Annotated in this window: 95 protein-coding genes and 1 tRNA gene (1 of these 96 running past the window's edge); 47 read left to right on the top strand and 49 right to left on the bottom strand. The window is 64.5% G+C overall.

Annotated elements, in window-relative coordinates:
* A protein-coding gene (locus ACXR2W_RS10275; protein WP_458814845.1) for an acyltransferase family protein crosses the window boundary here: on the top strand, nt 1-1717 show its 3' portion. Its footprint begins 320 nt before the window's first position; the window shows 1717 of its 2037 coding nt (coding positions 321-2037); its start codon lies beyond the left edge, outside the window; the stop codon is at nt 1715-1717.
* An 843-nt stretch (nt 1718-2560) separates the two neighbouring features.
* On the opposite strand, the gene ACXR2W_RS10270 is transcribed toward ACXR2W_RS10275, so the two are convergent.
* Complete coding sequence (locus ACXR2W_RS10270) at nt 2561-3604, bottom strand: N-acetylneuraminate synthase family protein (protein WP_458814843.1); 1044 nt, start codon at nt 3602-3604, stop codon at nt 2561-2563.
* A 38-nt stretch (nt 3605-3642) separates the two neighbouring features.
* Entirely contained in the window at nt 3643-5334 is a 1692-nt protein-coding gene (locus ACXR2W_RS10265; protein ID WP_458814841.1) for a cytidylyltransferase domain-containing protein, read from the bottom strand.
* Nucleotides 5335-5487: 153 nt separating this feature from the next.
* On the opposite strand from ACXR2W_RS10265, the gene ACXR2W_RS10260 reads away from it, so the two are divergent.
* A complete protein-coding gene (locus ACXR2W_RS10260; protein ID WP_458814838.1) occupies nt 5488-6783 on the top strand; it encodes a glycosyltransferase family protein in 1296 nt (431 codons plus the stop codon).
* A gap of 96 nt (nt 6784-6879) precedes the next feature.
* The gene (locus tag ACXR2W_RS10255; RefSeq protein WP_458814836.1) at nt 6880-10428 is read left to right on the top strand and encodes a bifunctional glycosyltransferase/CDP-glycerol:glycerophosphate glycerophosphotransferase; all 3549 of its coding nucleotides are present in this window, start codon (nt 6880-6882) and stop codon (nt 10426-10428) included.
* 11 nt (nt 10429-10439) lie between these two features.
* Here ACXR2W_RS10255 and ACXR2W_RS10250 read toward each other — a convergent pair whose 3' ends face one another.
* The 3 genes from ACXR2W_RS10250 to ACXR2W_RS10240 form a co-directional block, all read right to left on the bottom strand.
* Nucleotides 10440-11585 (bottom strand): ABC transporter ATP-binding protein, encoded by a 1146-nt coding sequence (locus ACXR2W_RS10250; RefSeq protein WP_458814834.1) that lies wholly within the window; start codon nt 11583-11585, stop codon nt 10440-10442.
* Entirely contained in the window at nt 11569-12435 is an 867-nt protein-coding gene (locus ACXR2W_RS10245; RefSeq protein WP_458814832.1) for an ABC transporter permease, read from the bottom strand. The genes ACXR2W_RS10250 and ACXR2W_RS10245 overlap by 17 nt, the downstream gene beginning before the upstream one ends.
* Before the next feature lie 82 nt (nt 12436-12517).
* Nucleotides 12518-15151: a glycosyltransferase family 2 protein gene (locus ACXR2W_RS10240; protein ID WP_458814830.1), complete on the bottom strand. Its 2634-nt coding sequence runs from the start codon at nt 15149-15151 to the stop codon at nt 12518-12520.
* Nucleotides 15152-15280: 129 nt separating this feature from the next.
* Here ACXR2W_RS10240 and ACXR2W_RS10235 point away from each other — a divergent pair, with 129 nt between their 5' ends.
* A complete protein-coding gene (locus ACXR2W_RS10235) occupies nt 15281-16807 on the top strand; it encodes a polysaccharide pyruvyl transferase family protein (RefSeq protein ID WP_458814828.1) in 1527 nt (508 codons plus the stop codon).
* A gap of 38 nt (nt 16808-16845) precedes the next feature.
* Here the strand turns inward: ACXR2W_RS10235 and ACXR2W_RS10230 are convergent, their stop codons facing one another.
* Genes ACXR2W_RS10230 through ACXR2W_RS10220 form a run of 3 tightly spaced genes read right to left on the bottom strand, consistent with a single transcriptional unit; the run spans nt 16846 to nt 20104 of the window.
* Nucleotides 16846-17823 carry an SGNH hydrolase domain-containing protein gene (locus ACXR2W_RS10230; RefSeq protein WP_458814826.1) on the bottom strand — a complete coding sequence of 326 codons (978 nt, stop codon included), beginning with the start codon at nt 17821-17823 and terminating at the stop codon, nt 16846-16848.
* Between the two features lie 32 nt (nt 17824-17855).
* Complete coding sequence (locus ACXR2W_RS10225) at nt 17856-18614, bottom strand: acyl-ACP--UDP-N- acetylglucosamine O-acyltransferase (RefSeq protein WP_458814949.1); 759 nt, start codon at nt 18612-18614, stop codon at nt 17856-17858.
* Nucleotides 18602-20104, bottom strand: coding sequence for an S-layer homology domain-containing protein (locus ACXR2W_RS10220; RefSeq protein WP_458814824.1), 1503 nt, complete (start codon nt 20102-20104; stop codon nt 18602-18604). Before ACXR2W_RS10220 ends, ACXR2W_RS10225 begins: the two co-directional genes overlap by 13 nt.
* A gap of 470 nt (nt 20105-20574) precedes the next feature.
* Here ACXR2W_RS10220 and ACXR2W_RS10215 point away from each other — a divergent pair, with 470 nt between their 5' ends.
* Together ACXR2W_RS10215 and ACXR2W_RS10210 are read left to right on the top strand one after the other, a co-directional pair.
* Nucleotides 20575-26649 (top strand): DUF7927 domain-containing protein, encoded by a 6075-nt coding sequence (locus ACXR2W_RS10215; RefSeq protein ID WP_458814822.1) that lies wholly within the window; start codon nt 20575-20577, stop codon nt 26647-26649.
* An 81-nt stretch (nt 26650-26730) separates the two neighbouring features.
* Complete coding sequence (locus ACXR2W_RS10210) at nt 26731-27066, top strand: hypothetical protein (protein WP_458814820.1); 336 nt, start codon at nt 26731-26733, stop codon at nt 27064-27066.
* A 484-nt stretch (nt 27067-27550) separates the two neighbouring features.
* On the opposite strand, the gene ACXR2W_RS10205 is transcribed toward ACXR2W_RS10210, so the two are convergent.
* Nucleotides 27551-28147, bottom strand: a complete 597-nt coding sequence (locus tag ACXR2W_RS10205; protein WP_458814818.1) for a TetR/AcrR family transcriptional regulator — start codon at nt 28145-28147, stop codon at nt 27551-27553.
* A 144-nt stretch (nt 28148-28291) separates the two neighbouring features.
* On the opposite strand from ACXR2W_RS10205, the gene ACXR2W_RS10200 reads away from it, so the two are divergent.
* Together ACXR2W_RS10200 and ACXR2W_RS10195 are read left to right on the top strand one after the other, a co-directional pair.
* Nucleotides 28292-30001 carry an amidohydrolase gene (locus tag ACXR2W_RS10200; protein WP_458814816.1) on the top strand — a complete coding sequence of 570 codons (1710 nt, stop codon included), beginning with the start codon at nt 28292-28294 and terminating at the stop codon, nt 29999-30001.
* 141 nt (nt 30002-30142) lie between these two features.
* Complete coding sequence (locus tag ACXR2W_RS10195) at nt 30143-31555, top strand: APC family permease (RefSeq protein ID WP_458814814.1); 1413 nt, start codon at nt 30143-30145, stop codon at nt 31553-31555.
* A gap of 50 nt (nt 31556-31605) precedes the next feature.
* Here the strand turns inward: ACXR2W_RS10195 and ACXR2W_RS10190 are convergent, their stop codons facing one another.
* Both ACXR2W_RS10190 and ACXR2W_RS10185 read right to left on the bottom strand, forming a co-directional pair.
* Complete coding sequence (locus tag ACXR2W_RS10190) at nt 31606-31809, bottom strand: hypothetical protein (protein WP_458814812.1); 204 nt, start codon at nt 31807-31809, stop codon at nt 31606-31608.
* A gap of 17 nt (nt 31810-31826) precedes the next feature.
* The gene (locus ACXR2W_RS10185; protein WP_458814810.1) at nt 31827-32351 is read right to left on the bottom strand and encodes a TspO/MBR family protein; all 525 of its coding nucleotides are present in this window, start codon (nt 32349-32351) and stop codon (nt 31827-31829) included.
* A 252-nt stretch (nt 32352-32603) separates the two neighbouring features.
* On the opposite strand from ACXR2W_RS10185, the gene ACXR2W_RS10180 reads away from it, so the two are divergent.
* Nucleotides 32604-32747 carry a hypothetical protein gene (locus ACXR2W_RS10180; protein ID WP_458814808.1) on the top strand — a complete coding sequence of 48 codons (144 nt, stop codon included), beginning with the start codon at nt 32604-32606 and terminating at the stop codon, nt 32745-32747.
* A gap of 640 nt (nt 32748-33387) precedes the next feature.
* On the opposite strand, the gene ACXR2W_RS10175 is transcribed toward ACXR2W_RS10180, so the two are convergent.
* Complete coding sequence (locus ACXR2W_RS10175) at nt 33388-34002, bottom strand: hypothetical protein (RefSeq protein WP_458814806.1); 615 nt, start codon at nt 34000-34002, stop codon at nt 33388-33390.
* A 160-nt stretch (nt 34003-34162) separates the two neighbouring features.
* Here ACXR2W_RS10175 and ACXR2W_RS10170 point away from each other — a divergent pair, with 160 nt between their 5' ends.
* The 10 genes from ACXR2W_RS10170 (at nt 34163) to ACXR2W_RS10125 (ending at nt 43019) form a co-directional block, all read left to right on the top strand.
* Nucleotides 34163-34834: a response regulator transcription factor gene (locus ACXR2W_RS10170; protein ID WP_458814804.1), complete on the top strand. Its 672-nt coding sequence runs from the start codon at nt 34163-34165 to the stop codon at nt 34832-34834.
* A gap of 2 nt (nt 34835-34836) precedes the next feature.
* The gene (locus ACXR2W_RS10165; RefSeq protein ID WP_458814802.1) at nt 34837-36381 is read left to right on the top strand and encodes a sensor histidine kinase; all 1545 of its coding nucleotides are present in this window, start codon (nt 34837-34839) and stop codon (nt 36379-36381) included.
* The gene (locus tag ACXR2W_RS10160; RefSeq protein WP_458814800.1) at nt 36378-37397 is read left to right on the top strand and encodes a TAXI family TRAP transporter solute-binding subunit; all 1020 of its coding nucleotides are present in this window, start codon (nt 36378-36380) and stop codon (nt 37395-37397) included. Before ACXR2W_RS10165 ends, ACXR2W_RS10160 begins: the two co-directional genes overlap by 4 nt.
* A 60-nt stretch (nt 37398-37457) precedes the next feature.
* Nucleotides 37458-37712, top strand: a complete 255-nt coding sequence (locus ACXR2W_RS10155) for a type II toxin-antitoxin system HicA family toxin (protein WP_458814798.1) — start codon at nt 37458-37460, stop codon at nt 37710-37712.
* A gap of 322 nt (nt 37713-38034) precedes the next feature.
* Nucleotides 38035-38487 (top strand): DUF6941 family protein, encoded by a 453-nt coding sequence (locus ACXR2W_RS10150; RefSeq protein WP_458814796.1) that lies wholly within the window; start codon nt 38035-38037, stop codon nt 38485-38487.
* 314 nt (nt 38488-38801) lie between these two features.
* Nucleotides 38802-39548, top strand: a complete 747-nt coding sequence (locus ACXR2W_RS10145; RefSeq protein ID WP_458814794.1) for an amino acid ABC transporter ATP-binding protein — start codon at nt 38802-38804, stop codon at nt 39546-39548.
* Nucleotides 39549-39630: 82 nt separating this feature from the next.
* Complete coding sequence (locus tag ACXR2W_RS10140; RefSeq protein WP_458814792.1) at nt 39631-40527, top strand: glutamate ABC transporter substrate-binding protein; 897 nt, start codon at nt 39631-39633, stop codon at nt 40525-40527.
* A 100-nt stretch (nt 40528-40627) separates the two neighbouring features.
* Entirely contained in the window at nt 40628-41284 is a 657-nt protein-coding gene (locus ACXR2W_RS10135) for an amino acid ABC transporter permease (protein WP_458814790.1), read from the top strand.
* Nucleotides 41281-42192, top strand: a complete 912-nt coding sequence (locus ACXR2W_RS10130) for an amino acid ABC transporter permease (protein WP_458814788.1) — start codon at nt 41281-41283, stop codon at nt 42190-42192. The genes ACXR2W_RS10135 and ACXR2W_RS10130 overlap by 4 nt, the downstream gene beginning before the upstream one ends.
* A 17-nt stretch (nt 42193-42209) precedes the next feature.
* Nucleotides 42210-43019 (top strand): sulfite exporter TauE/SafE family protein, encoded by an 810-nt coding sequence (locus ACXR2W_RS10125; RefSeq protein WP_458814947.1) that lies wholly within the window; start codon nt 42210-42212, stop codon nt 43017-43019.
* On the opposite strand, the gene ACXR2W_RS10120 is transcribed toward ACXR2W_RS10125, so the two are convergent.
* The 4 genes from ACXR2W_RS10120 to ACXR2W_RS10105 all read right to left on the bottom strand — a co-directional run bounded on the left by ACXR2W_RS10120 (nt 43009) and on the right by ACXR2W_RS10105 (nt 46146).
* Nucleotides 43009-44064 (bottom strand): NAD(P)H-quinone oxidoreductase, encoded by a 1056-nt coding sequence (locus ACXR2W_RS10120; protein ID WP_458814945.1) that lies wholly within the window; start codon nt 44062-44064, stop codon nt 43009-43011. The genes ACXR2W_RS10125 and ACXR2W_RS10120 overlap by 11 nt on opposite strands.
* A gap of 105 nt (nt 44065-44169) precedes the next feature.
* The gene (locus tag ACXR2W_RS10115; protein WP_458814786.1) at nt 44170-44385 is read right to left on the bottom strand and encodes a helix-turn-helix domain-containing protein; all 216 of its coding nucleotides are present in this window, start codon (nt 44383-44385) and stop codon (nt 44170-44172) included.
* Between the two features lie 221 nt (nt 44386-44606).
* Nucleotides 44607-45092: a transcription elongation factor GreA gene (greA, locus tag ACXR2W_RS10110; protein ID WP_458814784.1), complete on the bottom strand. Its 486-nt coding sequence runs from the start codon at nt 45090-45092 to the stop codon at nt 44607-44609.
* Nucleotides 45093-45531: 439 nt separating this feature from the next.
* A complete protein-coding gene (locus ACXR2W_RS10105; protein WP_458814782.1) occupies nt 45532-46146 on the bottom strand; it encodes a DUF4307 domain-containing protein in 615 nt (204 codons plus the stop codon).
* Between the two features lie 85 nt (nt 46147-46231).
* Here ACXR2W_RS10105 and mca point away from each other — a divergent pair, with 85 nt between their 5' ends.
* The 3 genes from mca to ACXR2W_RS10090 are packed head-to-tail and all read left to right on the top strand — an operon-like array spanning nt 46232 to nt 49736.
* Nucleotides 46232-47101 (top strand): mycothiol conjugate amidase Mca, encoded by an 870-nt coding sequence (mca, locus tag ACXR2W_RS10100; protein ID WP_458814780.1) that lies wholly within the window; start codon nt 46232-46234, stop codon nt 47099-47101.
* Nucleotides 47098-47520 carry a hypothetical protein gene (locus ACXR2W_RS10095; protein WP_458814778.1) on the top strand — a complete coding sequence of 141 codons (423 nt, stop codon included), beginning with the start codon at nt 47098-47100 and terminating at the stop codon, nt 47518-47520. The genes mca and ACXR2W_RS10095 overlap by 4 nt, the downstream gene beginning before the upstream one ends.
* A 5-nt stretch (nt 47521-47525) precedes the next feature.
* Complete coding sequence (locus tag ACXR2W_RS10090; protein WP_458814776.1) at nt 47526-49736, top strand: RecQ family ATP-dependent DNA helicase; 2211 nt, start codon at nt 47526-47528, stop codon at nt 49734-49736.
* Here ACXR2W_RS10090 and ACXR2W_RS10085 read toward each other — a convergent pair.
* Nucleotides 49700-49888, bottom strand: a complete 189-nt coding sequence (locus ACXR2W_RS10085; RefSeq protein ID WP_458814774.1) for a hypothetical protein — start codon at nt 49886-49888, stop codon at nt 49700-49702. The genes ACXR2W_RS10090 and ACXR2W_RS10085 overlap by 37 nt on opposite strands.
* Nucleotides 49889-50546: 658 nt before the next feature.
* Between ACXR2W_RS10085 and ACXR2W_RS10080 the strand changes: the two genes are divergently transcribed.
* Complete coding sequence (locus ACXR2W_RS10080) at nt 50547-50999, top strand: hypothetical protein (RefSeq protein WP_458814772.1); 453 nt, start codon at nt 50547-50549, stop codon at nt 50997-50999.
* Nucleotides 51000-51148: 149 nt separating this feature from the next.
* Here ACXR2W_RS10080 and ACXR2W_RS10075 read toward each other — a convergent pair whose 3' ends face one another.
* Nucleotides 51149-52210, bottom strand: coding sequence for a CFI-box-CTERM domain-containing protein (locus ACXR2W_RS10075; RefSeq protein ID WP_458814770.1), 1062 nt, complete (start codon nt 52208-52210; stop codon nt 51149-51151).
* A 113-nt stretch (nt 52211-52323) separates the two neighbouring features.
* Nucleotides 52324-53070: a PAQR family membrane homeostasis protein TrhA gene (gene trhA, locus ACXR2W_RS10070; protein ID WP_458814768.1), complete on the bottom strand. Its 747-nt coding sequence runs from the start codon at nt 53068-53070 to the stop codon at nt 52324-52326.
* A gap of 135 nt (nt 53071-53205) precedes the next feature.
* On the opposite strand from trhA, the gene ACXR2W_RS10065 reads away from it, so the two are divergent.
* The 5 genes from ACXR2W_RS10065 (at nt 53206) to ACXR2W_RS10045 (ending at nt 58174) form a co-directional block, all read left to right on the top strand.
* Entirely contained in the window at nt 53206-54093 is an 888-nt protein-coding gene (locus ACXR2W_RS10065) for an undecaprenyl diphosphate synthase family protein (protein ID WP_458814766.1), read from the top strand.
* A gap of 3 nt (nt 54094-54096) precedes the next feature.
* Nucleotides 54097-54957, top strand: a complete 861-nt coding sequence (locus ACXR2W_RS10060) for an SDR family NAD(P)-dependent oxidoreductase (RefSeq protein ID WP_458814764.1) — start codon at nt 54097-54099, stop codon at nt 54955-54957.
* 42 nt (nt 54958-54999) lie between these two features.
* A complete protein-coding gene (locus ACXR2W_RS10055) occupies nt 55000-56439 on the top strand; it encodes an amidohydrolase (RefSeq protein WP_458814762.1) in 1440 nt (479 codons plus the stop codon).
* Between the two features lie 290 nt (nt 56440-56729).
* Nucleotides 56730-57485 (top strand): nucleoside phosphorylase, encoded by a 756-nt coding sequence (locus tag ACXR2W_RS10050; protein WP_458814760.1) that lies wholly within the window; start codon nt 56730-56732, stop codon nt 57483-57485.
* Nucleotides 57485-58174 (top strand): HAD family hydrolase, encoded by a 690-nt coding sequence (locus ACXR2W_RS10045; protein WP_458814758.1) that lies wholly within the window; start codon nt 57485-57487, stop codon nt 58172-58174. The genes ACXR2W_RS10050 and ACXR2W_RS10045 overlap by 1 nt, the downstream gene beginning before the upstream one ends.
* Nucleotides 58175-58394: 220 nt before the next feature.
* Here ACXR2W_RS10045 and ACXR2W_RS10040 read toward each other — a convergent pair whose 3' ends face one another.
* Together ACXR2W_RS10040 and ACXR2W_RS10035 are read right to left on the bottom strand one after the other, a co-directional pair.
* Nucleotides 58395-58886 carry an S-ribosylhomocysteine lyase gene (locus ACXR2W_RS10040; protein ID WP_458814756.1) on the bottom strand — a complete coding sequence of 164 codons (492 nt, stop codon included), beginning with the start codon at nt 58884-58886 and terminating at the stop codon, nt 58395-58397.
* Between the two features lie 109 nt (nt 58887-58995).
* The gene (locus ACXR2W_RS10035) at nt 58996-60468 is read right to left on the bottom strand and encodes an MFS transporter (protein WP_458814754.1); all 1473 of its coding nucleotides are present in this window, start codon (nt 60466-60468) and stop codon (nt 58996-58998) included.
* Between the two features lie 309 nt (nt 60469-60777).
* On the opposite strand from ACXR2W_RS10035, the gene ACXR2W_RS10030 reads away from it, so the two are divergent.
* Nucleotides 60778-61356, top strand: a complete 579-nt coding sequence (locus ACXR2W_RS10030; RefSeq protein WP_458814752.1) for a PepSY domain-containing protein — start codon at nt 60778-60780, stop codon at nt 61354-61356.
* Nucleotides 61357-61433: 77 nt separating this feature from the next.
* Here the strand turns inward: ACXR2W_RS10030 and ACXR2W_RS10025 are convergent, their stop codons facing one another.
* Nucleotides 61434-61766, bottom strand: a complete 333-nt coding sequence (locus tag ACXR2W_RS10025; protein ID WP_458814750.1) for a hypothetical protein — start codon at nt 61764-61766, stop codon at nt 61434-61436.
* A gap of 379 nt (nt 61767-62145) precedes the next feature.
* On the opposite strand from ACXR2W_RS10025, the gene ACXR2W_RS10020 reads away from it, so the two are divergent.
* Nucleotides 62146-63315, top strand: a complete 1170-nt coding sequence (locus ACXR2W_RS10020; RefSeq protein WP_458814748.1) for a sulfurtransferase — start codon at nt 62146-62148, stop codon at nt 63313-63315.
* Nucleotides 63316-63670: 355 nt separating this feature from the next.
* Here the strand turns inward: ACXR2W_RS10020 and ACXR2W_RS10015 are convergent, their stop codons facing one another.
* Genes ACXR2W_RS10015 through ACXR2W_RS10000 form a run of 4 tightly spaced genes read right to left on the bottom strand, consistent with a single transcriptional unit; the run spans nt 63671 to nt 68518 of the window.
* Complete coding sequence (locus tag ACXR2W_RS10015; RefSeq protein WP_458814746.1) at nt 63671-65305, bottom strand: hydantoinase/oxoprolinase N-terminal domain-containing protein; 1635 nt, start codon at nt 65303-65305, stop codon at nt 63671-63673.
* Nucleotides 65302-66459 (bottom strand): S-methyl thiohydantoin desulfurase family protein, encoded by a 1158-nt coding sequence (locus ACXR2W_RS10010; RefSeq protein WP_458814744.1) that lies wholly within the window; start codon nt 66457-66459, stop codon nt 65302-65304. The genes ACXR2W_RS10015 and ACXR2W_RS10010 overlap by 4 nt, the downstream gene beginning before the upstream one ends.
* The gene (locus tag ACXR2W_RS10005; protein WP_458814742.1) at nt 66456-67910 is read right to left on the bottom strand and encodes a cytosine permease; all 1455 of its coding nucleotides are present in this window, start codon (nt 67908-67910) and stop codon (nt 66456-66458) included. The genes ACXR2W_RS10010 and ACXR2W_RS10005 overlap by 4 nt, the downstream gene beginning before the upstream one ends.
* Complete coding sequence (locus ACXR2W_RS10000) at nt 67907-68518, bottom strand: TetR/AcrR family transcriptional regulator (RefSeq protein ID WP_458814740.1); 612 nt, start codon at nt 68516-68518, stop codon at nt 67907-67909. The genes ACXR2W_RS10005 and ACXR2W_RS10000 overlap by 4 nt, the downstream gene beginning before the upstream one ends.
* 157 nt (nt 68519-68675) lie before the next feature.
* Between ACXR2W_RS10000 and ACXR2W_RS09995 the strand changes: the two genes are divergently transcribed.
* Nucleotides 68676-69269, top strand: a complete 594-nt coding sequence (locus tag ACXR2W_RS09995; RefSeq protein WP_458814738.1) for a phosphorylase family protein — start codon at nt 68676-68678, stop codon at nt 69267-69269.
* Nucleotides 69270-69361: 92 nt separating this feature from the next.
* Here the strand turns inward: ACXR2W_RS09995 and ACXR2W_RS09990 are convergent, their stop codons facing one another.
* The 3 genes from ACXR2W_RS09990 to ACXR2W_RS09980 all read right to left on the bottom strand — a co-directional run bounded on the left by ACXR2W_RS09990 (nt 69362) and on the right by ACXR2W_RS09980 (nt 71927).
* A complete protein-coding gene (locus ACXR2W_RS09990) occupies nt 69362-70897 on the bottom strand; it encodes an FMN-binding glutamate synthase family protein (RefSeq protein ID WP_458814736.1) in 1536 nt (511 codons plus the stop codon).
* A gap of 155 nt (nt 70898-71052) precedes the next feature.
* A complete protein-coding gene (locus tag ACXR2W_RS09985; RefSeq protein ID WP_458814734.1) occupies nt 71053-71334 on the bottom strand; it encodes a hypothetical protein in 282 nt (93 codons plus the stop codon).
* Nucleotides 71331-71927: an RNA polymerase sigma factor gene (locus ACXR2W_RS09980; protein WP_458814732.1), complete on the bottom strand. Its 597-nt coding sequence runs from the start codon at nt 71925-71927 to the stop codon at nt 71331-71333. The genes ACXR2W_RS09985 and ACXR2W_RS09980 overlap by 4 nt, the downstream gene beginning before the upstream one ends.
* A gap of 98 nt (nt 71928-72025) precedes the next feature.
* Here ACXR2W_RS09980 and ACXR2W_RS09975 point away from each other — a divergent pair, with 98 nt between their 5' ends.
* From ACXR2W_RS09975 to ACXR2W_RS09945, 7 genes are all read left to right on the top strand, one after another.
* On the top strand, nt 72026-72529 hold the full coding sequence (locus ACXR2W_RS09975) for an Asp23/Gls24 family envelope stress response protein (protein ID WP_458814730.1): 504 nt from the start codon (nt 72026-72028) through the stop codon (nt 72527-72529).
* Entirely contained in the window at nt 72526-72714 is a 189-nt protein-coding gene (locus ACXR2W_RS09970) for a hypothetical protein (protein WP_458814728.1), read from the top strand. The genes ACXR2W_RS09975 and ACXR2W_RS09970 overlap by 4 nt, the downstream gene beginning before the upstream one ends.
* The gene (locus tag ACXR2W_RS09965) at nt 72714-73118 is read left to right on the top strand and encodes a hypothetical protein (RefSeq protein ID WP_458814726.1); all 405 of its coding nucleotides are present in this window, start codon (nt 72714-72716) and stop codon (nt 73116-73118) included. The genes ACXR2W_RS09970 and ACXR2W_RS09965 overlap by 1 nt, the downstream gene beginning before the upstream one ends.
* A complete protein-coding gene (locus tag ACXR2W_RS09960; protein ID WP_458814724.1) occupies nt 73115-73693 on the top strand; it encodes a hypothetical protein in 579 nt (192 codons plus the stop codon). The genes ACXR2W_RS09965 and ACXR2W_RS09960 overlap by 4 nt, the downstream gene beginning before the upstream one ends.
* Nucleotides 73690-74325: an Asp23/Gls24 family envelope stress response protein gene (locus ACXR2W_RS09955; RefSeq protein ID WP_458814722.1), complete on the top strand. Its 636-nt coding sequence runs from the start codon at nt 73690-73692 to the stop codon at nt 74323-74325. The genes ACXR2W_RS09960 and ACXR2W_RS09955 overlap by 4 nt, the downstream gene beginning before the upstream one ends.
* 101 nt (nt 74326-74426) lie before the next feature.
* The gene (locus ACXR2W_RS09950; RefSeq protein ID WP_458814720.1) at nt 74427-74600 is read left to right on the top strand and encodes a CsbD family protein; all 174 of its coding nucleotides are present in this window, start codon (nt 74427-74429) and stop codon (nt 74598-74600) included.
* Nucleotides 74601-74718: 118 nt separating this feature from the next.
* Nucleotides 74719-75531: an alpha/beta fold hydrolase gene (locus ACXR2W_RS09945; protein ID WP_458814718.1), complete on the top strand. Its 813-nt coding sequence runs from the start codon at nt 74719-74721 to the stop codon at nt 75529-75531.
* 97 nt (nt 75532-75628) lie between these two features.
* Here the strand turns inward: ACXR2W_RS09945 and ACXR2W_RS09940 are convergent, their stop codons facing one another.
* The 3 genes from ACXR2W_RS09940 to ACXR2W_RS09930 all read right to left on the bottom strand — a co-directional run bounded on the left by ACXR2W_RS09940 (nt 75629) and on the right by ACXR2W_RS09930 (nt 80191).
* Nucleotides 75629-77107: a peptide MFS transporter gene (locus tag ACXR2W_RS09940; RefSeq protein WP_458814716.1), complete on the bottom strand. Its 1479-nt coding sequence runs from the start codon at nt 77105-77107 to the stop codon at nt 75629-75631.
* Between the two features lie 348 nt (nt 77108-77455).
* Nucleotides 77456-77544: transfer RNA gene (locus ACXR2W_RS09935), tRNA-Ser, on the bottom strand.
* Nucleotides 77545-77641: 97 nt separating this feature from the next.
* A complete protein-coding gene (locus ACXR2W_RS09930) occupies nt 77642-80191 on the bottom strand; it encodes a LuxR C-terminal-related transcriptional regulator (RefSeq protein ID WP_458814714.1) in 2550 nt (849 codons plus the stop codon).
* Between the two features lie 452 nt (nt 80192-80643).
* On the opposite strand from ACXR2W_RS09930, the gene ACXR2W_RS09925 reads away from it, so the two are divergent.
* The 3 genes from ACXR2W_RS09925 to mqo all read left to right on the top strand — a co-directional run bounded on the left by ACXR2W_RS09925 (nt 80644) and on the right by mqo (nt 88151).
* Nucleotides 80644-85104: a choice-of-anchor G family protein gene (locus ACXR2W_RS09925; RefSeq protein ID WP_489948846.1), complete on the top strand. Its 4461-nt coding sequence runs from the start codon at nt 80644-80646 to the stop codon at nt 85102-85104.
* 79 nt (nt 85105-85183) lie between these two features.
* Nucleotides 85184-86533, top strand: a complete 1350-nt coding sequence (radA, locus tag ACXR2W_RS09920; RefSeq protein ID WP_458814710.1) for a DNA repair protein RadA — start codon at nt 85184-85186, stop codon at nt 86531-86533.
* 118 nt (nt 86534-86651) lie between these two features.
* Nucleotides 86652-88151, top strand: a complete 1500-nt coding sequence (gene mqo, locus ACXR2W_RS09915) for a malate dehydrogenase (quinone) (RefSeq protein WP_458814708.1) — start codon at nt 86652-86654, stop codon at nt 88149-88151.
* A 154-nt stretch (nt 88152-88305) separates the two neighbouring features.
* Here mqo and allB read toward each other — a convergent pair whose 3' ends face one another.
* From allB to bcp, 13 genes are all read right to left on the bottom strand, one after another.
* Nucleotides 88306-89697 carry an allantoinase AllB gene (gene allB / locus ACXR2W_RS09910; RefSeq protein WP_458814706.1) on the bottom strand — a complete coding sequence of 464 codons (1392 nt, stop codon included), beginning with the start codon at nt 89695-89697 and terminating at the stop codon, nt 88306-88308.
* Nucleotides 89698-89822: 125 nt separating this feature from the next.
* Nucleotides 89823-91052 (bottom strand): glycerate kinase, encoded by a 1230-nt coding sequence (locus ACXR2W_RS09905; RefSeq protein ID WP_458814704.1) that lies wholly within the window; start codon nt 91050-91052, stop codon nt 89823-89825.
* Nucleotides 91053-91144: 92 nt separating this feature from the next.
* Entirely contained in the window at nt 91145-92953 is a 1809-nt protein-coding gene (gcl, locus tag ACXR2W_RS09900; RefSeq protein ID WP_458814702.1) for a glyoxylate carboligase, read from the bottom strand.
* A gap of 74 nt (nt 92954-93027) precedes the next feature.
* Nucleotides 93028-93912 (bottom strand): 2-hydroxy-3-oxopropionate reductase, encoded by an 885-nt coding sequence (locus ACXR2W_RS09895; protein WP_458814700.1) that lies wholly within the window; start codon nt 93910-93912, stop codon nt 93028-93030.
* A gap of 190 nt (nt 93913-94102) precedes the next feature.
* Complete coding sequence (locus ACXR2W_RS09890; protein ID WP_458814698.1) at nt 94103-94882, bottom strand: hydroxypyruvate isomerase family protein; 780 nt, start codon at nt 94880-94882, stop codon at nt 94103-94105.
* A gap of 233 nt (nt 94883-95115) precedes the next feature.
* Nucleotides 95116-95931 (bottom strand): bifunctional allantoicase/(S)-ureidoglycine aminohydrolase, encoded by an 816-nt coding sequence (locus ACXR2W_RS09885; RefSeq protein ID WP_458814696.1) that lies wholly within the window; start codon nt 95929-95931, stop codon nt 95116-95118.
* A 36-nt stretch (nt 95932-95967) separates the two neighbouring features.
* On the bottom strand, nt 95968-97335 hold the full coding sequence (locus ACXR2W_RS09880) for a DUF6986 family protein (protein ID WP_458814694.1): 1368 nt from the start codon (nt 97333-97335) through the stop codon (nt 95968-95970).
* Between the two features lie 9 nt (nt 97336-97344).
* A complete protein-coding gene (locus ACXR2W_RS09875) occupies nt 97345-98883 on the bottom strand; it encodes an NAD-dependent malic enzyme (RefSeq protein WP_458814692.1) in 1539 nt (512 codons plus the stop codon).
* Between the two features lie 106 nt (nt 98884-98989).
* Nucleotides 98990-100567, bottom strand: coding sequence for a nucleobase:cation symporter-2 family protein (locus tag ACXR2W_RS09870; protein WP_458814943.1), 1578 nt, complete (start codon nt 100565-100567; stop codon nt 98990-98992).
* A gap of 173 nt (nt 100568-100740) precedes the next feature.
* Nucleotides 100741-101655 carry a factor-independent urate hydroxylase gene (gene pucL, locus ACXR2W_RS09865; protein WP_458814690.1) on the bottom strand — a complete coding sequence of 305 codons (915 nt, stop codon included), beginning with the start codon at nt 101653-101655 and terminating at the stop codon, nt 100741-100743.
* Between the two features lie 6 nt (nt 101656-101661).
* The gene (gene uraH / locus ACXR2W_RS09860) at nt 101662-101988 is read right to left on the bottom strand and encodes a hydroxyisourate hydrolase (RefSeq protein WP_458814688.1); all 327 of its coding nucleotides are present in this window, start codon (nt 101986-101988) and stop codon (nt 101662-101664) included.
* Nucleotides 101985-102479, bottom strand: a complete 495-nt coding sequence (gene uraD / locus ACXR2W_RS09855) for a 2-oxo-4-hydroxy-4-carboxy-5-ureidoimidazoline decarboxylase (protein WP_458814686.1) — start codon at nt 102477-102479, stop codon at nt 101985-101987. Before uraD ends, uraH begins: the two co-directional genes overlap by 4 nt.
* 187 nt (nt 102480-102666) lie before the next feature.
* Nucleotides 102667-103146 carry a thioredoxin-dependent thiol peroxidase gene (bcp, locus tag ACXR2W_RS09850; RefSeq protein ID WP_458814684.1) on the bottom strand — a complete coding sequence of 160 codons (480 nt, stop codon included), beginning with the start codon at nt 103144-103146 and terminating at the stop codon, nt 102667-102669.
* A gap of 244 nt (nt 103147-103390) precedes the next feature.
* On the opposite strand from bcp, the gene ACXR2W_RS09845 reads away from it, so the two are divergent.
* Nucleotides 103391-104140: an IclR family transcriptional regulator gene (locus tag ACXR2W_RS09845; protein WP_458814682.1), complete on the top strand. Its 750-nt coding sequence runs from the start codon at nt 103391-103393 to the stop codon at nt 104138-104140.
* An 85-nt stretch (nt 104141-104225) separates the two neighbouring features.
* On the opposite strand, the gene aceE is transcribed toward ACXR2W_RS09845, so the two are convergent.
* Complete coding sequence (gene aceE / locus ACXR2W_RS09840; RefSeq protein WP_458814939.1) at nt 104226-106910, bottom strand: pyruvate dehydrogenase (acetyl-transferring), homodimeric type; 2685 nt, start codon at nt 106908-106910, stop codon at nt 104226-104228.
* A gap of 214 nt (nt 106911-107124) precedes the next feature.
* Here aceE and ACXR2W_RS09835 point away from each other — a divergent pair, with 214 nt between their 5' ends.
* A complete protein-coding gene (locus ACXR2W_RS09835; RefSeq protein WP_458814680.1) occupies nt 107125-107976 on the top strand; it encodes an SDR family oxidoreductase in 852 nt (283 codons plus the stop codon).
* A 327-nt stretch (nt 107977-108303) separates the two neighbouring features.
* Here ACXR2W_RS09835 and ACXR2W_RS09830 read toward each other — a convergent pair whose 3' ends face one another.
* Both ACXR2W_RS09830 and ACXR2W_RS09825 read right to left on the bottom strand, forming a co-directional pair.
* Nucleotides 108304-109089 carry an HAD-IIB family hydrolase gene (locus ACXR2W_RS09830; RefSeq protein WP_458814678.1) on the bottom strand — a complete coding sequence of 262 codons (786 nt, stop codon included), beginning with the start codon at nt 109087-109089 and terminating at the stop codon, nt 108304-108306.
* 15 nt (nt 109090-109104) lie between these two features.
* Nucleotides 109105-109548: a DUF6941 family protein gene (locus tag ACXR2W_RS09825; protein WP_458814676.1), complete on the bottom strand. Its 444-nt coding sequence runs from the start codon at nt 109546-109548 to the stop codon at nt 109105-109107.
* Between the two features lie 54 nt (nt 109549-109602).
* Here ACXR2W_RS09825 and argF point away from each other — a divergent pair, with 54 nt between their 5' ends.
* The 3 genes from argF to tyrS all read left to right on the top strand — a co-directional run bounded on the left by argF (nt 109603) and on the right by tyrS (nt 113485).
* Entirely contained in the window at nt 109603-110526 is a 924-nt protein-coding gene (gene argF, locus ACXR2W_RS09820) for an ornithine carbamoyltransferase (RefSeq protein WP_458814674.1), read from the top strand.
* Between the two features lie 44 nt (nt 110527-110570).
* Entirely contained in the window at nt 110571-112007 is a 1437-nt protein-coding gene (gene argH / locus ACXR2W_RS09815) for an argininosuccinate lyase (RefSeq protein ID WP_458814672.1), read from the top strand.
* 191 nt (nt 112008-112198) lie between these two features.
* Nucleotides 112199-113485, top strand: a complete 1287-nt coding sequence (tyrS, locus tag ACXR2W_RS09810; RefSeq protein ID WP_458814937.1) for a tyrosine--tRNA ligase — start codon at nt 112199-112201, stop codon at nt 113483-113485.
* Here the strand turns inward: tyrS and ACXR2W_RS09805 are convergent.
* The gene (locus ACXR2W_RS09805) at nt 113482-114063 is read right to left on the bottom strand and encodes a helix-turn-helix domain-containing protein (protein WP_458814670.1); all 582 of its coding nucleotides are present in this window, start codon (nt 114061-114063) and stop codon (nt 113482-113484) included. The genes tyrS and ACXR2W_RS09805 overlap by 4 nt on opposite strands.
* Before the next feature lie 129 nt (nt 114064-114192).
* Here ACXR2W_RS09805 and speB point away from each other — a divergent pair, with 129 nt between their 5' ends.
* Entirely contained in the window at nt 114193-115140 is a 948-nt protein-coding gene (gene speB / locus ACXR2W_RS09800) for an agmatinase (protein ID WP_458814668.1), read from the top strand.
* Nucleotides 115141-115343: the final 203 nt, after the last annotated feature.

The following is a 115343-nucleotide window of genomic DNA, read 5'->3' as shown; positions in this document are numbered from 1 at the left end:
TCGTGCATCGGCTCTCTACTACGAGAACTGGGAGCTCATATCTTCGCAGCTGGCATATGAGGCGGCTGGCCCTGAAACAAGCCCGGTTCAGCACTTTTGGTCGCTAGCCGTTCAAGGCCAGTTCTTCCTTGTATGGCCATTTATCGCGCTTGTGATTTCTCTCATCGCCCGTCGAGTGTCTCATGTTCCCTTTCGAGGGACCTTTTTAGTATTCACTGGCATCGCCACGACCGCCTCTTTTATTTGGGCCATTATTCTGGTGAACGCCGACCAACAGGTCGCCTACTTCAGTTCATTCTCACGGTTCTGGGAATTGGGCGCAGGCGCCCTAATTGCGTTTGTGCCAGCTTCGTTCATGGCATGGCCCTGGATACGCGAGGCGTCGACCTGGGTCGGTTTGGCGATGATTGTGCTTTGCGGGGTACTTTTTGACGGTGGATCTTTGTTCCCCGGTTATGCGGCTCTTTGGCCGGTATTAGCGTCGCTCTTTGTGCTCTTTGGGGCATCCCGCGCTGTACCAGCTGGACTAGCAGCTTCGATTATGAGCATTGCGCCAGTGACCTTCTTCGCCCGCATTGCATATCAACTGTACTTGTGGCATTGGCCCATTCTCGTCTTCTATTTGCAGGTTCGTGATTACTCGAAATTGGGATGGAAGGGGGCCGTCCTCGTTCTTGGTCTATCCCTGGTGCTCGCAATATTGACCGAACGAATCACGAGCTTGTTGATATCACGCTCTCTGAAGGACTGGAATTGGAAGATCGCTGTAGCGGTGCCGCTTCTACCGACGGTCGTGCTGAGCCTCGTTTCCTATGCGGGTATCCGGGTAGTTGTGGAAGAACAGGAAAAAGAGCTCCTTGCCGCAACACAGCTGTCAGAAGGGTACAAGGGCGCTCTTGCATTGTTCGAGACAGATCAGCTGCTCGAGTTGGAGCCAAGACCCGCCCCGAGCGCGGCATATGTGGACAGACCAGAGATCTACAAGAAGGGCGCCGAATGCATGCAGACAGTGCGCGATGAACCCGGAGCCGGCGCAGTCCTAGCGTGTGACCTTGACGACTATCGAACAGAGAATAGGACGAACGGTAGGACCGTCGTGATGACGGGCGGTTCGCACGTAGTTCAGTGGTACCCGGCGATGGTGCAAATAGCACAGGAGCAAAACTGGCGACTCGTGGTAATCGACAAGAATGGTTGTCGACTCTCAGTAGCTGCCTCAAACGCAAAGTGTGCGGAGTGGAACCAAAATGCCGTCGAAGTGATTGCGTCATACGCTCCGGATCTCATCTTTACTCTAGGCAGCGTTGCAAACCCATCATCTCCAGACAAGATTGAACCAGGCGCAGTTGAAGTCTGGCGCGAGCTGACGAGCCGTGGCTTTCCAATCATCGGCATTCGTGACACACCAAGACTGCCTTTTGACGTGCCAGAATGCCTTGAAGAAAATGGCATTGATAGCGCAAACTGCACCTACCCGAGAAGCGCTATCTATTCGGATGACATTGAGGCGACGACATCAAATGGAGAACTGCCAGAGAAGTTTACGTTTGTCGACATTAGCGACGCTGTGGTTGGTGCAGAAGAGTTCAGATCGGTCGTTGGGAACTTGGTCGTATATAGAGATGGCACACACATGACAGCCACCTACGCAGCCACTACGAAGCCAATGCTGGAGAGGGGGCTTCGAGAAGCGGCCCCGTTCGTCTTCGGAGAATAGTTGCTTGATGGACCATTCTGGTAGCGGCTGTGGTAGGACCTGGCGTGTAGGCTCCCAGCAGCGTAGAGACTGAACCTCACCACCTCAGGGCAACTGAACTTAACGCCCAACAAGGTCGTCCCACAAGGGAAACCGGAAGTGCCGGTTGAATAGCGTGAATCAGGTACTGCACCACGATCTCTAGTGGTTCCTGCGGCTGCAGGAATGTCGAAATGATCGTAAAGCTGTAGATGACTTGTTCGAACCTCTTATAGGTTGAGCAGTATGAGTGAATTGATTGAATGGATAAGCTTCGAGGAACTAGCAATAGATTTCGGCCAGTCGGGCGGTACTTCTGGGCCGAGCTATCGTTCTGCTCTCAATGACAGGGTTGAGCCTTCTGACGGCCTATATACCGTATATTGGCCGTCTGATCAGCTCAGGGTTTTTGAAACCGGGAGCTTCGAGATTGCGCTGTTTATGTCTGCGTTACTCCGAGACTCCCGAACTCTCTGGTGCGGGCATCCAACAGCCGACCTTGGAACACCAGAAATTTCGCTACCACGTAGGCAGCTCGATCGAACGAGGCGTGTTGATTACGGAACATCCGTGAAGAAATCAAGGTTCAAAATGGATCGATTGATTTCCGGGGATATACGAATCGTTTCAGAAGACCATCGTCCACGGCTGAGGCCACACGACTCTCCGCGCTTACTCCTAGATGCCAGCACAATCCCGCGCGGATGACCTACAGGAAGTTCATCGGGATAGCCGGCCGGAGTTCCGACCCTACCTGTATGGGGTAGATAGCCTAACTGATGTGGCTCACGGAAGCCCCGTGAGCCACCTCAACGCTCACACCAGTTACCGTGCGAGGTCGTCGACGTAGATCGGCTCGCCTGCTTGCTTGGCCGTGGTGAGCGTGACGCCTACGACAGCGTCCCACTCGGCAATCTCGATTCCGGTGTTGGCGCGCAGCGCGATGAGGTCGGCCTCCCGCAGCGTTTCACCGGCAGCAATGTCTCGCTTCGTGAAGATGCGCCTGCGCGCGTTCGTGACGGCGGCGATCTGCGCTCCAATGTCGGGCACACCGTCGCCCGCAAGCTCACGAGTTTCAGCAAGCGAGTCCACGTATCCCTTGAGGAGCGCTTCGTCGAAGGCATGGTAGTGATCGTTGCCCACAGCCGTGCGGTCATCAGTGAAGTGCTTCTCGATGACGCGGGCACCCATGACAGCGGCCATCTCAATCGCCGGCATGCGGTCGTCTGCGGTGGGCGCGACGTGGTCTGAATACCCGATCACGGCGCGGTGACCGAACTCTTCGCGGAGGCGCCCGATGCCGAGCAGGTTCGCGTGGGCGTGAGGCGTGGGGTAGCGGAGCACGCAGTGCAGCAGCGCGATCTCTTGCACGCCCGCAGCTTCAAGAATGTCGAGGGCACGTTCAACCTCAGCGTGCGTTGAAGCACCCGTAGACACGATCACGGGCTTACCCGTCGCCGCGACAGCCCGCAGCAGCGGCACGTTAGTGAGGTCTGCTGACGCAACCTTGACCGCTGGCATGTGCGGCGCGAGCATATCGACCGCCTCGAGGTCGAAGGGGGTTGAAAGGAAATCTATGCCGACCTCGGCGCAGTACGCCGCCAGCTCCGCGTACTCGTCAGCCCCGAAAGCATCAAAGCGCTGAAACAGTTCGTGCTGCGACGTGGTCGGTTCTTGCGTGGTGTCCCAGTACGACGGGCTGTTGTGCACGCTCGCGAGTGTGTCGGCCTTGTACGTCTGAAACTTAGCAGCGTGGCCGCCCGCGCGCGCGACGGCGGCAATCATGGCCTTCGCTCGGTCGATTGAACCCTCATAGTTCATGCCAATCTCGGCGATGATGTAGGGATCGGCATACGGACGTTCAAACACGGTCGGCCTTCGCTTTCAAGCAGCTGGAGTGGGGCAGCCTAGATCTCAGGAAAATCCTCAAAATCCAGTCGTGTCAGTATCTCAGAGATAGTTCGCCGATTCCTGCGTTTTGAGCCCGCGGCCCGGGCCCGGGCTGCGTACTCGAACCGTAAGGCGGTGTCCGTGAGCATGGTGCGTGTCGCAGCGTCGAGATCCAAGTCACTCACCTGCGCTCCGAGACCCAACTTCCACACGCCGTTCTGCGCGGTGGCGTGCGTGTGTGTGAGTTCCTTTTCGTTCTGCGCGAGGCACACCGCTGGTACTCCACGAGAAAGCAGCTCGATCACTGTGCGGCCAGCAGAGGTGAAGGCGATGTCGGCCCGCGCCATGAGCGCGGGCATGTTCTTCACGTCGTCGAGCACGTCCAATAGATATGGCAGCGGCTCTAAACCGGTCAAATCGATGGGAGCGGCGCCGAGCCCACGGGCGACCGTCACCCGGCCCGCGAACTCAACGCGCGCAAGCGAGCGCAGCGTGCGCACGGCGAGCCCTGAAGGGTCTGTACCGCCAAAGAGCACGAGCACCTCGGTCACGGGGTCGGCAGGGGCGCTGCCCGGTACGACCTCGGTCTCGAACGCGGGTGACAGAATTGCATACTCAATGCCCTCGAGCTTGCGGGTCGCGGGCACCGCCGGGTTCGAGATGAACTCGGTGACGAGCAGGTCGACGGCCTCCGCACCGGTACCGCGGTCTTCAAACGAGATGATCTTGCCCGCTGGCGCTGCCTCGCGCACCGCAATCACTAACTCCGCGGTGGTATCGAGCACGTCAAAGACCACCAGATCGGGCTGCGCCGCGGCGACCCGTGACACAAAGTCGGGCTCATCATCTACAAGCTCAACCCGATACGGGTACGCCGCGAACAGCTGCTGACCGAGCGTCGCTGTGCTGTTGAGGTAGATCGTCAGGTCGTGGCGGGCCATCTCGGCCGCGAACGCCAGCATGCGATAGGCGTGCCCCATGCCGAGTGTGCGCGAGGCGTCCACACGAATGGCGATGCGCTTGCGGCTGAGCAGGTGCGCCGCAGCGTAGAGGTCAGAGAATGTGTCGATGTCGACGGCTTCGTCGGCCGCCAGCGGTAGCACGCGCGCCGGTTCGATCACCCGGGTCCCCGATCGCTCAATGTCTCCGAGCCGGGCTGCAATAACGCCGCCGGTTTCGCGGTACTCGAGCGGCAAGAGCTGCCGATTCACGCGCGCTGCGTATGCGGGCACGATGTTCCCGGCATCGTCAGCCCGCCAGCGCAGATGCTGATCGTCGGCAACCGTAAGCACCGAGCGCACGTGGGGGTCTGCGAACAACTCAATCGCCGCGCGAATCGTCGAGGCTTTGAGAAGCGGCGAAGTGGGCTGCACAGTCAGCACCGGGTCGCCAACCTGTGCTCCCAGGCTGCGCAAGAACGGCAGATTACGCACGATTTTGGTATCGAGGGGCTCCTCGGGAGGGGTCGCCATAGTCTCGAAGGCCACGACCGCGCCCCCGCGCTCGGCTGCCTCTGCGATCTCTGCATCGTCGGTCACAACGACGACTCGGCTCGCAGGCAGCACCTCGAGGGCTGTGTCAATCACGTGCCGGATCAGCGGTTTGCCCCCGAGCATACGCACATTCTTGCGCGGGATCCCTACCGATCCACCCCGGGCCGGAATCAACACCCATGCTTCGTGCAATCCGCACACACTCCTCGGCAGCATCGAGCCAGGGAAGTCCCGGGCACTCGTCAAAATCTTACTCGCTCGCGGGCGGGCGAACATTCCTGCGTGCGCACAGGCACGCGCAGAATGCCACAGCCGGGCAGACTCCCAATATAGTGAACTCACACCGACGGATTCGCGTGAGGAGCCCCCGTGCTGAGACTGTTCAACGATGCCGCCGAGACCCTGCTCTGGTGCATGAGGCCGGCAATTGACCTGTGCCATCTCAGAGGGCCCCTGCCCGACAAGCTGCGCACGCTGCCGCCCGAACAGCGCCCGTTCCGGCCCGCCAACCATGCCCAGTACAACGGCTTTCTCGTAGTCACAGAGACGGTGAACCAGGCCCGTGCTGTCGATCCGCTCACCGCCGACACGGCAACACCCATCGAGGTGCAGGCCCCAACGGAGTCAGCTCGGCAGCGCGTGCTCGGAGCCAAGAACGTGCGCGGCGCCCAAAAGCGACTGCGTAAGGCCCTCGAAAGCCGCCTCGACATCGCGGTCGCTGATTCGCTCGAGAACCAACTCTTCAAAGTGGCGCTCGCGTATTCGATCTACCAGGGCATGAACCTGCGCGAGTACGCGGGTGTGCTCATCTCGAGCCAGCACTCTCCGATCATGCGGGCGCTCGCCGCGGCAGCGCGAGAGCAGCAGGTGCCCGTGGTGTACGTGCCGCACGCCCCCGTCGCCACCAACGGGGCATACCTCGATCTTCCCGTCACCTACGCGGGTCTTCGCGGCGAGGGTGAGCGCGACTTCTACGCCGAACGGCTCTTAGTCGAGTCAAACGCGCTCGACACGGTCGGCAACCTCGCGAGTGATGTGCTGGCGGCACCCATGCCCGATATCGATCTGACCGGGCCCGGAGTGCTCGCGCTGTCTCCACACCCCGAGGCCACGATCCGGAGCATCGTTGAAGCTGTGGCCGGTGAGGAGATGGGGCCGATGGTGATCGCGCCGCATCCGCGGTCGGACCGGGCCGTCATCGACGCGCTGCTGCCCACGGGGTGGGCGGTGTACGAGGGGGATCGCACCCTTGACTTGTTGCGCACCGGCCCCCCGTTCCTCTTTCAGTTCTCGAGCGGAGTGGCCTGGGAGAGCGCGGCACTCGGCATTCCGACAGCGACGGTGCGGCTAAGTGAAGACGCTGTGAACTATCCATTCTTAGAAGACGAGTCGGTGTATCCAGCGATTCGAAGGGCAGCCGACGCGACGTCGTTTGCGCAGCGAGCACGCCGCGGCGAAATTGACCGCGTCGCGCTGCGAGAACACGCACTGCGCTGGTGCGAGCACGACGGTGCGGCCGCGCGTAACGCGCTCGCGCAGCTGCTTGACCGCGTGCGCTCGCAGGGCGCCGCTGGCCGGCCCGCCCAGATTCATGACGGCTGGGGCAAAGCGGGCGTCGCCCTGAGCGGCTCCTGGCTCGCTGACACACCGGTCGCAGCGCGCTAGCGTCTGGCGCCGCGACCCGGCCCTGACCAGGTGCAAGCCGGTAGAGTCGTTCTAGTAGAACGACAGATTTGTGGCAGTGACAGGAGCTGTTGACGCATGAGGCAAGCAGCAAACGATCGGTTACGGGCCGGTTTGCGCTTCGGTAAACGTCTCGCCATTCGAGCTCGCGCTGAGCTCTCACCGGGGCTTGTGCCGGGGATGCTGAGTATCGTCGTACCCGTCTACAACGTAGAACGGTACCTCGCCGAGTGCATTGAGTCGCTGCTCGCGCAGGAGTACGTGAACACGCAGCTCATTTTCGTCGACGATGGCTCACCAGACGGCAGCGCCGAGATCGTGCGCCGGTATGCCAAACGTGACCCGCGCATCAAACTGGTTCGTCAACAGAACGCTGGCCCGAGCGCTGCTCGCAATAACGGCATAACGCACGCGCGTGGCGAGTTTCTCACCTTCTTTGACAGTGACGACTTTGTGGGCCGGCGCATCTACAGTGACGCGATCGCGTCGCTGCAAGAGTCTGGGTCTGACCTGGCGGTGCTCGCCTACCAGCGAGAGAAGAACGGGTCGATTCTGCCCGCAGCACCCTGGATTCGGGCAGCACATGCCACCAACCGCACGGGCGTGACGCTCGCGGACTACCCCGAGATTATGGTGAACACCATCGCCACGAGCAAGGTGTACCGGCGTACGTTCTGGGATGCGCAGAAGTTCGAGTTCCCCGAAGGGCTGCTCTTCGAAGACCAAGCGCTCACGATGGCGGCGTTCACCTCAGCGCAGGGCATCGATGTGCGCTCATACGTGGGCATCAACTGGCGCATTCGCGGCGGCTCAACCACCCACAACGCAACGCAGCCCCGCAACCTTCGCGATCACCACACTGCCGTGCAGCGTTCGCTCGAGATTCTCGAGGAGAACGGGCTTAACGCCGCCAGAGATTTGCGCATTGTGCAACTGATGAACAACAACTTTGGCGACTACCTGCGCAACATTGGGCGCATGGAGGGCGAGTCGTGGGACATCTTCAGGGAGGCAGCGCAGTACCTCGTCGAGCGTGTGAACCCAGCCATGTCGCAGGGCATCGAAGCTCGCAAGAAAGTGTTGTTTGCGCTGACCGTCGCGAATCAGCGTGACCTGGCCCTCGAGTTCTTACAGCGCGGTGGCTGGAACCGAGACGACTTTGGCGGCAGCGTGCACGGCAGGCAGATCATTGCCCAGATGCCGTTGCGTGAAGAGATCGCGCCGTTCGTTACCGAGCAAGAGCTCGCCTTCGCGACCCCAGAGACCGAGCTTGAAACCGCTCTGCGCGGCATCACCGTGACTGACCAAGGCTCAGCCGTCGAGGTGCAGTTCTTCGCGCACGTGAACCACCTGCGCATGGATGTAGAAGACCTGCGGGTCGAGGCTACTCTCGTTGCCCCCGACGGCACCCGAAGCGAATTGGCCGTCGCCCGCTACCGAGACGCGGTGGCGGCGCTCAACCACACCCGCCGGTACGCCGACAACGCGACGGCGGCCGCGACCGCCTCGATCCCCGCAGCACTACTCACCACAAGCGGCGACTATGTCATCGAGGTATCGATCGTGGCGGGTGCATTCGCGCGCTCCGGATCACTGCTGATCGATGGCCGCACGGTGTTTGCCATCGCGGCGCTGTTTGATGGGGGCAGGCGGCTCTGCGCGTTTGAGGGAAGCGATGGCGCTGCTGCTACGCTGCGAGTCACGACGCCGCAAGCGAAGCTGCTCAGCGCCCAGTCAGACGACACCACTCTTCACGTTGAGATCGAATGTCACCTCTCTGACGTGAATGAAATTGTGTTGCTGGACCGCCGGGGCGGCGACGTGGTCGCGGCGTCGGCTGTGACTGACTTGGGCGATGACCGGGTCACTGCGGCCGTCGCTCTCCCCGATCTTGAGCGTGGCCCGCACGAGTATATTTTGGCCGCACGCAGGCTTACCAGGGAGCTCGTCTTTCCCGTCGACGCGCGTGAGCCAGGCACCGCTGAACTGGCGGGCCCGCAGTCGGTGGTACAGGTCGTGCCACAGCTGCACGCGCGACGAGAGCCAGCAGGTCGTGTGCTCGTCGTTGACCTGCGCGGTGCGGCGCTGGTGACTGGCGTATCACTGGGCGACACCGAACTGCGGCTTGACGTGACCCTGCCCAAGGGAGCGCTGCATCTTGCGAGCGTAAGCGCGGGCACGAGGCCGTGCCGGGTAGACAGCAGCAGCCCCGCAGCAGGCGAACGGGTGCACGTGGTGCTGCCGTTGACGGAGGACCTGTGGGGAACCGGGCGAACCGCGATTGCCCCTGGCCGGTTTGAGTTTGAGGGATCCACCGCCGACGGTTCTCGCGTGCCGTTCTATCTCTCAGGCAAACTGGTCGCAGAGTTTCCTATCGTCCAGTACGGCGAATTGGTACGGCTCACGGTGATGCGCTCGGCGCAGGGCCTACTGGTGTGTAGCCTGCAGCCGCCCCAAGCCCCCGAAGAGCAGGGCTACGGTAACCGGGCCCGCATGCGGGACCGCTTTCTCACGTTGCAGCCCGGTGGCCAACGCTCAATCGTGTTTCGTAACCTCTACGGCGAAGCCGCCAATGACTCGGCGCTCGCGCTGCACCGCGAACTGCGACGCCGAGGCAGCGACCTCGAACTGATCTGGGCAGTGAAAGACCGCTCAGTGCCGGTGCCTGAAGACGCGACGGTGGTCGTCGAAGAGACCCGAGCGTACTATGCGGCGCTCGGAACAGCGCAGTACTTCATGGTGAACGTGCACCAGCCCGATTGGTACGTGAAGCCAGCCGGCCAGGTGCTCATACAAACATTTCACGGGTATCCGTTCAAGCTCAACGGCAAGCAGTGGTGGGACAAGGTCGGGTTCGACTCGTCACGCCAGGAGTCACTGCTGCGACGAGCCCAAGAATGGGACTACCTTGTCTCGCCTGCGAAGTATGCGACCGGCTGCCTGCTCGAGTTCTACCGCGACGCGAACGACGTCGCTGGCGACATTCTCGAGATCGGTTACCCCCGCAATGATGCGCTGCTGAACGACAATGCAGACGCACGCCGTGCGGCCGTGCGAGAGCGTTTGGGGATCCAGGCCTCCACGAAGGCGATTCTCTACGCGCCCACGTTTCGGGACTACATGTCGGCCGATGACTTCACGGCAGAGATGGTTGAGCTGCTCAACGTTGAACGACTGGTGGCGGCGCTCGGCGCGGGGTACACGCTGCTGCTGCGCGGGCACCCGTTTAACGCGCGAGTGGGCACATCGGCGAGCGACAAGGTGATCGATGTCACCGACTACCCAGACATCAACGACCTGATACTGGCTTCAGACATGGCCGTGCTCGACTACTCATCGCTCAGATTTGACTACGCACTCACAGCGAAACCGGTCTTCTACTATGTGCCAGACGAAGACGCATACTTCCACGGGCGTGGCAGCCTGGTGCCGTACGAAGATACGACACCGGGGCCCCTCGTGCGCAGCCAATCAGAACTCGAGGGCTTGATCCGGCGCGCAGAAGAGATCGCCGCACAGCACGAACCCGAGCGTCGGGAGTTTCTGGCGCGCTACATGGAGCTCGAAGACGGGCACGCGACCGCGCGCCTCATCGACACAGTGTTTGCGCCCCGTGGCGATGCGTAGCGCTTGCGCGCTTAGTCGTTGGGTGTGAAGTAGACACCCAGCTCGGGGTCGAAAGCGGCTTGACCGTACTGAAAGCGCAGCTCACGCGTTCCCTCGTTCGAGCTGCCCGTGGGCGTGCCGTTGAGAAACCCCCACCGGCCGGCGGGCCCGCCATGCTTGAGGTAGGCGGTGCAGAACGCGCCGCGGGCAATGCCCTTGGTGGTCTTCAACGCCTTCGAGGTCGTGAGGATGCCGCGTTCGAACTCTTGAATGAAGCCGCCGCCGTTCTCGGCGATGGCCTCCTGCTCGCGGAGTGCACGGCCCCAGCGGGTGGGGTTCTGTGCGTGCAGGCGCTCGATGGGCCCCGTAATGGGAAACCCGCCGTCGGGCGCGCCAGGAATCGGCGCCAGCTTCGGTTTGATGAACTCGACCGCGGTCTCGATGGGGCCATCGAACACCATCTTGCCGTTCTCGAGCACGATGCCGCGTTCGCAGATCTCGCGCACCTGTGAGGTGTTGTGGCTCACCACAAAGACGGTTTTGCCGAGCTGTGTGAGCTCTTTGATGCGCACATTACACTTCTCGCGAAATTGGGCGTCGCCCACAGAGAGCACCTCGTCGACGAGAAGCACGTCGAACTCGGTGTGCACCGCCACCGCAAACCCCAGGCGCGAATACATGCCTGACGAATAGTGCTTCACCTCGGTATCGATGAACTCACCGATCTCAGAGAACTCGAGGATGTCGTCAAAGCGCGCCTCGGTCTCTTCTTTCGTCATGCCAAGAATCGCGGCATTGAGATAGACGTTTTCGCGACCGGTGAGGTCGGGGTGAAAACCAGCGCCCACCTCAAGCAGGCCGGCGACTCGCCCTCGAATGCGAATCCAACCAGCGTCGGGCCGAAGCACGCCAGAAAGCATCTTGAGGGTCGTGGACTTGCCCGAACCATTGCGCCCCATGACGGCAACAGACTCACCGACAGGCACCTCAATGCTGAGGTTATCGACGGCCGTGAAGACCGTCGAGATGGGCTTGCGTTTGAGCGACGCGATGAGCGTCTCTTTAAACGACTGTGTGTGCTTAACCCGAAAAGTTTTCGTCACCTCGTGCAAGACGATGGCTGGTTTGGTTGCAGACGCGGGGTTCGGTGCTGCCGTAGCATCAGAGATTTTGGGCAAAGTTAACCTCCAAACGGCGAAAGACGAACTGGCCAATGAACAGCGTGAACACGGCGATGCCGAGCCCCAAGCCCGTGTTGAGCATGAGGTTCTCGGGACGCGCAGCGTCTGGCGCGAGCGGCAGCCAGAATGCGTCGTGAAACAGCTCAATCGCGGTCGTCATCGGGTTGAGCATGTAGAGATCGAACAACCAGGTAGGGGCGCGGTCGTAGACCATCTGCCAGGAGTACAGCACCGGCGAAGCCCAGGTTGAAAACATGAGAATGATGTCAACGATGTTCTTCGAGTCGCGGTAGCTCACGTTGATCGCGCCAAACAGGAGCCCGAGCCCCAGCGCAAACAACACGATGATCAGCATTCCCGCCACGAATGCAAAGACCTGCATCCAGCCGATCGTCCAACCTAAGAAGAGACCCACGGTGAGCAGCAGCGCTGCCTGCGGTAGAAAGTGGACCAGCGCAACACCGGTGGCCGCTACTGGAAAGAGCTCTCTCGGAAAATAGATCTTGCGCACGAGGGACGAGTTGTCGGTGATAGAACCGGTCGTGTTGCGCAGCACCTCGCTGAAGAGGTTGACCGCCACGATGCCCGCAAAAAGGTACACCGGAAACTCTGGAATACCGCGGTTGACCTTGAGGATCACGCCGATCACCAGAAAATACATTAAGAACTGCGCGGCTGGCCGCAGGTACGACCAGAGCCATCCCAGCAGTGAGCCGTAGTAGCGAGTTCGCATACCCTTGCGCAAGAGAAGCGAAAGTAGGTACCGGCGACTGAAGATATCAAGGAGGCCCTTGCCAGACCCTGGAGTCATGAACTCCGGGTCCTTGAGGACAGTCTGTGCAGCCATAGCTTTGCAGTATACGCGGGGGTGGCCGTGTCTGAGCTGAGCCGTTAGGCTATCCCGGGCCCGAAGCGCCACCCCTCGCACCCTAGAAACAGGGGTCGAGACCAGCAAGGGGAGAGCGGCCGTGAACCCTTGAGTCACCTATGATCCGGGCATTAAGCAGATGTAGATTGACGAGATCTTTGGCCCCGTCTCGGGTGTACGTGTGCACGCGATCGCCGTATGCCGCAGCGTATGACCGGGGTGCGAACACTGGAATATTGGTCTCGTGCGCGAGCGCGATCCACGAGGCCGACGAGAGCAATTGTGCGTCGAACGGGTCAACGAGGAGCGCGTCTAGCCTCGCCATGAACTCACGCCGGCTGTGCTGATCACCGCGCAGCAGCGTGACTGAAGCGTCGCGCCACGGCTGCAGGTCACGAATCGTGAGGGCGTCGAACAGGCCGACTTCGTCGTAGACCACGAGGTCTGCGTGCTCAGGTCGTACTCGGGTGAAAAACGCCAGCGCGGCATCGGGCTCGAGAACGCTCTTATCGGCGGGCGCAGGTAGCGCGACGCCGACCGTCGGGCGTTTGCCGTCGGCGCGCTCGTGCCCCCGCTGCTCGTGCCCCCGCTGCTCGGGCGCTTGCTGCCCATGCCCAACGTCGAACGGAACGTCGAATGGATGCGGAACCTGCGCGCGCCCCTCCGCGCGCAGCAGCGCCTCGATACCTCGTGCGTTGCTGGCCCACTCGGTGCGCACGCCAAATCGCTGCGTCACGCGCCGTTCAGCCCAATCGAGCGGGGGGAGCGAAATGCCGCGCGGCGTGTGAGGCACGGGCTGGTCAAGTAAGACAACAACCCGCTCGACCGTCACCCCCGCAGAAGCTGCGTCAGGAAGAAACATGAGGTATTCGGGGTCGGGCACCACGAGAGTGTCGATGTGCGCTGTGTCGGCCCAGTTCGCCCAGACCGCGCCTGCTCCCTCGACGAGCTCGGCCACCTCGGGCGCAACCCCGTCGCGCTGCACAGTGCTAAACCGCGGCCGTACACCGGTGAGCAACGCGACGGGCGCCCCGGCGACGGACGCCGCCTGCACAATCGCCGCGAGCCCGCTCGCGCGTTCCACGCGCGCCTTCCAATCACCCAGCACCGCAGTGGCGTACTCACCGGATTTCTTCGCACCACGCAGCGCCGGATCAGACCAACTGATGTGGGGCCGCTCACGGCCCAAGCGCCAATCTGGTTCGGGGGTGGCTGCGATGCGCTTGTGGGCGGCACGAAACTGGTGAAAATAGCTTGCCCGGCTGCCAGACATCCAGCCGTAACGAAAGTCAGAGCGCGACAGCGACCCCGTCGTGAGCTGCACGAGGCTGAGTACGTCTTCGAGCGCGAGAACCGACTCAGCGCCGAACGCGGCCTGCACTCGCTCGTGAAACTCTGAATCAGAACCCTTGCGCACCTCATCGAAACCGCCGAGGCGCGCAAGCACCTCATCCTTGCGAAACAGCAGTGACGAGTCGTTAATGCGGTGTGACAGGTAACCAAAGAACGTGAGCGCACCGTCGGCTCGTACGCGCTGCGCGCGAGAAGTCGTGCCCATGAGCTTCGGCGAAGCGAGCAACGGGCGCAGCTGGCGCTCGATCCGGCGCGAATGAGACAGATCATCGGCGTCTTGAAACGTGACGAAAGAGCCGCGCGCCTCGGCCAGGCCGCGGTTGCGTGCACGGTACGCACCGCCGTTTTCGGTGAGCCGAATCACGCGCACGCGAGAGTCAAGCGCTTGGGCCTGCTCGAAGTACTCGAGGCCCTCGGGAGAGCAGTCGTCGACCACCACGATTTCGGTGTGCGGCCAAGACTGATCGAGCAGCGACTGGATCGTCGCGAGAAACGAGACGGTCGGGTTATATGCCGGCACGATGACGCTCACGGTCACATCTGCGGCGTTGGCGTCAGCGGCCCGCTCACCAGCAGGGAGCACGTCGTGCACCGAGACCCGAGGCACAGTGGGTGCACGAAACGCGGCAAACAGATTGTCGACGTCGAGCGTGCCGAAGCGAGTCACGTCTAACTCAAACGGTTCGACGCCCGCAGCCACGACCACCTCGTTGCAGGCACGCCACCACGCGTCTAGCGCGGGCGTAGTGGCGCCGGTCGCAGCGGCCTGGGCGAAGTCAGCCGCCCACGTTGGCGTGGCTGGTCCCATGAAATCGACCGATCCAGCCCACACGACCCCGACTTCTGCGTTCTTGTGGCCGCACGCCCAATCGAACACATCGCGTGCTCCCTGGTGCACTGCGATTTGCGTCGCGAGCCGCAGCGCTGGCTCGGCCCACCGCACACCCAGGTGAATACGGTCATGCTGGGTGCGGAGCAGGCGTATGACCCTCTCAAAACTTGCGGGGCCGGGCTCGAGCACTGCTGCGATCAACGAAGCGACTGTGATGCGTGTCAGGTCCCAAGCGAGCGGCAGTTCGAAATCAGCCGAGGCGTCGACCGCCTTCGCTATTGCAGCCCAATCATGCGAGCCCGCTGTCGCTTCGCGGGCGAGAACATCGGCCGTGTCAATCGAGCGCAGCCTGGCACCGATCGCGAGCATGCGCCAGGGCGTCTGCTTCGCAAGCGCGTAAAACTCGTCTTCAGCGAGTTGTGTGAGCGCATCTGGTGCGCCGAGGAGTGGCCAAGTCTCGTACGAACGTGAAGGATCGGCAGACTGGGCGAACGCGCGTGGAAAGGTCACACCACTAGCCTAAACTTTGGCGATGAGAATTCTCGTGCACACGCGGCCTGAGCGACGTGCCCGATCTGAAGCGGTCAACATCAGTAAGCTTGGGTCACTGAGGCTTTCCAGCCGAGTTGAAGGAGCGTCATGCGGGTCATTGTAATCGGCGACATTAGTGGCGGCGGTAATTACCACCTCGGCGATGAAGCGATGTCTGAGGTGGCCGTGCAGCAGCTGCAACAGCGTGGGGCCGAAGTGACGATCATCGCGGATCGCCCAGAGATCTCGGCGCCGCTGTACGGTGTACCCGCCATACGCCGCTTTGAACTGTGGCGTGAGAAGACCCGCGAGAAGAAGCTGGCACGCATGGACCTCATCATGCGTGCGGTGCGTGGTGAAGCCGAACTACCCGACGGCGTGCGCGAGACCACCGCGGCAGTGCGCGCGGCCGACGCAATCGTTGTCGCGGGTGGCGGCAATCTCAACTCGCACATGACCGAGAACCATCTGCTCGAGCGACTGCTCCTCGCACGCATCGCTGGCCACGACGGCATTCCGCTCTACATCTCGAGCCAGACGGTCGGGCCCGTCATCGTTGAACAAGATCGCGCCCTGCTGCGCGAGCTTGCCTGCAGCGCCCGAGTGTTTGGCGCGCGTGAGGCCAGCACCGCTGAACTCATGCGAGAGCTCTGCGACGACGATGCCACCGTCGTACACACGCTCGACGACGTGATCTTGATGGACCCGAACGACGACGCGCGCGCTGCCGCTTCAAGCCTCGAACTGCCCGAACGGTACGCAGTGGCGAGCTTCACCATGCACTCGGGCACCACCGGCCTCACACGTGAGGCCTACTACCGCAAGCTTGCCGCGATGCTCGACAAGACAGTCGAACAGCTAGACGTCGACATCGTACTGCTGCCACACATGGGCAAACTCGGCCACGACAACACTGCCAGCGAGGGCAGCGACGTGTACGGGCACGGCCGCATCGTGCACTACGCGCGTACCGAGCGTGTGCGGTCGCTCGAAATGATGACGTCAGAAGCGCTCGCCGCCGTGACCGCTAATGCGCAGTTCACACTCTCAACCAGGTATCACCCCGTCGTGTTTGGGGCGGGGCTCGGGGTACCAGCCGTGAGCCTCGTCACGAGCTATTACTCAGCAGTGCGCATGCGCGGTGCACTCAAGAACGTAGGAATGGAGTCGCTCGCGATTCCGTTCGAAGCGTGGGACGACCTGTTTGGTGAGCCCGTGCTTGCGGCGCTTACGAGCGAACGCCCCCGCCTTGACGCCCACATTAGCGCGGTGCGCCAGCAACAGCGCGCCTACCAGAGCGCCTGGTGGGACGGCATCGTCGCTGACGCGGCCGGTTCTGGCGCCGTCGTGAAAAGCGACCTCGTGCCCCCGGCACCGTTTGAATGGGCCGACGCGCACACGCGTTCGCTACTCACAGCGGTGCGCATCAACCAAGAGAAATCGAACCTGCACGAGCTCGCGGGTGACATCGCGCGCATGGAGCGCGAGCGCGCCGAAGCAGTGATGGCCACGCAACTGCGCAAGGCGCGCACTGACATCGAACGACTGCAGGTAGAGGTCGCACACGTGCGACACCGTCAGCGGCCGTTGGGGGCCGGCCTGCGCGACAAGATCAACGCCAAACTGCGCAAGTAGACCGGCAGACGACGCCCGCGACGGCATGCACTCAAGGGCTACCCGACGTATTCACTCAACGCATCGCTGAGTGAGCCGGTGAGCCTGCGCGCGAAGGCGTCTGCGAGATGATGCTTGTCGCGCCACACAATCACATCGTCAATCATTGCGGGGCAGCGCAGGCCACCGGGGCAGAACTCTTGCGTGAAGTCGAGCAGATCGACACCGTCGAGCCGGTCGACCGCAATACTTTCTGGGTTGGGCTGCCTGCGTTCGACCGCTTGAAAATTTAGGTCACACGCTGAGACCCGTGTCAGGTTCTGCGCGATGCAGTCGGGTACGTGAAACCCAAAATAGGGGGTGTCGCGAATCACCACGAGGCGGCTGCCCGAAGACAGTACAGGAGCCCAAGCCTTCACAAACCCAGAGGCGAGCGCGCGTTCCCCTGCCCCGCCTGCCGCGTTATCGAGCACGCGGCCGTGGCTTGCTACCCTGTTGAACGCGAAGTTGCTGGTGATGACGAGGTCGGGCCGGTCGCGCTTGATCCGGGCTTGCAAATTCTCATTCCAAGCCTCGCACGCAGGGTACATGTCATCGACGTTGTTTGTTTGCTCGTTGTATGAAAACGGGCAGCCTCGTTTGCCTATGACGGTCAGCTTCCACTGCCGGTCTTGCGCGATCTCGCGCAGCGGCGAACTCCACTGCATGGCGTGCGAATCACCCACCAAGAACACCGAAAACTCGCCGTCTGAGGGTACGACAACGCACTTGCCTATGCTGCTTTGGGCGTACGTGGCGTAGCAGGCAGAGTCGTAGATTGCCGGGTAATCTGTGAGCGCGAATCTCACGTCGCTCTTCGTGGCCTGCTGCTGTGCAGCCTGCGGGCTCAACGCAGACAGCGGCTCGATAGCGAACTGGGACGGTGGCTCGTGAATCGCCTCCTGCCGTGTCTCAGCGGGCTTAAGCGCCACGCCAGCGCACGCGGCGGCCGCCAACAGCAGGCAGGCGAGCGCGCCCGTGACAAAGCGGTACCTCATAACAGGGTGAAGTTTCGTGGACAGCAGTGAGGCTATCGCGCGAGCGCGACGGGCTTCAGATCGCTGTGGCCACGCCACCACTGAACGATCTCGGCGAGCGGCTCGAGCGCGTCGGGCAGCGTAGCCGCGCCCTCGAATGCGTCGCCCGTCTCGTAGTGACGCTGAAGCGCCGCCACGACCGAAGCGTCAAACCCAGCCCGTTCAAGGCCTACCCCGTTAATGCCGGTGAGGCGCGGGGGAGTGCCGTACACCTTCGCAAACGGCGGCACATCGCGGGTCACGGGCGTGCCCATGCCGATCATGGCGCCAGCGGCGATGATCCGTCGCTGATGAATCACCGCGTTCATACCAATGTTGACCCGGTCGCCGATCTCACAGTGGCCGCCGATCGAGACACCCGCAGAGACAGTCGCGTCGCTGCCGAGCAGCACATCGTGCGCGAGGTAGGCGCGGTTGAGCACCCAGCTTCGCGGGCCGACGCGGGTCTCGCGGTACGTGCCCTGATGAATCACCGCTCCTTCTCGGATCACGGCGCCCGCACAGATGCGCACGCCCGCGTGCTGCAGGTCACCCGTCCAGGCCGCGTTCTGCGGCAGGCTCGACATCTCGGGCGGTGCGCCGATCTGCGCGCCGGGGCCGACGTACACGTCGTCCTCGATCGTGCAGGGGCCCAGGATCACGGCGCCCGGTCCGATCTTCACGTTCGTGCCGATCGTGACGCCGTCGCCGATGAATGCCTGCGCGCTGATTTCAGTCATAGCTTCGAGTTTAGTGCGGGTTAGTTGTTGAATCGGTAGAGGAACGCCGCCATCGCCTCGCGCGACACCGCAGTGCTGGGGTCGTAGTAATACTTGCCGTTGCGCTTGGTGCCAGTCGAGATGCCGGCCTTGCTCATCCACTGAATCTGCGTGTAGAACTTGTGGCCCGGCTTCACGTCAGGGAAGGCCTGTTTCGTCGGGGGCACATAGCCTGACCGGTCGCTCATGCGGTACAGGAACGCGGCCATTGCGTCGCGGGTGACCGACTTGCTTGGCTCGTAGTAGCTCTTGCCGTTGCGCTTGGTGCCCGTCGAGATGCCCGTCGCGCCCATCCACTGGATCTGTTTGTAGAACTTGTGATTGGGCTTCACATCGGGGAAGAGCTGCTTCTTGGGTGCCTTGTACCCGGTGCGATCGCTCATGCGGTAGAGGAACGCGGCCATCGCTTCGCGCGTCACGTTCTGCTTAGGGTGGTAGTTGTACCAAACCGACCAGCCGACGTCGACTTTGGTTCCGGTTGAGATGCCGGTCTCAAGCATCCACATGACCTCTTTGTAGAACTTGTTGCAGTAGTCGTACATCATGCACATGTCAGCGAAGCCGGGCTTGACGGTGAAATCGATACCGGTGACCGAGCCGCTCGTCGTATCAATGGGCGTCGCCTGCTTGAGGTCGTAAGTGCCGTTCCATGCCTGATCGGCTCCGGGTATGCCGCTATCAAGCACCACGAGGAGGTCGTCGACAATCGGAACCCTGCGCAGTGTGAACGTACCGTCTTGAGCTGTGGTAGTCAGAGCCTTTACTCGCTCTGTGGTGCGGCCCGTGTATGCGTAAAGATTTTGTTTTTCGTGCACACCAACGGCAACGTGTTGGGGGTCCGAGACGGTGCCCGTGACGGTTGCTCCGAAACACATAGGGAGGGTTACGCCTGTGAGGTGACCCTTGCCAGCAGGGGTTGCTTTAGGTGTGCCTACGCCGCAGGTCTGTCCCCAGTGCTGCTGCACCAGGTTGACCTGGGTGTTCTTTGTAGAGTCGCTCACGTACGCACCAGGCTCAATCGTCATGCCGGATCGTGCCACGGGCACCATCATCGAGAACGCGCCGGTCTTCTTGTTGAACGAGATGTCGTATCCGCAGGGGCCTTCGCTCGGGCCGACGTAGCAGTCTGCACCGACGCTTACGTTGGCCATCCAGGATGCATCTGCACCCTGCGGGAGCGCCACTTGGCCCGAGATTTTGCGTCGCGGTTGGCTCCAGCTGGGGGCGGCGCCGCCGGTAGCGCTGGTACTTACCCCGGGGTTGCTCGGCTTTTCACTTGCGCCCGAGACGTCTGTGAAGATCACGTCTTCGCTGCTGTCGCCCGGTGCTTCGTCGGCGGGCGCCTCGTCGGTTACTATCTCGAGCTCGGTGGGATCCTCGATGGTCGCCTCGATGCCCGCGCCAGAGTCTTCGTCGGTCACCGCAAACGCTGGGCCGACACCGCCCAAGAGTAGCGCGACCGTGGCAGCCGCTGAGAGTGCCAAGTGCTTGACAGATTGAAATCGCTTCATTGAGCAACTCCAGACAGATTTAGATGTGTTACAAAGCCGCATCCAGGGTAGCCCAAAACGGTCACAGATGTAGCGTGAAGTTGTGCCTGGTGCCGCGCTTCTTTCTAACGCGCTGCGATGCCCTGTGTGGGGGAGCGCAGCGACCGCCGTCGCGGCCGTCAATATTGCTAACAGATGTTAGGCTTCTGGGTAGGTTTGGTACAGCCAGGCAGTACCCGAACTGGCGTCGCAGCATGCGCGCCAGGAATGCTGTCGCCAACACCGCGCTCGCTCCTGGCGCCGTTGCGCGCGGGCTCGTGGGGAGCCCATCCAGCTGCCGACTCAGGGTGGGGTGACGAACGGTGCACAACCGTCATGCGCGATTGACAAAACACGCAGCGACGAGGGGTCGAGATTCTCGATCCGGATCTCGCAGCAGCAAAGCCACGGTACTGCTCCTGGCGGTGATTCCCTTGCTCGCGGGCGTGGTGCTCACCAGCCCCGCAGGGGCGATCGCCCCCGCCGCAGATTTGAGCGCGCCAGCCGCAGCGAGCGACGCCTCGCAGCGCACCCCGGGAGACTCGCCGTTCACTCCGGCAGCCCAGCCAGCCGCCGTGAACCCGCCGACACTGGGCAAGCCAGAGGTGGTGGTCGACCCGACGGGGGCACTTGAACTCACCTCTGTCGTGTCGCGCATCTCGTCGACCGTCGGTTCAACGGGGCCCATTCGTGCCGGCGACGTGCTGCAATACCACGTGGCCGTCAAGAACCTGTCGTCTGAGGCGTGGACGAAGCAGAATCCGCTCGCGTTCTCAACCGACCTCACCCAACTTCTCGATGACTCGGTGCTCGTGTCGGGGGTGCGCCAGGGCACGCGTGCCGGCAATGGATGCGGGCCCACCGGCTGGGATGGTAACTCGTGTAAAGCCGTGGAGTCGCTCGTGGGAGGCGTCGCGAAGCACACGTTCGCGCTGGCACCGCAAGCCACGCACTTCTTCAACTACCGAGTGCAAATCGACAACGACTATCTCACGGGTGACCTACGCCTCGTCAACGCGGCGATGGTGCAGGGCGCTGCTCACGGGGCCGGCCCCACGGTTGCGGCGCAAGTGGCGTTCAGCGATGACGTGACAGTGCTGCACCCCCAAGCCCAGATTGCCAACTCGGTCGTATCGGTCGTGGCCGGCGGCACCGCGCGCACGCTGCAGCCGGGTGAGACAGCGCGGGCGGGCGAGACGCTGCAGTACCACGTCGCCGTCGAGAACCCGTTGGAGGCCGACGGGGTAGGGGCCGACTGGACAGCCGCTGCCGCGAACAACTGGACGCAAGACAAGCGGTTGACATTTACCACCGACCTGTCGGGCCTGCTCGATGACACCGTGCTGGTGTCGGGGGTGCGTCAAGGAACGCGCGCCGGATCGGGCTGCGGCCCCACCGGATGGGACGGTAACTCGTGTAAGGCCGTGGACTCACTGGTAGGCGACGTCGCGACGCACACGTTTGCGCTCAAAGCGGGTGCCACGCACTACTTCAACTACCGGGTCAAAGTTACGAATGACTTTACGGTCGGCGACCAGCAGCTGCTCAATGAAGCCGTCATCACGGGCGACCCTGGCAACGGGCAGCCCCTCATTGAGAAGCGCGCTCAGGTCGAAAACGCGGTCGAGGTGCTGCACCCCGACGTGACCATCGCACAGTCTGTGGCAACGGTGCTGACGAGGGGCGCTGAACGCGAGCTGCAACCGGGCGATGCTGTTCGTGCTGGTGAAGAGATTCAATACCATGTGGCGGTCGAAAACCCCGCGGGTGGTGGGGATTGGACCGCACCGACTAGCGACGGCGCGGCGAGTGATAAGCGGCTCACCTTCGCCACTGATCTCAGTGATCTGCTCGACGACACCGTGCTCGTCTCGGGAGTGCGCCAGGGAACGGTTGCAGGAAACTACTGCGGCCCAACCGCCTGGGACGGCAACTATTGCAAGCCCGTCGACTCCGTGGTGGGCGGCGTGGCGACCCACACTTTTGCACTCAAAGCGGGCAAGACTCACTACTTCAACTATCGCGTGCGCGTCACCAACGACTTCGTCGCCGGTGACAACCTACTGATCAACGAAGCGATCGTGACCGGTGAACCGGGCAATGGTCAACCCGGGGTTGAGGGACGCACCTCGTTTAGCAACAAGGTCGCGGAGCTGCACCCCGACGTGACCATCGCACACTCTGTGGCAACGGTGCTGACGAGGGGCGCTGAACGCGAGCTACAACAGGGCGACAATGTTCGTGCTGGCGAAGAGATTCAATACCACGTGGCGGTCGAAAACCCCGCGGGTGGTGGGGACTGGACCGCGCCGACCGCCGACGGCATGGCCAGCGACCGACGCCTCACCTTCACGACCGATCTGTCGCGCATGCTCGATGACGCGGTATTGGTATCTGGCGTGCGGCAGGGAACGATTGCAGGAAACTACTGCGGCCCAACCGCCTGGGACGGCAACTATTGCAAGCCCGTCGACTCCGTGGTGGGCGGTGTGGCGACCCACACTTTTGCACTCAACGCGGGCAAGACTCACTACTTCAACTATCGCGTGCGCGTCACCAATGACTTCACGGTCGGCGACCAGCGCCTGCTGAGCGAATCCGTTGTTGCGGGTGACCCTGGCAACGGCCAGGCGCCGGTCGAGGTGCGTACCTCGTTCGACAACACGGTGAGTGTGTTGCACCCCGGTCTCGAGATCTCAGACCCGACAGTGACGAAGATCAAGGGCGACGTGAACGGCCCCGTGCGCGCCGGCGATCAGCTGCAGTACGACGTCACCGTATCGAACCCGGTGGGCGGCGGTGACTGGACGGTCGCCGCGGGGAACGGTTGGGCGAGCGACAAACGCGCGACCTTTACCACCGACCTATCGGGGCTTGGTGGCCACGCCGTGCTGATCGGCGACGTGCGCCAGGGAACAACGGGCGGCCGGTACTGCGGCCCAGGCGGCTGGAACCAGAACTACTGCAAGCCGGTCGACAAGCTCGAGAACAGTGTGGCATCGCACACGTTTGCGCTCGATGCCGGTAAGTCTCACTTCTTCAGCTACCGCGTAGAGGTCGGCAACGACTACCCGAGCGGCGCAACACTGCAGAATGAGGCGTGCGCGTCGGGCGAACCCGGCAACGGCCAACCCACCATTAGGGTGTGCGGTGACGTGTCGACCGAGCTTGAACTGCAGCACCCGGCGCTTGAAATCGAGAAAAGTGTCGCGAACATTACGAACCCGAAGGCCGCTACGGCACGCCCCGGTGATGTGCTCGAGTACACGGTCACGGTGAAGAACCCCGGTAAGGGCGACTGGAACGACAAGACGAACGCGATGGCGGCCAACCTGGTCAGCTTCAGCGACGACCTCAGCGATGTGCTTGATGACGCGGCCTGGAAAACTGGCAGCCCCGACGGGTGCTTCACCTACGGTTGCGCGGCCTTTGAGCCGCCTGTCGACGGTCAACTCACGCACGAATTCGCGCTCAAAGCGGGCGCCACGAAGACCATGAAATATCAGGTCACCGTGTCAGACCGATACACCGGCGACGAGTCCCTCGTCAATGAGGCGTGTGTCTCGGGTGACACGGGCGGGCCTGCGGGCATCGTGCACGAGTGTGACTCGATCACCTCAGCGATGGTGCAGGTATACCCAGAGCTCGAGGCTGAGCTGTCGTGGACGAAGTCACCGCGCCCCAACGATCCACTGCGTGCGGGTGATCGCGTGGCCTACACGATCACTCTGCACAACCCGGGCGAGGGCGACTGGAACGTCGCCTCGGCTTGGGCGGCGGGTAACCCAGTGACGCTGACCAAGGATCTCACCGACATTCTCGACGACTCCGTGCTCGTTGGGAAGCCGTCGGTGGGAGCCACGATTGAGAACGGCGTGCTGTCTTGGACCGGCGGCCTCGCGGCAGGCAAGTCCCGCTCCATCACCTTCTCGGTGACGGTGAAGAACGTGGCTGACGGCATCGCCACTGACCTGTGGCTCAACGGTACGGCCTGCGCCGCGGGCGACAGCCGCAACCCGGCGCTCCCCGCGAGCACCATCACCGTGTGCCCCGCGCTCGAACTCCCCATCGGTGAGAAATGGCAGATGTCGAAGAAGCTGTTCAACGACCAGGGTGCCGAGCTCAACGACATCGCTAGCGTGCGCTCAGGGCAAGAGCTCACCTACGTGGTCTCGGCCTGGGCGGTCGGCGGGTGGCCTGTCCCTGACGTACAGCTCACGGACGACGTATCGCGGGTGCTGCACCTTGCCCAGCTGCAGGGCGACGTGATGCTGCAGGTCGGCAACGGCCCAAAAACAAAGCTTGAGGTGATTGACGGCAAGATTGTCACGCCACGCTTCGAGCTGCCCGGTACGGGCCAAGCGACCATCACCTACACCGTCAAGATTCCCGACGACGTGCACACAGGCACGCTGCTCAACCAGGCGACCGGCATGGCCCTGCCCGGCAGCGGCGCGGCCACCCTGCCCGATCGCTGCGGCACCAATTTGCGGCCCTGTGAAACCGAGCACCGGATCGTGGGCCCGCGGCCCACAATCTCAAAGACCCAGTCAGTGGGGTCGACCGTGACGCGCGGCGACAACATCACCTACAAGGTGCGGGTCACCAATCCCGGGCCCGGATCGTGGACAGCGACGAACCCGATCTCGGTGATCGACGACCTCGCACGCGTGCTTGACGACGCAACTCTCGTAAATGATGTGATGCTCACGCGCACAGGCGACGCGATCGGCGTCATCGTTCCCGTCACCGACGGCGAGATCTCCTGGCAGGGGGCGCTCGCCGCGGGTGAGTGGCTCGAACTGACGTACACGGTGAACGTCAACATCGACCGGGGTGGCGGCGACCGCTACCTCGTCAACGAAGCCTGCACGGGGACACCCGGGGCCGAACGCTACTGCGATGACACGTACACCAGCATTCCGCTCGACCCCGCAGAGATCGAGAAGCCCGTCTGGGGCCCTGACGGCGAGGGTTGCGTCGCACCGCCATGGATCAACCTGCCCGTGACCCCGGGCATTGTGTACACGATCTCTGGTGATGTGGTGCCCGGAGGATCGGTAACCGTGACGGCCACCCCGCAGCCCGGCTACGAACTCGTGGTGCCGAAGGACTGGACGCTCGCGGCCGACGGGCAGAGCGCGAGTTTCACGATCCACTTTGCAACCTGTGACACCAAGAAGTTCGCTGAACCCGAAGTGAAATACACGACTGGCGTCTGCTCGCCCGACGGCAACCACACCCCACCCACCCTCGAACTCGTCGAAACCGAAGGCATCGACTACTCGTACGTGGGCGAGGTGAAGGCCGGTTCCACCGTGGTCGTCACCGCAACGGCACAAGACGGGTACTGGCTGCGCAATAGTTCAATGGGCCGCCACTGGAGCATCAGTAAAGACGGCAAGACTGCCACGCTGACGATCAACTTTCCCGAGCTCAACTGCCCGCCGACCGAGCCAGGTGAACCGTTGATCTCGCCCGAACGCCCCGTGTGGTCGGGGCCGACCTGTGACGCCCCCAACCGGGAGCCCGAGTTCAGGCTTCCCGTAACACCCGGGCTCACGTACACCTACACCGGCACCGCCGCGGTCGGCTCGTCGATCGTCATCACAGTGACGGCCGACGACGGGCGTAAGCTCGGGCGCGTGGGCGCGCACGGCTGGGTCTTCGCCACTGACGGGCTGAGCGCGACCTTTACGATCACGTTCTACCCGCCGCGCGACTGCGGTGGCGGGTCGGGTGCCGGCGCGGGGAGCACCAGCAACGGTAACGCCGACGGCGAGATTCCGCCGATCGAGGGCGGCGCCGGGGCCGGGGCGACGGGCACTTCGAATGCTGACGGCATTGATCCGGATCCCTTGCCCGGAGACATCGAAATTGCTCCATTGCCGGGCCTCCCAGAACCCGAGTGCGTGGCGGGCGTCGTCACAATGCCCGATCTCACCGTGATTATGGTGCCGGGAGTTTGGTACGACGTGCAGGGCAAGATGGAGCCGGGCGAGACTGTCGTGCTGACCGCGCACACGCTGCCCGGGTACATTCTGCAAGATACCGCGGACTGGATGAAGGGCGACTGGGTGCTCGCGCCGGATCGCAAGAGCGCAACCCGCACGGTCACGTTCCCGTCGTTTGAAGACCTGTGCGGGCTGCCGGGCGAGAAACCCGAGCAGCCTGGGGAGCCGGGCGAGCCTGAGGTGCCTGAGGTGCCTGAGAAGCCTGAGGTTCCTGAGACGCCTGAGGGGCCTGAAGTACCTGAGGGGCCTGAGACCCCGACGGGCGGGCCGCAGGCGGGCGCCGCGGCAGCCGGGTCGGCAGATGCCGGGGCCGAGGGCGGGCCCGAAGGCTCCAGCAGTGATCGCACGCCTCCCGCGGCGAACGCGCTCACGAACACCGGCGGCGCGAGCGGCGCAGTCGCGGCCTCGGTGGGCGCATTCATGCTGCTGCTCGGTGGCGCAGCGGTGGCACTCGCCCGGTTGCGTGCGGTGCGTCGCACGCGCTAGCGTCGCGCGCGCTAGATCACCTATGCCCGTCGTGCGTTCCGGATCCTGGCTGTAAATCAACTTGAGACGTAGAATGAATGCATGACGGGCACCACGATGACACGCGAAGCGGAGCTAAGTTGGCAGCTCCACCTTGCAGTGTTGCCCTTTTTGAAAGGCGACTGGCCGACCACTGAGCGGCTCATTCGATCGAACCTCGCTCTGTTGAAGCGTCGTCCTCGCGCCAGGCTTGCTCAGAGCTGGGTGCAGGAGTGGGAGTCGGCGATTGACGTTGGTCCAGATGCTGTGGCTGCAGTAGCTATGACCGCTGGTGAACGAGGCGAAGACCTTCGCCAGGTGAGCCCACTGGCAGGTGTGTTGCCGCAGGAAGTTCGTCTGAGAGCACTGCAACAGGTGCGCGATAGTGGATCGCGTTGATCTAGAACACATCATCAGGGCGGCTTGCGAGATAGCAAAGCAGGACCAAGTACTTGTCGTTGGCTCCCAGTCCATACTGGGCACGTACAGTGAACTGGAACTCCCCCAGGAGTCTACGTTTTCTGAGGAAGCAGATGTGTTCCCGCTGTTCGATGATGACAACGACTCCTTGTCAACTCAGATTGACGGTGCCATTGGCGAGCTGAGTGGGTTCCATCAGTTGTTCGGTTACTATGCGCAAGGTGTTGATCGCGAACCGAGACAAGGACCGCGCGTTTGTAGCAGCGCTCATTAAGGAGAATCTCGTGCTGGTGTCAAGCATTCGAGAACGCATCATCGCTACAGACGTGGATGTGCATAGAAAGAAGATTGCTCTTACTTGGCTGAATGGCTGGAGAGCCGAGCAGCCTAGCTATCGCGCGCCGATACGTTAATCAGTCCTTCCCGGGTGCCCTTACTGCTTCAACTGCTTCAATTGGGCGAGCTACGCGAGCGGTGCCCCCGCCTGCTGGGCGTAGAGCCGGATCGCGCGCTCGGCGTCTGCGACCGTGATGCTGCCGCCCGCCACGATGTGCAGCCCAAATGCGTCTTCGAGCGCGACGAAGTTCATTGCGATGTCGTCGATGGGGCCGGTGAGCGTGAAGTCACCGGCCTCGACCCCCTCTGCCAGGATGCCGCGGTAGAGCGCGAGCTGTTCTTGGTAGAGCCGCTGCACGAGCTCGTCGTGCAGCGGCGACTTGCCCGCGAGAACATCGAACTCGTAAAGCAGCCGCATGAGCGCATCGTCTGGCCCACTTGGTAGGCCCGCCGTGATGGCGGCATCGAGTTTTGCTGCCGCCCCAGTCTCGCGGGCGACGAGCGCCGCGCGCTCCGATCCGACGCGAGCCATACCGGCCGCGTGTGCCTCGACCAAGATCGCGTCGAGATCGTCGTAGTAATAGAGCAATGCGCCGCGGGTGACGCCGGCCTGATTGGCGACGTCGGTGAGTGAGAGCTTGCGCAGGCCGCGATCCGCCGCCGCGTCGAGGGCCGCCTGCACCACTTCGATGCGTCGCTGGTGCTGGGTGCTGGGTCTCGCCATGCAGCCAGTATGCCAGTTGCTTGCCGTTGCTGGGCCGAGCGACAAAGGTTATTTGACATTCGAGTAAATTAATTTACTCTAGAGTCAAAGAACTTGTCGCGCACCGTCGCGATCACCAGAACGACAAGACACACAGGAGCAGACATGGCAGTCGACACCCTCTTTACTGGCGGGCGCATTCGCACCTTCGACGCGGCTCAGCCCTGGGCCGAGGCGCTGGGCGTCACCGGCGACCGGATCACCTACGTCGGCTCGGCCACCGACGCCCCCGAGGCGCGCAACACGGTGCAGCTCGAAGGGCGCCTGCTCACCCCGGGCGTCGCCGACACCCACAACCACCTGCTGCTCGGCTACGACGACCTCGCCGTGAGCCTCGACCAGGTGCAGAGCCTCGACGTGGTGCGAGCCCGCATCGCCGAGTTCGCTGAGAGCCACCCAGAGCTCGACTGGATCTGCGCCGAGAACGCGCTCTACTCAGTCGTCGAGGGCCGCCGCCCGTGTGCTGATGACCTGGTGGGGGTGACCGACCGCCCGGTCTTCATCACCACTTACGACCAGCACTCGGTGTGGCTCAACCGCCCCGCGCTCGCCAAACTCGGTATTTTGAACGGTGCACCGATCGCGTGGGGCAATCCCGAGAAGGACGCGGCGACGGGGGAGCCCACGGGGTGGATCACCGACTTCTACACCCGCGCCATGACGATCGACGGCCTCGCCGAGCTGCAGCGCGACATTCCCATGTACTCGCCCGATCGCCGCTACCGCAAGATCACCAACAGCCTCGACATGGCCGCCAGGTTCGGCATCACCACGGTGGTCGAGCCGCAGGTGCCGCTCGCCGAGCTCGACCTGTTTGCCCGCGCCGAGCGCGAGGGCAAGCTCACTTCGCGCACGATCGCCGCGATCTACCACCCGGTGGGCGCCGACGGCGACTTCCGTGCGAACATCACGGACGCGATCAAGAACACGCCCCAGCACGAGCGCTTCAAGCTCGGCCCCGTGAAGCTCTACGCCGACGACGTGATCGAACCGCACACCGCGGCCATGATCGAGGACTACGCGAACAAACCCGGCCACCGCGGCCACACCAGTCTCGAGTCGACCGAGTTCAAGAAACTGTTCATCGAGCTCGACCGCCTCGGCTACCAGGTGCACACCCACGCCATCGGCGACCTCGGTATTCAACTCACGCTCGACTCGATCGAGGCCGCGCTCAAGGCCAACGGCGCCCGCGACGCCCGCCACGGCATCGTGCACATCGAGTGCCTCGCACCCCAGGATCTCGCACGCTTCAAGCAGCTCGGCGTTGTCGCCGCGATGCAGCCCCGCCACGCGTCCCCCGATCTCGTTGCCGGTACCTGGATGGAAAACGTGGGCGAGGCCCGCTGGGATCGCGCCTGGCGCTTCAAATCGATGATTGACTCGGGCGCCCGCGTCACCTTCTCGAGCGACTGGCAGGTCGGCGAGATGGACCCGCTCGTCGGCATCTACAGTGCCATGACTCGGGCCCGCCTCGACGGCTCCGACGCGTGGACCGTGGGGGAGCGGCTCGACCTCGACCGCGCCCTCGAGGCGTACACGAAGGGCGGTGCCGACGCGTTTCACCACGAGGGCGCGCTCGGCACGCTCAGCGTCGGCAAGCTCGCCGACATCGTCGTCTGGTCGGGCGACCTCTACGGCATGGAGCCCGCCGAGATTCTCGAGCAGCACGTCGACCTGACGGTCGTCGGCGGGCGAGCGATTCACGACGCCCGCGGCGAGATGGGTGGCGCTGCGGCGGCGGCCCGCATGCAGGATCCGGCGGGGGTCGGCCAGTCGTGCGGCGAGCCCCACGGACACAGCCACAGTCACTAGTGGATCCTGCGACTCCTTCGTCGCGCAGGATGACGAAGTAGGTCGCTCGCGCGGCGCCCCCCTCCCGTCATGCTGCGCGAGCTCGCGAGTCGCAGCATCCACTCCACTCAGACACAGCACAACGAAGTGAAAGAAGTCAACATGTCTACCTTGCCCACTCGATCCGGAGTCGCCGCGGGCGATGACCAGATCGCGCACGCAGTCGCCCACGAGCCGGGCCAACTGAGGCGCACGCTGAAGCTGCGTCACCTCGTCTTCATCGGCCTCGCCTACATGGCGCCGCTCGCGGTGTTCGACATGTTTGGCATCGTCGCCGATGAGACTGGCGGGCACGTGCCGCTCGCCTACCTCGTCGTGATCGTCGCGGTGCTGTTCACGGCGTTCAGCTATTCGCGCATGGTGCGGTTCTTTCCCATCGCGGGGTCGGCGTACACGTACGCGAAGGAGGCGATCAACGCTCACCTCGGGTTTCTGGTGGGCTGGGTGGCAACCCTTGACTACCTGCTGCTGCCCATGATCAACGCGATTCTGTCGGCGATCTACGTGGGCGCCGTGTTCCCCGACGTGCCGTTCTGGGTGTGGGTGCTGCTGACGATCACAGTCTGCACCGTGCTGAACCTCGTGGGTGTGAAGCTCGCGGCGAGCATGAACATTTTGCTCGTCGGTATTCAGCTTGTCGTCGCCGTCGTCTTCGTGGTGCTCACGATCGTGAACATCAACAGCGGCGCCAACGGCGCCGAGTTCACGATGGTGCCGTTCTTCTCGAGCGACGTGCAGGCCGCTGCGATCACCGCCGGCGCCGCGATCCTCGCCCTGTCGTTCCTCGGCTTCGACGCGGTGTCGACCCTCGCCGAAGAAGCCGAACGACCCGAGCGCGACATTCCCCGCGCCATCTTCATCATCATCGCGGTCGCCGGCGCCTTCTTCATCACCGTCACCTACGTGATGCAGACCCTGTTTCCCGACGTCAGCCTGCTCGGCGACGTTGTTGGAGCGTCGCCCGAAATGGCGAAGTACATCGGCGGCGCCGCGTTCCAAGCAATCTTCGTAGGCGGCTACATGATGGCCGTGCTTGGCTGCGGCATCACGCAACAGATGAGCGCGGCCCGGCTGCTCTATGCGATGGGCCGCGATGGGGCACTGCCCAAGCAGCTTTTCAGCCGGATCAACCCGCGCACGGGCGTGCCCGTCGCGAACGTGTTGATCGTCGCGTTGATCGCCCTCACCGGGCTCTTCGTCGACCTGGACCAGGCCGCCTCGATGATCAACTTTGGTGCGTTCATCGCGTTCACGTTTGTGAACCTGTCTGTGATCTTCGTGTTCTTCAGGTTCTTGAAGCGGCGCGGGGCGGGGGCCTGGCTCGGATTTGTGGTGGTGCCCGCGATCGGCGTCGTGATTAACGTGTGGCTGTGGGCGAGCCTCGACACCGTGTCGATGATCATCGGGTTCTCTTGGCTCGCGGTGGGCGTCGCCTACTTGCTGATGAAGACGCGCGGTTTCAGGGCGCCAGCGCCCGACCTCACCGGCCCGATCAACATCAGCATGTACGAGTAGGGAGCCCGCTGGCGGCCGGGAGCGCCGGTTCCCGGCCGCACTACTCGGCTCTACTCGAACGGGTTGACCGTCCTATTGCCTTCTTCGGGGTGGCGAATCAGCGCCGGGTCCGACATGCCCTTGCGCGGGTCTTCGTCGCCGTTGAACGTGTCGGTCGCGCCGTCCATCACCGGCTCATCGACGGTGTCCTCCTGTGCGACGGAGCTGTCTTTGTTGTCTTTGTTGTCATTGCTGGGGTGTTTGGTGTCGTTCATGTGATCCACTTTCTGTATTAGTTGAGGACGATGATGCCAGCGTTCAGCGAGGCGGCGAAGATCAGCCACAGCAGGTATGGCACGAACATCCAAGCCGCAGGGCGTGAGATTGGCATGGTGATCGCGATGAGTCGAATGACGACGACGATGAGTGCCACGATGACGACGAGCGCCGCCCACCAAGCGATGGCGCCGACGAGCGGATAGCTGGCGAAAAACAGTGGTGTCCACAATCCGTTGAGCACGAGCTGCACCGCGAAAAGTCGCAACTGGTGTTGAGTACGGCTCGGCTGCCCGGCCGCCGCATACCCCGCCCGCCAGATGAGAAACCCGGAGATCGCGATCAGCGCGTACAGCGCGGTCCAAGCTGGGCCAAACACCGCGTTGGGTGGGCTCCAGGGCACCTTATTAACAGAGGCGTACCAGCCGTCAGTGTGCGGAATCGTGGCGATGGAACCGAGGGCCGCGACCGCTGTGACCGCCACGAGAAATAGTGCGGCGACACCAATCTGTCTGGTAATAGGGGGAGTGGGGTGCGCCATAGAGGTACCAGTTTCTAGGGGTTGAACGGCCGTTGTCGCCGACGCTAGCAACCGTGAATCTGCTGGCACCATAGTCCCCGCTAGATTTGTGAAATCACAAGATCACGACCGTGCCAAAGCCCAAACAACCGCGGTGCACCACAAACTTTGTGACAACGGAGCTCTTGTCACGACGCGCATGTGATGGGTGGGCGAGACGAGACCTCAAGCTGACCGGGCTTGTCTCATCTATGACACACTCCTTGTTGTGTCATGTATGACACACGAAGACACCGTGCATGGGTGGTGAGGTTCGAGCGCGACGGCTCATCGGCGGTCCTCTTTCGGGTGATGGACACCCTCGAGGTTCTGGGGGTCTCCATGAACATGGAGTTTGGGTCGGTGGGCGATGATTGAGCTAGACGCCTACCTCGACGGGCAGTTTGCACTACGAGCCTCCTTGCGCCAGTCTTTCAGACCAGGAATTATTGGTTCCGGAGACGTCGAATGCGGCCTCCATTGCGGCGAGATTGGCCCGGGCTCGGATCTGTGTTGCTGGGTCATGGGTGAGCCAGGCCTCGCGATTGGCGGAGATAGCGCGCAATAGTGCACGGATGCGACGTCTGCTTCGACGTGTGAGGCCTTCGCGGATTGCCTGGATATCGGTGATGCAGGCCAGGAGCGTAATGCCATCCTCGGTATGGCGTTCCCGATCTCTCTGGTCTACCAATTGAGCGGCGCCCTTCAGCGCGAATGCACCTTGTAAGGATGGTAGGGAGAACGCGGCGGTTTCGTTCCCTTCCTGATCGCGGAAAACGACATTGGAGGTGCTCGGCAGGGCGCGCGTGCCACCGGGTACTCCGAAGAGTGGACGTCGGAGGTATGCGGGGTGCCGAGTGGCTGCGAATCTGTCAGAGACCATAACGTCGATCTCATCGCGCCCGCGGGTGAAGTGGTAAGCATACTTCTGTGATTCACCAAGAGTGAACCCCTGGTTCGCCAGGAGGCTTCGTACTTCGGAGAAAGTTGTCAGTGAGGGTTAGGGTTGGGCGCTCAGTCATCGCGAGGCAAACACTTCTGACCGCCGAGTCTTGAGCCACGTGCTTCCTGCGGAGCGCTCACGCGCAGACCCATAAACGGTGTAAGCCAAAGCCTCAATAACCGCGTCGTGCTTCGCGTTACCATCGAGCGCCACCACATTTCCTTCAGGGTCCGCGTGCAGACCGAGGGATTGGGCTGCGTAGTCGGCATCTTGGTCGACGATCACGGAGGTACCAGCACCAACAAGGACGGTCTGCCCGGCGAGCGCCGATCCAATGTTTCGTTGCTGCTCTGCGTTGGCCCGGTAGAGGGTGACGTTGCCTGCGAGCACGCGGCCAGCAAGCTCGGCATCTGACATGGTGCGAAGTTTGGCCTTCAAGCGGCTCAGCTGTGATCCTTGGAGTGTCGTGACCGGTGAACGCGAGAGCAGATCCAGTGCGGCGACCACGGTCTCACGGTCCCATCGTCGCCCCGACACCTTCATGCGGCGCAGCGCGAAGACCTGACGCTCGTAAACGGCGAGCGCGTTACCGATGCGCTGCCCTGTCAGCAGTCCGTTCATGACAGCGTTCTGCACTTGACGCTGAGTGACACCGAGTGTCTGTGCGGCGTCGAGCGTCGTCGTAATCATGCAAATATCTTCGTTCAAACGAAGCATTATGTCAATAGAGATTGTGCTCTCTGAGTCTTTCCAAGGTTGAGTAGGGCAGGGTAACCACACCCACGCACATCACCGCGCACACGGGATAGGGTGAGAGCGCACTAGTCGCATGCCCAAAGGAGTAGCCCGCGTGAAGATTCTGGTGGTCGAAGACGACGACCGTATGGCCGATGCGCTGCTCGCGTTTCTCGGCCGCGCCGGTTACGCCACCGTACGCGCCGCCAACGGGGCGCAAGCGCTCGAGCTGCTCGGCGCCGACACCGAGGCAGTGCTGCTCGATCTTGGTTTACCCGACATCGACGGCATCGACGTGTGCCGCCGCATTCGCAGCGTCTCGGGGGTGCCCATTATCATCGCCACCGCCCGCAGCCAGGTCGAAGAACGCATCAAGGGTCTGCACGCGGGCGCCGACGACTTCGTCGTGAAACCCTACGATGTGCGCGAACTCATGGCCCGGCTCGAAGCCGTTACGCGGCGCAGTCGCGCCATGCCCACCCATGACGGCCCAGAGTCGAGCCTCACCCTCGAGGGCATGCACGTCGACTTCACCAACAGGCTCGTGCTCATCGACGGCGCCCCCGTCGAGCTCACCCCCAAGGAGTTCGACGTGCTCGCGATCCTCGCAAGGTACCCCGGCGTGGTGATGCCGCGCGACCGCATCATTCGCGAGGTGTGGGGCACCGACTGGACCGGGTTCAACCGCTCCCTCGAAGTGCATGTGGCATCGATCCGGCGCAAAACTCAGCGCGATTGGCTCATTGCGACAGTACGCGGCGTGGGCTACCGCCTGACCGGGGTGTGACGGTGAGGGGCCGGCTCATCACCCTCTTCTTGGCGCCGCTCGTCGCCCTGTTGCTGGTGCTCGGTGGGGCGTTCGCCTGGACCTCGGCGCGCAGCATCGCGCAGGAGTTCACGAGCCAGCAGGTCGATGACCTGAGCTACTTTCTCGTGAGTGCGCGCCAGGCACTCAAGAGCGACAGCACCGCGAGCCTCGCGGGCGAGCTGGCCCGCTACAGCGAACTGTACGGGGCAAGCGTCGCGGTCTATCACCGCTCGGGAACAGAGTTTGTGGCGCGTGGGCCTTTGCCCAGCGAGGTGAGCGACCAGGTCGATCTCGCCCTGTCGGGGCGCCGCAGCGAGCCGGTGCAGCCGGTGCTGCCGTGGGCGCTAGCGCCCGCGACGGTTGTCGAGCCCGTGTTCTCAGACGGCAGGGTGATTGGGGCGGTCGTGATCTCGACGCCGGTTGACGGCCCCCGCACCGCCGTGATTAACCAGTGGCTGCTGCTCGCCGCCGCGAGCCTCGTGCTCATTATCTTGTGCGTGTTCGTGATCTTGCGGCTCGTGCGCTGGGTGCTGCAGCCGATGCTGCGCGTCGACAGCGCGATGGCCGCGATCGAGCAGGGCGAAATGGACGCCCGCATCGACGACGACACTGGTCCCCCCGAAATGCAGCGCATGATTCGCATGTTCAACAGCATGGCCGACGAGATCGAACGTGTGATCGCGCGGCAGCAGGAGTTCGCGCTCAACGCGTCACACGAGCTACGAAACCCGCTCGGCGCGCTGCTCTTGCGCGTCGAATACCTCGCGACGGGGCTCGACGAAACCTGGGACGACGACGTCGAAAAAACCCGGGAAGAAGGTCAGCGCATGGCACGCATTCTCGATACGCTGCTCACCATGGCACGCACCCAACGCCGCGACGAGGCCCTCGCGCCCGTCGACCTCGCGGTGCTGGCACGCGACCGGGCCGCCGCCTGGCAGTCTGTCGCCCGCGAGCGCGGCGTCGCGATCACGGTGCAGGTGGGTGGGGGTGGTGTTGGTGGTGTTGGTGGTGCTGGTGGTGTTGGTGGTGCTGCCTGGGGGCGCGTCGTCACTGACCGCACCGCCGTCGAGAGCGCGCTCGATGGCGTCATCGACAACGCCCTCAAATTCGCACCGCGCGGCACCGCGATCGAGGTCGCGGTGAGCACCCCGGGGGTCGGTGGTGCCGGTGCCGCAGGCGCGGGTGCCGAGGGCGCTGGCTACGAGCTGTCAGTGCGCGACCGGGGCCCAGGCCTCACCGAGGACGAAATCGGTCACGCGACCGACCGGTTCTGGCGCAGCTCGCGCGATCAAAATATCTCCGGATCAGGCCTCGGCCTCGCCATCGCCCACGATCTCCTGCGGGCACTCGGGGGCGGGGTGTTCGTCACCTCTCCCGAGGGAGGCGGGCTACGGGTGGCGCTGCAGCTGCCTGAGGCACCGCCCGCTGGGTTACCCCTGGCGGGAGTGGCGACGCCCACGGAGTCGTCAGCGGGGCTGACTGCGGAGCCATCGGTGGAGCTGCGCGTCAGGAAGCAATCGTGAGGCGCGCGGGCAGGGCGCTCGCCGCAGCACTCGGGGTGCTTGTCGGGCTCGCGGGCCTGGCTGTCGGGCTCACGGGGTGCAGCGCCGGTTCAGCCGGTTCAGCCGGTGCAGACGGTTCAGCCGGTTCGAGTAAACCAACCGGCGCGGGTGACTCTTCATACGTGATCGCGGGCGGCGGCCGCGCGGGGGTCTACTACAACTACGGCGACGAGCTGGCAGGGGCCGCCCGAGAATCACTCGGCCTCGACATTCAAGTCGCACAAACCCAGGGTTCGGTCGACAACCTGCTGCTCGTGAACTCTGGGCAGGCGCTCATCGGGTTCGCGCAGGGCGACACCGCCGCCGACGCCGTCGCGGGTGTCGGTGCTTTCACCGAACCACTGCCGATCACCGCGCTCGCCCGTGTCTACGACGAGCACGTGCAAGTGGTGGTGCCTGAGGACTCTGACGTGCGAGAGCTCGCAGACCTGCGAGGCCACACCGTGTCGCTCGGCGCCGAAAACTCTGGCGTGCACGTGATCGCGACGCGTCTGCTCGAAGCGGCCGGCGTGGATCCGAGTGAGGTAGCGGGGCCTGCGCTCGGGCTTGACGCGTCACTCACAGCGCTCGAAGCGGGCGACATCGACGGCTTCTTTTGGGTGGGCGGGTTGCCCACGCCCGGCATCGTGCAGTTGGCAAACGACCTACCGATCAGGCTGCTCGAAGTGCCGCCCGACATCGTTGACCGGGTGAACGAAGGCCACGCGGGCGTCTACCGCAGCGCCGACTTCGCGGCGGGCACCTATGGCATCGAGCACGAGACCGCGACGATGTCGGTGCCCAACTACCTCATTGCCCAAGAAGCGGCTCCGAAGGAGCTGATCCGGAACCTGCTGGGGGTGCTCTTCGAGGAGCGCGGTGCGATCGCGACGCGCGTGCGTGCGGCGGCCTTTCTTGACCGCAGGCAGGCGATTTTCACCGAGCCGGTGCCGCTGCACTCGGGCGCGACCGAGTACTACCGGGCAGCCCGCCGCTAGCCGGGCACGCTGGCACACAGTTGTCAAAAATGATCATTTCAATAGTCGATAGAAGCTGCAATGATCGACAGTATGCCGCCGTTCCCATCGATGAAGGCGGGCGTTCTAGAACGCCTGCTCATGCGTGAGCTCGGCTACTACGTTGATTCTCAACGGGGCTCTCACAAGAAGATGAAAAGCAAGAAAGGGTATCCACCGCTCTTGTTTGCGTTTCATGACGGGCAAGAAATTGCTCCAGGACTTGTGCGAAAGATTCTGATGAAGGATATTGGCCTAGACTTGAGTAGCGTTGAAGCGCTTCTCGGAATGAGGTGAGTGAGATGCGTCAAATAACAGTGGTTTACCACCGCGAAGATGGAACCTGGTGGGCAGAATCACCGGAACTCCTTGGCTTCTCTAGCGCCGCCAACAGCATCAACGAGTTGCGTGCGCAGACACGTGAGGCCGTGGCGTTTGCACTCGATGATGAGCCACACTTACTTCTCGAAATCTCTGGTGCCTCGATCGTAGCTTCTCGGGAGCCGGGTGCGAATATGGCGGAGCAGTTCAGACTCGCTGACGAACCGCCTTGGGCTGTTGGCCACTGGCCGAAGAGTGCGCGTTCAGGGCAAGCTACAAACCCTGGAATGGCAGTCGCGTGAAGATCTCGGTCTACACCGCGGATTTTGCCCAAACCGACGAACGCGGAAAGCTCAATGCGATCGGTTTGGGTTGGACGACAGTTCCTACCCCGTTGCCGGCTCACAGCATTGCCATCTTGTTTGAACTGGATTGGCATGAAGCGAATGAAGTCAAGAGTTTTTCCTTAGAGCTAGTAGACGCAGACGGACACCTTCTAGTCACAGACGAAAACGGTCAGATTTCGGCTGTTGACGATGCCCACTTGAGTGGTAGCGTGCCTCTCCTGAGGCTCGAAGGCAGTTTTGAAGTAGGACGCCCGCCGGGGCTCACGAAGGGCACTCCGCTGTCGCATGCGCTGGCTGTCAACCTGCCAGGAGGCATGCCGCTTGACACCGGACGATACACCTATCAAGTGCGAGCTCAAAGCGTTACCGGCGAGCAAAGCTTTTCAGTCGTTAGCGTCTTGTAACGTTTTGTAGGCGCAAGGGCGCACGGGAGATCTTGCACCCTTGCGCCCTTTTCGCGTGCGAAGCGGGCGAACCTCAAGATTCGCTCAAGGCGAGTCTCAAGATACGCCCAAGGGGCGTGACGCCTGGGGTGCACCCTCCCTACGGTGGGGTCTGATCGATTCAACGGTGAACGCTCGACCGCACTCAAAGCTCTAGCTGTGCCAGTGCCACCATTGCCGCCACCCAAGAGTCGTCGCAAGTTAGCAGACAAGCAGACCGGCAGTGCATCTTCGCGCACCACGCGACAGATCATGATTCTTAAGGTGGAGATCAGATGGGTACGAGCGAACCGCTTGTCGTCGTTGAGAACGTGCAAAAGCACTACGGCGAATTTCAGGCCCTCACCGACATTAATCTTTCGATCGACCGGGGCGAGGCCGTAGTCATCATCGGGCCGTCGGGCTCGGGCAAGTCAACGCTGTGCCGCTCGATTAACCGTCTCGAGACGATTACGAGCGGGTCGATTCGCGTTGATGGCCGCGAGCTGCCAGCCGAGGGCAAAGCTCTCGCCAAGCTGCGCGCCGAAGTGGGCATGGTGTTTCAGTCGTTCAACCTGTTCGCACACCTCACGATTCTCGAAAACGTCACGCTCGGGCCGATCAAGGTGCGCGGGCTCAGCAAGGCCGACGCCGAGCGTGAGGCGATGGCGCTGCTCACGCGCGTGGGCGTCGATAAGCAGGCCGCGAAGCTGCCGGCGCAGCTGTCTGGCGGGCAGCAGCAGCGCGTTGCGATCGCCCGGTCGCTCGCCATGCACCCCAAGGTGATGCTGTTCGACGAGCCGACAAGCGCGCTCGACCCCGAGATGATCAACGAGGTGCTCGACGTGATGGTCGGCCTCGCCAAGGAGGGCATGACGATGATCGTCGTCACCCACGAGATGGGCTTCGCCCGCAAGGCTGCCGACCGCGTCGTGTTTATGGCCGACGGCCAGATTGTCGAGGAAAACACCCCCGACGAGTTCTTCACGAACCCGCAGACGACGCGCGCCAAAGACTTCCTGTCCAAGCTCATCACCAACTAAATATTCGTGCCGGATCGTGCCGCGCGCACACCGAGCACTCGCTACATTTCACCCAGATTCACCTCTCGAAAGGAATGGCAACATGCGATTCAAGAAAACTCTCGCCGCCGTCGGCTTTCTCGCCGCGGCCGCGCTCACGCTCACGGGATGCAACAGCGGCACCCCCGGCGACTCGGGCAGCAGCGAAGGCTCAGGCACCGAGACCGAGGTCGTCGAAGACGTCGCTCTTGAGGGCAGCCCCACATTCGACAAAATGGTCGAGCGCGGCAAGGTTGTTATTGGTGTCAAGGAAGACCAGCCTGGCCTCGGCTACCTCGACAACGTAACCGGCGAACGCAGTGGCTTCGACGTCGACATCTCGCGCTGGATCGCGGGTGCGCTGGGCTTTGACGAGAGCAAGATCGAGTTCAAGCCGATCGCGTCGGCCAACCGTGAGCAGGCCATCGTCAACGGTGACGTCGACTACTACGTTGGCACCTACTCGATCAACGATAAGCGCAAGGAAGACATCGACTTCGCGGGCCCCTACTTCATCACCGGCCAGGGCCTGCTCGTGCGCCAGGGCGACACCGACTACCAGTCGCTCGACGAGCTCGAGGGCAAGACCGTGTGCTCGGCGACCGGCTCAACGCCGATTCAGAACATCAAGGAGAACTTCCCGGGCATCAAGACGCAAGAGTTCGACCTGTACTCGGCTTGCGTTGAGAACCTCGTGAACGGTCAGGTTGACGCGGTCACCACCGACCAGGCGATCCTCATCGGCTACGCCGCACAGGATCCCGAGAACCTGATGGTCACCAGCGGTCCGCTCATGACCGAGGAGCTGTACGGCGTGGGCCTGCCCAAGGGTGACGACGTGCTGCGCGCGTTCATCAACGATCTCTTCACCGACGGCAACGCGACCTGGCAGCAGATCTTTGACGACAACCTGGGCGACTCAGGCATCAAGGTGACCCAGCCTGAGGTTGACGCGTACTAACCCATAGTTGCGGGGCGGGCGCTGCCCGCCCCGCACACTGACCTCACGGTCTCAAGACCGCCGAGGTCTCAAGACCACACAAGCGTAAGGAGGAGGACGGGTGGACGTCATCTTCGGCAACCTCGACCTCTGGGGTATCGCCATCAAGAACACGTTGATCGTGTTCTTCGCGGGCGGCGTGCTCGCGCTCGGGCTCGGTGTGCTGGTGGGCGCAATGCGCGTCTCACCCGTGCCCATCGCGCGGGCCGTCGGCACGCTCTACGTCAACATCATTCGCAACACACCGCTCACGCTCGTGTTCTTCTTCTTCGTACTCGGGTACCCCGCGCTGGGGCTCGGCAAGATGAGCCCGCTCGTGCTGGGAATCCTCGCGATCGGCATCTACACCGCGACCTATGTCGCAGAGGTGCTGCGCGCGGGCATCAACACTGTGCCGGTGGGCCAGGCAGAAGCGGCCCGCGCGATCGGGCTGCCGTTCACGCAGGTGATGGGCATCGTGGTGCTGCCACAGGCGTTTCGCTCGGTCGTGCCCCCCATGATGAGCGTGTTCATCGCACTACTCAAAAACACGACCGTCGCGGCAGGGTTCTCAGTGTCAGAGCTCGCCGCGCTGCGTGCCACCGTGAACGACGCGGCGGGCCGCCCCGGTAACCCGATGGAAGTGCTCTTGTGGGTGGCGCTCGTGTTCGTCGTGCTCGTGTTCATCTTGAGTTTCGTACAAAACCGCCTTGAGAAGAAGTGGAGGATCGTGCGATGACTTCTGTTCTGTACGACGTCCCCGGGCCGAAGGCGATTGCGCGCAACCGTGTGCTCGCGGTCGTGACCGTGATCGTGGTCGCCGCGCTCTTGGGCTTCATCATCTACCGGTTCGCGCTGTCGGGCCAGTTCTCAGCACAAAAGTGGGGCATCTTTACCTACTCGACGATTTGGGCGCAGATTTTCCAAGCGCTCGGCAAAACCCTTGCGGCCTTCGGGCTTGCAGCGGTGCTGAGCCTCGTCGTCGGTTTCGCGCTCGCGATCGGGCGGCTGTCTGACCACCGCTGGGTGCGCGTGCCGTTCATGGCGGTCACCGAGCTGTTTCGCGCGGTGCCGGTGCTCGTGATGATGATGCTGCTCTACTACGGTCTACCGTCGGTGGGCGTGAAGATGGACCCCTACTGGGCGGTCGTCATCGCGCTCGTGGTCTACAACGGGTCGGTGCTCGCCGAGGCTCTGCGCGCCGGCATTGAGTCGCTGCCGCGCGGCCAGAAAGAGGCCGGCTATTCGATCGGCCTGCGCAAGAGCGGCGTGATGGCCCTGATCCTGCTCCCTCAGGCGGTGCGGGCGATGCTGCCCGTGATCGTGGCCCAGCTCGTCGTCACGATGAAAGACACCGCCCTCGGGTTCATCATCACATACCCCGAGCTGCTGTATTTGGCGAAGCAGCTCAGCAGCAACGTGCAGTTTGGGCGGCCGCTTTTGCCGTCGGCGTTCGTCATCGGCGGCATCTACATTCTGATGTGCCTCATCCTGTCGGGCATCGCGAAGTGGCTCGAGGGGCGCACACACCGCGGCCCCAAGTCCACGGGCGGCACTCCCACCACCACTGTTCCCGTGCAGCCGGGTGACCCGCGCCTCGTCGAAGGCACGGTCACCGAGGTAATCGCGGTGCAGGGGGAGCGCTAGATGCGAGTGCGCCTGTGATCGCCCAGACCGTCCAGTTTCTGCCCGCCGAGGCAGACTGGACGGTCATCGCGTTGCTCATCGCGGCCGGTTTCGCGGCGGGCTGGGTCGACGCGGTCGTGGGCGGCGGCGGCCTACTGCAGCTGCCGGCGCTGCTGCTCGCCCCGGGTGTGACCCCGGTGCAGGCACTTGCGACCAATAAGCTCGCTTCGGTGTTTGGCACCGCGACGAGCAGCGTCACCTACTACCGCGCGGTGAAACCGAGCCTGCGACGCACCTGGCCCATGGCGGTCATCGCTCTCGCCGGATCTTTTGCGGGCGCCTCTGTCGCTTCGGCGCTGCCCGCCCACCTGTTCAAACCGATCATCGTGTGCGCACTGGTCGCCGTGGCGCTCATCACGCTATTTAAGCCAGCGCTCGGCGCCGTCACACGTCTCAAGCACCGCGGGTCGAAGCACACGATGATCGCGTCTGCTGCGGGCGCTGCGATCGGGTTTTACGACGGCGTGCTCGGGCCTGGCACCGGCGTGTTTTTGGTGATCGCGCTCGTGGGGCTGCTCGGTTACGACTTTCTACAGTCGAGCGCGCAGGCCAAGATCGTCAACCTGGCGACGAACGTGGGGGCGCTCTTGTTCTTCATTCCGCTGGGCGCGGTGCTGTGGCCGCTCGGGTTAGCGATGGCGCTCGCCAATATCGCGGGCAGCTTTATCGGTGCGCGCATGGCGATCGCGAAGGGCGCCAAGTTTGTGCGCGTACTGTTTCTGCTCGTGGTGGCCGTGCTCGTCGTCAAACTCGGTTACGACATGTGGGCCGAGCGCGCTACATCGTAAGAAGCACCTTGCCGCGGTGCTCGCCCGAGTCGAAGTACGTGTGAGCCGCGCGGGCCTCGGCCAGTGTGAACGTGCGGTCGACGGGCACCTGCAGTTTTGCAGCCTCCACGAGCGGCCACACCCGCTCGCGCACCTGCGCGATGATCTCAGCCTTCTCGGCGAGCGGGCGCGCCCGCAGCGACATCGCAAAGACGCCCGCCCGCTTGGTGAGCAGTGCACCCAAGTCGAGTTCGCCGACACGGCCGCCGCCCAGGCCAATGACGACGAGCCGGCCGCCTGTCGCGAGCGCCTGCACGTTTTGCGGTAGGTATTTCGCTCCCACCACGTCGAGAATCACGTCGGCCCCGTGGCCGCCCGTGATCTCGTGTGTGCGCTCGGCAAACGATTCGGTGCGGTAGTTGATCGTGTGAAGCGCGCCGTGGTCGCGCGCCCACGCCAGCTTCTCGTCGGTCGATCCGGTCGCGATGGTGCGTGCGCCCGAGGCGGCCAGGTACTGCAGCGCGAAGGTGCCGATACCGCCCGAGCCGCCGTGCACGAGCACCCAGTCGCCGGCCTTGACGGTGGCGGTGAGGTTGAGGTTTGAGACGACGGTGGCCGCGACTTCGGGCAGCGCCGCAGCGTTCACGAGCGACGTGCCCGCGGGCACCTCGAGTAGCTGCGACACGGGTGCGACGGCGTATTCGGCGTAGCCTCCGCTGGCGAGCAGCGCGCACACCTCGGTGCCCACCGGCCACACGGGTTGAGCGCTGGTGCTGGTGCTGGTGCTGGTGCTGGTGCTTGCGACTGCGCTTGTGTTCTCGCTTGCGACCGCGCTTGCGCTCGGGCCACCGTGTGCGACGATGACGCCCGAGACTTCGAGACCGGGCACTTCGCTCGCGCCGGGCGGCGGCGGGTAGACGCCCTGCCGCTGTGCGGCATCGGCGCGGTTGAGGCCCGCGGCCGCGACCCGTATGAGCACCTCACCCGGCCCGGGCTTAGGCGTCGCCATTGTGGTCACGCGCACCACATCGGGGCCGCCTGCGCCCGCGAACTCGACGGCGCGCATCTCGCTTGGAAGTGAGGTCTCAGACATGGGCGCAGGCTCCCTTTCAGTAGAACGGCTCGTACACTCGATCGTAAAACACGGGCCTTAGCGCCCGCGTCTGTACGGTCAGGACAGGTCCTCAAGCAGGGCGTCTAGAAGCGGGCTGCTTTGCATCGGCTCGAAGTGTAGTTCGTAGCCAAACACTGCCGCGACGTTGAGCGTTGCCTCTAGGGAAGGCACGAGCTTGCCTGATTCGAGCTCTTGGACCCACCTGCGACTCATGCCAGCGCGCGACCCGAGCTCCGCTTGAGTCATTCCGCTTTGGATTCGTCGAGCGCGCACAAAACTGGCAAATGTTCTTGACGAATGAATGAACTTGCGACTCCCTCCCGCGGCGCAGGATCATGTGCACACTATCTTGCGCACACTATTCTGCGCACTCAAGAGTTTGCGCAGAATAGTGTGCAATTCAGGCGTGTTTGAGGCCTCGAGAACACTTTGGGCCCGGGCGCTGCAACAAAGCAGCGCCCGGGCCCAAAGATCCGGAGCGTAGGCCTAGAACCTTAGCCAGCGTAGGTGTCGACCGCGAGGATCTTCACCGAGATCTGGTTGCCGTTGGGGGCGGGGTAGCTGAGCTCGTCGCCGATCTTGCGGCCGAGAATCGCAGCGCCCAGGGGGCTCTCGGCGCTGTACACGTCGAGGTCCGAGCCGTCGGCGAGCTCGCGGCTGCCGAGCAGAAAACGCTCCTTGTCGCCCCACACTTCTGCGGTGACGATGGTGCCAATCTCGACGATACCGGCGGCCTCGGGGGCCTCGCCGACCTCGGCGCGCTTGAGTAGCTCAGCGAGGTCGCGGATGCGGGCCTCCATCTTGCCCTGCTCGTCTTTCGCGGCGTGGTAACCGCCGTTCTCCTTGAGGTCGCCCTCTTCGCGAGCGGCCTCGATGCGCGCTGCGATTTCTTTGCGGCCAGCCCCGGTGAGCTCATCGAGCTCGCCCTTGAGGCGGTCGTAGGCATCCTGAGTGAGCCAGGTCTTGGTGGGCTCGGCCATGGTCGATCCTCGATTCACGTAACTGCGCGCGGGGGTGCGCGACGGTGAGCGCGCGAGCGCGCTGGGTAATAGATACGCCCCGACGATGCGGGGCGCCCTTACAGATTAGCAGGGTAGGCCGAGTGGCTGCCTAGAAACTGGTGCGCTGGTACTGGCGCTGGGCGTTGGCGCGCTGGCGCTGGGCCTGGCGTTGGCGCTGGCGCTGGGCGTTGGGCGCTGGCGCTGGCGTTGGCGCTGGCGCTGGGCGTTGGCGTTGGCACCGGGCCTGGCAGCACGAAACGGCATCGAAACGACGAGTCGGCCCGATAAATACGTCATTTCGATACCGGCTCGTCATTTCGATACCGACTCGTGCGCCGCGCCGCTTGCGCCGCGCCGCTTGCGCCGCGCCGCTTGCGCCGCGCCGCTTGCGCCGCGCCGGCGCGAGCGCCGCTGCGGGTTAGCCCGCGTAGGTGACGACCCAGCACTCGCGCGCGGTCGCAGCGACCGCCTCGTTCGCGATGACAAGCCGTGTGGTGATGGTGTGCGTGAGCTCCTTGCTCGGCGGCACCTCAACGATGTTCCAGCCGACGGTGCCCTTCGACGAGCTGATCGCCTCGACCGCACACGCGACCGGAGTGTCGACGGGGGCGGTGATCTCAAACTTTACGTCGAGTTCACGGTCAGAAACGTTGGTGTACCCGATGTCTTGCCATGACACCTGGTTCGCTGTCTGCCACCCGCTAAAGAACAGGAAACCGAGACCGGCGACGACGAGTGCCCCCGCGATGCCGTACGCGAACCGGCGGTCGAAGCTGCGGCGTTTGCTTGAACCGTAGCGGTTCTCGAGCACCTGCTGGGTCGCGCGGTCGACGGGCGCAGCGGTCGGGGTGGGGGCGAGATCCGGATCATCGACGGGACCCGCGCCAGTTCCGACGCCAGATTCCGCGATAGTACCGACGTCAGCACCCGCGCTAAGACCCGCGCCAGATTCAGAGGGCGTCGCGGCCTCGCCTGCAGCCCCGCGGGGAGCCTGGGTCGCCGAGCCAATGTGTGCGGGATCTGCCGGTGACACGGGAGGCTCCGATCTGTGCTGGGTAAACTGTTCGCTTAGGCCAGCGTAGCTGGAAGGACCGGGAAGTAATTGTGAGAGGACTCGCATGGCGCTGAGGTTGATCGCTGTACACGCACACCCCGACGACGAATCCAGCAAGGGCGCTGCGACCTACGCGCACTATCTCGACGAGGGTTTCGAGGTGATGATCGTCAGCTGCACGGGTGGTGAGCGCGGCGACGTGCTCAACGAGCTCGTCGCACGCAACCCCAAGAGCCGCCGCGACCTGTCGGGCCTGCGCCGGGACGAGATGGATCGCGCACGCGAGATCATCGGGTTTGAGCACCGCTGGCTGGGGTATCAAGACTCAGGTCTGCCGCCCGAGGGCGTGGCGGTGCCGAAGGGATCGTTCGCAGATATCCCCGCCGAGGTGTCGGCAGAAGCGCTCGTGCGCATTGTGCGCGAGTTCAAACCGCACGTCATGATCACGTACAACGAGCAGGGCGGCTACCCGCACCCCGATCACATTCGCTGCCACGACATCAGCAAGATCGCGTGGCAGACCGCGGGCGACCCCGAGGCGTACCCCGAGGCGGGCGAGCCCTGGCAGATGTCGAAGATGTACTACGAAGAGATCTTCAACGCGAAACGCGTCAACACGGTCTACCAGTGGCTGCTCGACAACGACGCGAATTCGCCGCTCATCGGCCAGTTTGAAGAGTTGCGCGAGTGGATGTCGCGTCGCCCCTACCGCGGCACCGCCCAGGTCAACGTCGGCAGATTCTTTGAGAAGCGCGATGAAGCGCTGAAGGCGCACGAGAGCCAAGTCGCGCCCGACAGCACGTTCTTCTTTTGGCCCATCGACCTCCAGCGTGAGGCGTGGCCGTTTGAGGACTACCGACTCGCCGCGTCGCGCGTTGCGACGAGCGAGTTTGAGGCCGATCTGTTTCAGGGAATTGAGGAGGCACACGCGTGAACGTGTGGACCAGTGCTGTAGATCTCGCGGTGCGTTTTGCCGAGGGAACCACCGGGGGAGCGAGCGGGGCGTCCGGCGCCGCCGACGGCGCAACAACCGAGTTCAACCCCGACAAGGTGTCGCCCGGCATCGAGGGCTTTCTGATGACGGGTCTGCTCGCGCTCGCCGTCATCGGACTCGGCTTCTTGCTCGTGCGCACGCTGCGCACGAACGCCTACCGCCAAGATGTGCGCGAGCAGATCGAGGCCGAGCTCGCTGAGCAGGCTGAGGCTGCCGGGTCTGACGGTGCTGTGGCCGACGGTTCTGTGGCCGCCGATGCTGGGACTGCCGGTTCTGAGGCTTCGGGCGCTGTGGCTTCAGACGCTGCTCCGGATCGCGGCGACGCAGACGACTCAGCCGATAGCTCGGCACAGAAGTAGCGCACGTGACCGGCACGGTGGGTGACCCGTATGGCGACGATCCGTGGGCCGGGGGCGACCCGTATGCGGGTGGCGACCCGTACGGTGACGATCCGTGGGCCGGGAGTGACCCGTATGCGGGAAGATCCGGAGCAATAGCAGCCCAACCCGCCCAGCCCGCGCTGGCCCACAGTGCACAGCGCCCCGGCCCGCACGAGGGGCGCGAGCCGCGCGAAGTGCTCGCCGAGGTGTTTGGGTACGACGCGTTTCGCGGCGACCAAGAAGAGATCGTGCGGCACGTCGCGGCGGGCGGCGACGCCGTCGTGTTGATGCCCACGGGCGGCGGCAAATCGATGTGTTACCAGGTGCCGTCGCTCGTACGTGCCGGCACCGGCATCGTGCTGTCACCGCTCGTGGCGCTCATGCACGACCAGGTGGCCGCGCTGCGCATGGTGGGCGTGCGGGCAGCAGCCTTAAACTCGGCGATGAGCCTCGACGAGCGCCGCGCGGTCGAAGAAGCGTACGTGCACGGCGACCTCGACCTGCTGTATCTGGCACCCGAGCGGCTGTCGTCGCCGGGCACGGTCGAGCTGCTCGCGCGCGGGCGCATAGCGCTGTTTGCGATCGACGAGGCGCACTGCGTGTCGCAGTGGGGCCACGATTTTCGCCCCGACTACCTGCGGCTCGGGGCGCTCGCAGAGCGCTGGCCAGATGTTCCGCGCATCGCTCTCACCGCGACCGCGACCCCCGAGACGCACCGCGAGATCACCGAGCGGTTACACCTGGGCGATGCACGGCATTTTGTGTCGAGTTTTGATCGCCCCAACATTCGCTACCGCATTGACTCCAAGCTGAACGCTCGCGCGCAGCTGATCCAGTTTGTGCGCGATGAGCATGCGGGTGATGCGGGTATCGTATACGCGCTCAGCCGCAAGCGGGTCGAGCAGACGGCGGCGGCGCTCGTCGCGGCCGGGGTTGACGCGGTCGCGTACCACGCCGGGCTGCCCGCGCACGAGCGGCTCGCAGCGCAGACCCGCTTCTTGCGTGAAGACGGCGTCGTGGTGGTCGCGACGATCGCGTTTGGCATGGGCATCGATAAACCCGACGTGCGGTTCGTCGCCCACATCGACCTGCCCAAATCGATCGAGGGATACTACCAAGAAACTGGCCGCGCGGGCCGTGACGGGCTCCCGTCGCAGGCGTGGCTCGCGTATGGCCTGCAAGACGTGGTGCAGCAGCGTCAGATGATCGAGTCGGGCGACGGCGACCAAGCCACGAAGCTCAATCAGACGAGGCACCTCAACCAGATGCTGGCGCTGTGCGAGACGGTCGACTGCCGGCGCGCGTTCTTGTTGCGGTACTTCGGGCAGGATCCCGCGGGCGCTGCTGCGCCTGCCGCGCCAGCGCCCGATCCCGCGAGCCGCGCCGACGCACCCAGCGCCGAAGCACCCAGCGCCGAAGCACCCAGCGCCGAAGCACCCAGCGCCGAAGCACCCAGCGCCGCGGCCCAAAGATCCGGAGCTTGCGGCAACTGCGACGTCTGCCTGAACCCGCCCAAGCTCTGGGACGCGACCGTGCCCGCGCAGATGCTGCTGTCGACCGTGCTGCGCACGCAGCGCGAGCGCGGGCGCACGTATGCGGCGGGCCAGCACATCGATGTGCTGCGCGGCGTGGCGTCGGAGCGCGCGACCCAGATGCGGCTCGACGAGCTCACCACCTGGGGCATCGGCAAGGAGTGGTCGGTGGCGCAGTGGCGCGGAGTTGTGCGGCACATGCTCGCGGCCCAGTTGCTCGAGGCCCGCGGCGAGTGGGGCGTGCTCGAGCCCACGCAGGCCGCGAAGCCGGTGCTGCGCGGTGAGGAGCAGGTGTTCATGCGCGAGGAGGTGCTTGCGCGTGCCGGTTCTGGCGGCGCTGGCGGTGGCCGGGGCGGCCGCGGCTCGCGTATGGCTCGAGGCGCTGGCGGGTCGGGCTCCTCTAGCTCCGGATCCAAGCAGTCGGCGGCCGCGGCCGACCTGACGCCTTCGCAGCTCGAGGTGTTTGAACGGTTGCGATCGTGGCGGGCAGGCGAGGCGCGCACGCAGGGGGTTCCGGGGTATGTCGTGTTTGGTGATGCGACGCTCGCGGCTCTAGCGGTGCACCAGCCGTCGAATGACGAGCAGCTGCTCGCGATTTCGGGTATCGGCCAGGTCAAGCTCGAGCGCTACGGCGCGGCCGTGCTCGCGCTGCTCGCCGAGTAGCCAGTGCCCGTGCCCGCGCCCGCGCCCGTGCCCGCGCCTGTGCCCGTGCCCGTGCCCGCGCCTGTGCCCGTGCCCGTGCCCGTGCCCGTGCCTGTGCCCGCGCCACGCACGAGACGGTATCGAAACGACGAGACTGCATAGAAAAAGCGCATTTATCGGGCCGACTCGTCATTTCGATACCGAGTGTGAAAAGTGGTCGCGCGAGTTATCCACAGAATTCATTGGCGGGCCCAAAAGTCGTGCAGCTTAGGCGACACTCGAAGTATGAGCATTCCCGATCACATTGGACGGGTTGAAGCCGCGCTTCGGAGCACCCGACGATTGTTTGGCAGCGGGGTTACACCGCGCCAGTTGCGCGAGTGGGTGCAAACGGGGAAAGCGGTGCGGGTCGCACAGGGGTGGTTCGTTGATGGAGTCGTGTGGAACTCCTGGTATCCCGAAGGCCGCCACCTTGCGCGGGTGATAGCGGCGCATCGCAACGCAAAGACCCCACCGCTCTTCTCACACTATTCAGCAGCAGTCTTACTGCGTCTGCCTGTGTGGCATCTGCGGACTTCGCATGTTCACATCTTGAGTGAAGAGTACACGTCTACAAGCAATAGTGTGCAGCGGCATCAGCTCAGTATTGATGCTTCACATGAGATAAGTGTGGCGGGGTACCGGTGCACGACACATCAGCGCACTCTCTTTGACCTCGCGACCTGTACTAATGCAGAAACGCTGCTTGGCTGCCTGGACAAGTCCCTACGAGAAGCAAGTATGCGGGGGCGAGTCCTTGATGAAGGCGCACAGCAACGTTGGCGCAGTGAAATGGATGCTCTGATCGACTCTGCGTCACCTCGCAGGCGCGGCCTCGCCACCCTGCGGAGAACTCTCGCTATCGCCGACCCCAGAGCCGAGTCCGTGCTCGAGAGCGTGAGTAGGCTACAACTATTGCGATTGGGGTACGAGGTCGAACTACAGGTGCCGGTGCGAGCGCCGTCTGGGTCGCTCTACTATATGGACTTTGAGCTGCTCGGATATAACGCGTTTGGCGAGTGTGACGGTGACATCAAGTACACCGATCCCGAGATGCTCGCAGGGCAAACCCCAGCTGAGCGCGTGATTGGTGAGAAGCGTCGCGACAACTGGACGATGGGCACCACCAATAAGCTCATGGCTCACTGGGGCGCTCGTGACGTGGGCACCCCCGCGCAGTTAGCCAAGGCGCTGCAGTCGTACCATATTCCGCTCCCGCGCTATGCCGGGCGAACGGCAAAATAACGAGCCTGTCGAGCTTGAATCGCATGACCCGCAGAATCCAGGTGACCGACGAGCTACGACAGAACCTGCCCGCAATTGCACCTTGCCCAGCGCTGGTGAGTGGCCCTCACGCAGAGCACAGTTAATGGGCTCCCGAGAGCCGCGAAAATTCAGCGTGCCGCCGCGCCGCGTCGATCGAGCACCGCGGCGATAGCGAGGGAAGGTAGCGCCACGATGATCGCAGGCACCACGACCAAGGCAAGCGTGAGCCCGCGCAGCAGGTATGAGTCTGCGATGACATCAGCCGCGCGTGGCCCGACTCTGTAGTACCAATCGATAAACGCTCGGCCTAGCCAGTATCTGCGCAGCACACGGTCGCGGTATGCCTGTAGCAGGCGCACAGCAGGAGCACGCTCGTCACCAAATGTGGCAGTGATGACGAAGCACGAGCTGTTCGGGTTTTTGGCTTTCGGCATCGAGGGTGAATAGCCGGGCTCGTGCTGGCGCACCAGCGCAATGAATTCGTGGCGACGAAGGCGCATGCCCTCAGCGTCGGCGCGGCTTGTCTTGAGCCAGCGAGAGGCCGCAATGTCTTGCGAAACCAGGTCGACACCGAGCTTCAGCAGCGTCGCGTCGCCGCTCAGGTCGTAGCTGTCGCTGAGACACTGAGTGAGCGCAGCGGTACGCCCGCAGTGCGGGCTCCACGAGTCTTGGGTCTCTTGAAACCAGGGGTAACTCACCGCAGACGCTTGGTAGAGCAGGCTCACAACGGGCAGCACGGTGGTCGCTGCCCGGTACACATATGACGGGTGGTTCTCGGGCGTGACGAACTGTAGACCGGTGTTGAAACAGTGCATCATCTCGAACAGCATGCCAGTTGAGCGGCGTAATGGTTCTTGTAGTTCGGCCGGCGTGAGCCCCTGTGCAGGCACGGCCGACCAGCCGACCGCGCAGCCCTTCACGAGCCACCCCTGCGCGCTTGCAGGGTCAACCTCGAGTGCCCGGTTGGCGTATTCGTACGCTTCAGACGGGTTACCGGCGGCGATGGCGTTGTCGGCGATCGTGAGATATTTGCCGACATCGTCGGTGCGGTCGAGGCGCACAGTTCCCTCTACGAGAAGCTTGCGCGCCTCTGTGGGGGAGTACTTCGTGCGACAGTAGTCACACTGAAAGAACTCATCGAGCTTCGAAAAGCTGTTGCCTGAACATAGCTGACACACCATCGCTTGCATGGGACCCCTTCGACCGCCTGTACTAGTTCACGCTACTGGGCGCAGTCGGAGCGTACCAACCACCTACGACAGGCATGTGTCTGCGAAGATCGGCTGCCCGTCAATGAAAATGGCTAACGCAGATAGAACGGGTTGAGCACGAGCAGCAGGGCGGCGCTCCAGTGGCAGAAGAACGCGAGCACCGTGAGTGCGTGAAAGATTTCGTGAAACCCAAACACCCCGGGCACCGGGTTTGGCCGCTTAAACCCGTACACGATCGACCCCAGCGTGTACAGCAGCCCGCCCACCACCACGAGCACCATTGCGGCGAAACTCGTCGCCGCAATGTCCCCGAGATAGGCAACAGCCGCCCAGCCGAGGCCGACATACAGCGGTACATAGAGCCAGCGCGGTGCGCTGAGCCAGAACACACGAAACCCGATACCCAATAGGGCTACGGCCCACACGACTATGAGGAGTACAACTCCCTTGTCGAGCGGTAGCGCAAGCAACGAGATAGGAGTGTAGGTGCCCGCAATGAGCAAGAAGATATTGGCGTGGTCGAGCCTGCGAAACACCTGCTTCGTCGCGGGCTTCCAATTGAAACGGTGGTACAGGGCAGAAACGCCAAACAGCAGCATGCTCGAGAGCATGTACACGGCCGCTGCCCACTTGGCGACGGGCCCGTGCGCGACCGCAATCAGCACGATGCCCGCGGCCACCGCAACGGGAAATGTACCGGCGTGCAACCAACCGCGCCACAGCGGCTTCGGGTCACTCTGGGGGTCGCCCTTCGTTCCGGATCGACCCTGCGGCCCTACCCCCGCGCGACTGCCAGCGCCGTCGCGTGGCTCTGACTCGTGTGCGCACTGTGGGGTCATGCCTCGAGTGTAGAGCGGCTACAGGGCACCGCGCGCATATGTGTGGATACTCTCCATGCAGGGCTGCGAGGGGCGCGCCCCACCGCGGCGAGAGCTTCCAGCCAGCGCGCGCACCTGGCCGATAGAATCAATCTTGTGAACGCGCAGCAGTCGACACCCCGAGCCGGTCTGCTCTACCGGCTCTATCAGCGACGCCTGCGCCGCGAGATCGACCCGAAGCGCGTGCCCGGTCACATCGCAGTGATCGTCGATGGCAACCGGCGCTGGGCCAAACTACGGTTGCAAGAGCGCGCTGCGTTCGGCCACCGGGCCGGCGCTAAGAAGGTGCCCGAGTTTCTGTCATGGTGCGAAGAGGCGGGCGTCAAGACCGTCACCCTCTACCTCCTGTCGGCCGACAACCTGGGCGCTCGCGACTCGCTCGAACTACAAGATCTCTTCGGCATCATCGCCGACCTCGCGACCGAGCTCGCTGCCCACGACGGCTGGTGTGTTAAGCACGTCGGCTCAAGTGAGGGGCTGTCTGCCGAGCTCGCCACGGCGCTCGCCGCAGCTGAGGGCAACTGCGCTGAGGCCCGGCACTGTGGGCCCAGCGCCAAACCGGCCAAACCGTCCGAACCGTCCGAACCGGCCGAACCGTCCACGCCGCAACAAAACAAACAGTCCGAGCCCGCAAGGACCACGCTGCACGTCAACCTCGCCGTCGGGTACGGCGGGCGCAGCGAGATCACGGCGGCGGTGCGCGACATCATCGCTGAGCACCAGGCCGCGGGTGGCACGATCGAGAACCTGCCCGAGCGGCTCACGCCCGAGACGATCGGCGAGCACCTCTGGACCCGCGGCCAAGCCGACCCCGACCTCATCATTCGCACCTCGGGCGAGCAGCGCCTCAGCGATTTCATGATCTGGCAGTCGGCGCACTCAGAGTTTTACTTCGTCGAGGCGCTCTACCCAGACCTGCGTGAAGTCGACTTCTTACGCGCATTGCGCGACTACTCCACCCGACACCGACGCCTCGGAGGCTAACCCATGCAGCACCGTGACCACTCCCTGCCCGACCTCACCGGTCAGCGCGTGCTGATCACGGGTGCCTCAGGGGGTGTCGGCGGCGGCATCGCCGAGGCCTTCGCCGACGCGGGGGCCCGGGTCGCGGTGCACTATCGCGGCTCGGCAGAGGCCGCGTTCGAACTCGTCGAACGACTGCGCGAGCGCGGCAGCGAGGCGGTCGCGGTGCGTGCAGACCTGGGAGTACCCGGCGCCGCCGAGGCGCTGATCCAGGACGTCGTGCGCGCGCTCGGCGGCCTCGACGGGCTCGTCAACAACGCTGGCGTGCAGCCAGTGCAGACGCTCGAAGAAACCACGCGCGCCGACTGGGATGCGGTGCTTGGCACCAACCTCGGTTCCGTCTTCGAACTCACGCGCGCGGCTGCGGCAGAGATGACCGCGGCGGCAAACGCGACAAACGCTACAAACGCGGCAAACGCAGCGCGCTCAGCAGGCACCGCGACCGGCGCAGCCGGTGATCCGGCACCAAATCGCTGGATCACTCACATCGCGAGCGTCGAAGCGCATCGCCCGTCGCCCGCGCACGCACACTACGCCGCGGCCAAGGCGGGCCTCGTGATGCACGCGCGCGCGGCCGCGCTCGAGCTGGGGCCCGCGGGCATCAGGGTGAACACGGTGTCGCCGGGGCTCGTCGAGCGGCCCGGGCTCGAGGCGGCCTGGCCCGAGGGCGTCGCGAGTTGGCGCGCCCACGCGCCGCTTCGCCGCCTCGCGACCGCCCGCGACATCGGCAACGCGTGCGCGCTGCTCGCGTCGCCCGCCGCGAGCTTCATCACCGGCCAAGACCTCGCGGTCGATGGCGGCATGCTCGCGACGCCGGGCTGGTAGCGGTGTTGTTCCGGATCAAAATCGACATGATGGGGGAGAACAATGGGTAACCGAGAGACCGTGCTGCTCGCCGATGCGATGCTCACGCCCGGGGGCGTCGTGGCGCCAGCCGAGCTTGCCTTCGATGCGGCCGGGCGCATCGTATACGCCGGCCGGCCGCGTGTGGCGGGCAGTGGGCGCGAGGCGGTGTCGGTGCAGATTGGTGGCGCTCTGTCGAGCGACGCGGCGAACGACGCTGCTCGTGACGGGGCGCACGCCGCTGGCGCGCGCCCCGACGGTGTAGCGGTGCACGACCTCGCGGGTCATGTGCTAATGCCGGGGCTCGTGAATGGACACACGCACTCGGCGATGACGCTCTTGCGTGGGGTGTCTGATGACGACGGATTCATGCCCTGGCTTGCGGCCGTACAGTCGCTCGAGCAGCATCTCACGCACGATGATGTGGCGGTGGGGCTGCAGCTCGCGATGCTCGAGATGATTGAGACGGGCACCGTCGCGTTCGCCGACATGTACCACTGGGACGAGCGGCTGATTGAGCTCGTGCGGGGCGCGGGCATGCGCGCGATGGTGGCGCTGGCGTCGTTTGCGCCCGACGCGGTCGGGTTCCCTGGTGTTGCGCCGTGGAATGGGGCTGACGCGGTGGCGCACACCGAAGAGCTCGCCGAGCGTTATCGTGACGACCCGCAGATTCGTGTGGCCTATGGGCCGCACGCGCCGTACACGAGCCCGCCCGAGTTCTTGCGCGACATTGCCCAGCGTGCGGTGCGACTGGGCATTCCGGTGCACACACACGTGTCTGAGTCGGCGGCCGAGGTTGCACAGATCACCGAGCAGTATGGGGCGACGCCCGCCGCGCACCTCGCCTCACTCGGGCTATTTGACGCCGATGTGCTGGCAGCACACTGTGTGCATCTTACACAAGATGAAATGACAGAAATGGCCCGCCACGGGGTTGCCGTCAGCCACAACCCCGTCTCAAACCTCAAGCTCGGCTGCGGTATCGCGGCGCTGCCTGACTGGCAGAGCGCGGGCCTGCGAGTGAGTCTCGGCACCGACTCAGTCGCGTCGAACAACTCGCTCGACCTGTTTGAAGAGATCAAACTCGCTTCGATGCTGCACCGCGGTGCCCGTCAAGATGCCGCCGCCACCAAAGCCGCAGACGTGCTCACTATCGCCACGAGCGGCGGCGCAAACGCGCTGGGGTTCACTGATTCTGGCGCGCTCGAGGCGGGCCGCTTCGCCGACGTGATCGCGCTCGACGTGACGGGCTCAAACGCGACTCCGCTCGACCTCGCAGGCGCCGACGCTGCAGCGCTCACCTCACACCTCGGCTTCGCCGCCACCGGCGCCGACGTGCGCCACGTCTTCATCGGCGGCCGCCACGTGTACGCCGATGGCACACACCTCACCCTCGACGCCGACGCCGTGCGCGCCCGTGCGCGAGCCGCCCGTCGCCGCCTGCGCGAGGCGGCACAAGCGTGAGCATGGATTCTGCGACTCCTTCGTCGCGCAGAATGACGGTCGGGGTGGGGGCTATCGCGCGGTGCTCTCTCCGTCATTCTGCGCGCAGCGAGCCTGCGAGTGCGCCGTCTCGTCATCCTGCGCGCAGCGAGCTTGCGAGCGCCTGGCTCCGTCATCCTGCGCGCAGCGAGCTTGCGAGCGCCTGGCTCCGTCATCCTGCGCGCAGCGAGCTTGCGAGCGGAGTCGCAGGATCCATGCGCTTCGCACGCTAACCCAGTTTTCACTACTCACTACGAAAGAAAGGCCACATCATGGCACCCGTACGACTTCCTCACGACGCCGAACTGCCGCTCCTGCGCGCCCGCGTATCTGACCTCGCAGACCGCGCCCTCGTCGTTGGCGACCCCGGCCGCGCCGCCCGCGTCGCCGAGCTGCTCGACGACGCCAAGCAGCTCACCGCAAACCGCGAGTACCACGTCTACTCGGGCAGCTACAAGGGTGTGCCCGTCACCGTCGCTTCGCACGGCGTGGGTGCTGCCGGTGCCGCGGTCTGCTTTGAGGAGCTCGCGCGCGGCGGGGTGACCCGCATCATCCGATCCGGAACAGCCGGAGGCATGCAGCCCGAGGTGATTGACGGCGCGATCGTGGTCGCGACGGGCGCGGTGCGCGCAGACGGCGTGAGCCATCAGCTCGTGCCCACCGAGTTTCCCGCGATCTCGAGCCCCGAGCTCGCGCTCGAGCTGCGCGCTGCCGCACAAGCCACCGGCCTCGACGTGCACACCGGCATCGTGCTCACGGGCGACATGTTCTACCCGAGCGATGTGATCACCGGCATTGACCACCGCATGTGGCAGCGCGCAGGGATTGTCGCGGTCGAGATGGAGGCCGCAGCCCTGTTTGTGATCGCGTCGTTGCACGGCATCGAGTCGGGCGCGGTCTTCGCGATCGACGGCAACCCGCTCAACGCGGCCGACGATGCGATGGACGGCTACGACCCCTACCGCGAGATCGTCACCCGCGCCGTCGACGGGGCGCTCACGGCAGCGCTCGACGTGCTGGTGTCCTAGTGCGGCCAGCGTTCGCCGGGGTGCTCTTCGACTGCGATGGCGTGCTCGTCGACTCAGAAGCGATCACCAACGGCGTGCTGCGCGAGATGCTGCACGAGCTCGGCTGGCCGATCTCTGAGCCCGAGTGCGTGGCGCTCTTCATCGGCCGCGCCCTGAAAGATCAGTGGGCCGTGATCCTCGAGCGCACAGGTTTTCGCATCGACGACGCATGGATCGGGCAGTTTCGCGCCCGCCGCGACATCGCGTTGCGCGAGCGGGTCGCGGCGATCCCTGGCGTGCTGGGCGCGCTGGAATTAATCAAGAGCGCGTACGGCACGAAGATCGCGGTCGCGAGCGGTGCCGACCGATCGAAGATCGAGATGCAGCTGAGCCTCACTGGCCTCGCCGATTTCTTCGGCGACCGGGTGTTTAGCGGCATGGAGGTGCCGCGGTCGAAGCCTGCTCCCGACGTCTATCTGGCGGCGGCGCGGGCGCTGAAGATCGCTCCGGATCGCGCCGTCGTTGTCGAGGACACCGTTGCTGGCGTGACCGCGGGGGTCGCGGCTGGCGCGACCGTACTCGGCTACTCGAGCGGTGCGCTCACGAGTGCGCAGCCGCAGGCGCTGCGCAAGGCGGGTGCGGTGAACGTGTTTCAAGACATGAGTGAGCTGCCGCTGCTCGTGTGCCAGACGGTGGGCTTGCCCGCGTAGGGCGCTGCGCGAGGTATGCCCCGAGAGTAGGGCGCTGCGCGAGGTATGCCCCCGAGATGGCATCGAAATGTCGGGCCGCCACGATAAAAACGTGATTATCGTGGCGGCTCGTTATTTCAATGCCGGGTCGTGTCGATACGGCAGCGCGCCTGCACCAGATGCCGGCTCAAAGCCTGTCCGCGCGGCGGCACAGCCTGTCCGCGCGGTGCCCGCCGGGCATTTACGCGATGCTGCTGCGGTCGAATGCGTCGAGGCTAATACCTCGGTCGAGTACACGCTTTGACCACTCCTTGGCTGAGTGCAGCGAGTGGTCACGGTAGTTGCCACAGCTCACGGCTTCGGTGCCGGGAACGTCGTCCCATGTCACGCGCCAGGCGAGGTCTTCGAGCGAGCTCTTGATCGCGGCGGCGACCTCGGCGGGCGTGGGCTCGCCCCACAGAATCATGTGAAACCCGGTGCGACAGCCGAAGGGTGAGATATCGATGAGCCCTGCGATGCGGGTGCGCAACAGCCCAGCGATCGTGTGCTCGATGGTGTGCAGCCCGGCCGTGGGAATCTCTTCTTCATTGGGCTGCACGAGGCGAATGTCGTAGTTCGAGATCGCGTCGCCCTGAGGGCCGTGTTCCACGCCAATCAGCCGCACATAGGGTGCGAGCACCTTCGTGTGGTCCAGTGAAAAACTCTCTACTTCGGCCAGCTCTACGTCGCTCATGGCGCCAGTTTAGGCAGGTCGAGCTGCTCTCCGGCGAAGTATGACGCCGCGTAACGGTTCGCGTGGAGGCCACGCCAGGCCCCGGCGTGGCGCGGGCGCGGGGGCACTGCTATAGCCGCACGGTGCCGCCGCGACTGGCGAGATCGCGGTACCCGACCGCGAGGGCGGCCACGACGACGACACCGATCGCCGCGAAGCTCGTGATGAATGCGGTCGCCCAGTCTGTGGCGGCGAGCACTGAGAACGCGAGCGCTGTGATCATAGCGATGCCCATTGATGTGCCCATGCGCTGGCCGGTCTGCATGATTCCACCCGAGCTGCCAGCGTATTTCAGGGGCACCTCAGCGAGCGTGAGCGCCTGATTGGGGCTGATCACGAGCCCCTGCGCGACGCCGATAAACGCGAGCGAAGCGAGCAGCCACCACTCGCTCGCGAGCCCCTGGCCGCGCAACCACACCACCAATGCACTCAGCGCAAGCCCGGCGAGCGCGAGATACAAACCGAGGAGTACGACGCTGCGTCCCTTAGTGACTACCCGTTTGGCGCCCCAGAGAGCAGCGAAGGCAGACAGGATCGAGCTGGGCAAACCGATCAGTCCAGCTTCGAGGGCGGTGCGTCCGAGCCCATTTTGCATGTAGAGCGCCACGATCACCCACACACTGGTGATGCCTAAGAAATAGAGCCCCACGAGCAGCGTGCCGTTGGCAAAACTCGATACCCGAAAGATTCCCAGATCAACCATGGGGCTGCGCCCCAGGCGGCGGTATCGTTTCTCCCACGCGACCCAGGCCACGCCCAGCGCGATACCGAGCGGCAACCCGAACCAGGTGTAGGCCGACCCGCGCGCCTCCATAAACGGCAATAACACCAGCAGCACGGTGGCACCGAGCAACGCAGATCCGACGGGGTCAAGATCTGCGCGGCGGCCCGCCGCACGCTCTCGCCGCACGTCGCGCGCAGTGAACAGGGGCTTGGGGATCCAGACGGCCGCGAGAATTATCGTGATGATACCGACCGGCACATTAACGAAGAAGGTCGCGCGCCAACCATGCTCAACACCAAACGCCTGAATCAAGACCCCACCCAGGAGCGGCCCGATAGCGACAGACACCCCAACGGCGCTGCCAAATATGCCAAAAGCGCGAGCGCGTTCGGCGCCCCTAAAGTACTGCTGAATCATGCCAACGGCCTGCGGGTTCAGCATGCCCGATCCGACGCCCTGCACCGCGCGCGCAATGTTGAGCGAGAGCGCATCGGGGGCAAACCCCGCCGCGATCGAGGCGAGCGTAAACACGGCAACTCCTGCGATGAAGAGCGGCCCGCGGCCAAACAAATCGCCCGCGCGGCCTGCCGTCACGAGCACTATTCCAAAGGTGAGGGCGTACCCCGAGAGCACCCACTGCAACTGTGATTCGGTCGCATGAATGCCTGTGCCGATCGATGGCAGCGCAACGTTGACAATGCTCACGCCCACGAGCGACATAAATAGCGCGCCGACCAGCACATACAGCACGCGCCATCTTCGCGGGTCTGGCACGTAGTCTGCGCCGTCACCGCGCGGTGTCGCTGCTTCAGCGGCCAAATCTATCTGCCTCCTGGCCAGTACGCGCTCGGCACTGCATCTTCTCGCGCCGGATCATGTAGTTGTCGCTGCGCGGCCGGGCGCTGGCGTGCAGTTGACGCTGTAGACCATAACGCACAGTGCGCCCAGATATTCCAGGGCTGGTCTTTTGAGCCGTGACGTGCTTACGGTGGCGACATGTTGAAACGCGCGCATCCTCGAGACCCTGTCGGTGGCGATAATGCCCAACAGTCACGGAGATTCAAACGTGCCCTACTGGCAGTCTGTGCGGCAGCGATGCTGGCGGGTACAACGGCTTGCAGCAGCGCGATGACTGCCGAGACCGAGCCTGGCGCCACACCTGCGCCGCCACCGGCACAGTCAGATACGGCGACAGCGGCCACCGACGACGGGGGCAGCGATGCAGGTGGGGCTTCAGGTGCGGCAGATTCGTCACAGCGCGACATTGTCGCGGATCCGCCCGCTAAGGCCGCACACGATGCGCTTGCGGCAGCTCAGAAGATCTTCGACGGCAAGCCGAGCAAGGTTGAACTTGAACGGCGACACGGTGAAACGCTCGAGTACAAGGTGAAGCTGGTCTCTCCGCGTGAGGAATATGACGTGCAGTTTGAAGCCGAAACCCTTGAGGTGCTTCGAGAAGAGCGCGAACCCCTCGACGCAGACGACAACGACTTTGACGAGGTGTTTTCGTTCGAAGATGTGGTGCCGCTTGCAGACGCCGCGGCTGTGGCGCGCGAGGCGCAAAGTGGTTCGATACGTGAGTGGAAACTCGAGGGCAAAGACGATGGCCGTGTACTGTACGAGTTCGACATTGTGCCGCAGGGCGCGTCAGACGACGTTGAGGTCAAAGTGGACGCGTTCAGCGGCAGCCTCGTGTCACGCGGCTAATCCGTGTGGCTAACGCGTGCGGGAATACAAAGAGTGCGCGGGTGGTGACTTGCGTCGTGCACCCGCGCGACTGAGCCCTACGCGGCGCGGGCGAGATCGCGGCGGGTGAGGGCGATGCGGGCGCGTGATCCGGCAGGATCTTTTGCGACCTGTACATCCCAGCCCGCGCGATCGAGGGTCTTGAGATCGGCGCGCGCGTCGGCGAGACGCGACGTGTCGACCAGGTACAGGGTGCGGCCTGCGCTGCGGTAGACCGAGCGCTGCTCGGCCCAGCCGGGCACGCGCATCGCGTCGGCCGAGCCGAGCGAGTGGTAGGGCGTGCGCAGCGGTGCGACCCGCGGCGCAACCCGCGGTGTGACCCGCGGGCCGCCCGCACGGGCGAAGTTCTTGAGTTTGGTGATCGTGGTCATGATGTCCTTTCGTGCACACCGTCGTGGTGTGCGATGTGCGAGCGATGCTCGCGGGCTCGTGATCGAGCCAAATGAATGCCCGGCGCGTGTGCATGCAATATCGAGGGATCGAGTGCAGCGCCTGGGGCGGTGAATCGTGCGTCTAACCGTTGTCGCGGTGACGCGTGCGGAGCGCTTGTGGCGAGTTAGATTCGGGAGTCATGGCGACCGCCCCTCGGGCGAATCGCACGGATCATTCGCGCGCTCAGCTCATCAGTATATGGGAACATACTTCTGACCGCAAGCGCTGATGTGAAAATAGTGAGTGCCCCCGCCCGGCTAGCGCCCGACACGGCTCGGCCCACCTGGTGCGCCTGCACGCGAACGGTAGCATGCGGGCATGGCCGATCGATCAACACTGCTCGTCACTCCCGCTGACCTCGCTCAAGAAATCGGGGCGCTGCGACAAAGGTCCGCTGATCTTGCAGCGCCTGCTGTGCCCGCTGATCTTGCTGCGCCTGCCGCGCAACGTTCCGGATCAGGCCGCGCACCGCGCATTCTCGTGCTCGACGTACGCTGGAGCCTCGCTGCGCCAGACGGGCGCGCAGCGTTTGCCGCCGGGCACATTCCTGGCGCGGTCTACGTTGACCTCGACACCGAGCTGGCGTCGCACGGACCTGCGACGAGCGGCCGGCATCCGCTGCCCAGCGATGAGGTGCTCACCGGGGCTGCGCGCCGCTGGGGGCTGCGGCCCGGCGATCGTGTTGTTGCCTACGACGGTGGAGGTAACCTAGCGGCGGCGCGCGCGTGGTGGGTGCTACGAGACGCGGGTATTGACGTGCGGCTGCTCGACGGCGCGTGGCCGGCGTGGCAGGCTGCCGGGCTGCCGGTAGAAACTGGTGAGGGCGGCGTTATTGACACCGAAATCGATGCAGCCACCGACACCGACACCCACACCAGGACACAACCTCTTGCCGTCGCAGGCGGGCACATGCCTCGACTCTCGATGGACGAAGCGGCCGCGCTCGCGCGTGAGGGGGTGCTGCTCGACGCGCGCGCGGCCGAGCGCTACTCGGGCGACACCGAGCCCGTCGACCCGCGCGCAGGTCATATTCCGGGTGCTCGCAGTGTCCCGACGACGTTGAACATCGACGCCGACGGCAAGTTCTTGAGCAGGAGCCAGCTACGTGAACGCTTCGCCGCGGTCGGAGTGCAGTTCGACGCCGGGGGGCCTACAGCGCGCGCCACCGGCATCGACTCCGACTCCGACACCGGCATCGACTCCGACTCCGACACCGACACCGACACCGACACCGGCATCGAATCCGACACCGACACCGCCACCGGCATCGACTCCGACACCGACGTCGGCGCCGAGCTCGCAGCAAGCATCGCCCCGGCGTCAGCTAACGGGGCAGGCGTGGGGGCGTACTGCGGATCTGGCGTTACCGCGAGTCACACCCTCTTCGCGCTCGAGCTTGCGGGAGTTCGCGGCGCACTCTTTCCGGGGTCGTGGTCTCAGTGGTCGAACGATCCCGAGCGCCCGGTCGCAACCGCCCCGCGCCCGTAGGCTGACCCGCACCTGCAGACCGAGCCGCTGGGGTAGCCCGCGCCACAGGCTACCGACGAGTCGGCATCGAAATAACGAGACGCCATGGAAAGTACGTACTTTCGATACCGCCTCGTCGTTTCGATGCCGTCTCGTCGTTTCGATGCCGTCTCGTGCCACGCGGGCCACGCGGGCTGCGCGGGCTGCGCGGGCTGCGCGGGCTGCGCGGGCCGCTCGGCTACGCGGGCCGCTCGGCTGCGCGGGCCACTCGGGCTGCGCGGGCTGCGCTGGCTGCGCGGGCTGCGTGGCTACGCGGGCCGCTCGGCTACGCGGGCCGCTCGGCTACGCGGGCCGCGCGGCTACGCGAGCTGCGTGGCTACGCGAGCCGCCCGGCCGCTCGCGCTCGCACGATCACGGTGCCCTCCATGTACGCGACGGGCAGCTCTTCGAGCGCGATGATCTCGACGCTCGCTGGTTCGGCGCCCGCCTCGATCGCGCGCGCTATCGCGTCGGCGCGCACAACCTCGACGGCCTGCTCGCGGGTGGTTTCGCGCAGCGAAAACACCTGCTCGGCCTGGCCCGCGACATCGCCAAGGGCCGCCCCAACCGCGTTGGCGGCGCTCGAATGCTCGGGCCGAATCACGCGCGAAACCCCCTCGAGCTCGGCCGGCGACACCGCCGCACCGCCGCCCACGAGCACCACGGGAACGGGCGCCGCGCTCGGCTTCATCTGGTCGATGGCTTCTTCAAGAAAGCTCCGGATCGCGTCATCTGCGCCCGCCAGCAGCTCGGGCTCGATCTGGGGAGCCGCCGCATCGTCGATGTGGAGGCGGCCGACCGCGACCGCAACGTCGGTGGCTGTAAGCGTCGCACCACCGAACACGAGAGCCTCGGTCGCGATGCGGTACCCGACGCTGTCGGGCCCGAGCGTAATCGGCGCAGCAGTACCAGCACCAGCGCCAGCACCAGCAGCACCAGCAGCACCAGCAGCACCACCAGCACCACCAGCACCAACACCAACACCCGCAGCACCAACACCGCCGCCGCGCACGATCGTGCCCCCGCCGAGCCCCACAGACAGCACGTCGGGCATGCGAAAGTTGGTGCGGATCCCACCGATCTCTGCCGCGTGCGACGACTGCCTAGGAAACCCGCCTGCGAGCACACCAATGTCGGTGGTCGTGCCACCGATGTCGACCACGAGCGCGTCAGAGACGCCGCTTAGGTGCGCGGCGCCGCGAATCGAGTTGGTCGGGCCGCACCCGATCGTAAATACGGGGTAGCGCAGCGCGAAGTCGAGCCGCATGAGCGTGCCGTCGTTTTGACCGAAGTAGATGTCGGCTTCGATTCCGTGCGCGGCGAGTGAGCGAGCGAAACCGTCGGCCATGTCGCCGAGCGTGCGAATCAGCGAGGCGTTGAGAATCGTCGCGTTTTCGCGCTCGAGCAGCCCGATCGAACCGATCTCGATCGACCGCGATACGGGCACGCTCAACAGCTCTTCGACGAGGGCGGCTGCCCGCTGCTCGTGCGCGTCGGCGACGGGCGCAAAAACGCCAATGACCGCGACCGCGTCAACGACGCCCCGCATTTGTTCGGCGGCGGCACGCACCGCGTCTTCGTCGAGCGGGCTGATCTCGCGCCCGTCGAATTCGTGGCCGCCTGCGATCACAAACGAGGGGCCAGCCACGGCGGCGCGCAGGTCTTGGGGCCAGCCCTCAAACGGTGGCACAGCGGTGGTGGCGGGGCCGCCCAAACGCAGCACACCCACCCGGCCGAGGCCGCGCCGTTCGACGATCGCGTTCGTGCAGTGCGTCGTGCCGAGCATCGCGGCCGACACCTCGCCCACGGCGATCCCCGACGCCTCGAGCACCAGGTCGATCGCGCGGGCGACGCCCTCACCCGATCGCGCCTGCGTGGGCGTCTTGACCGATGCGAGCACGCGGCGTTCGGGGTCGAGCACGATCGCGTCCGTGTTCGTGCCGCCAACGTCGATGCCAATTCTGTAGCTCATGCGCGGGCCTCCTGCGTCGTCGAGTCTTGCTCCGGATCATTGGGCGCGGGCGGCAGCCCGGCCGCGGCCAGTTCTTCCACCGGCGTAAACGGTACGTCGTAGCCGAAGTAGGCGGGGCCTGCGGTGTCGAGGCCGCGCTGCGTGCGCCACTGCGGGTGGCACGGAAACGCGACGATGGTCACGCGCGCGCCGTAGCGCACCGTCTCGGTGGTGATGGGGTGCCCCGTCGCCTGGTCGAGCACCGCGATGAGGTCGGGGGTGACGGCGGCGACCTGGCCGTCGCGGGTGGCGAGCAGCATTTCGTTTTGAAACGCCAGTTCAAACGTGCGGCCGCGGTCGGTGCCGGTGCCGTCGAGCGCGGCACGGCCGCGCGTAAACCCGCCCTCGACGGCGCGCTCGATGGCGCTCACCTTACCGTCGAACAGTCGGTAGCCGCCGAGCCTGGTGAGCATCGCGTCGATGCGTTCGTCGTCGCGCACCTGTGAGCTGCGCAGCATGCGGCCGATTTCGCGGGCCATGGTGAGGGTGCCTGGAATCGCGCACTCGCGGGCGACGCGGCCGGGGTAGGCGTAGTCGATCATTGTCGCTGAGCCGCCCATCTCAAAGGTGAGCACGCGCGCGAGCCGCTCAGACCACGCGCCGTCGACCGGGTATGACAGCACGGCGTTGCCCTGCGCGTCGACGAGCACGGTCGCGCCCGGCCCGTAGCCTGCGAGGTGAAACGTGACCATCTGTGCCTCAGGAAACGCGCGCCCCATCGCGTCGCCGTCGACGATGGGCAGCCCGCGCTCGGCGGCCGCCGCGATCGGAATCAGCGAGTTGCCGCCCCCGATCTCGATTGGCATGATCGCTGCGATCTTGCGGCCGGTGCCCTGCTCGAGCAGGTCGAGGGCGCGGCCGAGCTCTTCGGCCCCCGCGATCTTCTCGATCGATACCGACGGCGCACCGATCATGCCGACGGGCACGACGAGGCCCTCGTCGTCGAGCTCGGCCACCTGCAGCACTCGCACGTCGCCGTGTTCGCGAATGGCGCGTTTGGCGTGCAGCGACCCGAGGTGCGGGTCGCCGCCGCCGCCGGTGCCGAGCACGGCGGCACCGATCGCGATGTCGTCAATATCGGCCTCGGTGATGCTTGTGAGCACTGGGCTGGTCATCGTTTGGTTCCTTCGGCGAGGGGGTGGGCCGCCGCGTCGGTCGCGGCGGTATCTGGGCTGGGCTCGGCTTGATCCGGATCATCGCCCGTGGCGCGCTTACCCGTGCGCGCGAGACCGAGCAGCGCGTGGGCGACGAAGGCGGCGAGGATCGCGTCGAGCGCGGGGATCGTCGTGAGCGTGAACGCGCCGAGCCCCAGTCCGTCGCCTGCCTGCGTCGTGAGCACACCGGTGAGGCAGCCGACGCCCCAGGCCACGAACGCCCAGGCGTCGACAGCGGGCGCGCTCGTGCTCGTGTCGCTGACGTCGGTGCCGCGGTCGTCGGTGCTCGCATGCTGCCGCAGCCGGCCCGTGCGGCGGGTGAAGAACTCGGCGAGGTACACGCCGCCGTAAGGGGCAATGAACGTGCCCATGACCGAGATGAACGGAATGAACGCGTCGTAGATGCCTGCGACCGCGGCCCCGATCGCGATGGCGCCGCCCGCGAGCGTGAGCGTGCGGCGGCTCACGCGCGTGAACACGACCGAGAGGTTGAGCGCGGCCGAGTAGAGGTTGTTGGTGTTCGTCGTCCACTGCGCGAGGGTGAGCACGATGAGCGCGAACGCGCCCAGGCCGAGCATGAAGAACATGCGCATCAGGTCTTCAACGCCCATCACGCGCGAGAGCACGAGCGCGACGATCACGATCAGCGAGTTACCGATGAAGAAGCCGGTGAAGCCGGCCGCCATGGCCTGCTTGGGGGTTTTTGCCCAGCGTGCGATGTCGGGGGAGACGATGACGCCAAACACGAAGATACCCATGACGAGCGACACCGCGCCGCCAAACGTGAACTGCGCCGGAATGTCTGCCAGGAGATCGCCCGCACCAAACTGTGCGAACGCGAGCACCACCGCGAGGCCAAGTAGCCCGATGAGTAGCGGCACCGCCCACGAGCTGAGGCGTTGAATGGAGCGGTAGCCCCACAGCGCGGTGAGCATCATGAGGATTCCACCCACGACGGTGAACAGGTGCACGGGTAGGTCTGCGCCCAGCAGCTCATCGACGGCGATGCGTGCGTTATCGGCGAAGAACCCGGTCTGCACACCAAACCAGCCGAGCGACGAGATGGCCATCGCGATGGCGATCACGCGGCCGCCGATGGTGCCAAACACCGCGCGCGAGAGCATGGCGCTGGTGAGGCCGGTGGCGGCGCCGACATAGGTGCAGGCCATGGCGAGCAGCCCCAGCAGCACCGAGCCGAGAATCGTGGCAGAGAGGGCCTCGTTGAAGGGAAGCCCGTTGCCGAGCTGCACGCCCATGATGGTGCCCGACAGGTCGATGCCAATGGCGATCCAGATGCCCGCGATAGGCAGCCAAGACTTGCGTTCGCTGGCTGGCACACGGCCTAGTTCGTAGTCTGACTTGGTGGATTTAGCGCGTGCCTTGGCGGCGTTCGCGCGGGGTTCATGTGTCATGAGGTGGTGGTCTCCGTCGAAGCAGCGGGCGCGGCTGTGATGAGCTGCGCGAGCGTGCTCCAGGTGTGTGAAAGGTGCTCGTCGTAGAGCTCGGGCGTGTAGTGGCTCATTTGCAGGAACAGGCCGTCCATGAGGCACAGGAAATGCGAGGTGAAGGCCTCCGCGGGCAAGCTTGTGAATTGCCCGCGGTGCACACCGTCGAGATATGTCTCTCGAACGGCGGCCGACAGTTCGGCGTCCCAAACCTGAAACGCGTCTGTCAGACCGGATGTCTGAACCGTGGTGCGGCCCAGTGTGGTGCGAAGGTGAAGATTGAGTAGATCGGGGTGTGCGCGGTAGAACGCGCTCACGCCCGTGAGAAAGCGGTGCAGTCGATCGAGCGGGTCGGTGCCCGCCGAGTCGGCTACGAGCGCCGTGAAGTAAGCGCGGTGCTCGGCGAGCGAAGCGATATACACCTCGGTGTACAGCTCGTCTTTGCTTGCAAAGTGCGCGTAGATCGAGGGTGCCTTGATGCCAACATCGGCTGCGATGTCTCTGAGGGAGGTCTCGGCATAGTCGGCCCGTGAGAACCGCGTCAGCGCGGCCTGCAAAATGCGAGTTCGGGTCATCATCAATACCTAACTAATGGTCGTTAGGCTGAGCTTAGGGGGCGGCCCGACCGCACGTCAAACCTTGTACGGCGTGAACCACCGCGGTGCATTACGCTTGATCGGGGCCGCGCGCCCGACGCCGCAAGCCCGCTACACCGCACCACAAGGAGTCTTAGTGACCAACACGCTGCTCGTCTTTGCCCACCGCGACGAGGCCTCGGCGTTCGCCGACGTGCCCCACCTCGTAACCGGCGTCGGCAAGATCAACGCCGCGACCTCGCTCGCCCACGCACTCACTGCCGGTGCTGCTGCGGGTGCTGCTGATGCTGCTGATGCTGGGGGAGCCCGGATCGCGCGGGTCATTGTGCTGGGCACCGCGGGCGTCGTGGGTGATGCTCCGGATCGCCCCAGCCTCGACGATGTGTATCAGGTGACTGGCGTAGTGCAGCACGACTTTTCGCTGCCGTCGCCGACGCTCACGCCCGCGGGCGAGGTGCTGCTGCCCGAGTTCACCGCGACGATTGCGACCGGCGACGTGTTCGTGAAAGACGACGCGCAGCGCGCGCACATCGCGGGCCTCGGCGCGACGCTCGTCGACATGGAGGCGTACGCCTACGCCTCGGTGTGTGCGAAGTTTGACGTGCCGCTGCAGGTGTTCAAGATTCCGTCAGACTTCGCCGACAGCTCGACCACCGACGAAGAGTGGGACGAGATCGTGTTTCGTAAGAGCGAGCAGCTGCGCGACTTCTACGAGACGCGTCTGAAGTAGCACGCATGAACCTCCCCGCATGCCAAAAATATGCGCGACTACTTCCGCTTTAGCCAGGCCCATAAACGGAACTCGTCGCGCATATTTGACGTTCACCGCGCGGCGAGGCCGAAGCGGTGCGCATCAGCGAGCTGCCAGTCGAGTGCCCACTCGGCGGGAGCCTCAGCGAGCAGTTCGCCGGGCTCGAGCCACCGGTACAGCTCGGCGTACGAGGCGTTGCGCTCGCCGCTGACGTTCTGGCGCAGCATATGGGGCGAGAGTTCTGAACGGTCGCGCACGCCCATCGACGCCATCAGCCGCAGAGCCTCGTCGACCGTGTTCTTGTGATAGTTGTAGACCCGGTCGATTTTGGTGGGTACGTGCAGGGCGCGCTGGCGAATGGGGCTCTGCGTCGCGATGCCCGTGGGGCAGGTGTTCGTGGCGCATCGCAGCGACTGAATGCAGCCGAGCGCCATCATCATGGGGCGCGCGGCGTTGGTGTAGTCGGCGCCCTGAATGAGTCGCTTCACGATGTCGGCGCCCGAAGCGATCTTGCCCGAAGCGCCAATCTTGATGCGGTCGCGCAGACCCGCCCCCACGAGCGCGTTGTGCACAGTCAACAGCCCCTGCGTGAGCGGCATGCCTACGTTGTCCTCGAACTCTTCGGGGGCGGCGCCGGTGCCGCCCTCAGACCCGTCGACGATGATGAAATCGGGCGTCGTGCCCACCTCGATCATCGCCTTGCACATGGCGAGCACGTCGCGCTGCGAAGTGACGCAGAGCTTAAACCCTGCCGGTTTGCCGCCCGCGAGTTCGCGCATCTGCGCGATGAACTCGACCAGTTCGATGGGGGTTGAAAAGGCGCTGTGCTGGGCGGGGCTCACACACTTGACGCCCTGCGGCACCCCGCGGGTTTCGGCGATCTCGGCGGTCACTTTGCTCGCCGGGAGCACGCCGCCCAGGCCGGGCTTTGCGCCCTGACTGAGTTTGAGTGACACACACTTCACCTGTTCGTGAGCGGCCTTCTCAGCGAACTTCTCGGGGCTGAATCGGCCGTCGTCGGTGCGGGCGCCAAAGTACCCGCTGCCGATCTCCCACACCACGTCGCCGCCGCCCGCGTGGTGGTATGGCGAGATGCCTCCCTCACCCGAGTCGTGGGCGAAGCCGCCCTTCTTGGCGCCAGCGTTGAGGGCGTGAATCGCATTGGCGGACAGCGCGCCAAAACTCATCGCCGACACGTTCATGAGCGACATGTCGTAGGGTTTGGTGCAGTCGGGCCCGCCGACCGTGACCCGGGGCGTTTCTGCGGGCGGTTCAAGCGGCGTAACAGAGTGCACGAGCCACTCGGCGCCCTCGCGTTCGACGTCGCGCAGCGTACCAAACGCCTCCTCAGACTTGGCGTTCTTTGACCGGTCGTAGATCAGCTCGCGGGTGGTGCGGCTAAACGGCCGGCCGTCCCAGTCGCGCTCGATGAAGTACTGCTGAATCTCGGGGCGTATCGCCTGCAGCAGGTAGCGTGCGTGCCCAATGATGGGGTGGCTGCGCAGCACCGCCTTCTTCTTCTGTGTGATGTCGTAGACACCGACGATGGTGAGCGCGGCCGCGGCCGCCCCCGCGAAGAGGCCCACTTTGTTCGAACGAGACGCCATTGTTCCTCCGTGCGGTGAGTTGAAGCCACGTAAGCTCTGCACGCTCAGTGACCTCGTCGGCATGATCGGTGTAACCACCCTTGCACAAGTAGGCAGTCAGGGCTACTGGTTACCCGCACGTCATGCCGGTGCCGCACGCGTGAGATGCCGCTTACCTACGGCTCACGTTTTTGTTTCAGGTCGTGTAGAACCCGGTGAAACCAGGGGCTCTCGGTGGCGCCTGCTCCTGCGCGTGACGCTACCTCGTCGGCGAGCTGGCGTAGTCGTTCAAGCTGCGCGACCGCGTGCCGCGCTTCGACACTGCGCTCAATGTCGTCTCGCAGCGGTGTGCGGCCGCTGGCGGCGTAATCAGCGAGCTCTGAGAGTGCGAATCCGCCCACGCGTGCATCGTCACCAGCGTCGTCGGTCGACCGATTGACCGCGTCATCTTGTGTCATGTCCATCCGCCCATTCCGCGTAGAAGCGCGCTTCGCGCTCGCGCTATCGCACCGCGCACCGTAGAGACGGGAACTCCAAGTTCGCCAGCGATCTCCAAATAAGAATATCCAGCCAGCTCGCGCAAAAGCCAGGCCTGACGCTGCAGATCCGGTAACGCATCGAGTGCGTGCGCAACCTCCTGCAGCTGAGACGCGACCTCGACGTGACGTTCAGGCTGTGTGACCCTCGATGCTGGCGCATTGAACTCAGTGAGCGGCTCGTTAGTTGGGCGTGCGCGTGTGCGATCAATCGCTTTGTGCCCCACGATCCTCATCAGCCAAGACTTTACTGACGCGTGATTCTCGAGGGAATCCAGCGCGTGCCAGGCAGTGATGAAGGCCTCCTGGACCGCATCATCTGCATCTGCGTTCGAGCACGTGAGCTTGCGGGCGTATCCCGACATGAGGGGCGCGTACCGGCGAAGAAGCGCTGCGAAGGCGCACCTGTCGCCGTCAACGGCCCGCGCAACAAGCACCGCGTCGGATAGACCCTCAAAATTGTGTAGCGACACGATCTCTCTTCCTAACAAAAACTTTGTAAATTCTTGTGACATATCGACGTGGGTGTGCGTCCTATGGGTAACACTAGGTCAGACCGTGATTCGTCAGATGAACTAGTGGAAGATGCTCAGCTAAATCGAAGGAGATCGTCATGGCAAGCCAGCAAGTCACAACACCTGAGAAGTCAACGCGCCCAGAAACGGTAGGCGTCACGAAACCAGCGAACGCGGCGCCCAACGTAGACACCGACCCCGCTGGTGTGCGCGGCAAGACCGTGGTTGACGACTCGGTCGTTGCGAAGGTAGCGGGCATTGCGGTGCGCGAAATCGCGGGCGTATACGCCCTCGGCGGCGGAGTCGCACGAGTCGTCGGCGCAATGCGAGACGCGGTGGGCAATACCGACCTGGCCCAGGGCGTATCGGTGGAGGTGGGGGAGACCCAGGTCGCCGCAGACATCTCGCTCGTTGCCGAGTACCCCGTGCCACTGCAAGAGCTGGGCGCCAATGTACGCGCGGCGGTGGGGCATGCGATCGTCGAACTCGTCGGAATGGAAATTGCTGAGGTGAATGTGACCGTGACCGATGTGCATGTGCCATCAGACGACCAAGACGAGGCGCCGGATCGTGAAGCTGGCGACGCATCGAGAGTGCAATGAACGACTCCGTGGTGGGGGCAGCGGCCGGCGCGACGCTTGCCCTCACGTGGGTCATCCTCGGGTTTTGGGCCTGCTTCTTTGTCGGCCTAGCCATGGTGGTGGGCGCCTTCGTCGCCAAAACCCTCAGCGGCCGCATTGACGTGCGCGCACTCGGTGACGCGCTTCGCGGGCGACGGAGTTCGTAGTGGACAACGCACCAGTCGTGCACTCGCGCAGTGAAGCGCACGATAGCGACGAGGGTGAGGCACTCCCGATCCGGGGCCGCACACAGATCACCTCAAGCGCGCTGCACAGCATCGTGGCGGGGGCCGCGGCCACCCAGCTGGCCGTGCCCACAGGCACGGTGACCGTGCGCATCACAGATGCCGACGGAGACCTCGGGATCCGGGTGAGTGCCCCGATCTGTGTAGCGGCGCTCGCATCGACAGCGGTTTCGAGCGCGTTGCCCGGCGAGACACTCACCCAGCGCAGCGAACGGCTGCGCCTGGCCATCGGGCGACAGATCACGGAGCTGACGGGCCACCGCGTGGGGAGTTTGGCGTTGCACCTGACAACCGCGAGGATCGCACAGAAGGGCCGTGCGCGATGACGAACCAGCGACTCTACAAGCGCATTGTGCGACGCGAGACTCACTCATCACGATCGCTCGTGACGGTGATCACAGTGGTATCGATCTCGATCGTGCTGATCTGGGTTGGCGCCGAGATCGTGCTGCACTTGGCGGCGCTACCGCCCCTCATTGCAGCGCCTCACACACTCGCAGAAGCTGTGGGCGGCCAAATCGCGTACTCGAGCGTTCAGCTGGGTAGCGTCGCGGCTATCGGGCTCTCAGCGGGAACATTGGCCGTGGCAGCAGCGATCTCGCCGGGACGTCGCGCCCGCCACTGCCGAGTAAACGACCGAGCCGCATTTGTTATCGACGACGCCACACTGGCGTCAGGGGTAGCTGCCCGCGTGGCACGCGTCGCCGGGGTTTCTCGAGACATGGTGCGCGTCACCGTGGGGCGCCGCACCGTTGAAGCCCAGGTCACTCCGGTGACGGGGGTTCCCGTGGCCGAGCACCTGTGCGAGCAGGCTCTGCGGGCAGAGCTCATTGCGGCCGAGCTTGCGCCGAGCATGCGGGGCAACCTGAGCGTGCGTACACAGGGGCGAGTCGGCGCATGAACACCACGCCCCGGCTACTCAACCGCGCGATCTTGCTGTGCGCTGGCCTAGCCTGTCTGGGAGTGGGCGCATGTGCGCTCGCCGCCGCTGTCATGCCCGAGTGGCGGGCTGCGTGGGAACGTACAGGGGCACGGCTTATCTCGTGGCTGACTGAACTGATCGCGTACGCACCAGTCGTCTTCCAGCTGCCGCTTGTTTGGCTGCTCATCCTGGTCGCGATAGCGGTACTTTTGGCGCTGGGAGTGCTCGTGATCGCTCGGCAGGGCGGAGGCCGCACAGCGACCCTGCTCAAGAGTGCCGCGCCGCGGAGCCGTCGTGGCAGGCCCGCCGCGGGGGAGCTTCGCGGCACTGTCACGATCGACGTGAAAGTCGCTGAGGTGCTGCTGAAAGAATCGCTCGCACCCGAGCTCGAGGTGCTGTCGGTGCGTGTGAGCGCCCACACGATGCGCGGCAGCACGGCGATGCGAGTGTCGCTCGGAGTACGCCGCGGTACGTCGCCCGCGACGATCGTGCAACTGGTGGAAGAAACGATTGGACAGTGGGATGCCCTGCTGGGCAAGCAACTACCAATCGTCATCGAGATCACGAGCCCGGTGCAATCGAGATGGCGCAGCGAGCTGCGCGCGGCATAGCCAGAAACCACGAACACACACGTACCTAATCCGCAGTACCCCAACCGCAGTACCTCCAACCGCAGTACCCCCAACCGCAGTACAACGAAAGGAACGGCACCATGAGCGCTGAAGACAAGATGAAGAACGCGGCACAAGACCTCGCGGGCAAAGCGAAAGAAGCGGTGGGCAAGCTCACCGGCGATGAAGCGAAGGAGGCCGAAGGTAAGGCCGATCAGGCTGCAGCGAGCGTCAAGAAGGCGGGCGAAAACGTGAAGGACGCGTTCAAGAAGTAGCGCGCCTCGTCGCAGTCGAGGGCGGGTGGTGTGGAGCGATCGAAGCGCCGCCCGCCCTCATCGCCTCCCACTGCGGTGAGGCTAGTCTGGGGCGATGGACAGTGCAGACCATCTCATCATGAGTAATCGACCACGCGAACGACGGTACGAGTTCGGCGATCTGGCGATCGTGTTCAATGACACACCCGCGAAGACGCCGCCGACTGAGAACGCAGAGCTCCCCAAACGCACATTTGTGCTCGTGCACGGCATTGGCATGGGGCGCATCGTGTTCGACGATGTTGCCCCGATTCTGGCTCAGCGGGGCCGGGTGATCGCGCTCGACCTGCCCGGCTTTGGTGACTCGCCTGAGCCGGGTTCAGACACCGAAATCGTCGAAACCGCGGCTAATCTGGCGAGGTTCATTCGCGATGAACAGCTCGGTCGAGTGGTGCTGGTGGGACACTCGATGGGCACCCAAATCACGGCTCAGCTTGCCGCTGACCACCCCGAGCTCGTCAACGGGCTCGTGCTCATTGCGCCCACCATCAACAGGCTCGAGCGCAGCGTGATGAAGCAAACCGAACGCATGGCGCAAGACCTCTCGGGCGAAGGGCTCAAAGTGCTCGCGACGGGGCTCTACGAATACTTCAAGACGAGCCCGCTGTGGTTTGCCAACAAGCTCAAGTTCATGCTCGATCACCGCCTCGAAGACGTGTGTCCGCGGGTCACGGTGCCCGCGCTCGTGCTCGCGGGCGAGACCGATCGCGTCTGCCCACGCGAGTGGGTCGCCGAAGTGGCCGCTGCGCTGCCGAAGTCTACAATGCGTGTGATTCCGGATCGCGGCCACGAGGCCGTCATCAAAAGCCCCGAGCCCGTCGCCTCCATGATCCTCGAGTACCTTGGTCAGCTCGATGAGCCTGGTGGGGTGGTTCGGCATACGCGAGACTGACCCAGCACTGAAATGACGATCCGGCACGCCAAATACGTATTTAACGTGCCGGATCGTTATTTCGATGCCTGCGCAGGGCCGGTGCGTGTGCTGAGAGTTAGCGCACGCCGCTCATCAGCTTGAGGATCGGCTTACGCACGACGAGCAGCAAGATAGCCACCGCGATCGAGGCGAGCCCGATGACGAGGAAGTACGAGACCTCGGCCTCCGCGGTGTACAGGCTCGCGAGCGAACCCGAGGCGGCCGAGCCGAGCGACACTGACAAGAAGAACAGCGCGACCATCTGCGAGTGGAAGGCGCGCGGCGCGAGCTTCGTCGACAGCGACTGGCCGACCGGTGACAGGCACAGCTCGGCCATCGTGAAGAGGAACAGGATCCCCGCGAAAGCGATGAGCGGCACCGAGCCGTCAGCCCAGCCCGCGAACGGAATGAAGCACAAGAACGCGACCCCCATGAGGCCGGTGCCGAGCGCGAACTTCACCGGGGTCGAGGGCTGGCGCGCGCCCAGCTTCACCCACATGCCGGCGAAGACGCCCGCGAAAATAATGATGAAGATCGGGTTGATCGACTGCACCATGCTCGGCGGCATCGTCCAACCAAAGAGGTTCAGGTTGAGGCGGGTGTCAGCGTAGAACGCGAGCGCGGTGAACTGCTGCTGAAACAGCGACCAGAACACGGCCGAAGCGATAAACAGCGGAATGAACGCGAACACGCGCTTGCGCTCGACAGCATCGATCTGGCGGCTCGTGAGCATCACGGTGAACAGCGCGATCACGGTCACAATCACGAGCACGACGACAATGTTCGACAGGTTCTCGGCGGTTATGAGGCCAAACGCGACGGCGAGCACAACCACACCTAGCGCGGCCACGAACACGGCGGGCCACACGCGCTTTTGCTTTGCTGTGAGCGGGTTCTGCGGCTTGCGGCTCGCGTCTGAGATCGTGCGCCCACGCATCAGAATGTACTGGATCAGACCGGCAGCCATGCCAATCGCGGCGAGAGCAAAACCCCAGTGAAAGCCCTTCCAACCCCACAGCGCGCTCGTCGCCAGCGGGCCAACGAGCCCGCCGATGTTCACGCCCATGTAGTAGATCGAGAACGCGGCGTCTCGGCGCGTATCTTCACGCGTGTAGAGATCGCCCAGCACCGTAGAGGTCGTGGTCTTGAGAGATCCGGATCCAATGGCCACACCGATGAGGCCGATCGCGAGGCCCAGCGCGCCGGGTACGAACGCGAGCGCGAGGTGGCCGGCCATGATGAGGCACGCGGCGGTGAACAGGGTGCGTTCAGCGCCCAGCACGCGGTCGGCGACCCAGCCACCGAGCACCGCCGAGAGGTAGACAAGGCCACCGTAGGCGCCGACGATGGATCCGGCGGCCGCCTGCGACAGTCCGAGGCCGCCGTCAGAGGCCGAGAAATAGATGTAGTAGGCCAGAAGGGCCTGCATGCCGTAGAAGCTAAAGCGCTCCCACATTTCGACGCCGGCGAGGTTGGCAAGCCCCCAGGGGTGGCCGAAGAAGCCTCGCTTCGTCGTCTTGGGTGTATCGGTCGGTGTGTCAGTGGTTGTCGACACGGGTTCTCCTCGCGGATAGTGACGCGCAGAAGCCTCGCAGCGAGCCTGCGAGGCAGCCGTCGCTTTGAGGCGCTGCATTGCAAACTTCAAATTTGATAACGTGCGACGTTGCAGGGCATAGCCAGTTGAAGCGACCCGGGTATGGGCCAAGAGAGCCGGCGGTGGCAGGTGGCCCCGTGTGGGGGCTCGGGCCGCGCTAAAACAGCCGCAGTCGCAAAGTTATTCTGGAGCCCACTATACCCGGGCTTTTGGAGCGGCCCCTGGACTGCGCGCGCTGTGGCCGCTGTGCCTGGAAACGAGAAAACCCCCGCGAATTCAGTTTGAAACTGAACTCAGCGGGGGTTTTGGTGGCGGTGACGGTGGGATTTGAACCCACGGTGGCTATTAACCACACAACATTTCGAGTGTTGCACCTTCGGCCGCTCGGACACGTCACCGAGAAAGAGAATACGGGATTTAGGGGTGCCTGCGCTAATCGAGGGGGTGTAATCGGTGATCGCGGGCGTGTCGCGCACTCATGGGACTGCGCTCGCCTCAGGAAGCAGCCGGATAGACAGCAGCATCTGAACGGCGGTGACGATTCGCACCGTAGCCGAAATCACGCAGGCGCTGGCCCAACTCTGCGCGCTTCACGGCCCCGAGTTTGGCGCGTGCGGTAGAGAGGTGTGACTCGACAGTGCGGCTTGTGCAGCTCATCAGAGAAGCTATTTCGCCGTTACTCAAACCAGCCGCGGCATGCTGTGCCGTTTCGAGCTCGCGTGAGGTGAGAGTTGGTTGCAGGGGCTCTGCAATGTCGGCGACGGTGAACCACGGGAGACGCACCTGCGCGGCCGCCTCAATTTCTTTGAGTTTGAGGTGGCAGGCGGCAACGTTGCCGGTGGCACGCCTGCGTACATAGATAGCGTTTGCCTCCTGTGCCGCGTGTGTGGCTGGTCCCCAGTGGCCGAGTTGCTGCGACCTGTCGGCAGCAGCCAGCAGCGCCGACGGGTTCTGTGATTCGAACGCCTCGCTCTGGGCGTCGATGAGCGTAAACAGGGGCAGGGGCGAGGACGGTGGGGTGGGGGCCCATGATCCGGCTCTAAGAGGGGTGCCGGGAGCATGTGCAGCGAGCGTGCACGCGTGTGCCTTGGTGCTGTGCGCTCCCTCAAACTGCGCTGGAAAATAGTACGCGAGCAGGTGCGCGACTGCGTTCGAGGGGCGGGGCTGCACGCCGTCGAGCGACCGCAGTTGGCAGCCAATTTCTGTGATCACGTTGCGCAGGCGTAGCGGGATGAACCGCGGGGCGCGTGCCTCGAGTCGCGTCCATTCTCGGCTCGCACGTGCGGCGTCGCCGGCGGTCAATGCGCTGGCGGCTTGCAGCAGGTGCCGCAGCCACACGGTATGAAACTGTGCGCCGGTGAGATGCGCGGGAATCTGCGACAGCACGCCAGAGGCGTCGACGTTCGCCCCGGTGATCAGGGTCAATACCCCTTCGGTGAGCGCGGCTGAAGCGAGCACATCTTGCAGCGCGTGCGGGCTCGTGATGGCGAGTGCCGCGATGCGGTCGATGCGGTCGATGCGGTCGATGCGGCGATCGGCCTGTTGGGTGGGAAGGATCGGCGGCGGGGAACACCCGAGGAGCGCGTACTCGAGGGCCACGAGCTGTTCGGCGTGCAGCGCTACCTCAGCGACCGGGTGATGGCGTGCGAGGTCGCAGATCGCGGCCGTGTCGTCACCGAGCTCGGAGTTGTCGTTCCAGCGTCGAAACAGCAGCGCTGATGTGCCGTTGGTGTCGAAATCGGGGGTGCTGGTGTTGGCTATGGTATTGGCGCCGAGGAGCTTTGTCGGCTCAGGGGGCAGCCGCACTTCAGCGCGCAGCAGCTGGTTTAAGAACTCGGCCCCGTAGCGGGCGCCGCCAGCGGGGGCAAAATCTAGGGGGAGTTGCTGCAGCGAGCGCACGCTCTCAAGTGGGCCGCTGAGCACGGCCGCGGCGCGCGTACGCTCGAGAGGCGTGAGAGGTTCTGCGTCGGTGATGCGCAGCAGCAGATCGCGTGCCTCGAGGCGCGCAAACGACAAGAACGTGGCGAGCGAGCTGCGCAGCACCCGGTTATGCGCACGGTCGGCCCGCGCATCGAGCGAGTGCCCGCCTGCCGCTCCACTGCTGGTGAAAGCCCACGCGCAAAAGAACGATTCTCGGTCTGACAGCGAGATGCCAAACTCGGTCTGCGTGAGCAGCTGGGCAGCGGCGTCACGCATCGCATCGGCCACGAGCGCAGCTTCGGCGTGCCGGCGCAACTCCGCGGCATAGAACTCGGGCACTGTGTACACGCCCGCGGTACTTGCTGACTCAAGCAGGATCCGGGCATCAAGCAGCTGTGCGACCGCATCTGCCGAGGTGAGGTCTACTGCTCCATTGGGCGTTCTCGGGTCGATGCTCGCAAGCACAATTGCCGCGGCGATGGCGTCCTTCGTGAGGCCGTGTTCAGCTGCGTGTGTGACGGCGGTGAGCGTGGGGAGGTGCGCGTCGCCAATGTCGAGTGTGGTGACCTTTGCTACCGGTGCAGCAGCCAGCTTGCCAGCTTCAGCGAGCACCAGTAGATCGAGAATCCAGCCGGGCCGGCCCCAGCCGAGATCTGCGATCACCGACGTGATGGCTGAGTCGAACGGGGTAGGGCGCTGGAGCTCAATGAGATGCGTGCTCTCTGACGCAGACATAGGGGGCAGAGTGGCATTGCGCGCTTCTGCAAGGACTGCGCTGAGATGTGGATGGTTTGAATGCAGCTTGTGTAGGGCCGCGTGATAGGTGGGCGCCGCGAGGTCGTTGCGGATCGCGGCGACGCAGCTTTCACCCGCAGCCACACGCTCGAGCACGCTGACGAGCACGGCGTAGTCGGCCGACTCGAACTCGTCGATGAGTACGGTGCAGTCATGAGGTACGGCCGTCAGCCGTTCGATCGCATCGGGCGCACTGAGATTGATGCGTGTGTGCGCTGACTTGCGTTCAGTGAACCGCTCGGCGAGGCCGGTGAGCATGTGGCTCTTGCCGATTCCACTGGGGCCGGTTAAGAGCACCAGCCCCGGCAGCGTGGTCGCCGATTCGAGCATGTTGAGTAGGTTTGTGCGCCAAGCATTTGGGCACTTCCGAAACACCATCGTCCTGCCTCCCCCGAAGCGTGCAATGCAACGTGTGATGCGTACCACTCTAACCAACAAGTGAGTAGTTATGTTGGAGAAATATGGATGGTGTTGCAGGAAATTGTGCAGTTATGGGTACTTGACTCAGGGTTTCAAAAAACAATCTCAGGGATATCGGCTGCTAGGCGTGCGCCTGCGGACGGCATTTTCAGTACTACGTAAGTACCTAGGCTGTCGAGCGGTACGCCCCTAGTCTCGGCCGTAACCGTCAAAGTTTGCTCTGACGTGAATGTAGTGAAAGCCACATTATTTTGGGGGGACACACCTTGAGACTGAATACCCAGGACCAGACACAGGGGAAGCGGCGCCGTAGACGCGCTCTCGCCCTTGTGACGACGGCCGCGGTTGCCGCAATGGGAGCGGTGACCGTAAGCAACGTTGCTAGCGCTGACGAGCAGACGCCGCCCACAGGAGCGGTATCAGCCGCTCACGGGCACGGGCTCTTCCTAGACGTTCTCGGACTAGATCTAGCTGGCACCGCCAGCGCACACAGCGCGTTCGACAGCAGCGACGCTACATGGACCGATAGCGATTCAGCGCAGCTTGAAGTTGCTTTGCTCGGTATGCCGATCAACCTCGGCACCGTCACGCTACCGCTACTAAAGGATCCCGCGAACCCGGCAGGGGGAGGCTTGCTTGATCTTGGCGACCTGAACGCCCTGATCGGAACGGCGGATTCTCCTTCTGAAACTACAAGTATCGCGACTTCGGGTATCGCCGGAGCCGGTGGTAGTGCCGTCATCTTGAACCCGGGGCAGGTTGACCCGACGTTCAGGCCGGCACAGTTGGATGCGAGCGCGCTCATCGCGCAGGTGCTGGGTCAGGGGACTGCCGATGCGGTCCTAGACACCGCTAACGTCACTATTGGTGCGGTTGGCGCAAAGGCAGAGAAGTCAAATAACGTCACAAGTGACGAGTACATGGTCGCGGGTCTGCGGGCCGAAGTGCACAGCCTGCTCGTAGAAGAGCTGGTGCAGACCCTGCAGGGCACGGTCAACGACATCGTTGATCCGGTTGTCGAACTCGCAGGGCCCGGCGGTGGCCTCGAAGCGGCGTTGCAGGGCCTCGTGGACGTGGTTGACGCGCTGCCACTGGTCGAGGCAGAAATCGGTGCGGCGTCTATTGACCTAAGCGGTCTCGCTACCGCAATCGACACTGAGCTTCTTTCTAACCCGCTTGAGAACGTCGACCAGACCGTCTCAATCGATTTGAACGACGGCATGATCACGCTCGATCTCGCAAAGCTGGTCGTCGAGAATCACCCGACAGCTACTTCGTTGAGCGAACTCGACCCGAACACCGAGGTGCTGTCGGGCGACGTAGTGAATGCGATCCTCGATGGTGTCAGCGATGCCCTCATCGGTGCAGGGCCCAACTCGGCAATTAGCAAGGTCGTGTCAGTCGTAACTGACGGACTGTACGCGGCAGAGGTGAACCTCGACCTGAGCGTCACGCTCGGGCTTAGCACGGGTATCCCCGGCGTTGGAACGATCGATGTGGCTGGTGGCCCCATTGAAATTTCAACAACCGTTGGCGGGCTCCTGGGCCAGACCGGCTACGCAGCTCCGGTCATCGATGTCAGTGGAGTGGCAGTTCTGCCAGGCCTTCCCTGCGTGTTGGGTGTTTGTGTGAGTGACCTCGTCAACATTGGTGCGCTGCTGCAGCCGGTAGTGGACACACTGACCCCGCTTATCGCCGACATCGGTAGCACCGTGCTCGAGCCGGTTGTGAATGGCGTGATCGGAAACCTGCAGCCGGGCCTCATGGCAATCGTGCAGCCGCTCGTGGCGAGACTACTTGATGACGCGCTTGAGCCGGTATTGAGCGAGCTCTTGGCGATCACAATCAATGAGCAGCCGACTGAGTTGGCTACGCCCGAACCCGGAGACCTCGGCAGCGGCAGCTTCACTGTCCGTGCGCTCAGTGTGACCCTGCTTCCGCTCTTGAACGATGCCGTAAAGCTTGATCTCGCATCGGCCACGGTAGAAGCTGCAAACGCACAGGCGAATCTCACCGCGACGCCGGGCCAGGTGGCCGAGGGCGAGACGGTGACACTGGAAGGAGCAGCGTTCACGCCCGGTGAGACCGTTTCGTTTGCGGTGAATGGAATCACCGACGCAAGCATCACCGCGACGGTCGCCGCTGACGGCACCTTCACCGCCACCTGGGTCGTCCCCGCGGGCTACGACGATGGCGACATTGTCGAGTTCGTTGCAACGACAGGTGCCGATGATCGGGCAGAAGCTTCGGTGACGGTGGTTGAAGCGACTCTGAGCTCGAACAACTCGATTCAGGGTGGATACATCACTATCAATGGTGGTGGATTCGTGCCGGGTGAAGATGTGACGCTCGAGAACCCAGATGGCACCACGAGCACCGTAACGGCGCTTGCCGACGGCACGGTTTCGTTCACGTGGCTCGTACCCGAAGCCTACGCGCCAGGTTCTGTCACCTTTACCGCAACGGGCGGCACCAGCGGCCGCACAGCGACCTCTGAGTCAAACGTTACCCGCGCCACGGCAACGCTCACGAGCACGCCTGTGGTGGAGCCAGGCGAGACAGTGACCATCACGGGCAGCAACTTCGCCCCGGGCGAAGGTGTCACGCTCACTCTGCCAGCTAGCTGTGCCGTGACGAGTGGAACTCCTGTGATCGCAGATACCAACGGAGCTTTCACGGTCACGTGTGCTGTGAACGCATCGGTCGCAGATGGCACGGCGCTGAACTTTAGCGCGGTGGGTAACGACAGCGGACGCTCGGCGACGTCAACCACTGACGTGATGGAAGAGCCGCCCGCTGGCACCAACACCAACGCATCGGCATCGGCAGCGGCGTCTGCGCAGGCAGACGGCAACAATAACGCTGCAGTAGAAGGCGCAGCAGTGGCGGCCGCTCGCGCAGACGCATCGGCAGCGGCTTCGGCCGCGGCAGACGCGACGGCAAACGCGGCAGCTGAGTCGGCGGCACATACGACGGCCTCGACCAACGCGTCAACGAACGCCACGACGACGAGCAACGCAGCAGCACAGGCCGCCGCGACAAACTCGACGAACGCAAGCGCCAACGCATCTGCGGCTGGCTCGATCGTTGGTTCGGTTGACTCTCGCGCAGCCTCACAGGCCGCTGCAGAGGCAGCGTCAGACAGCGATGCCTCTGGCACCGCGTCAAGCCAGGCCTCGACCAACGTCAACGCAAACGCCAACGCTTCAGCGTCGGCAGCAGCTTCGGCCAACGCGAGTGCTTCACAGCAGGCGCAGGCCCAGGCAGCCGCCCAGGCCGCGGCTTACTCGCAGGCAACCTCGCAGGCGAGCGCATCTTCGAATGCTGATGCAACCGCAGCGGCAGAAGCAGCGGCGTACACCAGCGTGGATGCCAACGCTTCGATGACTGCTTCGGCCGACACGACGACGAACGCGAACTCGGCAGCACAGGCAGCTGCGCGGTCGACCGCAGACACGAACGCAACGGCTACCGCCGCTGCGAGCGCCAGCGCCGACCAGAACGCTGACTCAGACGCGGCATCGAATAACGACGCCGACCACGATTCAGCCGCCGCCGCACAGGCCGCAGCGCGTAACGCCGCCGACGCCAACGCCGCAGCAGACCCCTCGGGCGAAGCATCGGCGCAGGCTGCGGCAAGCGTAAACGCCAACGCTAACGCTTCGGCTTCTGCATCGGCTTCGGCCGACGCGGACGATCGCAGCAACGCATCGGCTCAGACCGCAGCGCAGGCGGCGGCCATGGCCGACAACAGCAGCGCGGCAAATGCTGCGGCCGACCCCAACGCGAAGGCGGCTGCCCAGGCGGCCGCACGCCCGAACGTGCAGGCGACCGCTACCGCCGACGCAGCGCAGAACGCCGAGTCGTCAGCGCTCGCGGCAGCAACCACGACGGCCAACGCCTCGGCTGCGCAAGACGCAGACGCGAGCGCCGCCGCCAGCGTGAACGCTGAGGCATCGGCTCAGGCGGCGGCGCAGGCTGACTCCTCGTCGAATGCCTCGTCGAACGCCGCAGCAGATGTGAACGCCGCAGCATCGGCCTCAGCTTCGGCACAGGCCGACAGCAAGGCGAACGCTGCCGCTCAGGCTGCGGCCGAAACCTCGGCCATGGCTGACGCTTCGACGCAGGCCACGTCACAGGCATCGGCAGCCGCTACGGCGAACGCCGAGGCAGCGGCGCAGGCGGCATCGCAGGTCGCGGCCCGGGCAGACGTGGTGGCAGACGCTTCGCAGAACGCGTCGCAAGACACGTCTACCACCGCGAACGCAGCGGCGAACACGGCGGCGCAGGCCAGCGCCAACCATGACGCCACCGCGAACACTGCTACCGCAGCGCAGGCACAGGCGCAGGCTTCGGCCAACGCCAGCTCTGCGGCCAACGCGGCCGCAGAGACCGCAGCGAACGCTGATTCGTCGGCGACCGCGGCTGCCTCGGCCTCTGCTTCGGCTACGGGCACGGCACAGGCTGATCCGAACGGCTCGGCTGACGCTGATCCGAAGGGTTCGGCTGACGCTGATCCGAAGGGTTCGGCTAGCGCTGATCCGAAGGGCTCGGCTGACGCTGATCCGAAGGGCTCGGCTAGCGCTGATCCGAAGGGTTCGGCTAGCGCCGATCCGAAGGGCTCGGCAGCAGCCTCGACCAAGGGCGGCGCCAGCCAGGCGGCGTCTGAGGGTGCGGCCGACACCAGCGGTGCTAAGCGCCTGGCCGAGACCGGCACCATGCACAACGCGCTGTGGGGGATGGGCGCGCTGCTGCTGCTCGCAGGAGCGGGTGTCACGACGGTTCTAGCTTCGCGTCGCTTGAAGGAGAAGCGACTGAGCTAACACACCGTTAAGGCAACAGGGGCCGGTGTCGCGAGAGTGACACCGGCCTCTGTCGTACTTAGCCGTTAGGCTGCTGGGCATGGCGAAAACGACGAACGCGTACGCGTGCACCGAGTGTGGCTGGCAGGCCGCCAAATGGGTGGGGCGCTGCGGTGAGTGTCACGAGTGGGGCACCGTGCAAGAACGTGGTAGGCGTGGGGCGACCCTCGCGCGCACCGTGGCAGCTGCGACCCCGCTCGAAGAGCGCCGTGCAAAGCCCATTACAGAGCTCACTGGACACGTCGCACGCCACAGGTCGACGGGCGTCGGCGAACTCGACCGTGTGCTCGGCGGCGGCCTCGTGCCAGGGGCTGTTGTACTGCTGTCTGGTGAGCCCGGCGTCGGCAAATCGACGCTGCTGCTTGCTGCTGCCGCGCTCGTCGCGGGGCAGGGCGCCACCGTGCTGTACGCGAGCGGTGAGGAGTCGACGGGGCAGATTAGGCTGCGTGCAGAGCGCACTGGTGCGCTGCACGACTCCCTGTTTCTCGCCAGCGAGACCGACCTGGCGACCGTCCTCGGCCACATCGACCAGGTTTCGCCGCACTTTGTAGTCGTCGACTCGGTGCAAACGCTCGCGAGTGACCAAATCGAGGGCACTCCCGGCGGCACGTCGCAGGTGCGGGAGGTCGCGGCGGCGCTGATTCGAGTCGCGAAAGAACGCGACATCCCCGTGATTCTCGTGGGTCACGTCACCAAAGACGGGTCGATTGCCGGGCCCCGCCTGCTCGAGCACCTCGTTGACGTCGTATGCCACTTCGAGGGTGACCGGCACACGGCGCTGCGCTTTCTCAGAAGTATGAAGAATCGCTACGGACCCACCGACGAGGTCGGCTGCTTCGAGATGACCGGCGGTGGCATCGCCGAAGTGCCAGACCCGAGCGGTCTGTTCCTGAGCCAGAGCACCGAAGAGCTCAGCGGCACCTGCCCCACGATCATGATCGATGGCCGTCGCGCGATGCCGGTCGAAGTGCAGGCGCTCGTCGCTAAAAGCGCGACGCCCAACCCGCGACGCGTGACGAGCGGCGTCGATCCGTCACGCGTAGCCATGGTGTTGGCAGTGCTCGAGCGGCACCTCGGCGTGACGCTCCACGACCAAGACGTCTACGTGTCGACCGTGGGCGGTGTAAAACTCACGGAACCCGCCGCAGACCTTGCGATCGCGTTTGCGGTGCTGTCGTCACGGGGCGACAAACCGATTGGGCCCAGCGTTGCGGCGTTTGGGGAACTGAGTCTCGCGGGCGAGGTGCGCCCCGTCATGGGTGAGGCGCAGCGCACTCGCGAAGCGCAGCGTCTCGGCTACTCGCAGGTCGTGTCGGGCGGTGCCCAAACGGTCAAAAACGCCTGCCTCACTGCGCGACTGCCCGCGGGCAAAGCCAGCGACACGGAGTGAGCTGGGCGCGGCACGCGGCATGATCCGGATCAAGAAGCCGAGCCCAAAGAGGCCGTAGATTGTTCGACGTCGAGAGACCTGGTCGCGGGATCAGAAATGACGAGTAGACTCAAAGATCGTGAGTAAGAACACGGTAGACGTCGTCCTTGTTGGCGGTGGCATCATGAGTGCCACCCTCGGTACCCTCATTCAGCAGGTGCAGCCTGACTGGACGATCGAAGTCTTTGAGTCTCGTGCCGCAGTGGCGACCGAGAGTTCCAATGGATGGAACAACGCCGGTACCGGCCACGCAGCGCTGTGTGAGCTGAACTACATGCCCGAGGGCAAAGACGGCACGATGACGCCCGACAAGGCGATCAAGATCAATGAGCAGTTTCAGCTCTCGCGCCAGTGGTGGTCGAGCCTGGTTGAAAATGGCACGCTGGCAGAGCCCTCTTCGTTCATCAACTCGACGCCGCACATGACGTTTGTGCGCGGGGCCGAGAACGTTGAGTACCTGCGCCGCCGCTTCGAGATTCTGAAGCAGGAGCCGCTGTTCTCAGACATGGAGTTCAGCGACGACCCCGAGGTCATTGCAGAGTGGGCGCCGTTGCTCATCGACCGCCGCGCGAAAGACGACGTCTTCGCTGCGACCCGTTCGACGAGTGGCACCGACGTCGACTTTGGCGCGGTGACGACCCAGCTCATCGACCACATGGCCGAGCAGGGCGCCAACGTGCACCTCGGCACCGAGGTGCGTAAGCTGCGCCGCCGCGCAGACGGTACCTGGGACGTCTACACTCGCAACCGTGCAGGATACGGCACGACCGTCGTGAACGCGAAGTTCGTCTTCGTGGGTGGCGGCGGCGGCGCACTGCCGCTGCTGCAGAGCACAGGCATCCCCGAGATCAAGGGCTTCGGCGGGTTTCCGATCAGCGGCAAGTTTCTTATGTGTGACGACCCCGAGATCGTCGCGCAGCACGACGCGAAGGTGTACGGCAAGGCAGCGGTGGGTGCGCCCCCGATGTCGGTGCCGCACCTCGACACCCGCGTGATCGACGGCAAGAAGAGCATTCTCTTTGGGCCCTACGCTGGTTTCACCCCCAACTTCCTCAAGAACGGATCGTGGTGGGATCTGCCCGGCTCGATTCGTGCGCACAACCTTGGCCCCATGATTAAGGTCGGCCTCACCGAGTTTTCGCTCGAGAAGTATCTGATCACCGAGCTGTTTGCGAGCCGCGAGAAGCAGATGGACACGCTGCGCCAGTACATGCCGGGTGCGCAGACCAGCGACTGGAAGATGATCACCGCGGGCCAGCGCGTGCAGGTCATGAAGAACGACCCCGAAAAGGGCGGCATTCTGCAGTTCGGCACCGAGGTGATCGTCGGCGGCGAGGGCACGATCTCGGGTCTGCTGGGTGCATCGCCTGGAGCTTCGACGGCGGTGCACGCGATGCTCGGTGTGCTCGAGCAGTGCTTCCCCGAGCAGTACGCCAAGACCTGGTCGAAGAAGTTCAAGAAGCAGATTCCGTCGCTCGGTGAGGGCCTCAACGGCGACCTCGCCGCTGCACAGGCGTCGCTCGCGCACACGGCGAGCGTGCTGGGGCTGACCCCGGTCGAGACTCCGGCCGCGAAGTAGCTGCTGGCGCTGGCGCTGGCGCGTGTGCGCCGGCGCTGCCGCCGTCCTGTATGACGAGTCGGCATCGAAATAACGAGTCGGCCCGATAAATGCGTATTTATCGGGCCGACTCGTCGTTTCGATGCCGTCTGGTGCGGGTTCGGGGCCCGCTCTGCTACGACACCATGCCCCGGCGCAGCAGCCGCCCGGTCGGCGTGACACCGTCAATCTGCGCCCCTCGCAAATAGGTCGCGCGCACGACCCCGGCAAGAGCTCGACCGGCGTAGGGCGTGATCGGGTTCTTGTGGCTCAGCTTCGACACATCGACGACAAACGCGTCGTCTGCCGCGAAGATCGAGAAGTCGGCATCGCAGCCGAGTGCAATGCGCCCCTTGCGGGTGAGGCCTGCGTTAGCGGCGGGCTTCTCAGCCATCCACGACACCACCTGCTCGAGCGAGATGCCGCGTTGGCGCGCCTCAGTCCACATCAGCGAGAGCCCCAGCTGCAGCGACGAGATGCCACCCCACGCCACCGCAAAGTCACCGTTCTCGAGATCCTTCAGATCGAGGGTCGACGGCGAATGGTCAGACACGATGTAATCGATTGTGCCGTCGAGGAGACCCTCCCATAACGCTTCACGGTTAGCGGCCTCGCGAATGGGCGGGCAGCACTTATACGCGGTGCCGCCCACGGGCACCTCCTCGGCGGTCAGCGCGAGGTAGTGGGGGCAAGTTTCGACGGTCAAGTGCACGCCGTCACGTTTCGCGCTGCGAATCATGGGCAGCGCATCAGAAGACGACAGATGCAAGATGTGGGCACGCGCGCCCGTCCACCGCGCGCGTTCGATCACTTCAGCGATCGCGATGTTCTCGGCGCCGCGCGGTCGTGACGCGAGAAATCGGCCATAGTCGTCGCCCTCAGGAGTGGGCGCGCGGTCAATGGCGCGCGAGTCTTCGGCATGCACAATGAGCATCGAATCGTACGACTGCAGCTCACGCATGTCGTCTTCCATCTCGTCGGCGGGCAACGGTGGAAACTCGTCGACCCCCGAGTGCAGCAGAAAGCACTTAAAACCAAACACGCCGGCGTCGTGCAGCGGTCGCAGATCGGCCTTGTTGCCGGGCACGGCGCCACCCCAAAATCCGACGTCGACAAAGGACTGGTCGCGCGCCACGTCACGCTTCACCTCGAGCGCCTCGACGGACACGGTCGGCGGAATACTGTTGAGCGGCATGTCGATAATCGTGGTCACACCACCGGCGGCAGCGGCCCGGGTGGCGGAGGCGAACCCCTCCCACTCGGTGCGGCCCGGTTCGTTGACGTGCACGTGGGTATCAACGAGCCCGGGCATGAGTGTCTCGTCATCGGCAAGTTCGATCACCCGGTCACCCCGCAGTCCGTTGCCCAGTGGCTGAATGGCCGCGATCACGCCGCCTGTAATGCCGACCTCACGGGCGCGTATGCCCGCGCTCGTGAGCACGCGGTGGCCGCGCACCACCAAATCGAAGTGGTCGCCTGGCGCGACCTGTGTCAGGTCGGGGGAGTGTGAATCAGAGGTCTGCGACATCGGTGTCGTTCCTTCGTAGCGTAAGAGGTGGAGAGCGGCCGCCTGCCAGCACGGCAACGACCATCAGAACTAAATTACAGGTATTGTGCGATCGCCTGCGCCGGCGTGAGGGCCCGCCCAGGCATTCATGCGGCGCTGCCGCTGCCGGGCAGCTCGTGCGCGGCGATATCGCGCCCGATCTCGGCCAAGAACCGGGCAGCTTCGCGCACGCTCGCACCCGGGTTCGGGGCGCGGTCTGCGACGGCGTAGCCGTTCGCAAATCCCGCGGCGCGCACATCGGCAGCAGACAGTAAGCAGCGACCGCACACGAGCACGGCCGGCACCCCGGCCCGCCGCGCGACGGCCAGCACCCCCATCGGCGTTTTGCCGCCGAGGCTCTGCGCATCAAACGACCCCTCGCCCGTGATCACGAGGTCTGCGCCCGCCACCAGCTCGGCGAGCCCGGTCACCTCGGCGACAACCTCGGCCCCCGGTCGGCGGCGTGCCCCAAGCACCGCGAGCGCTGCGAAGCCGACGCCGCCCGCGGCACCCGCGCCCGGCAGCGCGGCCGGGTCTGGCTGCGCGGCCGGGTCTGGCTGCGCGGCCGGGTCTGGCTGCGCACCCTGGGAGGCGGGGTTTGATCCGGATCGAGCCACAGCTGGGCCCGCCAGCGGCAGTGCCCGTGCCACGACCCGGGCGTACAGCGCCAGGGCCGCGTCGAGGGTCGTGACGTCGGCCGGGCCTGCGCCCTTTTGGGGCGCGAAGACGTGTGCCGCGCCCGCCGGGCCGTGGAGCACGTGGTCGACGTCGGCCGCGAGTATGAACTCGGTGTCGGCGAGACGCGGGTCGAGCCCCGAGAAGTCGGCGGTCGCGACGTGGGCGAGGCCCGCGCCGCCGTCGCCCACGGGGGCACCGTCCGCATCGAGAAACTCGGCGCCGAGTGCGCGCAGCATTCCGCTGCCGCCGTCGGTGGATGCGCTGCCGCCCACCGCGAGCACGATGCTCTTGGCACCCGCGTCGAGCGCCGCCAGAATCAGCTCGCCGGTGCCGCGGGTGTGCGCGGCGAGCGCGTCACGGTCAGCGGGTGCGAGCAGTAGCAACCCAGATGCGGCGGCGAGCTCGATCACCGCGTGCTCGCCGCGCAACGCAAAGTCGGCCGCGACAGGGCCCTCGAGAGGGCCCTGCACGGTGACGGTTTTGCGCGTGAAGCCCGCCTCGATTGCCGCCTCCACTGTGCCTTCGCCGCCGTCGGCCATCGCCTGCACACGCACGTCGGCAGCCGGGCGGGCTGCCCGAATACCGGCGGCGAGGTGCTCGCCCACCTGGGCGGCGGTGAGCGACCCCTTGAACTTGTCGGGGGCGATGACGATGCGCATGTGAGGCTCCGGGGGTTCGGGGTGGGGGTGGGGTGAGGGCCGGGGTCCGGGAAGCCGTGGGGCTGGGCGAACGGGGCAGAATAGGGTTGACGCTACGCTACCGGGGCGGGGGCCGCGGCTGGCATGTTCAGCGGCACCGTAGCCGTTGGTGCGTCGGCGGGCAGCTCGGCGAGATCTTCGAACTCGGTGATCGCGTCGATGCTTGCCGCGCCCATCGAAATGTTGGTGACGCGCTCGAGAATCACCTCGACCACCACGGGCACCTGGTGCTCTTGCGCCAGCTGCTGCGCCTGCGCAAATGCCGTCGCGAGATCATCGGCCTCGCGCACCCGAATCGCCTTGCATCCAAGGCCTTCAGCGACCATCACGTGGTCTACGCCGTACCCCTCAGTGTCGGGGCTGTTGATGTTGTCGAAGGCGAGCGAGACGTGGTAGTCCATCTCAAAGCCACGCTGCGCCTGACGAATCAGCCCGAGGTACGAGTTGTTGACCACAACGTGAATGTACGGCAGCTTGAACTGCGCGCCGACCGCGAGCTCCTCGATCATGAACTGGAAATCGTAGTCACCCGACAGCGCGACCACGGGGGTGGTGGGGTCGGCCGCGACGACACCGAGCGCGGCGGGTAGGGTCCAGCCGAGCGGGCCCGCCTGGCCACAGTTGATCCAATGGCGCGGCTTGTACACGTGCAAAAGCTGGGCGCCCGCGATCTGCGACAGTCCAATCGTGGTGACGTAGCGGGTGTCGCGTGAGAACGCGCGGTTCATCTCTTGGTACACGCGCTGTGGTTTGATGGGCACGTTCTCGAAGTTGGTCTTGCGCTGCAGCTCGCCGCGGCGGCGACGCGTCTCTTCGACCCAGACAGACCTGTCGCGAAGCGTACCTGCGGCGGCGCGCTTGGTTGCTTCAGCGACGAGCCCGCGCAGCGCTTCGCCCGCGTCAGAGACGATGCCCAGATCAGGTGAGAAGACGCGGCCGATCTGAGTCGGTTCGATGTCGATGTGCACGAACTTGCGGCCGCGCGTATACACGTCGAGAGCCCCGGTGTGCCGGTTTGCCCAGCGGTTGCCGATACCGATGACAAGGTCACTGGCGAGCAGCGTCTCGTTGCCGTAGCGGTGATGAGTTTGCAGCCCCACCATGCCGGCCATGAGCGGGTGGTCGTCGGGAATGATGCCCCAACCCATGAGCGTGGGCACGACAGGAATGTTGAGGGTTTCGGCGAGGGCCACGAGCTCGTCAGGGGCGTCGGCGTTCAAGATGCCACCGCCCGCGATGATCACGGGGCGCTCTGCCTGCTCGAGCAGCGAGAACACGGCATCGATCTGCGCGGGGGAGGCCGCCGGCTTAGCGACGGGCAGCGGCTCGTAGAGGTCGATGTCGAACTCGATTACGGTCTGCTGCACGTCGATCGGCAGGTCGATGAGTACCGGGCCGGGGCGGGCAGCACGCATCAGGTAGAACGCTTGCTGAAATACGCCGGGAACCTGGCCCGCCTCGAGTACCGTCTTCGCCATCTTGGTGACCGGCTTTGCAATCGCCGCGATATCTACGGCCTGAAAGTCTTCTTTGTCGAGCTTTGCGACGGGCGCCTGCCCGGTGATGCACAAGATGGGAATCGAGTCGGCCGCAGCCGAGTACAGTCCCGTGATCATGTCGGTGCCCGCCGGGCCCGAGGTGCCGATGCAGATGCCGATATTGCCGGGCTCTGCGCGCGTGAATCCCTCAGCCATGTGCGAGGCGCCCTCGACGTGGCGGGCGAGCACGTGCTTGATGCCGCCGTGCGCACGCATCGCCGAGTAGAACGGGTTGATCGCGGCGCCCGGAAGGCCGAACGCCTGCGTCGCACCCTCCTTCTCGAGAATCAAAACTGCCGCGTCAACTGCGCGCATTTGTGCCATGGTGAAACTCCTTCGTTGCCACGTGGGCGGTGGGTAAGTCGTGTGTTATTGAGGTGATAGCGCGGGCGCGCCGGTTACGCGCGGCCGCGCCCCGAAAGCTCTTCGACGAGCAGCAGCAGCGCCGAGTGGTCGAGTGAGCCGAGGCCTTTCGCGCGGGCCGCGCCCATGATCTGGGCGGTGGCTGCTCCGAGCGGAATATGCACGCCCGCCTCGCGCGCCGCGGCGGTAACGATGCCCAGGTCTTTGTGGTGCAGGTCGATGCGAAACCCGGGTTCGAAACTGCGCGCGATCATGCCCGCTGCCTTGCGGTCGAGGATCCTGTTGCCCGCGAGCCCGCCCGCGAGCACTGCCACGGCGGCCTCGGTGTCGACGCCGTGAGCCTCGAGAAACACGAGAGCCTCGGCCACGAGCTCGATCGTGCCCGCGACGATCAGCTGGTTTGCGGCCTTCACGGTCTGGCCCGAGCCCGCGGGACCCACGTGCACGACCGTCGTGCCGACGGCCTCGAGCACAGGCCGCAGCGCTTCGACGCGTGCCGCGTCGCCGCCCACCATGATCGAGAGCGTGCCCTCGATCGCGCCGGCCTCGCCCCCCGACACCGGCGCGTCGAGCGCGGCGATGCCAGCCGCCTCGGCGGCCTGGGCGAGGCGCGTCGAGACATCGGGCCGGATCGTCGAAAAGTCGACCCACACCGCGCCGGGCGTCGCGTGTGCGAAGACGCCGTCCTCACCCGATACGACCGCTTCGACGTCGGGGGAATCGGGCACCATCGTGATGACGATGTCTGCGCCCGTGACAGCTTCGGCAATGGAGCCCGCGCCGGTGCCGCCCGCGGCGACCAGTTTGTCGACGGCGCCGCGGCTGCGGTTAAAGCCGGTAACGGTGTGACCGGCCTTGACGAGGTTGATGGACATGGGCAGTCCCATGATTCCGAGGCCGATGAAGGCGATGTTCGACATTGAATGCCCTTCTTGTAGTTCTTGTAGTTCTTGTAGTTCGTTTAGTTTCGTCATCCTGCGCGAGCCGTTTGGCTCGTCATCCTGCGCGAGCCGTTTGGCTCGTCATCCTGCGCGAGCTTGCGAGTCGCAGGATCCAGCCTGGATTCTGCGACTACGCGCAGAATGACAAGGGTCTACCGGTGGGTGGCGCCTAGGCGGTCGCGAACGCCCAGGCGAAGGGGTCTGGCTGAGTGGCTTTGTACTCGAGTGCGACGGGGCCGTGGTAACCCAGCTCGCGGCTGCGGCCGATCCACTCTGCGAGCGGCAGCGTACCGGTGCCGGGCTCGCCCCGTCCCGGGGCATCGGCGATCTGAATGTGCCCGAACCGTGCGGCGTGTGCCTCAATGACAGCGGGCACATCGTCACCGTTCGTTGCGAGGTGGTAGAAGTCGGCGAGCAGCTTAACGTTGTCGCGCTCGACTCGCGTGATCACATCCACGACGTCTTGGGCGGTCTTGAGCGGGTATGCCGGAGTGCCAGAGACAGGCTCTAGCAGCACGGTGCCCCCGATGCGGGCAACGCCATCGGCCGCGGCGCGCAGGTTCTTGACCGCGAGTTCGTCTTGCTCTGCGGGGGTGTGCTCGGTCTGCCGGTTGCCATAGAGCGCGTTGAATGAGCGAGTACCCAGTCGTTCACCGATGCCCACGACGACGTCGATGTTGTCTTTGAACTCACCGCAGCGACCCTTCCATGACACGAGTCCGCGGTCGCCCGCGGGCATGTCGCCCGCGAAGAAATTGAGCCCGGCCAGCTGCACGCCGGCACTGTCAATTGCGGCGACGAACGCGTCGACCTCTGCGTCGGCAGGCACGGCAGTGGCAAAAGGCCACCAGCACTCGATCGTGTCAAAGCCCGCAGCCTTCGCGGCGGCGGGCCGCTCGAGCACCGGGAGGTCGGTGAACAAGATGGACGTGTTGACGGTGTACGACATTGAATAACCTCAACCCTCTTCGGTGGTATTGCAGATACGAACTCATTTCACAAAGTGAAATAAAGTTTTTGAAGTGTGAAATTATCGTAGCTCGAAACGAGCTCGAGTGTCAACCCTCCAGCCTGCCTCGAGAGGGCGCAAAAATGGCGGTAGCCCCCGGCGAATAAACCGGGGGCTACCGCCACGAGCTACGGGCACAGCCGTGCAAATTGCGGCGCAGGCTACCGTGCAAGCTACAGCGTGATCTGGCGGTTCACATCCTTGTACAGCAGGTACCGAAACGGTCCGGGGCCGCCGGCGTAGCACGCCTGCGGGCAGAACGCGCGTAGCGAGAAGTAGTCACCGGGCTGTAGCTCAACCCAGTCATCGTTGAGCCGGTATACCGCGTTGCCCTCGAGAACGTAGATGCCGTGCTCCATGACGTGCGTCTCGAGAAACGGAATCTTGGTGCCGGGCTCGAGGGTCACGATCGTGATGTGCATGTCGTAGGCGAGGTCTGCCGGGTCGAAGAACCTGGTCGTCGCCCACTTGCCGTCGGTGCCCTCCATGCCGCCGGGGGTAACGTCTTGTTCGTTGCCCACAAAGGCCTTCGGGGTGAGCCCCGCCGCTGGTTCATACCGCTTACGAAACCAGTGAAACTGGCCCGCGGCGTCGCCCGTGTTGCGCAGCTTCCACGAAGCGCCGGCGGGCACAAAGGCATACCCGCCGGGGGTGAGCGCATGCGTCGTGCCATCGATGGTGATCGTGAAGTCACCGCTCAGCACAAAGACAAAACCCTCGACATCTTCTTGGGGTTCGGGGGCGTTCGATCCGCCGCCCGGTTCAACCTCCATAATGATCTGTGCGAAGGTTGTCGCGCCCCCCGCGACCGGCCGGTTCAACACCCAACCGCGGGTGCGCTCCCACTCGGGAAAGACGCTTGCGACGATGTCGCGCATCACAGAGTTCGGAATCACCGTGTAGGCGGTCGTAACGATCGCGGCCGAGCCGAGCGAGTCGCTCTGCGGTGGCATTTGCGGGTCAATCGTGGCGTAGCTTGCTGTACTCATGTCTCCCTTGAAGAGTCTCGTAGTGGGGGTAAAAATCTAGCGGCCCGGGTAAGCGAGCCGCACAAGCTGGGCCTCGGTGATGCCCACGCCTGACTGCAGCTCATCAGAGCTCACGGCGCCCGCGGCGACACCGCGGGCGAGAAATCCGGCGAGGGCGCGCGCCGTCGCCGGCTCGTCGAGAAAACCCGCGGTGTTGTGCTCGACATAGTTGCGCAACCGAGTCATCACCTGCTCCAGGCCGTCCCTAAAGAACGCGTAACTGGCGATAAACCGGCTGGGCAGGTGCGCCGGGTGCAGATCCCAGCCCTGATAGTAGGCACGCTCAAGCGAACGGCGCACGAGCCGAGAGTGCAGCTGCCACGCCGCGACGGCGCTTTCGACGTCGCCACCGGGAATCACGTTCGTTGAACCATCAGACAGCCGCACCCCGGTGCCGGCGGTAGCGACCTGCATCACCTGCTTCGCAAAGTCCGCCGCCGAGTGCTCCATCGACTGCTGCGCCGCCGCAATACCGAGCGAGGCCGAATAGTCGTAGGTGCCGTAGTGCAGGCCCGTGATCCGGCCCGCCCCGCGATGCAGCAGTTGCGCGACCGGCACAGTGCCGTCGGCCGCGATGATCAGCTGCGGGGTTTCGACCTGCACCTCAAAGGTGAGCCGGCCGTGCTCGAGCCCGAGGCGTGCTTCGAGCGTCTCCAGCAGCGCCACCATCGCCTCGACCTGCGCGACGGTGGTGACCATCGGCAGCGTAAGAATGAGGCCGTCGGGCAGCGAGTCGGGCCCCAGCGCATCGACCAGCGTCGTGACGAACAGGTCAAGCGTGCGAATACCGCGCTCGCGCGTGGGAGCTTCGAACGACTTAAACCTGATGCCCACAAATGGCGGTGCGGTGCCTGCGACGACATCGCGTGCGAGCTCGCGCGCGGCCCGCACCACCGCGGCGTCTTCGGCCTCATCACCCCGGTCACCAAAGCCATCTTCGAAGTCAATGCGCAGGTCTTCGATCGGCTCGCTCGCAAGCTTCTGCGCGGTGCGCTCGGCGATCACCGCGCGGTCGCGCTCGGGGACCCCGAGACGCGCGGTGAGAGTCTGCAGCGCCGCGAGCTGGTCGAGGGCCTCGTGTACTCCCGCCAGCGCGGTTGTCTCGGCCGCGAAATTGGGCACCGAGCTCGCCGCGAGTGCTGCGACCGCGCCGAGAGCGGCCTCACCCCACTCTGCCGTGACGCCGGCGTGATACTGATCGCCGGGCACGTACACGGTGTGAATGGGCTGGCGGCTGCCCGAGTCGCCGGGGTAGGCGGTGTCGAGCAGCCGGTCGGTCGCGGCGAGTGTGTTCGCGGCGGTGGCGTAGTCGCCGGCATCGAGCGAGGTCGTCGCGCGAACAGTGTGCGTCGTTGTCACTGGCATCTCCCGAGGCTATCGTGCGCCGGCAGCGATCGCGAGCGCCGCGAGCGCGGCGAGCTCTGCGTCGGGGTCTGGCAGCGCAGCTTGGAAGTCACCGAAGCCCGCGGCGGCCTGCTCGGTACGAGCACGGTCAGTGCCGGATCCGGCTGCCGCGCCTGCCCCGGCACCATCTCGGCGAGCGATCGCGACGATCGCCTCGGCCACATCGCGGGTCACCTCGCGGTCGAAGATGCTGGGAATGATGTAGCTCGAGTGCAGTTCGGTGTCGCTGACGCGGGCCGAAATGGCCTCGGCCGCGGCGACGAACATCTCGAGCGTGACCTCTGCCACACCCGCGTCGAGCAGGCCGCGAAAGACGCCGGGAAACACGAGCACGTTGTTGATCTGGTTGGGGTAGTCGCTGCGCCCGGTCGCAACGACCGCGGCGTGCTTGGCCGCGATCACCGGATCAATCTCGGGGTCGGGGTTGGCGAGCGCAAACACGATTGCGCCGGGGGCCATCGAAATCACGTCTGCTTCGGTGAGCACGTCGGGGGCCGAGACGCCAATGAAGACGTCGGCGCCGCGCACCGCGTCAGAGAGGGTGCCGGTGAGGTTATCGGGGTTGGTGTGCTCTGCGATCCACTTGCGATACTCGTCGGTGTGCGCGTGGTCGCGCGCCACGATGCCTGCGCGGCCGACGCCCACAATGTGGGTCACGCCCGAGGCCTCGAGGAGGCGAATGATCGCGTTGCCCGCTGCCCCAACGCCCGAGACCACAACACGAATGTCTGCGATGTCTTTGCCGACGACGCGCAGTGCGTTGTTGAGGGCCGCGAGCACCACGATCGCGGTGCCGTGCTGGTCGTCGTGAAAAATGGGAATGTCGAGTTCTTCGCGCAGCCGCGCTTCGATCTCGAAGCAGCGGGGCGCCGCGATGTCTTCGAGATTTACGCCGCCGTACACCGGTGCGATTGCCTTGACGATGCGCACGATCTCGTCGGTGTCTTGGGTGTCGAGGCAGACGGGCCACGCGTCGACGTTAGCGAACTGCTTAAACAGGGCTGCTTTGCCCTCCATGACCGGCAGCGCCGCCTCTGGCCCAATATTGCCGAGCCCGAGCACGGCAGAACCGTCGGTGACGACGGCGATCGTGTTGCGTTTGACCGTCAGATTGCGGGCGAGCTGCTTGTCTTGCGCGATGGCGCTCGAAACGCGGGCGACGCCCGGCGTGTAGGCCCGCGACAGGTCATCGCGGGTGCGCAGCTCCAGCTTGGGGGTGACCTCGAGCTTGCCGCCCAGGTGCATGAGGAACGTGCGGTCGCTGACGTGCGCGACCTCGACACCCGGCACGCGCTGGAGCGCCTGGCGCACATCATCGACGTGCTCGGGGCCCGAGGTGTTGGCCGTCATGTCGACGACGACCCGTTCGGCGTGTGACTCGACGACGTCGAGCGCGGTGATCTGGGCGCCAGCTGCGCCTGCGGCGGTGACGAGCTCACTCGTGACGCTGTAGCCCGAGGGGGCTTCAATTCGAATAGTGACTGAGTATCCGGGACTCGGGTTGGCCATGGTGATCCTCCTCGATCGTGCGGGGGCGCGCTCGCGTTATCGCGCTCGCACCCCCGCAGAACTGATGTGTTAGTGATGGGTAAATCGTGTGGTGGGCTAAAGACAGCTAGCGCCGTCGCCACGGAAGGCGCGTATTGCCGGTGTCGGCGCGAACCTTGTCGGCGGTCGGAATGTGCAGCGACGTGGTTTTCGCGCCCAGCTCATTGACGCGCACCACGGGTACCTCAGTGCCGTCTTTCGAGTAGAGCTTGCCGCCAACAAACGTGTCGCCGTCTTGCAGCGCCTGGACCTCGTCCTCGCGGACCATGCGGGGCGGGCTTGCGACGTCGACGTTCTTGTTGCGCGCGGCGCCGAAGTTGAGCTCGTTGAAGAGAATGTTCAGCAGAATTGCCATGATCGCGGCCGAAGAGATACCCGAGTGAAAGATCACCTCAAACCAGTTGGGAAACTGCGAGTAAATGTCGGGCTTCACGACGGGCAGCAGACCGAACGCGATCGAGGTGGCGACGATCACGAGGTTCATGTTGTCTTTGTACGACACCTTCGACAGCGTGCGAATACCCGAGGCGGCCACCGTGCCAAAGAGCACGACGCCGGCGCCGCCGAGCACGGGCGGGGGGATCGCGGCGGCGACGCGGCCGAGAATTGGCAGCACGCCGAGCACCACCAGAATGAGGCCGCCCGACGCGACGACGAAGCGGCTCTTCACGCCCGTGATGGCGACGAGGCCCACGTTCTGCGCGAACGCCGACTGTGTGAAGGAGTTGAATACGGGCGACAGAATGCTCGAGATCATGTCAGCGCGCAGGCCGTTGCCGATGCGCTTCGCGTCAACCTTCGACCCGGTGATCTCGCCTACCGCGAGTATGTCGGCGGTGGTTTCGGTGAGAATCACGAGCACCACAATGAACATCGAAATGATCGAGGCGACGTGAAACTCGGGCATGCCAAAGGCGAAGGGGGTGGGAATGGCGAAGATCTGGCCGTTGAAGATATTCGAGAAGTCGGCCATACCCATCGGCACGGCGGCGACGGTGCCCGCGACGAGGCCGATCAGAATCGCGAGGCGAGAGACCATACCGCGACCGAGCTTGCTCATGACGATCACAATCACGAGGGTGAGGCCCGCGAGGCCAACGGCCGCGACCGAACCGTAATTGTCGGCGGTAGCGTTGCCGCCCATGATCCAGTTGCCTGCGACGGGCATGAGTGAGAGCCCGATCGAGGTGATGACGACACCCGTGACGACGGGCGGAAAGAACCGTACGATCTGAGCGAAGAAGGGGGTGATGATGAAGCCCGCAATAGAGGCTGCAAGCACGGCACCGAAGATCTCGTTGATCGTGCCGCCGCCGCCAAGAATCGCGGTCATGGTCGCGACCGACGCAAACGAGACACCCTGCACGAGGGGCAGCTTCGAGCCAAAGAACGGAATACCGATGCTCTGCAAGAGCGTCGCGAGGCCGCCGATGAACAGGCAGGAAGCGATCAGCAGCGCCACCGCGTCAGGGCCCAGCCCCGCGGCGTTTCCGATGATGATGGGCGGGGCGATAATGCCGCCGTACATGGTGAGCACGTGCTGCAGGCCGTAGGCAAAGGACTTGCCCGCTCCGAGTCGTTCGTTCTCGGGCTGGCCGGTGACATCGATTGAGCCGGGGAGGCCGCGATGCTGCGATGGGCTCATGTCTGGGTCAGTGTCGCACTCCACCTGAATGTTGGTGCTGTTGGTGCGGGGCGACTTGTCGGTTGATTGGGCGTTGGCTGTTGTGTCTGTGTTACTCATGGCTGACCTCTTTGTCGTCATGGGATGTAGTGAGTGCGGGGTGGGCACCGTGCTGCGCCCACCCCGTCCCAGCGTTAGACGAACGCGGGGATTCCCTTCCACAGGGCGTCGGTGTCGCCCAGGTCTTCGCGGCGCAGCGTGCCCTCGATGAGACCGTAGGGGCTGTGCGCAGACCAGAACACCTCGTTGGGGTTCTCGAGCCCGAACGGCTTGAAATCGACGACGAAGTGGTGCAGGTTGGGCATGGAGAACTTGATCTCATCGATCTCGGGGTGCGCTTCGAGCACGGCCTTCCCCATGAGGTACTGCGTCTCCTGCAGCGCACGTGAGTAGTGGTTGGTGAAGGTTTCGAGCAGCACTTTGCGCACCGAGGCAAACGTGGCGTTGAAGTCTACGTCGGTCGTGTTGTACAGCCAGCGCGCCGTGACGTTCGTCGCCATGATGCGGTCGGTCGTCTCGGCGAGCGTCGTGTACTGATCTTTCGGGTAGCCGACGAAGCCAGATTCGGTGGTCTTGAGCACCGCGAGGTCTTCGAGACCCGAGATGACGTGCGGGGTGCCGTCGATGATCTTCACGACCGATGTGCGGGTCTCGCCGCCGGCGCCGCCACGGAAGAAGGAGTGATCGTGTTCGACGCCGTCGACGGCGATGCGCTCCCACGTGACCTGGCGTGCGCCCCACCGCCCGCCCGTGACCCACTCAAAGTTGTCGACGAAGTGCTGGCCGAGTCGCAGCAGGTAGTCCTCGGGCGAACCCACGCCCTCTTTGGCAAACGCGAAGACGGTGTTCTTCTGCGTGTCGGTGGGCACGACGTGCTCGTTGTTGCCGTCGTAGTAGGCGGTGGCAAAGTCGCCGTGTAGCTGCGAGATGACCGTCAGGTCTTCGATCGAGTGGCGGTTACCGTCTTTGGTAACGCGCACGAGATGGTTCTCGGCTTTGCCGTACTGGTTGTCACCGAGAACGACACGGCTCTGTGCGTTGTTGGTCATGTTGGGTTAGCTCCCTCTGTAGGTGGAATAGGCGAACGGGCTGAGAAGAATGGGCACGTGGTAGTGCTGCGTGCTGTCTGCGACGGTGAAGTCGATTGATACGCTCGGATAGAACGCTTCGACGCCCTGGCCCGCGAAGTACGAGCGCACCGCGAATGTGAGGCGGTAGTCACCGGGGTCGAGGCTGTCGGGCCCCAGGTCTTTGATGCGACCGTCTGCGTTGGTCGTGCCGGTGGCCATTTCGCTGCCATCAGCGCGCAGCAGCTGCACGGTCACTCCGGCGGCGGGCAGACCGCGCGAGGCGTCAAGAATGTGGGTCGTGATCTGACTCATGGCTGCAGGATTCCCTTCAGGCGCAGGGCGGCGATTTCAGCGAGCTGAGCGTTCGCTTCGGCGACTTCCGTGGCCGTGTCGTTTGCGAGCCTGCGCTGCAGCTCGGCGAGGATCTCCTCTGACGAGCGGCCCGCGGCGCGAATGAGAAACACGCGGTCGAACTTGGCCTCGTAGGCCGCGTTGCCCTCGCGCAACGCGCTCTCGATCGCGGTGCTCGTGGCGAGCCCTGCTTGTTCGGTGCGCGAGAGCTTGGCTTCAGCCCCGGATCCGCCCGCGCGCTCCCCGATGCGGGGGTGGTGCACGAGGGCGGCGTCCAGGTCGCTCAGCGTCCAGTGCGCGGCGGCGGCGTTGGCGGTGTCGACGACGTCTGAAAGCGACGCGTAGGGGCGACCGTCGACGACCGCCGAGACCCACGACTCGCTGTCAACGCAGGGCAACACGAGTGTCACCGCCGCGCTGCGCGGTAAAGCGTTAAAATCATTGAGCGGCATTGCTCACCTTTCTTAATTTCATGATGTGAAATTTAAGTTTCAGTTTGATTACAGACAATCAACCACGTTTTGATTCCCAGCACAAGTGTTAATGAAATTAATTTTTCACTTCAGGCGTCGGGTATCCATCTTGGTCACCCTGCGCGAGCGCCAGCGAGTCGCAGGGTCCAGCGGGGTTCAGTGTCGCTTACGCGATCCCCAGTGCCGTGCGCAGGGCGCTCACGTGCCCGGCGGCTTCGACGCGGTACTGCGCGAGCGTGACGTTGCCCGCCTCGTCGAGCGCAAACGTTGAACGCAGCACCCCGGTCACCGTCTTGCCTTGAATGTCTTTCTCGCCCCAGGCGCCCCACTCTCTTGCGGTGTTGCCTGAGGGGTCGCTCGCGAGGGTGAAGTCGAGCTGGTCCTGCGCCGCGAAGCGCTCGAGCGTCTCGCGGTCATCGGTTGAGACGCCCACTACGCGATACCCCGCGGCTGCGAGGCTCCCGAGGTTGTCTCGAAAGTCGCAGGCCTGGGTTGTGCACCCCGGCGTGAAGGCCGCGGGGTAGAAGTAAATGATCACCTTCGACCCGCGCAGAGTGTTGACTGATACGGGGTTGCCGGCCTGGTCGATCAGTGACAGTGCCGGTGCGGCATCGCCCGGGCGCAGGGTGCGTTCGGTAGCGTTCATGATGCAACTCCTTTGTTGAGTGTGCGCTACCCGTGAGTGTGCCTGAGCAAAATTATTGTGGGTAGCGCAATTTGGTTTCGAATAATGAAATTATCATTTCAACAGGTGAAACTGAAGTGACTCTGATGTGTGTATGCCCGAGATCAGTGGACGGGCGGTGGCACACGAAAGGTGATGAGACAAACGGCGGCGCGGGTCGCCACCCAAATACAGCCCACGCGATGCGGGGGCAGATGGAGACAACATGAGTGAGCAAACCAGCGGTGGTGTGCAATCGGTCGAGCGGGTGTTGGATCTGCTCGAGGTGATGGTCGAAGCAAAGGGCGCCATGGCGCTCAGCGACCTCGCCGAACGTTCGGGGCTGCCTATGCCCACCATCCATCGACTGATGCGCACGCTGTCAGGGCGGTCATACGTGCGCCAGCTCGGCAATAAACAGTACGTGCTGGGGCCGCGTCTTATTCCGCTCGGCGAGAGTGCGAGTGAGCGGCTGGGCGCGTATGTGCAGCCTGAACTCGGCAAGCTCGTCGAACACTTACAAGAGTCAGCAAACATGGCCGTGCTCGATGGTGACCACGTGCTCTATGTTGCGCAGGTGCCCTCACCGCACTCGATGCGCATGTTCACCGAGGTGGGCAGACGCGTGCCCATGCACAACACCGGCGTAGGCAAGGCGATCCTCGCGCAGCTCGACGACACCGACGTGCGCAAGATTGTAGACCGCGTGGGTATGCCCGTCGCGACCGAGCACAGCCTCGCCACCGTCAACGACCTGCTCGCCGACCTCGCAGTGATTCGTGAGCGTGGTTACGCGATCGACGATAACGAGCAGGAGATTGGCGTGCGCTGCTTCGCCGTCGCAATCCCGGGCTCACCGACGCCAGCCGCGGTGTCAGTGTCGGGGCCGGTGTCGCGCGTCGACGCGGCGTTCGGTGAGCGCGCGGTGCCGCTCCTGCAGCGTGCGGCCCAGGTGATCGGCGGCGACCTGCGCTAGTCGCGCTCCTGTGGGGCCACAGGTGGTGGTTATGAGGCATGATAACCACCACCCGTGGCCCCAGAGGGCCGTGCGCGATGTACGATTACGCGTCGCCCCCGGCGTTGCCGGTCGATCCGGCATTGACGTCGTCGAGTCGGTAGCGCTCGGCTGCGATGCGCGGTAGGTCAGCGGCGATGACGCCGTCGAGCGCGAGCGCCTCGAGCGTGCGCACCACGATCGACTCCACATCGATGCGGAAGAACCTGCGAGCGGCCGCGCGCGTGTCAGAGAAACCGAAGCCGTCTGCGCCGAGCGAGAGGAACCGGGCGGGCACGTACGGCGCGATTTGATCCGGCACTGCACGCATAAAGTCGCTCACCGCAATGACCGGGCCAGCGCCCGTGCGCAGCCGCTCGGTCACGAACGGCACCCGGGGCTCCGTGCCGTACAGCAGCGCCTCATCGGCGGCGACGGCGTCGCGCCGCAGCTCAGACCACGAGGTCACCGACCACACCTCGGCCGCGACGTCCCAGTCGTCGCGCAGCAGCTGCTGCGCGCGCTCAGCCCACGGCACCGCGACGCCAGAGGCGAGAATGCGCGCCGGGTGCGTGCCGCCCGACGCGGCCGCGACGCGGTGCATGCCGCGCACAATGCCGTCGACATCGACGCCCTCGGGCTCGGCGGGCTGCGAAATCGGCTCGTTATAGACCGTGAGGTAATACATCACATTGGGGTCTTCATGCGCTCCGCCGTACATGCGCTCGAAGCCCGAGCGCACAATATGCGCGACCTCGTAACCGTAGGCGGGGTCGTACGACACGACCGCGGGATTCGTCGACGCGAGCAGCGGTGAATGACCGTCGCCGTGCTGCAGCCCCTCGCCCATGAGCGTGGTGCGGCCCGCCGTCGCCCCGATCACAAAACCGCGGGTCATCTGATCGGCCGCGGCCCAGAACGAGTCGCCGGTGCGCTGAAACCCAAACATTGAGTAGAACACATAGACCGGAATCAACGGTTCACCGTGGGTGGCATAGCTTGTGCCGGCTGCGGTGAACGCGGCGACCGCACCCGCCTCGTTGATGCCGACGTGCAAGATCTGCCCCGAGACCGATTCCTTGTACGCGAGCAGTTGTTCGCGGTCGACCGACATGTAGCTGTGGCCCTTGGGGTTGTAGATCTTGGCGGTCGGAAAGTAGGCGTCCATGCCAAACGTGCGCGCCTCGTCGGGAATGATCGGCACCACGCGGTGCCCCATCTCTTTATCGCGCAAAATCTCGCGCAGCACGCGCGCGAAGGCCATGGTCGTGGCGGCCTGCTGAGCTCCGGATCCCTTGCGTGCGAGGTCATATGCTTTGGGGTCGGGGAGGGGCATGGGTGTGTGCGCGGTGCGGCGCTCGGGCACCGCGCCGCCGAGGGCGCGCCTGCGCTCGAGCATGTACTCGAGCTCGGGCGCTCCCGCCGCGGGGCGATAGTAGGGCGGGCGGTAGAGGTCTGCTTCGAGCGCCGCGTCAGAGATAGGAATGCGCAGCAGATCGCGAAAGTCGGTGAGGTCTTTGAGCGACAGCTTTTTCATCTGGTGTGACGACATGCGCCCCTCAAAGCTCGGGCCGAGCTTGTAACCCTTGACCGTCTTCACGAGAATCACGGTCGGTTGCCCCTTGTGCGTTGTTGCCGCCTGGTACGCCGAGAACAGCTTGCGGTAGTCGTGGCCGCCGCGTCGCAGGTTCCAGATCTCGTCGTCGCTGTAGTGTTCGACGAGCTTCGCGGTGCGCGGGTCACGGCCAAAGAAGTGATCGCGCACAAACGCGCCGCTCTCGGCCTTATAGGTCTGAAAATCGCCGTCTGGAGTGGTGTTCATGAGGTCGACGAGCGCGCGGTCGTGGTCGCGTGCGAGCAGGTCGTCCCACTCGCGCCCCCACACGACCTTGATCACGTTCCAGCCGGCGCCGCGAAAGAAGCTCTCGAGCTCTTGCATAATCTTCGTGTTGCCGCGCACCGGGCCGTCGAGGCGCTGCAGGTTGCAGTTGATTACGAAGGTGAGGTTGTCGAGGCCGTCGTTGGCGGCGAGCTGCAGCATGCCGCGCGACTCGGGCTCATCCATCTCGCCGTCACCGAGAAACGCCCACACGTGCTGGTCTGACGTGTCCTTGATGCCGCGGGCCTCGAGGTAGCGGTTGGACTGGGCCTGGTAGATCGCGTTCATCGGCCCGAGCCCCATCGAGACGGTAGGAAACTCCCAGTACTCGGGCAACAGACGGGGGTGCGGATAGCTCGGCAACCCGTGCCCGGCCCGCGATTTCTCTTGCCTAAACCCATCGAGGTGCGCCTCGCTCAGACGCCCCTCGACAAACGAGCGTGCGTACATACCGGGCGAGGCGTGCCCCTGGAAGAACACCTGGTCGCCACCGCCCGCGTGGTTCTTGCCGCGAAAGAAATGGTTAAACCCGGTCTCGTACAGGGTGGCGGCGCCCGCGTAGGTTGCGATGTGGCCCCCGACCCCGCCGGTTTGTGGCGACTGCGCGCGGTGCACCATGACCGCTGCGTTCCACCTGATCCAGGCGCGGTAGCGGCGCTCGGCGGCTTCGTCGCCCGGGTAGGAGGCATCGGCCGAGGCTGGAATCGTGTTCACGTAGTCGGTGCTCAGGGCCGCGGTGGACGGTGCTGCTGCCGGTGCGGGAGTGCGGGGCGCAGTGAGAGCGGCCGCGGTGAGAGCACGGTTCTTGGGGTCGCCCGCCCGCGTGCGCTCGAGTGCACTGATGGCGAGCTCGCGCGCTTCAGGGGTGAGCATACTGCCGATCGCGTCAAACAGAGTAGAACCGGTCTGAGCGGTGGGTGTGTGCTGGGCCACGTACAGCGCTGACTCAGCGAGATGCGGCGCGGCATCTTGGATCGACTCAGGGGCAGGCGAATGGTCTAACATATGGCTACTTTCTCGTATATAGAAATACTTGTTTCACGATGGTGTGGGTGGGCGGTGTTGCCCGGATAGGAAGTCTTGAAGAATGAACGCGACGAACAACGTGCCCGGCTCAACGCAATCGCAGGCGGTGCCCGCAGTGCAGGCCGGCCAGACGGCGCACGCATTGCAGACGGAGCAGGCGGCGCAGGGTCCCTGCGCGGTTGTGACGGGTGGCGGCTCAGGCATCGGCCGGGCAGTAGCGCTCGAGCTGGCGCAGCGTGGCTGGCGTGTGGCCGTGCTGGGCCGGCGCGAGGAGGCGCTCGCCGCCACCGTGAGTCTTGCTGCGGCCGGGCAGATTTTTGCGGTGCGGGCTGATGTCACAAGTGACGCCGACGTGCGGGCCGCGTTTGCGCGCGTGTATGAACTGTTTGGGCGCATCGACCTGCTGTTCAACAATGCGGGGGTGCCCGGCCGCGGAGCCCGCATTGACGAGATCGACCCCGATGAGTGGCGGCGCGTGATCGACGTGAACTTGACCGGCAGCTTTTTGTGCGCGGCGGCCGCGTTTCGCATCATGGCCGCGCAGGTGCCGCGTGGCGGGCGCATCTTGAATAACGGGTCGATCGCTGCAAGGTGCCCGCGCCCGCACGCTGCCGCATACGCGGTGTCAAAACACGCAATCACGGGGCTGACCAGGTCCATTGCGCTCGATGGTCGTGCCGTGGGTATTACCGCGGGGCAGGTGGACATTGGCAACGCCCAGACCGAGTTGCTCGCTGGCTTTGCCACGGGCGGTGGCGCGCTGCAGCCAGACGGGCGCTTGCTTGTGGAACCGACGTTTGCGCCCGAGCATGCAGCCCGCATGATCGCCGACGTCGCGAGCTTACCTGCGACGACGGCGGTGCCCGAGCTGGTCATCACCGCGGCGGGTATGCCGTATGACGGTCGCGGCTGAGTCGAAACGGCGCACGTGAATGGGGTGCGGGATACGTGGCGCGTTGGAATGGAGGGGCAGGTGGGGCTGTGCGCCAGTGGCATGGTGGCTTCGCTCTCGGTGACGTCTCTGTCGCGATCGGTGAGTCTTTTTCGTAATGTGAAACTATAATTTCAAATTAGAAAAGATTTCACCACAAGCCGCCCGCGCTGTCAATCGCTCGACGGGGAGGCCCCCATTTCACGAGTCGGTATCAAAACGACGAGCCTGCCCGATAAATACGTACTTATCGGGCAGGCTCGTCATTTCGATACCGTTTGGTGGGGGCGTGCGGGCCGCAGCGCCGCGCTACGCCGCGGCTGCCGCCTCGAGCAGCTGCTCGAGGTAGGCGGCGGTGTCTTCCCACCCCGCAACCGCGTGGCAGGTCACTCCCATCGCTAGAACGGGGTAGTCGTTGCCATCGGGGTCGAGGCGGTCGCCAATGAACAACATGTCGCCCAGGGCAACGCCGGTGAGCGCTTCGAGTTTGCGCATGCCGTACGCTTTGTCGATGCCGCTGCGGGTGATGTCGACCGAAGTTGAACCGCCGCTGCGCACTTCAAGGTCGGGCAGCCGCGCCGCCACCGCGGCGCGCAGCGTGTTCTTCTTCTCGCCGGTCGGGTCCCACAGCGCCTTCGCGGCGACGGGCGCGCGCTGGCCCAGCGCCGAGAACGTGACCTGCGAGCCGCGGTCTTCGAGCACTTCGCCCCAGGTCTTGGCCTCCCACAGCCCCAGCCGCTCGGCCTCCGAACGCAGTGCAGCGAGGGCGCGGTCGCGCTCGTCGGCGGTGAGATCTTCCTTATAGACCGTCACCCAGGCGCCGTTTTCCCGGCGCTCATAGCGAGTGCCGCATGTGGGCAGTAGGTGCAGACGTTCGAGCTGCTCCTCGGTGAGCTCGGCGTGAGCGTCGAGCCGAGACACAAGCTGCTGCTCGAACTGCTCGAAATTGCCGCCCGAGATCACGGCAACGCGGGTGCGCTCAAGCAAGCCAGCAAGAGCAGACAGAATGCGCTCGGGAGCGGGCGACTTCGACGGGGCGAGCGTGTCGTCGAGGTCAAACGCGACGAGCGCGGGCAGCGCGGAGAGTGCTTGCATGCTAGTGGTCACCTGTTACTCGTCGCCTTCGGTCGGTAGTTCTTCGTCAAGATCGGGCAGCGTGGTTGCGTTCGCGTAAAATCGCACATCGACGCGTTCGAGCCCCTGGCCCTCAAAGATGATGCGGTAGCTGCCCGTCATGGGTACGACAACTTCTTGCAGCGGCAGCACCATAGGAATGTACCCGAACGAGTCACTCGCGTGGCTCAGGCTAAACGTGCCGTCGATGCTAAAGATTTCGCCGCCGCCCGCCGCGGGCTCACACCAGGCCTTAAAGCTGCGGTGCTGTTCACCGCGGCGCGCTTCGATCTCGTCGTATTCAACGACGACGACGAGCGTCGCGCCGAGTGCGGCCGGAAATTCTTCACGGTTAATCGTGTTGATGAACCCCGAGAGCACGCTCAGTGTGCCCTCGCGCAGGTTGGCCGCATCGGCCAAGAATGCTGCTGCAACGCGCATCGGCGCCTCCCATTCGTTGTGCCCACAACTCTATCGGGGCGCTAAGCTGGCGGGGTGACTAGGCACTTTCTACGCGACGACGACCTTTCTCCGGCAGAGCAGTTGGAGGTGCTCGAGCTCGCGGCCGCGCTCAAGCGCGACCGATTCTCGCGCCGCCCGCTTGAAGGGCCTAAATCTGCGGCGGTGTTTTTCGACAAGACGTCGACGCGCACCCGCTTTAGTTTCGCCACGGGCATCTCAGATCTGGGTGGCAACCCGATCATCGTGAACCCCGGTGAGGCGCAGCTCGGCGCGAAGGAGTCGATCGCCGACACCGCCAAGGTGCTCTCGCGCATGGTGGAGCTGATTGTCTGGCGCACGTTCGCGCACGAGGGTCTCGAAGAAATGGCGGAGAACGCGACTGTTCCCGTCATCAACTCGCTGTCTGACGATTTTCACCCCTGCCAGATCCTCGCCGACCTGCAAACCATTCGCGAGCAGAAGGGCGATCTGAAGGGCCTCACCGCCACCTATGTTGGCGACGCCGCCAACAACATGGGGCACTCGTACCTGCTCGGTTTCGCGACCGCGGGCATGCATATTCGCGTGGCGGGCCCGGCGGGCTACGAACCTCGCGAAGACATCGTTCATGACGCTCGCCGAGTAGCGGCCCAGTCGGGCGGCAGCGTCGAGCTCTTCACCGACCCGGTCGCCGCAGTTACCGGCGCCGACGCTGTCATTACCGACACGTGGGTATCGATGGGGCAAGAAGATGAGAAAGCCGACCGTATCGCGACCTTCGGCGCGTACCGCGTGACGGGTGAGCTCATGGCTCACGCGAAGCCCGACGCGATCTTCTTGCACTGCCTACCCGCGTACCGCGAGTACGAGGTCGCCCCCGAGGTCATCGATGGCCCGCAGAGCGTGGTGTGGGACGAAGCCGAGAACCGAGTGCACGCGCAGAAAGCGCTGATGGCCTGGCTGCTCGACCGCGCCTAACCCACACCAAGATTTACGCGTAACCCATACGTAAGGAACACCACATGACTGACTCAAGTCTCACCAACGAGGCCGGCAACCGCGCGGCCGAGGCCGGCGCCCTCTGGGGTGGCCGTTTCGCGAGCGGCCCGTCGCCCGCGCTGGCGGCAATCTCGAAGTCGACCCAGTTCGATTGGGTGCTCGCCCCCTACGATATTCGCGGCTCGAAGGCGCACGCCACCGCACTCGCGGCTGCCGGATACCTCACCGAAGAAGACCTGCAGACGATGCACGCGGGCCTCGATGAGCTCGCCGCCCGCGTCGCCGACGGCCGGGCTGTTCCGGCAGAAGACGACGAAGACGTGCACTCGGCGCTTGAGCGCCTGCTCATCGACATCGTGGGGGTGCAGGTGGGCGGCAAGCTGCGCGCGGGCCGCAGCCGCAACGACCAGATCGCGACACTCGTAAGAATGTACCTGCTTGACCACGCAGCGGTGATCCGGAACATGCTGCTCGACCTGCTTGACGCACTGCACGAGCAGGCCACGAACCACATTGATGCGATCCTGCCGGGCCGCACGCACTTGCAGCACGCGCAGCCGGTGCTGCTCGCACACCAGCTGGGCGCGCACGCGTGGCCCATCGTGCGCGATCTCGAGCGCCTCGCCGACTGGTCGAAGCGCGCGAGCGCGTCGCCCTATGGCGGCGGAGCGCTCGCCGGTTCGTCACTGGGCCTCGACCCGCGCATCGTCGCCCGCGAGCTGGGGCTGGGTGACCCGCTCGAGAACTCGATCGACGGCACCGCCGCCCGCGACGTGGTCGCAGAGTTCACGTTCATCTGCGCCCAGATCGGCATCGACCTGTCGCGCCTGAGCGAAGAGATCATCATCTGGAACACCAAGGAGTTCGGCTTCGTCACGCTGCACGACGGCTACTCCACGGGCTCGAGCATCATGCCGCAGAAGAAGAACCCCGACATCGCTGAGCTCGCGCGCGGCAAGTCGGGCCGCCTGATCGGTAACCTCACGGGCCTGCTCGCCACCCTCAAGGGTCTGCCGCTCGCCTACAACCGTGACCTGCAAGAGGACAAGGAGCCCGTCTTCGATTCGATCGCGCAGCTCGAGGTGCTGCTGCCCGCGTTCACCGGCATGGTCGCGACGATGCGTTTTCACACCGAGCGCATGGCCGAGCTCGCACCGCAGGGCTTCTCGCTCGCGACCGATGTCGCCGAGTGGCTCGTCAAACAGGGTGTCATCTTTAGGGACGCGCACGAGATCTCGGGCGAGATGGTGCGCTTCTGCGAGGAGCGCGGCATGGAGCTGCACGAGCCCACCGACGCGCAGCTCACCGAGATCTCTGAGCACCTGACACCCGCGGTGCGCGAGGTGCTCACGATCGAGGGGTCCGTGAACTCCCGCGTCGGCGCGGGCGGCACGGCGCGCGTGCGGGTCACCGAGCAGCTCGAGACCCTCGCTGGCAAGATCGCCGCGTTCCGCGCGTAGCTCGCCCCGCGCGCTGCACGCAGCGCAACTGCACTCGCGCAGGATGATTTCTCACGAATCATCCTGCGCGAGCTCGTTTCCGCGGCGTGCGTGTGTCGCAAGAAGCATGATCCGGATCGTGCCGCGCGCCGTCACCCGCGCGAAACGCTAGGATATGAGGCGTGTCTGTAACGAACGAACGCAACGAGATCATGGCCGCCCAGCGCAACGATGACAGCTTCGCCACACTGTGGGACGAGCTGGAATGGCGCGGGCTGGTGCACGTTTCGACCGACCCCGAGGCGCTCAGTGAGCTGCTCGAGGGCCAGCCGTTCGCGTATTATTGCGGCTTCGACCCGACCGCGGCGAGCCTGCACCTGGGCCACCTCGTACAGCTGTTGCTGATGCGCCGGCTGCAGCTGAAGGGCCACATGCCGCTGGGGCTCGTGGGCGGTTCGACCGGCCAGATCGGTGACCCGCGCCCCACGGCAGAGCGCACACTCAACTCGCGCGAGACGATTGCCGAGTGGGTAACCGCACTCGGTGAGCAGGTCTCGAAGTACCTGAGCTTCGAGGGCGAGAACGCCGCACGCCTTGTCAATAACCTCGACTGGACCGCACCGCTTTCGGCGATCGATTTCTTGCGCGAGATCGGCAAGCACTTCCGTGTCGGCACGATGATCAAAAAGGACATCGTTGCCAAGCGTCTTAACTCTGACGAGGGCATCAGCTACACCGAGTTTAGCTACCAGATTCTGCAGGGGCTCGACTACCTCGAGCTGTACCGCCAGTACGACTGCAAGCTGCAGTCGGGCGGCAGCGACCAGTGGGGCAACCTGACGAGCGGCACCGAGTTGATTCGCAAGGTCGAGGGCGCGCACGCGCACGCGATCGGTACGCCGCTCATCACTAACTCTGATGGCACCAAGTTCGGCAAGAGCGAGGGCAACGCGATTTGGCTGAACCCCGAGATGTGCTCGCCGTACGCGTTCTACCAGTTCTGGCTCAACCAGGCCGACGCAGACGTGGTCGAGCGTCTGAAGGTATTTACGTTCCTGTCGCGCACCGAGATTGAAGAGTATGCGCAGCAGGTGGCCGACGAGCCGTTCAAGCGTGCCGCTCAGAAGCGGCTTGCGCTCGAAGTGACGACCCTGGTACACGGCCAGGCGGCCACGCAGGGTGCGATCGATGCTTCGGCCGCACTGTTTGGGCGCGGTGACCTCGCAACGCTCGACGCACTCACGCTCGCGGGCGCGACAGACGCGCTGCCCCAGGCTGCCGCCTCGGCGGGCGACGAGATTGCGCAGCTGCTCGTCGACACTAAATTGGTCGGTAGCTTGAGCGAGGCGCGACGCGCGATCAAGCAGGGCGGCGTGTACGTGAACAACGTGGCCGTCACGGCAGAAGATCAGGTGCTCACCTCAGCCGACCTGCTGCATGGCAAGTTCGCGGTGCTGCGCCGCGGCAAGAAGACGCTGGCCGCCGCGATCGCGGGCTAGTTCGAACCACTCCAGGCGGCCGGTGCGAGGATCCAAATGACCTCGGCGCCGGCCGCTTGCGTTTCCCAGGTGTGCGGTGTGCGACCGGGGAACGTGAGGGTGTCGCCCGCGGTGAGGGCCGTGCGGCCACCCGCAAACACGAGTTCCACTTCACCCGAGATCACGTGAATGCTTTCGACCTCGCAGTTGACGGTGTAGAGCTTTGCTCCACCACTTGCGCGCGGGGCAAGCGACGAGCGCAGCACCTGCACCCGCTGTTCAGATCGCGGGGTCACGAGCCGCTCGTCGGCGCCCGAGCCACCCATGTTGATGGCTGGCGCATGTTCGAGCGCGATCAGTTGCACGTCGGGTTCTTCAAACAGTGACCCGACGGGCAGTGACAACGCTTGGCACAGTTGCACGAGCGTGGGAACGCTCGGCATTGTGTCGTCGCGCTCGATGCGGCTCACGAACCCTTTGGTGAGCCCGGCGGCCTGCGCAAGCTGCTCAATCGTGAGTCCCTGGGCGAGGCGAGATGCTCGTAGCTTGGCGCCAATGCGCACCGGATCGGTACCCGCGGTGGGGTGAATGGGGCGCATCTGAAACTCCTCGCTACTGGGCTCGCGCGGTCGCGTTGACCCGGGCCAGGATCCAGCCTATAGTGTGATTAAAGTTCACTAGTAGAACTCATGAGTTTACTCACAGAAAACTTGAAAGGATGGGATGCAGTGACTGAACACACTCCCCAGGGCCCCGTCGACGCGAGCCTGACCCCTCGTTACGCAGGAATTGCGACGTTCGCAAAGCTGCCCCGCATTGAAGATGTGCCGAGCGCCGACATTGCCGTCGTTGGTGTGCCGTTCGATACCGGTGTGAGTTTTCGCCCGGGTGCCCGCTTTGGCCCGAACCACGTGCGTGAGGCGTCGCGGCTGTTGCGCCCCTACAACCCCGCGCAAGACGTCTCGCCATTTGCCTTGAAGCAGGTCGTCGATGCCGGTGATATTGTGGCGAACCCGTTCAGCCTCGACGAGGCCGTCGCTCAGATTGATGCCGCTGCAACCGAGCTGGGCGAGAAGGTCGACAAGATCGTGACGATCGGTGGCGATCACACGATCGCACTGCCGCTCTTGCGTGCCATCAACAAGAAGCACGGCCCCGTAGCGGTGCTGCACTTCGACGCGCACCTCGATACTTGGGACACCTACTTCGGTGCGCCGATGACGCACGGCACCCCGTTTAGGCGCGCGTCAGAGGAGGGGCTCATCGACATGACCGCCTCGATGCACGGCGGCACCCGCGGCCCGCTCTATGGCAAAGAAGACCTTGTGCAAGACGCGGAGCTTGGGTTTCAGATCGTCACGACAGAGTTCATTGAAGAGAACGGTGTGCCCGCCGCGCTCGAGAAGATTCGCGCTCGGGTGGGCGACAAGCCGCTCTACATCTCCATCGACATCGATGTGCTCGACCCCGCGCACGCGCCGGGCACGGGTACGCCCGAGGCAGGTGGCCTCACCAGTCGTGAAATGCTGCGCATCATTCGCGGACTCGCTGACCTCAACATCGTCGGCGCCGACGTCGTCGAGGTGGCGCCGGCTTATGACCACGCGCAGATCACCGCGGTAGCGGCCAGCCACGTGGTCTACGAGCTGGTCACCGCCATGGCGGCGCGCGACTAGGTTCGATCGAAGTGCGGGGTGGCCGCTTCTGGCGGCCGCCCCGTGCGCTGTTTCGCGGAAGCGATGCATTCGGGGCCCGAGCGACACGCCCGGCGCTGGGGCTCGGGTTGCCCTGCGGGGCGAGACTGCGTAATGTTATCTCTTGTCGCCGCAACGAAGCCGGGCCGCAGAGCGGGCCGGCTGAATTAGCTTGCGGTAAACAC

This window comes from Leucobacter faecis, from assembly GCF_054456695.2.
Note: the sequence above shows the minus strand (reverse complement) of the source record. Positions and strands in the feature narration are given on the sequence as shown.

What these genes read in the sequence shown, in the direction of transcription:
- uraD (WP_458814686.1), bottom strand. Translation starts at nt 102,479, where the DNA reads ATGCCGCTCAATGATTTTAACGCTTTACCGCGCAGCGCGGCGGTGACA.
- ACXR2W_RS10145 (WP_458814794.1), top strand. Translation starts at nt 38,802, where the DNA reads ATGGGTACGAGCGAACCGCTTGTCGTCGTTGAGAACGTGCAAAAGCAC.
- ACXR2W_RS09875 (WP_458814692.1), bottom strand. Translation starts at nt 98,883, where the DNA reads ATGGCCAACCCGAGTCCCGGATACTCAGTCACTATTCGAATTGAAGCC.
- ACXR2W_RS10050 (WP_458814760.1), top strand. Translation starts at nt 56,730, where the DNA reads ATGGCACCCGTACGACTTCCTCACGACGCCGAACTGCCGCTCCTGCGC.
- ACXR2W_RS10020 (WP_458814748.1), top strand. Translation starts at nt 62,146, where the DNA reads ATGGCCGATCGATCAACACTGCTCGTCACTCCCGCTGACCTCGCTCAA.
- ACXR2W_RS09930 (WP_458814714.1), bottom strand. Translation starts at nt 80,191, where the DNA reads ATGCTCGAATCGGCGACCACGCTGCCGGGGCTGGTGCTCTTAACCGGC.
- tyrS (WP_458814937.1), top strand. Translation starts at nt 112,199, where the DNA reads ATGGCCGCCCAGCGCAACGATGACAGCTTCGCCACACTGTGGGACGAG.
- ACXR2W_RS09880 (WP_458814694.1), bottom strand. Translation starts at nt 97,335, where the DNA reads ATGCCAGTGACAACGACGCACACTGTTCGCGCGACGACCTCGCTCGAT.
- ACXR2W_RS09825 (WP_458814676.1), bottom strand. Translation starts at nt 109,548, where the DNA reads ATGCGCGTTGCAGCAGCATTCTTGGCCGATGCGGCCAACCTGCGCGAG.
- ACXR2W_RS10015 (WP_458814746.1), bottom strand. Translation starts at nt 65,305, where the DNA reads ATGAGCTACAGAATTGGCATCGACGTTGGCGGCACGAACACGGACGCG.
- ACXR2W_RS09905 (WP_458814704.1), bottom strand. Translation starts at nt 91,052, where the DNA reads ATGCGCATCGTCATCGCCCCCGACAAGTTCAAGGGGTCGCTCACCGCC.
- ACXR2W_RS09870 (WP_458814943.1), bottom strand. Translation starts at nt 100,567, where the DNA reads ATGAGCCCATCGCAGCATCGCGGCCTCCCCGGCTCAATCGATGTCACC.
- ACXR2W_RS10255 (WP_458814836.1), top strand. Translation starts at nt 6,880, where the DNA reads ATGAGGCAAGCAGCAAACGATCGGTTACGGGCCGGTTTGCGCTTCGGT.
- ACXR2W_RS09945 (WP_458814718.1), top strand. Translation starts at nt 74,719, where the DNA reads ATGAGTAATCGACCACGCGAACGACGGTACGAGTTCGGCGATCTGGCG.
- ACXR2W_RS10205 (WP_458814818.1), bottom strand. Translation starts at nt 28,147, where the DNA reads ATGGCGAGACCCAGCACCCAGCACCAGCGACGCATCGAAGTGGTGCAG.
- ACXR2W_RS09890 (WP_458814698.1), bottom strand. Translation starts at nt 94,882, where the DNA reads ATGTCGTACACCGTCAACACGTCCATCTTGTTCACCGACCTCCCGGTG.
- pucL (WP_458814690.1), bottom strand. Translation starts at nt 101,655, where the DNA reads ATGACCAACAACGCACAGAGCCGTGTCGTTCTCGGTGACAACCAGTAC.
- ACXR2W_RS10200 (WP_458814816.1), top strand. Translation starts at nt 28,292, where the DNA reads ATGGCAGTCGACACCCTCTTTACTGGCGGGCGCATTCGCACCTTCGAC.
- allB (WP_458814706.1), bottom strand. Translation starts at nt 89,697, where the DNA reads ATGTCGCAGACCTCTGATTCACACTCCCCCGACCTGACACAGGTCGCG.
- ACXR2W_RS10195 (WP_458814814.1), top strand. Translation starts at nt 30,143, where the DNA reads ATGTCTACCTTGCCCACTCGATCCGGAGTCGCCGCGGGCGATGACCAG.
- ACXR2W_RS09955 (WP_458814722.1), top strand. Translation starts at nt 73,690, where the DNA reads ATGAACACCACGCCCCGGCTACTCAACCGCGCGATCTTGCTGTGCGCT.
- ACXR2W_RS09985 (WP_458814734.1), bottom strand. Translation starts at nt 71,334, where the DNA reads ATGACACAAGATGACGCGGTCAATCGGTCGACCGACGACGCTGGTGAC.
- mca (WP_458814780.1), top strand. Translation starts at nt 46,232, where the DNA reads ATGGCGCTGAGGTTGATCGCTGTACACGCACACCCCGACGACGAATCC.
- ACXR2W_RS09845 (WP_458814682.1), top strand. Translation starts at nt 103,391, where the DNA reads ATGAGTGAGCAAACCAGCGGTGGTGTGCAATCGGTCGAGCGGGTGTTG.
- ACXR2W_RS10235 (WP_458814828.1), top strand. Translation starts at nt 15,281, where the DNA reads ATGCGGGTCATTGTAATCGGCGACATTAGTGGCGGCGGTAATTACCAC.
- bcp (WP_458814684.1), bottom strand. Translation starts at nt 103,146, where the DNA reads ATGAACGCTACCGAACGCACCCTGCGCCCGGGCGATGCCGCACCGGCA.
- ACXR2W_RS09990 (WP_458814736.1), bottom strand. Translation starts at nt 70,897, where the DNA reads ATGGCGTCTCGTTCGAACAAAGTGGGCCTCTTCGCGGGGGCGGCCGCG.
- ACXR2W_RS10060 (WP_458814764.1), top strand. Translation starts at nt 54,097, where the DNA reads ATGCAGCACCGTGACCACTCCCTGCCCGACCTCACCGGTCAGCGCGTG.
- ACXR2W_RS09950 (WP_458814720.1), top strand. Translation starts at nt 74,427, where the DNA reads ATGAGCGCTGAAGACAAGATGAAGAACGCGGCACAAGACCTCGCGGGC.
- ACXR2W_RS10030 (WP_458814752.1), top strand. Translation starts at nt 60,778, where the DNA reads ATGACTGCCGAGACCGAGCCTGGCGCCACACCTGCGCCGCCACCGGCA.
- ACXR2W_RS10120 (WP_458814945.1), bottom strand. Translation starts at nt 44,064, where the DNA reads ATGCGCGCCGTCGAGTTCGCGGGCGCAGGCGGCCCCGATGTGGTGCGC.
- ACXR2W_RS09980 (WP_458814732.1), bottom strand. Translation starts at nt 71,927, where the DNA reads ATGTCACAAGAATTTACAAAGTTTTTGTTAGGAAGAGAGATCGTGTCG.
- ACXR2W_RS09970 (WP_458814728.1), top strand. Translation starts at nt 72,526, where the DNA reads ATGAACGACTCCGTGGTGGGGGCAGCGGCCGGCGCGACGCTTGCCCTC.
- radA (WP_458814710.1), top strand. Translation starts at nt 85,184, where the DNA reads ATGGCGAAAACGACGAACGCGTACGCGTGCACCGAGTGTGGCTGGCAG.
- trhA (WP_458814768.1), bottom strand. Translation starts at nt 53,070, where the DNA reads ATGACCCCACAGTGCGCACACGAGTCAGAGCCACGCGACGGCGCTGGC.
- ACXR2W_RS10000 (WP_458814740.1), bottom strand. Translation starts at nt 68,518, where the DNA reads ATGACCCGAACTCGCATTTTGCAGGCCGCGCTGACGCGGTTCTCACGG.
- ACXR2W_RS10080 (WP_458814772.1), top strand. Translation starts at nt 50,547, where the DNA reads ATGGATGCTCTGATCGACTCTGCGTCACCTCGCAGGCGCGGCCTCGCC.
- greA (WP_458814784.1), bottom strand. Translation starts at nt 45,092, where the DNA reads ATGGCCGAGCCCACCAAGACCTGGCTCACTCAGGATGCCTACGACCGC.
- argH (WP_458814672.1), top strand. Translation starts at nt 110,571, where the DNA reads ATGACTGACTCAAGTCTCACCAACGAGGCCGGCAACCGCGCGGCCGAG.
- ACXR2W_RS10245 (WP_458814832.1), bottom strand. Translation starts at nt 12,435, where the DNA reads ATGGCTGCACAGACTGTCCTCAAGGACCCGGAGTTCATGACTCCAGGG.
- ACXR2W_RS10140 (WP_458814792.1), top strand. Translation starts at nt 39,631, where the DNA reads ATGCGATTCAAGAAAACTCTCGCCGCCGTCGGCTTTCTCGCCGCGGCC.
- uraH (WP_458814688.1), bottom strand. Translation starts at nt 101,988, where the DNA reads ATGAGTCAGATCACGACCCACATTCTTGACGCCTCGCGCGGTCTGCCC.
- ACXR2W_RS10180 (WP_458814808.1), top strand. Translation starts at nt 32,604, where the DNA reads ATGTATGACACACGAAGACACCGTGCATGGGTGGTGAGGTTCGAGCGC.
- ACXR2W_RS10230 (WP_458814826.1), bottom strand. Translation starts at nt 17,823, where the DNA reads ATGAGGTACCGCTTTGTCACGGGCGCGCTCGCCTGCCTGCTGTTGGCG.
- ACXR2W_RS10085 (WP_458814774.1), bottom strand. Translation starts at nt 49,888, where the DNA reads ATGCGCTTTTTCTATGCAGTCTCGTCGTTTCGATACCGTCTCGTGCGT.
- ACXR2W_RS09830 (WP_458814678.1), bottom strand. Translation starts at nt 109,089, where the DNA reads ATGCAAGCACTCTCCGCGCTGCCCGCGCTCGTCGCGTTTGACCTCGAC.
- ACXR2W_RS09805 (WP_458814670.1), bottom strand. Translation starts at nt 114,063, where the DNA reads ATGCGCCCCATTCACCCCACCGCGGGTACCGATCCGGTGCGCATTGGC.
- ACXR2W_RS10005 (WP_458814742.1), bottom strand. Translation starts at nt 67,910, where the DNA reads ATGACACATGAACCCCGCGCGAACGCCGCCAAGGCACGCGCTAAATCC.
- ACXR2W_RS10210 (WP_458814820.1), top strand. Translation starts at nt 26,731, where the DNA reads ATGACGGGCACCACGATGACACGCGAAGCGGAGCTAAGTTGGCAGCTC.
- ACXR2W_RS10190 (WP_458814812.1), bottom strand. Translation starts at nt 31,809, where the DNA reads ATGAACGACACCAAACACCCCAGCAATGACAACAAAGACAACAAAGAC.
- ACXR2W_RS09895 (WP_458814700.1), bottom strand. Translation starts at nt 93,912, where the DNA reads ATGTCGAACATCGCCTTCATCGGCCTCGGAATCATGGGACTGCCCATG.
- ACXR2W_RS10075 (WP_458814770.1), bottom strand. Translation starts at nt 52,210, where the DNA reads ATGCAAGCGATGGTGTGTCAGCTATGTTCAGGCAACAGCTTTTCGAAG.
- gcl (WP_458814702.1), bottom strand. Translation starts at nt 92,953, where the DNA reads ATGGCACAAATGCGCGCAGTTGACGCGGCAGTTTTGATTCTCGAGAAG.
- ACXR2W_RS10025 (WP_458814750.1), bottom strand. Translation starts at nt 61,766, where the DNA reads ATGACCACGATCACCAAACTCAAGAACTTCGCCCGTGCGGGCGGCCCG.
- ACXR2W_RS10265 (WP_458814841.1), bottom strand. Translation starts at nt 5,334, where the DNA reads ATGCTGCCGAGGAGTGTGTGCGGATTGCACGAAGCATGGGTGTTGATT.
- ACXR2W_RS10155 (WP_458814798.1), top strand. Translation starts at nt 37,458, where the DNA reads ATGATCGACAGTATGCCGCCGTTCCCATCGATGAAGGCGGGCGTTCTA.
- ACXR2W_RS09960 (WP_458814724.1), top strand. Translation starts at nt 73,115, where the DNA reads ATGACGAACCAGCGACTCTACAAGCGCATTGTGCGACGCGAGACTCAC.
- ACXR2W_RS10040 (WP_458814756.1), bottom strand. Translation starts at nt 58,886, where the DNA reads ATGAGCGACGTAGAGCTGGCCGAAGTAGAGAGTTTTTCACTGGACCAC.
- ACXR2W_RS10010 (WP_458814744.1), bottom strand. Translation starts at nt 66,459, where the DNA reads ATGACCAGCCCAGTGCTCACAAGCATCACCGAGGCCGATATTGACGAC.
- ACXR2W_RS09835 (WP_458814680.1), top strand. Translation starts at nt 107,125, where the DNA reads ATGAACGCGACGAACAACGTGCCCGGCTCAACGCAATCGCAGGCGGTG.
- ACXR2W_RS10055 (WP_458814762.1), top strand. Translation starts at nt 55,000, where the DNA reads ATGGGTAACCGAGAGACCGTGCTGCTCGCCGATGCGATGCTCACGCCC.
- ACXR2W_RS10185 (WP_458814810.1), bottom strand. Translation starts at nt 32,351, where the DNA reads ATGGCGCACCCCACTCCCCCTATTACCAGACAGATTGGTGTCGCCGCA.
- aceE (WP_458814939.1), bottom strand. Translation starts at nt 106,910, where the DNA reads ATGCTCACCCCTGAAGCGCGCGAGCTCGCCATCAGTGCACTCGAGCGC.
- ACXR2W_RS09975 (WP_458814730.1), top strand. Translation starts at nt 72,026, where the DNA reads ATGGCAAGCCAGCAAGTCACAACACCTGAGAAGTCAACGCGCCCAGAA.
- ACXR2W_RS10130 (WP_458814788.1), top strand. Translation starts at nt 41,281, where the DNA reads ATGACTTCTGTTCTGTACGACGTCCCCGGGCCGAAGGCGATTGCGCGC.
- ACXR2W_RS10175 (WP_458814806.1), bottom strand. Translation starts at nt 34,002, where the DNA reads ATGATTACGACGACGCTCGACGCCGCACAGACACTCGGTGTCACTCAG.
- ACXR2W_RS09885 (WP_458814696.1), bottom strand. Translation starts at nt 95,931, where the DNA reads ATGAGTACAGCAAGCTACGCCACGATTGACCCGCAAATGCCACCGCAG.